110 protein-coding genes, 2 riboswitches and 1 other annotated feature (1 of these 113 only partly in view) are annotated in these 115343 nt (G+C 50.2%); of the genes, 74 read left to right on the top strand and 36 right to left on the bottom strand.

Annotated elements, in window-relative coordinates; genetic code table 11:
- Together ACFSB2_RS14085 and ACFSB2_RS14080 are read right to left on the bottom strand one after the other, a co-directional pair.
- Positions 1-560 carry the 5' portion of a C40 family peptidase gene (locus ACFSB2_RS14085; protein ID WP_377943706.1) on the bottom strand. It extends 340 nt beyond the left edge of the window, so only the first 560 of its 900 coding nucleotides appear in the window; its start codon is at positions 558-560; its stop codon lies off the left edge, out of view.
- Positions 561-662: 102 nt separating this feature from the next.
- Entirely contained in the window at positions 663-2225 is a 1563-nt protein-coding gene (locus ACFSB2_RS14080; RefSeq protein ID WP_377943705.1) for an SGNH/GDSL hydrolase family protein, read from the bottom strand.
- A gap of 195 nt (positions 2226-2420) precedes the next feature.
- Here ACFSB2_RS14080 and ACFSB2_RS14075 point away from each other — a divergent pair, with 195 nt between their 5' ends.
- The 5 genes from ACFSB2_RS14075 (at position 2421) to ACFSB2_RS14055 (ending at position 6765) form a co-directional block, all read left to right on the top strand.
- Complete coding sequence (locus ACFSB2_RS14075) at positions 2421-2975, top strand: manganese efflux pump MntP (protein ID WP_377943704.1); 555 nt, start codon at positions 2421-2423, stop codon at positions 2973-2975.
- Between the two features lie 134 nt (positions 2976-3109).
- Positions 3110-3598, top strand: a complete 489-nt coding sequence (locus ACFSB2_RS14070) for a low molecular weight protein arginine phosphatase (RefSeq protein WP_377943703.1) — start codon at positions 3110-3112, stop codon at positions 3596-3598.
- Positions 3599-3668: 70 nt separating this feature from the next.
- Positions 3669-4298, top strand: coding sequence for a TIGR01440 family protein (locus ACFSB2_RS14065; protein ID WP_377943702.1), 630 nt, complete (start codon positions 3669-3671; stop codon positions 4296-4298).
- 24 nt (positions 4299-4322) lie between these two features.
- Positions 4323-5570, top strand: a complete 1248-nt coding sequence (locus ACFSB2_RS14060; protein WP_377943701.1) for a serine hydroxymethyltransferase — start codon at positions 4323-4325, stop codon at positions 5568-5570.
- A 112-nt stretch (positions 5571-5682) separates the two neighbouring features.
- Positions 5683-6765 carry a nitric oxide synthase oxygenase gene (locus tag ACFSB2_RS14055; protein ID WP_377943699.1) on the top strand — a complete coding sequence of 361 codons (1083 nt, stop codon included), beginning with the start codon at positions 5683-5685 and terminating at the stop codon, positions 6763-6765.
- A gap of 51 nt (positions 6766-6816) precedes the next feature.
- Here the strand turns inward: ACFSB2_RS14055 and ACFSB2_RS14050 are convergent, their stop codons facing one another.
- On the bottom strand, positions 6817-8115 hold the full coding sequence (locus ACFSB2_RS14050; protein WP_377943698.1) for an MFS transporter: 1299 nt from the start codon (positions 8113-8115) through the stop codon (positions 6817-6819).
- Between the two features lie 216 nt (positions 8116-8331).
- Between ACFSB2_RS14050 and upp the strand changes: the two genes are divergently transcribed.
- The 18 genes from upp (at position 8332) to ACFSB2_RS13960 (ending at position 23911) form a co-directional block, all read left to right on the top strand.
- Positions 8332-8961 (top strand): uracil phosphoribosyltransferase, encoded by a 630-nt coding sequence (upp, locus tag ACFSB2_RS14045; RefSeq protein ID WP_377943697.1) that lies wholly within the window; start codon positions 8332-8334, stop codon positions 8959-8961.
- 58 nt (positions 8962-9019) lie between these two features.
- Complete coding sequence (gene wecB, locus ACFSB2_RS14040) at positions 9020-10213, top strand: non-hydrolyzing UDP-N-acetylglucosamine 2-epimerase (RefSeq protein ID WP_377943696.1); 1194 nt, start codon at positions 9020-9022, stop codon at positions 10211-10213.
- Between the two features lie 492 nt (positions 10214-10705).
- Complete coding sequence (locus ACFSB2_RS14035; protein ID WP_377943695.1) at positions 10706-10906, top strand: hypothetical protein; 201 nt, start codon at positions 10706-10708, stop codon at positions 10904-10906.
- The gene (locus tag ACFSB2_RS14030; RefSeq protein ID WP_377943694.1) at positions 10903-11298 is read left to right on the top strand and encodes a hypothetical protein; all 396 of its coding nucleotides are present in this window, start codon (positions 10903-10905) and stop codon (positions 11296-11298) included. The genes ACFSB2_RS14035 and ACFSB2_RS14030 overlap by 4 nt, the downstream gene beginning before the upstream one ends.
- Positions 11299-11306: 8 nt before the next feature.
- Positions 11307-12074, top strand: coding sequence for a F0F1 ATP synthase subunit A (gene atpB / locus ACFSB2_RS14025; protein WP_377943693.1), 768 nt, complete (start codon positions 11307-11309; stop codon positions 12072-12074).
- A 51-nt stretch (positions 12075-12125) separates the two neighbouring features.
- Positions 12126-12362, top strand: a complete 237-nt coding sequence (gene atpE, locus ACFSB2_RS14020) for an ATP synthase F0 subunit C (protein ID WP_377943841.1) — start codon at positions 12126-12128, stop codon at positions 12360-12362.
- A 61-nt stretch (positions 12363-12423) separates the two neighbouring features.
- Positions 12424-12915 carry a F0F1 ATP synthase subunit B gene (gene atpF, locus ACFSB2_RS14015; RefSeq protein ID WP_377943692.1) on the top strand — a complete coding sequence of 164 codons (492 nt, stop codon included), beginning with the start codon at positions 12424-12426 and terminating at the stop codon, positions 12913-12915.
- A complete protein-coding gene (gene atpH, locus ACFSB2_RS14010) occupies positions 12909-13472 on the top strand; it encodes an ATP synthase F1 subunit delta (protein ID WP_377943691.1) in 564 nt (187 codons plus the stop codon). The genes atpF and atpH overlap by 7 nt, the downstream gene beginning before the upstream one ends.
- Positions 13469-14977 (top strand): F0F1 ATP synthase subunit alpha, encoded by a 1509-nt coding sequence (gene atpA / locus ACFSB2_RS14005; protein WP_377943690.1) that lies wholly within the window; start codon positions 13469-13471, stop codon positions 14975-14977. The genes atpH and atpA overlap by 4 nt, the downstream gene beginning before the upstream one ends.
- 132 nt (positions 14978-15109) lie before the next feature.
- Positions 15110-15973, top strand: a complete 864-nt coding sequence (gene atpG, locus ACFSB2_RS14000) for an ATP synthase F1 subunit gamma (RefSeq protein WP_377943689.1) — start codon at positions 15110-15112, stop codon at positions 15971-15973.
- A gap of 51 nt (positions 15974-16024) precedes the next feature.
- Positions 16025-17431, top strand: coding sequence for a F0F1 ATP synthase subunit beta (atpD, locus tag ACFSB2_RS13995; RefSeq protein ID WP_377943688.1), 1407 nt, complete (start codon positions 16025-16027; stop codon positions 17429-17431).
- Between the two features lie 36 nt (positions 17432-17467).
- Positions 17468-17905 (top strand): ATP synthase F1 subunit epsilon, encoded by a 438-nt coding sequence (gene atpC / locus ACFSB2_RS13990; RefSeq protein WP_377943840.1) that lies wholly within the window; start codon positions 17468-17470, stop codon positions 17903-17905.
- 277 nt (positions 17906-18182) lie between these two features.
- A complete protein-coding gene (locus ACFSB2_RS13985) occupies positions 18183-19127 on the top strand; it encodes a hypothetical protein (RefSeq protein ID WP_377943687.1) in 945 nt (314 codons plus the stop codon).
- A complete protein-coding gene (locus ACFSB2_RS13980) occupies positions 19124-19378 on the top strand; it encodes a DUF1146 family protein (protein ID WP_377943686.1) in 255 nt (84 codons plus the stop codon). Before ACFSB2_RS13985 ends, ACFSB2_RS13980 begins: the two co-directional genes overlap by 4 nt.
- Positions 19379-19542: 164 nt before the next feature.
- The gene (locus ACFSB2_RS13975) at positions 19543-20403 is read left to right on the top strand and encodes a YwmB family TATA-box binding protein (RefSeq protein ID WP_377943685.1); all 861 of its coding nucleotides are present in this window, start codon (positions 19543-19545) and stop codon (positions 20401-20403) included.
- A 62-nt stretch (positions 20404-20465) separates the two neighbouring features.
- Positions 20466-21755 carry a UDP-N-acetylglucosamine 1-carboxyvinyltransferase gene (gene murA / locus ACFSB2_RS13970; RefSeq protein WP_377943684.1) on the top strand — a complete coding sequence of 430 codons (1290 nt, stop codon included), beginning with the start codon at positions 20466-20468 and terminating at the stop codon, positions 21753-21755.
- A 245-nt stretch (positions 21756-22000) separates the two neighbouring features.
- On the top strand, positions 22001-23095 hold the full coding sequence (locus ACFSB2_RS13965) for a SpoIID/LytB domain-containing protein (RefSeq protein WP_377943683.1): 1095 nt from the start codon (positions 22001-22003) through the stop codon (positions 23093-23095).
- A gap of 114 nt (positions 23096-23209) precedes the next feature.
- Entirely contained in the window at positions 23210-23911 is a 702-nt protein-coding gene (locus ACFSB2_RS13960) for a peptidoglycan DD-metalloendopeptidase family protein (protein ID WP_377943682.1), read from the top strand.
- 73 nt (positions 23912-23984) lie between these two features.
- On the opposite strand, the gene ACFSB2_RS13955 is transcribed toward ACFSB2_RS13960, so the two are convergent.
- Complete coding sequence (locus tag ACFSB2_RS13955) at positions 23985-24215, bottom strand: hypothetical protein (protein ID WP_377943681.1); 231 nt, start codon at positions 24213-24215, stop codon at positions 23985-23987.
- Positions 24216-24474: 259 nt separating this feature from the next.
- Here ACFSB2_RS13955 and spoIIID point away from each other — a divergent pair, with 259 nt between their 5' ends.
- From spoIIID to fabZ, 6 genes are all read left to right on the top strand, one after another.
- The gene (gene spoIIID, locus ACFSB2_RS13950) at positions 24475-24783 is read left to right on the top strand and encodes a sporulation transcriptional regulator SpoIIID (RefSeq protein WP_377943680.1); all 309 of its coding nucleotides are present in this window, start codon (positions 24475-24477) and stop codon (positions 24781-24783) included.
- 102 nt (positions 24784-24885) lie between these two features.
- Positions 24886-25917, top strand: coding sequence for a rod shape-determining protein (mreB, locus tag ACFSB2_RS13945; protein ID WP_377943679.1), 1032 nt, complete (start codon positions 24886-24888; stop codon positions 25915-25917).
- A 52-nt stretch (positions 25918-25969) separates the two neighbouring features.
- Positions 25970-27175, top strand: coding sequence for a flagellar basal body rod C-terminal domain-containing protein (locus ACFSB2_RS13940; RefSeq protein ID WP_377943678.1), 1206 nt, complete (start codon positions 25970-25972; stop codon positions 27173-27175).
- A 39-nt stretch (positions 27176-27214) separates the two neighbouring features.
- On the top strand, positions 27215-28000 hold the full coding sequence (locus tag ACFSB2_RS13935) for a flagellar hook-basal body protein (protein ID WP_377943677.1): 786 nt from the start codon (positions 27215-27217) through the stop codon (positions 27998-28000).
- 189 nt (positions 28001-28189) lie between these two features.
- Positions 28190-28729 carry a CDP-diacylglycerol--glycerol-3-phosphate 3-phosphatidyltransferase gene (gene pgsA, locus ACFSB2_RS13930; protein WP_377943676.1) on the top strand — a complete coding sequence of 180 codons (540 nt, stop codon included), beginning with the start codon at positions 28190-28192 and terminating at the stop codon, positions 28727-28729.
- An 89-nt stretch (positions 28730-28818) separates the two neighbouring features.
- Positions 28819-29265, top strand: a complete 447-nt coding sequence (gene fabZ, locus ACFSB2_RS13925) for a 3-hydroxyacyl-ACP dehydratase FabZ (RefSeq protein ID WP_377943839.1) — start codon at positions 28819-28821, stop codon at positions 29263-29265.
- A gap of 141 nt (positions 29266-29406) precedes the next feature.
- On the opposite strand, the gene ACFSB2_RS13920 is transcribed toward fabZ, so the two are convergent.
- Positions 29407-30024 carry a sigma-70 family RNA polymerase sigma factor gene (locus ACFSB2_RS13920; protein ID WP_377943675.1) on the bottom strand — a complete coding sequence of 206 codons (618 nt, stop codon included), beginning with the start codon at positions 30022-30024 and terminating at the stop codon, positions 29407-29409.
- 317 nt (positions 30025-30341) lie between these two features.
- Here ACFSB2_RS13920 and ACFSB2_RS13915 point away from each other — a divergent pair, with 317 nt between their 5' ends.
- Positions 30342-30887: a hypothetical protein gene (locus tag ACFSB2_RS13915; RefSeq protein ID WP_377943674.1), complete on the top strand. Its 546-nt coding sequence runs from the start codon at positions 30342-30344 to the stop codon at positions 30885-30887.
- A 37-nt stretch (positions 30888-30924) separates the two neighbouring features.
- On the opposite strand, the gene ACFSB2_RS13910 is transcribed toward ACFSB2_RS13915, so the two are convergent.
- Positions 30925-31593 (bottom strand): YigZ family protein, encoded by a 669-nt coding sequence (locus ACFSB2_RS13910; protein WP_377943673.1) that lies wholly within the window; start codon positions 31591-31593, stop codon positions 30925-30927.
- A gap of 733 nt (positions 31594-32326) precedes the next feature.
- Between ACFSB2_RS13910 and ACFSB2_RS13905 the strand changes: the two genes are divergently transcribed.
- From ACFSB2_RS13905 to ACFSB2_RS13870, 8 genes are all read left to right on the top strand, one after another.
- Positions 32327-35194, top strand: a complete 2868-nt coding sequence (locus ACFSB2_RS13905) for a beta strand repeat-containing protein (protein WP_377943672.1) — start codon at positions 32327-32329, stop codon at positions 35192-35194.
- 356 nt (positions 35195-35550) lie between these two features.
- The gene (locus ACFSB2_RS13900; protein ID WP_377943671.1) at positions 35551-37161 is read left to right on the top strand and encodes a DUF4855 domain-containing protein; all 1611 of its coding nucleotides are present in this window, start codon (positions 35551-35553) and stop codon (positions 37159-37161) included.
- 340 nt (positions 37162-37501) lie between these two features.
- The gene (locus ACFSB2_RS13895) at positions 37502-39766 is read left to right on the top strand and encodes an HlyD family efflux transporter periplasmic adaptor subunit (RefSeq protein WP_377943670.1); all 2265 of its coding nucleotides are present in this window, start codon (positions 37502-37504) and stop codon (positions 39764-39766) included.
- Complete coding sequence (locus tag ACFSB2_RS13890) at positions 39766-40482, top strand: ABC transporter ATP-binding protein (protein ID WP_377943669.1); 717 nt, start codon at positions 39766-39768, stop codon at positions 40480-40482. The genes ACFSB2_RS13895 and ACFSB2_RS13890 overlap by 1 nt, the downstream gene beginning before the upstream one ends.
- The gene (locus ACFSB2_RS13885; protein ID WP_377943668.1) at positions 40472-41686 is read left to right on the top strand and encodes an ABC transporter permease; all 1215 of its coding nucleotides are present in this window, start codon (positions 40472-40474) and stop codon (positions 41684-41686) included. The genes ACFSB2_RS13890 and ACFSB2_RS13885 overlap by 11 nt, the downstream gene beginning before the upstream one ends.
- A gap of 400 nt (positions 41687-42086) precedes the next feature.
- Complete coding sequence (locus ACFSB2_RS13880) at positions 42087-42701, top strand: tetratricopeptide repeat protein (protein WP_377943667.1); 615 nt, start codon at positions 42087-42089, stop codon at positions 42699-42701.
- A gap of 106 nt (positions 42702-42807) precedes the next feature.
- Positions 42808-44091, top strand: coding sequence for a glycosyltransferase family 39 protein (locus ACFSB2_RS13875; protein ID WP_377943838.1), 1284 nt, complete (start codon positions 42808-42810; stop codon positions 44089-44091).
- Between the two features lie 317 nt (positions 44092-44408).
- The gene (locus ACFSB2_RS13870) at positions 44409-45932 is read left to right on the top strand and encodes a peptidoglycan-binding protein (protein ID WP_377943666.1); all 1524 of its coding nucleotides are present in this window, start codon (positions 44409-44411) and stop codon (positions 45930-45932) included.
- Between the two features lie 226 nt (positions 45933-46158).
- Here the strand turns inward: ACFSB2_RS13870 and ACFSB2_RS13865 are convergent, their stop codons facing one another.
- Positions 46159-47139 carry an aldo/keto reductase gene (locus ACFSB2_RS13865; protein WP_377943665.1) on the bottom strand — a complete coding sequence of 327 codons (981 nt, stop codon included), beginning with the start codon at positions 47137-47139 and terminating at the stop codon, positions 46159-46161.
- Positions 47140-47709: 570 nt separating this feature from the next.
- Here ACFSB2_RS13865 and ACFSB2_RS13860 point away from each other — a divergent pair.
- The 3 genes from ACFSB2_RS13860 to ACFSB2_RS13850 all read left to right on the top strand — a co-directional run bounded on the left by ACFSB2_RS13860 (position 47710) and on the right by ACFSB2_RS13850 (position 49265).
- Positions 47710-47955: a hypothetical protein gene (locus tag ACFSB2_RS13860; RefSeq protein ID WP_377943664.1), complete on the top strand. Its 246-nt coding sequence runs from the start codon at positions 47710-47712 to the stop codon at positions 47953-47955.
- Positions 47956-48103: 148 nt separating this feature from the next.
- Positions 48104-48655, top strand: coding sequence for a GrpB family protein (locus ACFSB2_RS13855; RefSeq protein WP_377943663.1), 552 nt, complete (start codon positions 48104-48106; stop codon positions 48653-48655).
- 58 nt (positions 48656-48713) lie between these two features.
- Entirely contained in the window at positions 48714-49265 is a 552-nt protein-coding gene (locus tag ACFSB2_RS13850) for a GrpB family protein (RefSeq protein ID WP_377943662.1), read from the top strand.
- 446 nt (positions 49266-49711) lie between these two features.
- On the opposite strand, the gene ACFSB2_RS13845 is transcribed toward ACFSB2_RS13850, so the two are convergent.
- The gene (locus ACFSB2_RS13845) at positions 49712-50071 is read right to left on the bottom strand and encodes a type II toxin-antitoxin system HicB family antitoxin (RefSeq protein ID WP_377943661.1); all 360 of its coding nucleotides are present in this window, start codon (positions 50069-50071) and stop codon (positions 49712-49714) included.
- Positions 50058-50324: a type II toxin-antitoxin system HicA family toxin gene (locus tag ACFSB2_RS13840; RefSeq protein ID WP_377943660.1), complete on the bottom strand. Its 267-nt coding sequence runs from the start codon at positions 50322-50324 to the stop codon at positions 50058-50060. Before ACFSB2_RS13840 ends, ACFSB2_RS13845 begins: the two co-directional genes overlap by 14 nt.
- A 300-nt stretch (positions 50325-50624) precedes the next feature.
- On the opposite strand from ACFSB2_RS13840, the gene ACFSB2_RS13835 reads away from it, so the two are divergent.
- The 3 genes from ACFSB2_RS13835 to ACFSB2_RS13825 all read left to right on the top strand — a co-directional run bounded on the left by ACFSB2_RS13835 (position 50625) and on the right by ACFSB2_RS13825 (position 54060).
- Positions 50625-51110 carry a nitroreductase family protein gene (locus tag ACFSB2_RS13835; RefSeq protein WP_377943659.1) on the top strand — a complete coding sequence of 162 codons (486 nt, stop codon included), beginning with the start codon at positions 50625-50627 and terminating at the stop codon, positions 51108-51110.
- Positions 51111-51169: 59 nt separating this feature from the next.
- On the top strand, positions 51170-52078 hold the full coding sequence (locus ACFSB2_RS13830) for a phosphotransferase family protein (protein ID WP_377943657.1): 909 nt from the start codon (positions 51170-51172) through the stop codon (positions 52076-52078).
- Positions 52079-52176: 98 nt separating this feature from the next.
- Positions 52177-54060 (top strand): ABC transporter ATP-binding protein, encoded by a 1884-nt coding sequence (locus tag ACFSB2_RS13825; protein WP_377943656.1) that lies wholly within the window; start codon positions 52177-52179, stop codon positions 54058-54060.
- 165 nt (positions 54061-54225) lie between these two features.
- On the opposite strand, the gene ACFSB2_RS13820 is transcribed toward ACFSB2_RS13825, so the two are convergent.
- The 3 genes from ACFSB2_RS13820 to ACFSB2_RS13810 form a co-directional block, all read right to left on the bottom strand.
- Positions 54226-55161 (bottom strand): 5,10-methylenetetrahydrofolate reductase, encoded by a 936-nt coding sequence (locus ACFSB2_RS13820; protein ID WP_377943655.1) that lies wholly within the window; start codon positions 55159-55161, stop codon positions 54226-54228.
- 50 nt (positions 55162-55211) lie between these two features.
- Complete coding sequence (gene metE / locus ACFSB2_RS13815; RefSeq protein ID WP_377943654.1) at positions 55212-57506, bottom strand: 5-methyltetrahydropteroyltriglutamate--homocysteine S-methyltransferase; 2295 nt, start codon at positions 57504-57506, stop codon at positions 55212-55214.
- A gap of 146 nt (positions 57507-57652) precedes the next feature.
- A complete protein-coding gene (locus ACFSB2_RS13810; protein WP_377943653.1) occupies positions 57653-58555 on the bottom strand; it encodes a LysR family transcriptional regulator in 903 nt (300 codons plus the stop codon).
- Between the two features lie 465 nt (positions 58556-59020).
- Between ACFSB2_RS13810 and ACFSB2_RS13805 the strand changes: the two genes are divergently transcribed.
- Positions 59021-59209 (top strand): hypothetical protein, encoded by a 189-nt coding sequence (locus ACFSB2_RS13805; protein ID WP_377943652.1) that lies wholly within the window; start codon positions 59021-59023, stop codon positions 59207-59209.
- 69 nt (positions 59210-59278) lie between these two features.
- Here the strand turns inward: ACFSB2_RS13805 and ACFSB2_RS13800 are convergent, their stop codons facing one another.
- Positions 59279-60307, bottom strand: a complete 1029-nt coding sequence (locus ACFSB2_RS13800) for an NAD-dependent formate dehydrogenase (RefSeq protein ID WP_377943651.1) — start codon at positions 60305-60307, stop codon at positions 59279-59281.
- Positions 60308-60496: 189 nt separating this feature from the next.
- Between ACFSB2_RS13800 and ACFSB2_RS13795 the strand changes: the two genes are divergently transcribed.
- Together ACFSB2_RS13795 and ACFSB2_RS13790 are read left to right on the top strand one after the other, a co-directional pair.
- A complete protein-coding gene (locus tag ACFSB2_RS13795) occupies positions 60497-60733 on the top strand; it encodes a P-loop nucleotide/nucleoside kinase family protein (protein ID WP_377943650.1) in 237 nt (78 codons plus the stop codon).
- Positions 60724-61683, top strand: a complete 960-nt coding sequence (locus tag ACFSB2_RS13790) for an alpha/beta fold hydrolase (RefSeq protein ID WP_377943649.1) — start codon at positions 60724-60726, stop codon at positions 61681-61683. The genes ACFSB2_RS13795 and ACFSB2_RS13790 overlap by 10 nt, the downstream gene beginning before the upstream one ends.
- Before the next feature lie 684 nt (positions 61684-62367).
- Here the strand turns inward: ACFSB2_RS13790 and ACFSB2_RS13785 are convergent.
- Positions 62368-63318, bottom strand: coding sequence for a hypothetical protein (locus ACFSB2_RS13785; RefSeq protein ID WP_377943648.1), 951 nt, complete (start codon positions 63316-63318; stop codon positions 62368-62370).
- Between the two features lie 327 nt (positions 63319-63645).
- On the opposite strand from ACFSB2_RS13785, the gene nagA reads away from it, so the two are divergent.
- The 3 genes from nagA to ACFSB2_RS13770 all read left to right on the top strand — a co-directional run bounded on the left by nagA (position 63646) and on the right by ACFSB2_RS13770 (position 67118).
- On the top strand, positions 63646-64824 hold the full coding sequence (gene nagA, locus ACFSB2_RS13780; protein ID WP_377943647.1) for an N-acetylglucosamine-6-phosphate deacetylase: 1179 nt from the start codon (positions 63646-63648) through the stop codon (positions 64822-64824).
- A gap of 85 nt (positions 64825-64909) precedes the next feature.
- Positions 64910-65154: a binding site (T-box leader), on the top strand.
- Positions 65155-65202: 48 nt separating this feature from the next.
- Complete coding sequence (gene proS / locus ACFSB2_RS13775) at positions 65203-66549, top strand: proline--tRNA ligase (protein ID WP_377943646.1); 1347 nt, start codon at positions 65203-65205, stop codon at positions 66547-66549.
- Positions 66546-67118: a nucleotidyltransferase family protein gene (locus tag ACFSB2_RS13770; protein WP_377943645.1), complete on the top strand. Its 573-nt coding sequence runs from the start codon at positions 66546-66548 to the stop codon at positions 67116-67118. Before proS ends, ACFSB2_RS13770 begins: the two co-directional genes overlap by 4 nt.
- 196 nt (positions 67119-67314) lie before the next feature.
- Here the strand turns inward: ACFSB2_RS13770 and ACFSB2_RS13765 are convergent, their stop codons facing one another.
- On the bottom strand, positions 67315-67911 hold the full coding sequence (locus ACFSB2_RS13765) for a YdcF family protein (protein ID WP_377943644.1): 597 nt from the start codon (positions 67909-67911) through the stop codon (positions 67315-67317).
- Between the two features lie 186 nt (positions 67912-68097).
- Positions 68098-68886: a class I SAM-dependent methyltransferase gene (locus tag ACFSB2_RS13760; RefSeq protein ID WP_377943643.1), complete on the bottom strand. Its 789-nt coding sequence runs from the start codon at positions 68884-68886 to the stop codon at positions 68098-68100.
- Positions 68887-69472: 586 nt separating this feature from the next.
- Between ACFSB2_RS13760 and ACFSB2_RS13755 the strand changes: the two genes are divergently transcribed.
- Positions 69473-69769 (top strand): hypothetical protein, encoded by a 297-nt coding sequence (locus ACFSB2_RS13755; protein ID WP_377943642.1) that lies wholly within the window; start codon positions 69473-69475, stop codon positions 69767-69769.
- Positions 69770-69858: 89 nt separating this feature from the next.
- On the opposite strand, the gene ACFSB2_RS13750 is transcribed toward ACFSB2_RS13755, so the two are convergent.
- On the bottom strand, positions 69859-70314 hold the full coding sequence (locus tag ACFSB2_RS13750; protein ID WP_377943641.1) for a hypothetical protein: 456 nt from the start codon (positions 70312-70314) through the stop codon (positions 69859-69861).
- A gap of 88 nt (positions 70315-70402) precedes the next feature.
- On the opposite strand from ACFSB2_RS13750, the gene ACFSB2_RS13745 reads away from it, so the two are divergent.
- Positions 70403-70936 carry a hypothetical protein gene (locus tag ACFSB2_RS13745; RefSeq protein ID WP_377943640.1) on the top strand — a complete coding sequence of 178 codons (534 nt, stop codon included), beginning with the start codon at positions 70403-70405 and terminating at the stop codon, positions 70934-70936.
- 334 nt (positions 70937-71270) lie between these two features.
- Here ACFSB2_RS13745 and ACFSB2_RS13740 read toward each other — a convergent pair whose 3' ends face one another.
- The 4 genes from ACFSB2_RS13740 to ACFSB2_RS13725 all read right to left on the bottom strand — a co-directional run bounded on the left by ACFSB2_RS13740 (position 71271) and on the right by ACFSB2_RS13725 (position 75442).
- A complete protein-coding gene (locus tag ACFSB2_RS13740) occupies positions 71271-71720 on the bottom strand; it encodes a hypothetical protein (protein ID WP_377943639.1) in 450 nt (149 codons plus the stop codon).
- 895 nt (positions 71721-72615) lie between these two features.
- Positions 72616-72900 (bottom strand): hypothetical protein, encoded by a 285-nt coding sequence (locus ACFSB2_RS13735; protein WP_377943638.1) that lies wholly within the window; start codon positions 72898-72900, stop codon positions 72616-72618.
- A 312-nt stretch (positions 72901-73212) separates the two neighbouring features.
- Positions 73213-73968, bottom strand: a complete 756-nt coding sequence (locus tag ACFSB2_RS13730) for a nucleotidyltransferase domain-containing protein (RefSeq protein ID WP_377943637.1) — start codon at positions 73966-73968, stop codon at positions 73213-73215.
- Positions 73969-74782: 814 nt separating this feature from the next.
- Entirely contained in the window at positions 74783-75442 is a 660-nt protein-coding gene (locus ACFSB2_RS13725; protein WP_377943636.1) for an alpha/beta hydrolase, read from the bottom strand.
- Positions 75443-75600: 158 nt separating this feature from the next.
- On the opposite strand from ACFSB2_RS13725, the gene ACFSB2_RS13720 reads away from it, so the two are divergent.
- The 3 genes from ACFSB2_RS13720 (at position 75601) to ACFSB2_RS13710 (ending at position 78962) form a co-directional block, all read left to right on the top strand.
- The gene (locus ACFSB2_RS13720) at positions 75601-77874 is read left to right on the top strand and encodes a putative Ig domain-containing protein (RefSeq protein WP_377943635.1); all 2274 of its coding nucleotides are present in this window, start codon (positions 75601-75603) and stop codon (positions 77872-77874) included.
- A 311-nt stretch (positions 77875-78185) separates the two neighbouring features.
- Positions 78186-78560, top strand: coding sequence for a YciI family protein (locus ACFSB2_RS13715; protein ID WP_377943634.1), 375 nt, complete (start codon positions 78186-78188; stop codon positions 78558-78560).
- Between the two features lie 9 nt (positions 78561-78569).
- A complete protein-coding gene (locus ACFSB2_RS13710; protein WP_377943633.1) occupies positions 78570-78962 on the top strand; it encodes a sigma factor in 393 nt (130 codons plus the stop codon).
- Here ACFSB2_RS13710 and ACFSB2_RS13705 read toward each other — a convergent pair.
- Complete coding sequence (locus tag ACFSB2_RS13705) at positions 78854-79165, bottom strand: dihydrodipicolinate synthase family protein (protein WP_377943632.1); 312 nt, start codon at positions 79163-79165, stop codon at positions 78854-78856. The genes ACFSB2_RS13710 and ACFSB2_RS13705 overlap by 109 nt on opposite strands.
- A 351-nt stretch (positions 79166-79516) precedes the next feature.
- On the opposite strand from ACFSB2_RS13705, the gene ACFSB2_RS13700 reads away from it, so the two are divergent.
- Entirely contained in the window at positions 79517-80797 is a 1281-nt protein-coding gene (locus tag ACFSB2_RS13700) for a Gfo/Idh/MocA family oxidoreductase (protein ID WP_377943837.1), read from the top strand.
- Between the two features lie 357 nt (positions 80798-81154).
- Complete coding sequence (locus tag ACFSB2_RS13695) at positions 81155-82390, top strand: nucleotidyltransferase domain-containing protein (RefSeq protein ID WP_377943631.1); 1236 nt, start codon at positions 81155-81157, stop codon at positions 82388-82390.
- Between the two features lie 145 nt (positions 82391-82535).
- Here the strand turns inward: ACFSB2_RS13695 and ACFSB2_RS13690 are convergent, their stop codons facing one another.
- Together ACFSB2_RS13690 and ACFSB2_RS13685 are read right to left on the bottom strand one after the other, a co-directional pair.
- Positions 82536-83228 carry a response regulator transcription factor gene (locus ACFSB2_RS13690; RefSeq protein WP_377943630.1) on the bottom strand — a complete coding sequence of 231 codons (693 nt, stop codon included), beginning with the start codon at positions 83226-83228 and terminating at the stop codon, positions 82536-82538.
- A gap of 8 nt (positions 83229-83236) precedes the next feature.
- A complete protein-coding gene (locus tag ACFSB2_RS13685) occupies positions 83237-84448 on the bottom strand; it encodes a sensor histidine kinase (RefSeq protein WP_377943629.1) in 1212 nt (403 codons plus the stop codon).
- A gap of 171 nt (positions 84449-84619) precedes the next feature.
- Between ACFSB2_RS13685 and ACFSB2_RS13680 the strand changes: the two genes are divergently transcribed.
- The 3 genes from ACFSB2_RS13680 to ACFSB2_RS13670 all read left to right on the top strand — a co-directional run bounded on the left by ACFSB2_RS13680 (position 84620) and on the right by ACFSB2_RS13670 (position 86087).
- Positions 84620-85192, top strand: a complete 573-nt coding sequence (locus ACFSB2_RS13680) for a hypothetical protein (protein WP_377943628.1) — start codon at positions 84620-84622, stop codon at positions 85190-85192.
- Positions 85193-85311: 119 nt separating this feature from the next.
- Positions 85312-85464, top strand: coding sequence for a hypothetical protein (locus ACFSB2_RS13675; protein ID WP_377943627.1), 153 nt, complete (start codon positions 85312-85314; stop codon positions 85462-85464).
- Positions 85465-85775: 311 nt separating this feature from the next.
- Complete coding sequence (locus tag ACFSB2_RS13670) at positions 85776-86087, top strand: hypothetical protein (protein WP_377943626.1); 312 nt, start codon at positions 85776-85778, stop codon at positions 86085-86087.
- A gap of 88 nt (positions 86088-86175) precedes the next feature.
- Here the strand turns inward: ACFSB2_RS13670 and ACFSB2_RS13665 are convergent, their stop codons facing one another.
- A complete protein-coding gene (locus ACFSB2_RS13665; protein WP_377943625.1) occupies positions 86176-86499 on the bottom strand; it encodes a winged helix-turn-helix domain-containing protein in 324 nt (107 codons plus the stop codon).
- The gene (locus tag ACFSB2_RS13660; RefSeq protein WP_377943624.1) at positions 86496-86921 is read right to left on the bottom strand and encodes a hypothetical protein; all 426 of its coding nucleotides are present in this window, start codon (positions 86919-86921) and stop codon (positions 86496-86498) included. The genes ACFSB2_RS13665 and ACFSB2_RS13660 overlap by 4 nt, the downstream gene beginning before the upstream one ends.
- Before the next feature lie 324 nt (positions 86922-87245).
- On the opposite strand from ACFSB2_RS13660, the gene ACFSB2_RS13655 reads away from it, so the two are divergent.
- Both ACFSB2_RS13655 and ACFSB2_RS13650 read left to right on the top strand, forming a co-directional pair.
- Positions 87246-88205 (top strand): hypothetical protein, encoded by a 960-nt coding sequence (locus ACFSB2_RS13655; RefSeq protein WP_377943623.1) that lies wholly within the window; start codon positions 87246-87248, stop codon positions 88203-88205.
- A 113-nt stretch (positions 88206-88318) separates the two neighbouring features.
- Complete coding sequence (locus ACFSB2_RS13650) at positions 88319-88990, top strand: hypothetical protein (RefSeq protein WP_377943622.1); 672 nt, start codon at positions 88319-88321, stop codon at positions 88988-88990.
- Between the two features lie 118 nt (positions 88991-89108).
- On the opposite strand, the gene ACFSB2_RS13645 is transcribed toward ACFSB2_RS13650, so the two are convergent.
- The 3 genes from ACFSB2_RS13645 to ACFSB2_RS13635 form a co-directional block, all read right to left on the bottom strand.
- On the bottom strand, positions 89109-89327 hold the full coding sequence (locus ACFSB2_RS13645) for a hypothetical protein (RefSeq protein ID WP_377943621.1): 219 nt from the start codon (positions 89325-89327) through the stop codon (positions 89109-89111).
- Between the two features lie 22 nt (positions 89328-89349).
- On the bottom strand, positions 89350-89784 hold the full coding sequence (locus tag ACFSB2_RS13640) for a universal stress protein (RefSeq protein WP_377943620.1): 435 nt from the start codon (positions 89782-89784) through the stop codon (positions 89350-89352).
- A 100-nt stretch (positions 89785-89884) separates the two neighbouring features.
- Positions 89885-90014, bottom strand: a riboswitch (cyclic di-AMP (ydaO/yuaA leader).
- Positions 90015-90177: 163 nt separating this feature from the next.
- Positions 90178-90360: a hypothetical protein gene (locus ACFSB2_RS13635; RefSeq protein WP_377943619.1), complete on the bottom strand. Its 183-nt coding sequence runs from the start codon at positions 90358-90360 to the stop codon at positions 90178-90180.
- 6 nt (positions 90361-90366) lie between these two features.
- Positions 90367-90497: riboswitch (cyclic di-AMP (ydaO/yuaA leader) on the bottom strand.
- Positions 90498-91542: 1045 nt separating this feature from the next.
- Between ACFSB2_RS13635 and ACFSB2_RS13630 the strand changes: the two genes are divergently transcribed.
- The 9 genes from ACFSB2_RS13630 to ACFSB2_RS13590 all read left to right on the top strand — a co-directional run bounded on the left by ACFSB2_RS13630 (position 91543) and on the right by ACFSB2_RS13590 (position 105802).
- Positions 91543-92892, top strand: coding sequence for an ABC transporter substrate-binding protein (locus ACFSB2_RS13630; RefSeq protein ID WP_377943618.1), 1350 nt, complete (start codon positions 91543-91545; stop codon positions 92890-92892).
- A gap of 58 nt (positions 92893-92950) precedes the next feature.
- Positions 92951-93802 carry a carbohydrate ABC transporter permease gene (locus tag ACFSB2_RS13625; protein WP_377943617.1) on the top strand — a complete coding sequence of 284 codons (852 nt, stop codon included), beginning with the start codon at positions 92951-92953 and terminating at the stop codon, positions 93800-93802.
- Entirely contained in the window at positions 93799-94638 is an 840-nt protein-coding gene (locus tag ACFSB2_RS13620) for a carbohydrate ABC transporter permease (protein WP_377943616.1), read from the top strand. Before ACFSB2_RS13625 ends, ACFSB2_RS13620 begins: the two co-directional genes overlap by 4 nt.
- Positions 94639-94694: 56 nt before the next feature.
- On the top strand, positions 94695-96248 hold the full coding sequence (locus ACFSB2_RS13615; RefSeq protein ID WP_377943615.1) for an MGH1-like glycoside hydrolase domain-containing protein: 1554 nt from the start codon (positions 94695-94697) through the stop codon (positions 96246-96248).
- A gap of 16 nt (positions 96249-96264) precedes the next feature.
- Entirely contained in the window at positions 96265-97221 is a 957-nt protein-coding gene (locus ACFSB2_RS13610; RefSeq protein WP_377943614.1) for a family 43 glycosylhydrolase, read from the top strand.
- A 106-nt stretch (positions 97222-97327) separates the two neighbouring features.
- Complete coding sequence (locus ACFSB2_RS13605; RefSeq protein ID WP_377943613.1) at positions 97328-98263, top strand: helix-turn-helix transcriptional regulator; 936 nt, start codon at positions 97328-97330, stop codon at positions 98261-98263.
- A 65-nt stretch (positions 98264-98328) separates the two neighbouring features.
- Positions 98329-100290 carry a beta-N-acetylglucosaminidase domain-containing protein gene (locus ACFSB2_RS13600; RefSeq protein ID WP_377943612.1) on the top strand — a complete coding sequence of 654 codons (1962 nt, stop codon included), beginning with the start codon at positions 98329-98331 and terminating at the stop codon, positions 100288-100290.
- A gap of 327 nt (positions 100291-100617) precedes the next feature.
- Positions 100618-102417, top strand: a complete 1800-nt coding sequence (locus ACFSB2_RS13595) for an efflux RND transporter periplasmic adaptor subunit (RefSeq protein WP_377943611.1) — start codon at positions 100618-100620, stop codon at positions 102415-102417.
- 232 nt (positions 102418-102649) lie between these two features.
- Entirely contained in the window at positions 102650-105802 is a 3153-nt protein-coding gene (locus tag ACFSB2_RS13590) for an efflux RND transporter permease subunit (RefSeq protein ID WP_377943610.1), read from the top strand.
- 142 nt (positions 105803-105944) lie between these two features.
- On the opposite strand, the gene ACFSB2_RS13585 is transcribed toward ACFSB2_RS13590, so the two are convergent.
- The 5 genes from ACFSB2_RS13585 to ACFSB2_RS13565 form a co-directional block, all read right to left on the bottom strand.
- On the bottom strand, positions 105945-106916 hold the full coding sequence (locus tag ACFSB2_RS13585) for an ABC transporter ATP-binding protein (protein ID WP_377943609.1): 972 nt from the start codon (positions 106914-106916) through the stop codon (positions 105945-105947).
- Entirely contained in the window at positions 106894-107877 is a 984-nt protein-coding gene (locus tag ACFSB2_RS13580) for an ABC transporter ATP-binding protein (protein WP_377943608.1), read from the bottom strand. Before ACFSB2_RS13580 ends, ACFSB2_RS13585 begins: the two co-directional genes overlap by 23 nt.
- Positions 107877-108770, bottom strand: coding sequence for an ABC transporter permease (locus tag ACFSB2_RS13575; protein ID WP_377943607.1), 894 nt, complete (start codon positions 108768-108770; stop codon positions 107877-107879). The genes ACFSB2_RS13580 and ACFSB2_RS13575 overlap by 1 nt, the downstream gene beginning before the upstream one ends.
- A complete protein-coding gene (locus tag ACFSB2_RS13570) occupies positions 108767-109759 on the bottom strand; it encodes an ABC transporter permease (RefSeq protein ID WP_377943606.1) in 993 nt (330 codons plus the stop codon). The genes ACFSB2_RS13575 and ACFSB2_RS13570 overlap by 4 nt, the downstream gene beginning before the upstream one ends.
- A gap of 94 nt (positions 109760-109853) precedes the next feature.
- On the bottom strand, positions 109854-111539 hold the full coding sequence (locus ACFSB2_RS13565; RefSeq protein ID WP_377943605.1) for an ABC transporter substrate-binding protein: 1686 nt from the start codon (positions 111537-111539) through the stop codon (positions 109854-109856).
- A gap of 357 nt (positions 111540-111896) precedes the next feature.
- On the opposite strand from ACFSB2_RS13565, the gene ACFSB2_RS13560 reads away from it, so the two are divergent.
- The 3 genes from ACFSB2_RS13560 to ACFSB2_RS13550 are packed head-to-tail and all read left to right on the top strand — an operon-like array spanning position 111897 to position 113544.
- Positions 111897-112217 (top strand): PadR family transcriptional regulator, encoded by a 321-nt coding sequence (locus ACFSB2_RS13560; protein WP_377943604.1) that lies wholly within the window; start codon positions 111897-111899, stop codon positions 112215-112217.
- Positions 112214-112768, top strand: a complete 555-nt coding sequence (locus tag ACFSB2_RS13555) for an HAAS signaling domain-containing protein (RefSeq protein WP_377943603.1) — start codon at positions 112214-112216, stop codon at positions 112766-112768. The genes ACFSB2_RS13560 and ACFSB2_RS13555 overlap by 4 nt, the downstream gene beginning before the upstream one ends.
- Complete coding sequence (locus ACFSB2_RS13550) at positions 112765-113544, top strand: DUF4097 family beta strand repeat-containing protein (protein WP_377943602.1); 780 nt, start codon at positions 112765-112767, stop codon at positions 113542-113544. Before ACFSB2_RS13555 ends, ACFSB2_RS13550 begins: the two co-directional genes overlap by 4 nt.
- A 247-nt stretch (positions 113545-113791) precedes the next feature.
- Here the strand turns inward: ACFSB2_RS13550 and ACFSB2_RS13545 are convergent, their stop codons facing one another.
- Together ACFSB2_RS13545 and ACFSB2_RS13540 are read right to left on the bottom strand one after the other, a co-directional pair.
- Complete coding sequence (locus ACFSB2_RS13545) at positions 113792-114277, bottom strand: MFS transporter (RefSeq protein ID WP_377943836.1); 486 nt, start codon at positions 114275-114277, stop codon at positions 113792-113794.
- Positions 114159-114920: an MFS transporter gene (locus ACFSB2_RS13540; protein WP_377943835.1), complete on the bottom strand. Its 762-nt coding sequence runs from the start codon at positions 114918-114920 to the stop codon at positions 114159-114161. The genes ACFSB2_RS13545 and ACFSB2_RS13540 overlap by 119 nt, the downstream gene beginning before the upstream one ends.
- Positions 114921-115343 lie beyond the last annotated feature (423 nt).

The following is a 115343-nucleotide window of genomic DNA, read 5'->3' as shown; positions in this document are numbered from 1 at the left end:
GCCTCGGCGACAGAAACGACGGCGGCTGTTTTCTCATCTCGCGATGTCTCAGCGTTTGCCTCCGGCTTGACGGACGGGTCGATAGTGACGCCCGGGGGCGGCACGTCAATATGTTGGCCCCGCGCGAACGTGGCCGCCGATGCATTGACAGATGGCGAGACGCGCTCAACGGCTGCGAGGCGCAGCCGCTTGAATACGCGGCCGTCATCGTTTTTCAGCAGCACGCGTTCGATAGGCTGGCGCGGGAATGCAGAAGCGATGTAGTTGGAGACGCCGTCGGGACTGGCGAGATCGAGAATGTCCTCGCCGGATTGGTATGCCGCGACTGGCCGAGTGGTGATGACGACCGTGTTTCGTTGCACTTGATTGGCGCCTAAGATGCGGACATACGTCTGGTAGGAAGCTGCGGCTGCGCTTGGCACACCGGCGGCAAAGCTGGTGATACTGTCATCCGCTGCGGCGCCACCGTTCAAATGGGGTGTCGTCGCACAGCCAGGCAACACCAGAACGCCGCCCAGAACGCTTGCCCAAGCAGTAAATACAGAGAGGGAACGACGCATGATGAGGCCTCCTTAAAACACTGTTTAAAGAAAGCGTTCATCAATGGGTGCCAGCTTATACATGACAAATTGGACAAATATGTTAAAAAGATGGCGCTGTTATCAGCGAAACTCGCCGTCTAAGCTGTCGATCTCGCCGCCTAGCTGAGGCCATAGCGTATCGACGGGCGCATATATGTTGCCTTGGTATGAAAAAGGTTCAGCATCCAAGTGAACGAGTTCACCGCCGATGCGCACCGCGGCCCCGAGATAGCTTATCTGTATGGATTTCTGCACCCCTGTCTGACCAAATTGACGCAGTTGCGGCTCTGTGCCAAGTTGCAGCGAACTTCCGGCAGCGATGTTCACCGTCCGTGTGCGATTGTCCCATGTGGCCGTACGGCCAGCGATTTTGGCCAGCGCGGAAACGGGCGCGTACAGGCGGTTGCCGAGCATCAACCCCGCAATGTTCACCTTGTTCGGCGTCTGCCATGTCATCGACTGGACTTTGACCGTCCGCTTGCCAAAGACCGCACGCCGATACAGCCGCAAGATCTCATGGACGCTGCTGCGTGTCACATAGCCAATTTGCTTGCCATACGCAATCTTGTCCCATGTGGGCCATTGCTGCAGGACGCGATATCCTTGAACGTCCTTTATTCGTCCTATCCTTGGGCCGTTTTTGTTCTTGCTTGCATATACAAAAGCGCCATTCTGCGTGACGGCGTACACGGTCGGCTCGTTCCACAGCTTGTTTTCGAGCACGCCATTAAAGCCTGCAGCCAACGCCTTTTGGCCCATGATGTTTGGATGGACGTCGATTTGCGCCAAGCGAATGAGCGACCACTGATGGTGGTTGATGACGTCATACGCATCGAATAAATAGGTGTGTTGCTGCGCCGCCACGCGCATGATCACGTTGTTCGCCTGGACGATATAAGGGTTGGCGAAGGATTGAAAAACGGTGCTGTCTGGCGCTGGATCGTAAATGGTGGCCAAGATGATGGGCGCTGTGGTGTGCTGGCGAATTTTCTGCACAATGGTTGTCATTTGCCTCGGCAGCTTGCGCACGCTGGTTTTTAATTGCGCGATGGTCGGTTTGAGTGATTTGGGCTCTTTGCCTTCCATGTAGCTGGCTAAGATGCTGTTGAAGTCGTGCAGCAAGTCGTTGCTGCCAATGTCCACGGTGACCAAGGTTGCCTGATGGAGCGCCTCCTGATAAGTTTTCGTGTCCAGCGCAACAAGTAAATCGGCGGTCGTCCAACCGGGGACGCCGAGATCCATGACATGGGCGTGGACGATGTTGCCGAGCAGAAACGGATAGGCGTCAGGCGAGGGCGTTGTCCCTTTTGCGCCAGGCAATTCGTATCCGTATGTGATGGAGTCTCCGAGTGACACGATGGTGCCATGTAACTTGATTTTAGGCGCCTTGAGTGCGTGCAACGGATGTTTGATAAGATTTTTTGCCTTCTTGATCTGTTTATTTACTGGACCTGCATCCTTGGTAGGCTTGGATGGCGCTTGCGCCGTTGAATGTGTGAGCGCGGAAGACGCCTGTAGTTGTTTTCGTGGCGGTTTCACGTGTGCAGGCGTCTTCTCTGAGGTTGCGCCCACGAGCGCGCCGAGAGTCACCAACAGCGTTCCAATTGAAGAACTGACGATAATCCACCGCTTCTTTCGATTCATGGGCCATTCACCTCCTGCGCATCGTTTGGCATCCTCCTTGACACGAGTCGTCTTGGCGCCGCGCCAACTGCGAGCGTGATCGACTGACAACGCATGTTTTATGTCAGCGACCCGCGTTTTCGTCTGGGAAACTCAGCACTCATGCCTAAAAGGACGAGCGCATAAGATGGACTAGTTGGGAAGAGGAGGATCACAGTGCTTAGTCATCTTCATGTCATTACAGAAATTCTCATGATGTCATTTGCGCTGGGGATGGATTCCTTATCGCTTTCCATCGGCGTTGGGCTAAGTGACATCCGTCGCCGGACAGCGGTACAATTATGTCTCACAATCGGCGTTTTTCATGTCGTCTTTACGTTCATGGGTCTGATGTTCGGCAACATGATTGGCCAATATTTAGGCGCGGTCGCACATTGGTTTGGCGTATTGCTGCTGTTTGGCCTTGGTGTGCACATGCTGTACACATCCCTTCGCAAAGATGAAGAAAAACCCGCGTCTGTCGCGACAGCCATCGCGATGCTGCTGTTTTCGGCCACTGTATCCTTGGATGCGCTGTCGGTGGGATTCAGCCTTGGGCTGCGCAGCGCCACTTACGGTGTCGTATCAGCCATATCATTTGGTTTTGTTAGTATGTTCATGTGCGGCATTGGGCTTTTGGTCGGCAAAAAATTTGGTCAATCCATTGGCAAGTACGGTGAAATTCTCGGCGCTTTTGTGTTGATCAGCTGCGGTTTCATGTTTCTCTTTTAAATTGACCGATAGGCTGCCATGTGTGATGCGCCCGTTGCATGAACAAATCAGCCAAGGATATACTACGTGTGAGTCTAGCGGGTTTATGGTTCATTTTCAAATGACGCAGGATACCTCTTTTGGGAAAGGGGAACATGATGCAGCTTTTATTTATCTGTACAGGCAATACATGCCGCAGCCCCATGGCTGCCGCCCTAGCCAGGCATCACGTCGCACAGGCGGGACGCCCGTGGCAGGTCGAGTCGGCTGGATTGTACGCAATACCCGGATTGCCGATGGCCGCTTACGCCACGGACGCTTTGATCCGCCGCCATGTGGTGGTGCAAAATCATCAATCACAAGCGGTGACACCGAAGTTAATTGAGTCAGCCGACTACATTTTCACCATGACGCAATCGCATAAATCAGAATTGCTTCAGGCGTACAAAAACGCGGCGGGGAAGACGTACACGTTGCGTGAATTTGTGGATGAAGATGAAACTGGCGATTTTGATATAAGAGACCCATTTGGCGGCACGGCGGAAGTCTATGAGGCCTGCGCAGCCGACTTGGATGCGCTGATGCAACGATTGATCGCGAAATTGCAGGACAGAGAAGACGACGAACCCGCAAAGCTGGAATAACCGCGCGTGCCGCCGATTGCACGCGCGCTTGTTTGATGTGCATACAAAAAGAGAAGAGGGTGGATTCACAATGGACAAGCCAGAGGTGTGTGATACACCAGCGACGGGTGGCAACAGCGCGGAGATAGATCCGGAAATATCGACATCGCTTCACACGGCGCTTGAGGATTTGCAGGCAACTGCACAACTTCAGGCTGGAGATATATTGGTCGTTGGCGCATCGTCGAGCGAAATTGTGGGGGCGCGAATTGGGACGGCGACGTCGCTGCAAATCGGCGAGGCAGTGGTCAGCGCCATTTTGGCATTCACAGACCCGCTGGGCATCGATGTCGCGTTTCAGTGTTGCGAACATCTCAATCGGTCGTTGGTGGTCGAACAAAGTGTGGCGCAGGCGCACCGACTTGAAGTCGTGCAAGCTGTGCCGATTCCAGGCGCGGGTGGCGCAGTGGCGGCCGCGGCATACTTTCGGTATCAGCAACCGTGTCTCGTGGCGGAGATCTGTGGCGATGCAGGCATCGACATCGGCGATACGTTCATTGGCATGCATTTGCGTCGTGTGGTTGTGCCGTTGCGCGGACGCGTGAAAGAGATTGGCCAGGCGCATCTGACCATGGCGATGACAAGATCCCCCCTTGTCGGCGGTTCGCGGGCCGTGTACGATGTGACCGAGGCCCAAAGGCGCATAGGCAGCAAAGCCTAATTTTGGAGGACGGGAGATACAAGCATGAATTTACGGAACTTTGATAAAGATGTCGCAATTGCGATGGAACATGAATTGCAACGCCAGCAGGACAAAATTGAACTGATTGCATCGGAGAACTTCGTCAGTGAGCCAGTTCTGGAAGCGTTGGGTTCGGTCTTGACCAACAAGTATGCCGAAGGATATCCAGGCCGACGCTATTATGGCGGGTGTGAGTATGTGGATGTCGTGGAAAACATCGCGCGGGACAGGGTAAAAGAACTGTTTGGCGCGGAACACGCCAACGTGCAGCCACACTCGGGCGCGCAAGCAAATATGGCTGTCTACTTTAGCACCTTAAAACCAGGCGACAAGGTGCTCGGCATGAATTTGGCGCACGGTGGACACTTGACCCACGGCAGTGGTGTGAACTTTTCCGGTCAATTGTACGAATTTGTGTCGTATGGTGTGGACGAGCAGTCACACCGCATTGATTATGACGAAGTGCTCGCGGTGGCTAAAGAACACCAACCCAAAATGATTGTTGCCGGGGCCAGCGCTTATCCCCGCATCATCGATTTTGCCAAGATGCGCGAAATCGCCGATGAAGTCGGCGCTTATCTGATGGTGGATATGGCGCATATCGCTGGACTTGTCGCGACAGGACATCACCCGTCGCCAGTGCCGCACGCGCATTTTGTCACTTCTACGACACACAAGACGTTGCGCGGTCCCCGCGGCGGGCTGATTCTCACCAAAAAAGAGTTTGCCAAGCAGATTGACAAAAGCATTTTCCCAGGCGTGCAGGGCGGCCCATTGATGCACGTGATTGCAGCGAAAGCTGTGGCGTTCGGCGAAGCGCTCAAGCCGGATTTCAAGGTGTACAGCCAGCAAGTCATCGACAACGCCAAAGTCCTGGCAGAGTCCCTCAACGCCAAAGGTTTCCAACTCATTTCCGGCGGCACGGACAATCACCTGATTCTGCTTGACGTGCGCAATTTCAACATCACAGGCAAAGAAGCAGAGCATCGGCTCGACGAAGTGGGCGTCACTGTCAACAAAAACGCCATCCCGTTCGATCCCGCCAGCCCCATGATCACCAGCGGCGTTCGCATTGGCACACCGGCTGTGACCACGCGGGGGATGGACACCGATGCAATGCGCGAGATCGCAGACATTTTCCATCTGGTTCTGTCCGGTGACTTCACGGACGCAGTCCGCGAAGCGGCGCACGCGAAGGTGGAGGCGTTGACTGAGCAGTTCCCGCTGTACGAAGGGCTCACATACGCATAAACACATCAGCATATCCGTGTTGACGACGGGCGGAGAAACCAATTTTGTGCCAATGGCAGGGCGCGAATTGGTTTCTGCTCGTTTTTGGGCTTAAGGGAGAAGGACGCATAGAATGACACAGGATGAACTGTACAACGAAGCAAAAGCGTTCATCGTGACTTGCTATCAAGAACTGCAGCATGACGCAGATACAACAGCGCGTCGTCTTGTCGAGATCCGGCAGTGTATTGAGCTGGATGGCACATACGAACATACATACGAGGAATTGGAATATGGCGCAAAAATGGCGTGGCGGAACAGCAATCGTTGCATTGGCCGTCTGTTCTGGCAGACTTTGAAGGTGCTTGACAAAAGGGACTGTCGGTCAGAGCGTGAAGTGGCCGAGGCCGTATATCAGCACATTCAATATGCCACAAATCACGGGAAAATCAGACCGACCATCACCATATTTCCAGCAAAGACAAAGAACAACAAGGTGCGCATTTGGAACCATCAGTTGCTTCGCTACGCCGGATATGAGACGGCGGAAGGGTGTGTGGGCGACCCGCACTCCATCCCTTTTACAGCCGTTTGTCGCCAATTGGGGTGGCATGGACAGGGAACCCACTTCGACATTCTGCCCTTGGTCATTCAAGTGGCCGACCGCCCGCCAATGTGGTTTGAGATTCCCCCGGAACTGGTGCTGGAAGTGCCGATTTCTCATCCTGAATACGCCTGGTTTGCCGATCTCCATTTGAAGTGGTACGCCACACCGCTGATTTCCGACATGGCGTTGGAAATCGGCGGTATTCGCTACACGGCCGCCCCGTTTAATGGCTGGTACATGGAAACCGAAATCGGCGCTCGCAACTTTGCAGATGAGAAACGCTATCACATGTTGCCGAAGATTGCGGATCTGATGGGCCTAAACACACAGACAGAGACCTCGCTGTGGCGGGATAAGGCATTGGTCGAATTGAATCTGGCCGTCCTTCACTCGTTTCAACAACAAGGTGTCAGTATGGTCGATCACCATACCGCTGCGAAACAATTTATGCGTTTTGAACAACAGGAGGCGGCCAATGGTCGGGATGTCACGGGGAATTGGGCTTGGCTGATCCCGCCAGTATCGCCTGCGACAACACATATCTTCCATCAAAGGTACGACAACACCGTCGTGAAGCCGAATTATTTCTACCAGCGCCTGCCGTACTGACGGTTGGGCGCTTGTTCTAGCAGGGCACGAAGGCCGCGAGGGGTGGTTTGCCTAAGTGATCCTGCGGCGTTCCAGCGGGATCAAACCGTACAGCACGCCCATGCCGAGGATGATGATGCCAGCGAGGAAGAACGGCGCTTCCGGGCTGATGGCGTCCCAGACGAAACCGCCTGAAAACGCCCCTGCGGCGGAGCCCAAACCGTCCACGGTCATAAAGACGCCCCAGAGGGTCGCTTTTTTGTCTGCATCGATGCTTCTATCCAAAATGGAATTCCAGGCTGGCAAAATAAACGCATATGTGATGCCGAAAAGCCCGACGACAATATAGGTGGTCAAGAGAGACTTGAAAAATGGATAAAGGCCAAGCGCCGCGCCGCCGAATAAGAAGCCGATGATGAGAAATCTGCGAGAGCCATAGCGAACGACCAATTTCCCTGCGGGAATGAGGCCGATGATGGTCAATGCGCCAAAGCAGGTGAGGAGCAGACTGTACATTGGGCCGGTTAAGTGTAAAATAACCTTCGCATACAGCGAAAGGATGGGCACGAGACAGCTGACGGCAAACGTTTGGACGAACATGCCGGGCAGCAAGAAGACGACGCCGCGCAGATTTTGCAGCAGCGATTGCAAGTCTCCCTTGTTCATTCGCAGTTTGTGTACGCTCGGGTGCTGATCTCCCTTGCGAAAATCTGCGGTTTGCCGCATCATGTTTGCCGGGATGCGTACAAACAGAAAGACCAGGATGAGGCCTAACGACAAGAGGCAGAGCAGGACGACAAAGGCCAAGTGGTATGTGGCGCTCCACAGAAAGTTGATGATGACAGGCCCAAGTCCCGTGCCGGTCAGCCAGAATATGTACAAATAGCCCATAAAAGCAGCGCGCTTCTCCTCTGGCGTCGACTTGCTGATGGCGGAAATGGCAGAGGGCCACATTGGGGTTGCAGCCACGCCAAATAAGGCCATACTGGCAATCAGCGACCAGATGTGATGGACGTTCATCATCCAGAACATCGAGATGATGCCGATGCAGAAACCGCCAATCAGCACATAGCGACTGCCCATTTTATCTATCACCCAGCCGACTGGAATGCGCAGGAGGTTGTCGACGAGATAGTGGATAGACAAGGCGATGCCCGTCCACTCGACGGCAAAGCCAAGGACAGTTCTGCCGTAGGTGGGCAGGATGGATAACGTGAGTGAACCACGGACAAACTCCGAACAGGTGATGGCAAACAGGCTAAAGAACAAGTAGGGGCGAAATAATTCAGGTTCGACCCACCGGGTGAAAAAGCGCAGGGATGGCCATGCCAGAGATACAGTTTTGCGTTTTCTTGCATTGCTGCGCATCATCAACGGCTCACTCCCGAAAGCTTTTATGTCCGCAATTGTCAATTGCGTATCCCTAGTGTGACCTCGAGTCGCCATCTGCAAACAAAAGGAGCAAGGTATTTTTCAAGCGTCCATCGCATATCTAGAGTGGCCGTGGTTCCAAACGCCGCGGCTGTAGCCATGTTTGTTATAATGGCGATAACATGCGGTAGATTGCATAAAAAGGAGTGTGACTCGGTGGGACAAGTCCATGTGCTTGACCATCCGTTAATACAGCACAAATTGACGTACATACGCAACAAGGAGACGGGAACCAAGGAGTTTCGCGCATTGGTTCAAGAGGTATCCATGCTCATGGCCTACGAAATCACGCGCGATTTGCCCCTGGCCGAGACCGAGGTCGAAACGCCAGTCGCACGCGCAAAAACGAGGCTGATTGCCGGCAAGACGCTGACGATTGTCCCAGTGTTGCGGGCAGGGCTGGGCATGCTCGATGGCATTTTGAATCTGATCCCGGCAGCAAAGGTCGGCCATGTCGGCTTGTATCGGGATCCAGAAACGCTTCAACCCGTAGAGTACTATTGCAAATTGCCGCCAAATGTGGAGGATCGCGACGTCATTGTGGTGGATCCGATGCTGGCGACCGGCGGTTCGGCTGCAGCTGCGCTGTCGGCTGTGAAGGCGCGGGGGGCAGTGCGGCCGCGTTTGATGTGTTTGGTCGCCGTGCCAGAGGGCATCGACGTCGTGCAAAAAACGCACCCGGATGTCGATATCTATACGGCGGCGATAGATGAATATCTGAATGATCACGGCTATATCGTCCCAGGGCTTGGCGACGCGGGGGATAGGCTGTATGGTACCAAGTGAGGTCGGCAAACAAGCGACCTGCCCTTTCGGACACGCACTTGATGAGCGGTACAGGTGAATGCCCGTGCCCAAGGAGGAACGTTTTGTGAGTTCTACTCGCCTACGTGTGATGACGGTTTTCGGCACACGCCCTGAAGCGGTGAAGATGGCCCCGCTCGTTCAGGTCTTAAATGCACACCCGCAAGTGGAGTCCATGGTCTGCGTCACGGCGCAGCACAGAGAAATGCTCGACCAAGTGCTCGATGTATTTGATGTGCAGCCAGATGATGATCTCGACATCATGGAGCCGAGTCAAACGCTTGGGAAAATCACCACCAAAGCGCTGAGTGGATTGGAAGTTGTTTTACAGAGACGCAGGCCAGATATCGTGCTGGTTCACGGGGATACGACGACGACATTCGCCGCCGCGTTGGCTGCGTTTTATCAGCAGATCGCCATCGGGCATGTCGAGGCAGGCCTGCGCACCTACCAAAAGTACAATCCATTTCCTGAAGAGATGAATCGTCAATTGGCAGACGTGTTGTGTGATCTGTTCTTTGCCCCGACCGATTTGTCAGCAGCCAATCTGCTGCGCGAAGGACGGGACGAAAAGGCCATCTTCATCACGGGGAATACAGCCATTGACGCGATGCGCACGACCGTGCGCGAGGAATATCACCATCCGATACTCGATGCGCTGCCAACGGGGACAAGGCTCATTTACATGACCAGCCACCGTCGGGAAAATTGGGGCGTCAACCTGGAGAATATCTGTCGCGCGGCCCTTCGTGTGGTCGAAGGACATGAGGAGATTCATCTCGTTTATCCAGTCCATCTCAATCCAGCGGTTCGCGATACGGTGTTCACGGTCCTTGGCAACCATCCGCGCATTCATTTGATAGATCCGCTTGGTGTGGTAGACAATCACAATTTCATGGCGAGATCGACCCTGATTTTGACGGATTCCGGCGGGATTCAAGAGGAAGCGCCGTCCCTGGGGGTGCCTGTTTTGGTCCTGCGCGAAACGACCGAGCGGCCAGAAGGAATTGACGCGGGGACATTGAAATTAGTAGGTACGGACGAGGAGCGAATCGTTCGCGAAGCAGAACATCTCCTGACGGACGCTGCTGCGTATGAAGATATGGCAGGGCGCAAAAATCCCTATGGCGATGGGCGCGCTTGCCAGCGGATTGTGGAGGCGATTCTCCATTATTTCGACCGTGGGGAACGTCCGGAATCATTTCGCTATTTGGAGAGCGGCAGTCTATTTTGATAAAGCGGAAAGACGGCGGTTGCCGTTTTTCTTTCCGTTTTTATGAAAGCGATTGCAATTGAGCGTTCTTCAGGCATTTCTTGATGTGGGGGTGAGTGAATTAGGGTTTGGGAAAATCATATCGCGTCAATTTTATGAACAAATGAACGGTTTACGAAGAATTCTGTCACAGCCTATCCTCAATTCATTGACAGCAGTTTTTCGCCTAGTGTACTATAGGCGAGAGTTCTGGCATTTCACTGTGAGAACCAGGTGTTTCACACTACGGAACGGGTGAGCTAGCACATCAGTTTCTGGAAACCCTGCCTCTCGATGATTACCGTTTAATGGAAATGGACATCATGGAGACGAACAAGTGAAAATGTGTCTGGACTTATCACCGCGATGAATGAACCGTTATCATGTGTCCCTCTCTTCATCCTGTACTAGGTGGTGTACAAGTTCGAAAACGAACAGCGACCAAAGTCGGAGAAGTCCAGTGCAGACCAAAAAATGTGGAAAACGTTTGCGGTCTATGCAGGTGTCACCCTGCAGTTAGCTGGGAGCGTCGTCGTATTTGGCTTCCTGGGGTATCACTTCGGAGAACAGACACACCATGTCTGGCTCACCGTACTCGGGGTCATCGTAGGTGTCGTCGTCGGGGGAAGTGGGTTCGCATTCCTCGCCAAACAGATATTAGGAGACAAACCATGAGTGTAGACCGATTGAACAAACGCCTTCGCACAATTATTATACTTTGGCTGGTGTTCATGGGCCTGACCGCGTTGAGTTGGCTTGTCCTTAGCGCTTGGCGTACGGCGATGGGTGGCCTGCTGCTTGGGGAACTTGGCGGCTTGTATGTTGTTTTCAGCATGTTTCGCCAAGGACACCACAATGACGATGCGCAAGGGGCGATACTGATGGCGTCAGGTATGGCGGGGATGTTTACACGCCTCATCATGATTGTAGCCATTATGGTCATCTCCCTGAAGTTCCGTACGATTTTTAATCCGTACACAGCACTCATCGGTTATTTACTCGGTTTTGTCTTCGTTTTTGCCGGGCTGTACAGCTTTGCCAGAGGCCCAATCTCAAAAGAAAAGTAGGTGAGAAAGTGCCGGTATTTCCCGAGATATTTGCGGGAACCATTTTCGCGACGAACTTGACGGTCATTGGGACCATCCTCTTTACGGGATTAGTCGTTTTCGTCGTACTGCGAATTGCTCTCGCGCGAATGGATATGCGCAGTCCCCGCGGTTTGCAAAATTTTGTGGAGTGGGTAGCGGAATTTACGACCAATATGGCTCGTGAAACGATGCCTACAGAGCAGGCTGTCGGGTTCATGTTGCCGCTTGCGTTTACGATGCTGTTGTTCCTCTTCGTCGCCAACTGGTTGGGGCTCATCATGACGATTGCGGTTCACTTCGGTGCGCACGCGCCAGCAGGTTGGGGCATTGCACCGGGGGATTTGGCAAACGCGAAGGGCGAAGTCGAGCTGTTTGACTCGCCAACTTCCAACATGAGCATGGCGCTCGCAATTGCCGTGATGGTCTGGCTGATCAGCCATGCGCGCGGTTTGCGGCATCCGAAAATCTGGCTCAAGCATTTTTATTCACCATCTCCACTTGCCGTCATCGAAGAAATTACCAATCCATTGACGCACGGCATGCGGCTTTATGGCAACATATTTGCGGGTGAAGCACTGCTTGGCATCATGCTAAAAGCGCCCTTTTTGTTTGGCTGGATACCATGGCAGTTGCCGCTGATTGTCTTGTGGCTGCTCTACAGTCTTTTTGTCGCCACAATTCAGGCCTACGTATTCTCCATTCTCATGTGCCTGTATGTGGGCAATAAGTCATTTGAAGGGCACTCGCATCACTAAGTTCAAATCACGAGAGAGTCATTTGAGGAGGATTTCAGTCTTATGACACAGATGGTACAAGCGATTTACGACGTTGCGGTTGCGTTGTTGCTAGGTTTGGCAGCCGTTGGTTCAGGTGTTGGTGACGGTTTGGTTATGAGCAAGTACGTGGAAGGTGTTGCACGTCAACCAGAGGCGCGCGGTTCCATTTTTGCAAGCGCACTGCTCGGTGTGGCGTTGGTTGAGGCGTTCCCGGTTATCGCGTTGGCGTTCGGTATCATCATCCTGTTTACCGCTGGTAAAATCTGATTAAACTTTTACCTGGTTCGTCCGAAACGCGATTCCATAGTAGAAGGGAGTGGCGCGAAGCGTGGGCGTCTTTGAACTTGGAACGTTTATATTTTCCATTGTCGCGTTCCTGATTGTCTTTTTCATTATCCAAAGATTTGCGTTCCGTCCGCTGGCCAAAATGTTGGAGCAACGGCGCAAACATGTCGAATCACAAATCAATGATGCTGAAAAGAGTCGCGAAGAAGCAGCCAAGCTGTTTTCTGAACAAAAGCGTTTGTTAGATGACGCGCGCAAGGAAGCGAAGAACTTGCTGGATGCAGCACGGGTTCGCTCAGATGAACAAGCACGTGAGATCATTCAAAAAGCAGAAGAAGAAGCTTCACGGATCCTGGAAGAGAACCGCGCAGCCATTACACGTGAACGAGATGAGGCGCTGGCGGCAGTGACACAGCGTGTCGCCGAGTTGACGGTGGAGCTGACATCGAAGCTGTTGCACAACCATGTGACTGCAGAAGTGCATAACGAGATGGTGGCCGAAGCAGAGAAGCGTCTAGGTGAGCTCGTATGCTGAGCGGCACAGTCATCAATCGCTATGCGCGTGGCTTGTTGGCATATGCCCAGGCGCATGATGTGGTAGACGCATTGGATGCAGAATTTGCGGACATTGCAAAAGCCATTGAGGCGTCTGGCGAATTTCAAAACTTCTTGGCAAATCCGGTTCTACCACAGGAAATGAAGCTTTCCATCATAAATAAGCTGTTGCCGGCTGGTGTGCGAAAAGATTTGAGCAACTTCATCGCGTTGTTGCTGGAGCGCGGCCGGGGCGGGTACATCGCAGCAGTGGCAGAGCGGTTCCACGAGCTTGTCGATGACCTGCACGGACGTATTGCGGTCGAGATCGAATCCGCACAGCCGTTGACACAAGCGCAGACAGAGAACATCGTCGCAGAGCTGAAGCGTGCAATTGGCAAGGAGATTCAGCCAAATATCCGCCAAAATCCGCAATTGATTGCGGGCTATCGGGTGAAATTGGGGAATCGCGTCCTGGATGCAACCACGCAATCGGCATTGCGTCAGTTCAGAGATAGTCTGCTCACGAGATCGGTTCGCAAGGAGGGGACACGTTGAGTATTCGCCCGGATGAAATTAGTGCGTTAATCAAACAGCAAATCGAGCAGTTTGATACGCAGATTCAAGTGAATGATACAGGCATCGTGCTGTCCGTGGGTGACGGAATTGCTCGTTTGCACGGTTTGGACAACGTCATGGCCGGTGAGCTCGTAGAGTTTGAAAATGGCGCTTCCGGCATGACCTTGAACCTTGAGGAAGACAACGTGGGTGTCGTCGTCCTTGGCTCCGTCACAGGAATCAGGGAAGGGGAGCAAGTGAAGCGCACAGGCCGGTTGGTTGAAGTGCCGGTTGGCGACGGTTTGCTTGGCCGCGTTGTCAATCCGCTCGGACAACCCTTGGATAACAATGGCCCGATTGAAGCAGAAGGCTATCGCCCAGTTGAGTCGAACGCGCCTGGCGTCATCGTGCGGAAATCCGTCAATGAACCGCTTGAAACGGGCATCAAGGCGATTGATGCCATGGTGCCGATTGGCCGCGGCCAACGGGAACTCATCATCGGCGACCGCCAAACCGGTAAAACTGCGGTAGCGTTGGACGCCATCATCAACCAAAAAGGCAAAAACGTGAAATGTGTGTATGTGGCCATTGGGCAAAAGCAATCCACCATCGCTCAGGTTGTGGAGACGCTGCGTCGCCATGGCGCGCTTGAATACACCATCATCGTGGCTGCGAGCGCATCTGAGCCTGCGCCGCTGTTGTTCCTTGCGCCATACGCAGGCTGCGCGATGGCTGAACACTATCTCTACAATGGCGGCCACGCGCTGGTCATTTATGACGACTTGACCAAACAAGCGGCTGCTTACCGCGAAATGTCCCTGTTGCTGCGCCGACCGCCAGGTCGTGAGGCGTATCCCGGTGACGTGTTCTACTTGCACTCTCGCTTGTTGGAACGCGCGGCGAAATTGAATGATGACAATGGCGGCGGTTCGTTGACCGCGTTGCCGTTTATTGAAACACAAGCGGGTGACATCTCCGCATATATCCCGACCAACGTGATTTCCATTACCGACGGTCAAATTTTCTTGGAATCCGATTTGTTCTACGCGGGCGTTCGTCCGGCTGTCAACGTCGGTAGCTCCGTGTCTCGTGTCGGTAGTTCTGCACAGACGAAAGCCATGAAAAAAGTCGCGGGCACATTGAAACTCGACTTGGCCGAATATCGCGAGTTGCAGGCATTCACACAATTCGGGTCCGATCTCGACAAAGCCACGCAGGACACGTTGAAGCGCGGTGCACGAATGACCGAATTGCTGAAACAACCGCAATATCAACCGCTGACGTTTGACAAGCAGGTCGTTTCACTGTGGTCCGGCGTCGATGGCCATCTCGACGATGTTCCGATTGAAGCGGTGCTGAAGTTCGAGCGGGATTGGCTCGCGTTTGTCGATAGGGAGTATCCGCAGATATTCGAGCAATTGCAACAAACGGCAGCGCTCGGAGACGATACGGTGGCATTGTTAAAAGAAGCGATCGTCAAGTTCAAAGCGACTTTTGTGGCGTAAGACGATTTGGCGGCACATCGCCAAACGCGCCTTACACGACGGCAGGTAGGTGAAAATCCGATGCAATCAAAGCGCCGCACAGGGCGGGGAGAGCGCATCGGTTATTTTCAAAAAGACGGGTGGTGAAAAGGAATGCCACAAAACACGCGTGAAATTAAACGCCGCATCAAGAGCGTTCAAAATACATCGCAGATCACCAAAGCCATGGAGATGGTGGCGGCTGCGAAGTTGCGCCGCGTTCAGGACGCAGTGCAGCAATCGAAGCCTTATCTGGCAAAGATGCAAGAGATGCTCGCCAACTTGTCTGCTTCGGCTCGCTTTGTCAAGCATCCACTGCTGGCGTCGCGGCCGGTGAAACGGACGGGTTACCTGGTGATTACGGCGGACAGAGGTTTGGCAGGCCCATATAATGCGCAAGTCATTCGGGCTGCTGTGCAGGAGTTTAAAGACAAAGATAAAGCGGCGTTTACCATTTTCGCTGTCGGCAAGCGGGGCCGAGATTTCTTCAAGCGGCGGGATTTCCCCATATCGTCGGAAGTGGTCGACTTGTCGGATTCGCCAAGCTACCACTCTGTGCGTGATTTAGCTGAAGAAATGGTACAGTCATACGAACGTGCAGAGTTTGATGAGCTGTACTTCATTTATAACGAATTTATCAACGCTGTTTCCCAGCGTCCGGTCGTCAAAAAGGTGCTGCCGTTGGACAGCTTGACCGAAGGGCAATCTGTCTCCAATCGCCACTACGAATTTGAGCCAGATGAAGAAGCGGTGATGGCGGCGTTGCTGCCGCGCTATGCGGAAACGTTGGTTTACCAGGCGGTGCTCGACGCGAAAGCATCAGAGCACGCGGCGCGAATGACGGCGATGGGCAGTGCAACGGACAATGCGAAAGACTTGATTGGCGATTTGACACTGTCGTTGAACCGAGCGCGTCAAGCTGCCATTACAACACAGATTGCGGAAATTGTCGGTGGTTCCGAAGCGGCGCTCAGTTAAGGCGGCGTAGCCTTTAGGGCATCGATTATTTTGAGAGTAGGAGGGAACTTCGTGAGTAAAGGACATGTCGTGCAGGTCACGGGTCCGGTTGTCGACGTTCGCTTTGCGGACGGCGAATTGCCGGCCATTAACAATGCCCTGCGCATTGACCATCAGAGTGAGGTCGACATCCACCTGACATTGGAAGTTGCGCTTCACCTAGGTGATAATGTCGTGCGTGCGGTCGCCATGTCGTCCACAGACGGCTTGGTGCGCGGCGTCGAAGTAACAGACACGGGGCGTGCAATCAGCATGCCGGTTGGCCAGGGTACGTTGGGACGGATTTTTAACGTGCTCGGGGAGACCATTGATGAACAAGGCCCGGCAGATGCCAACGAAAGTTGGCCGATTCACCGAAACGCGCCAAAGTTTAGCGATCTCACCACGAAGACGGAGATCTTTGAGACAGGCATCAAGGTCGTAGACTTGCTGGCTCCTTACATTAAGGGCGGTAAAGTCGGACTATTCGGCGGCGCCGGTGTCGGCAAGACCGTCTTAATTCAAGAGTTGATTCACAACATCGCCAAAGAGCACGGCGGATATTCCGTCTTTGCTGGTGTCGGCGAACGTACTCGTGAGGGGAACGACCTCTATCACGAGATGAAAGACTCCGGCGTGCTTGACAAGACCAGCATGGTCTTCGGTCAGATGAACGAACCGCCGGGCGCTCGTCTGCGCGTGGCGCTGTCGGGGCTGACAGTTGCCGAGTACTTCCGCGATGTCGAAGAACGCGACGTGCTGTTCTTCATCGACAACATCTTCCGTTTCACGCAAGCTGGTTCCGAGGTGTCGGCATTGCTCGGACGTATGCCGTCCGCCGTCGGTTACCAACCAACGCTTGCAACGGAAATGGGTCAATTGCAAGAACGTATCGCTTCGACGGTGAAAGGCTCCATCACATCGATTCAGGCGGTTTACGTTCCAGCCGATGACTATACCGACCCAGCGCCGGCAAATACGTTTGCCCACTTGGACGCAACGACCAACCTCGACCGTCGCATTTCCGACATGGGGTTGTATCCCGCTGTGGATCCGCTGGCGTCGACGTCTCGCGCATTGCAGCCTGACATCGTCGGCCAAGAGCACTACGAAGTGGCGCGCGGTGTGCAGGCAGTGTTGCAACGCTATCGCGAACTGCAGGATATCATCGCCATCTTGGGTATGGATGAATTGACGGACGAAGACCGTTTGACGGTCAGTCGTGCGCGTAAAATTCAAAACTTCTTGTCCCAGCCGTTCTTTGTCGGCGAGGTCTTCACAGGCTTGGCGGGCAAATATGTCACTGTGCAGGATACCGTGCGCAGCTTTAAAGAAATTCTCGACGGCAGACACGATGACATTCCGGAGACCTACTTCCGTTATTGTGGCGCGATTGAGGATGTGCTTGAGAAGGCGAAGAAAGACGGCTATGCATCGTGATGATGGTGTGCTCGACGCGGAAGGTAGGTGAGCGCGATGTTGACCGTTCCGTTTGAAATCGTGACACCAGAGCGCATTGTGCTTGAGCAGGATGTGCGCATGGTGATCGTGCAAGGCGGCTATGGTGAGCTGGGGATTTTGCCGCGCCACATGGCGTTGGCAACTGCAGTGAAGCCATGTCTAGTGCGCATTCGATTGGAAGATGGCGCAGAAGATGTGGTTCCCGTGAGCGGCGGCTTTCTTGAGGTATTGCCGGACAGGGTGACCCTTTTGGCGGATACTGCTGAATTGCCAGGGCAAATCGATGTCGGGCGTGCTCAGGTAGCGAAAGAGAAAGCAGAGCGTCGTTTGTCACAACCAACGGACGATGTGGATGTCGACAGGGCGAAAGCTGCCCTATCGCGTGCCCAGCTTCGGTTGGATGCCGTTGAAACACACGAAAAAAATGGTGGATTTTTGCAATCGGAAGCGTAAATGCGACTTTTCGTATACTTTCAATAAATTCCACAAATGCACCCGGCGCCATCGCGTCGGGTCTTTTATGGTATTTTAGAGAGTGGTGTCATGTGTGATGCATACAGCGCGGACAGCATCATGAAAATGCGAGCCGGTGAGGGCAACATGGATGGCACGTATCAAATCGAATGATTTCTAAAAACAGAGGTCATCCGAAAAGGGGTAATCTGCTCATGCGCAGGAGGGACTTATCCCTTTTCGGATCATCTCATTGTTCACGGGGAGGAGGGGCTGTATGGCCTCGTGGATATGGCTCACTTGCTTACTGTCACTCGCCGCCTTTTTGTTCCTGGCCATATCAGGCAGCCGAACCCCGAAAAGCATCACGTCGAGGGTTGCAGCCCTGTTTTTTGCCGTTGCGGCACTCATTTCCATGGCCGTGTTTGTCTCGACCATTCCTTCGCCAGGCACGGCAGAGACGTATTTGTTTTCGTTTGTTGGCATGAACGCCCATCTTGGGTTTCGCGTTTCATTTGCAACTGTCATCTCCATCATTAGCGTGTATTTTACGGCGACCGTGTTGACGAATCGGGTGATGCGCCGGCGACATCTGTTTACGGACAAGCAGATTCACACGTTTTGCACGCAGTTGGCTTGGTGGACGTTTGGCTTGAGTTTCTTGGTGATGTCGCCGACGTTGTCGCAAGCGTGGCTAGGGAGCCTGATTTGCACACTCGGCGTGATCTGGTTCTTGTTGTTCGACGCGCGAAATATACTTTCAAGTGGGCAAACAAGGACGTTGTCTCTGCTGGTGATTGTCGCGTTTTTGGCACAAACCCTGCCAACTTGGCTCGCGTGGCACGTGTATCACACGGTACAATTGACGTTGATCCGCCATGAACATAAGATAGGCCGTGTGGCGCATGGCGCGGCATGGGTCTTGTGGTTATGGCTTGCGGGTCTGTTGATCCAATGGGGAACGCTCTATACCATTCGCGGTATGACGCGAGACAAGATGAGTCGCACCGCTTGTTTGTGGCTGTCGTTTGCGTTGTACACGGCAAGTGGATTTTACTTGTGGGCAGCTTGGCCGGTGGTCGTGACGGCGCATTGGATGACTGTGGTGGTCATCGCGCTGGCCATTGGCATATCTTTGTCCCTGTTGCCGCTATTGTTTGGCATGATCAGAGAGCGCAGGGTGGAAAAATCCGAAAAACGTCCGGAGTCGATGCACCGATGAATGAATCGAGTGGAGCTACGAGTGTGATACTGGGCACTGACGGCATCGTCATTCTGATGTTCTTTTTCGCAGGTCTGATGGCGTGCTGGTGGGCGCTCGCGGCATTGAAGTGGGACAAGTTTCTCAACCATCCGCTAAGCCCCCAGGCGCAGATGCTGCGGTTTTTCCTCGCGTTGTTTGGCGGACTCATCAGCGTGGGGGTAGCAGTGCTGCTGCTTGCCGCCATGCAGGTGGCGAGATCGTTGTCGTGAAAGAAGGGAAACGACCCCCGTTTCGCCAAGGCAGACAACGTATTCTATGAAAGTCCCTACGAGAAGAGGTTTAAATTGCAGCAACTCTGTCCAACCTGTAGATGAACTGGTGCAATCAACAAGATTGCCGCGTTCGCACACGGTTTTGGATGGAGGGTGCAAGAATGGCACAAACTAAGGGACAGCGTAGGGCGCAACTTCGGAAAAAGCGTTTGAAGAAACGAGTAAAACAAGTTTTGTGGGCTTGTCTGTTCGTCGCTGTGGGTGCCGCACTGGTTCACCAACCGATGACTGCGGATGCGCAAACGAAATCAGCGAGCACATCACAAAACTTGGACGGCACGAAGGCGGAAGCTTTTTTGCTTCAAGCGATGTCTGCTGCAAACGTCACACCGACGAACTATGCAATTCATGACTGGACGAATTTGAATCAACAATTTATGTCGGAAGATCATTTGGCATCCATTGGTACACAACTTGAGCAGGAATTTGATTTAAACAAGGCGAAAATAACAAGTCGATCCGAATCCAATGAGACGTTTTGGCAAGTGGACGGGACATGGCCCAATTCGACCAACGTTCAAATTGTCCTGACGAGTTTTCCTGCGACCACGGATGGTTCTGGTACGACAGCAGCCCAGACGGTGTTGACGGTCACTGCGCTGAACGGCTCGGCGTCGACAAAAGATTTTGCTGCGTCGTATGATCGCATTGAGCAATTGGTCGCGTCTGTGCAGGGAACACCGCAGATGAGCGCCTATTTCGCAGGTGCGATGAAATCGCAGCTGTCAGAACAAGATGCCAATCAGCTGGTCAATCGCGTTTTTTCAGCAGTGAATGCGAGCCCTGTGGAGTCTCTGAAGGGGCAATGGGACACAAGCGTTTCGGGGTACACGCCGAACGCCTTGACGTACATTTACACGAATGGGAAGCGCATGAATCTGCAAGTTGCAGTTCATGATGATACATACCATCATGATACGAACGTTTTGGTCGGAACACCAATCATCACCACCACGTACTAGACGACGCGTCCACGTAACGCTTCGTGACGAGGAGTCTCAGAGACTTGGGCGGAGGTTACGGAATGGCAAGAATAATCATTAATGGCGGACACCGCTTAGAGGGAACAGTTCGCGTGAGCGGTGCAAAGAATGCCGTGTTGCCCATCTTGGCAGCCAGCTTGTTGGCGGCCAAAGGGGTCAGCCTCATCGACGAAGTTCCACATCTGTTGGATGTCGAAAATATGGCCAATACCGTTCAAGCACTTGGGGCAGATGTCGCTTGGCAGAACGGCAGCATCTCGATTGACGCGCAAAACATCAAAAGTGTAACGCCTCCATACGATTTGGTTCGCCGTATGCGGGCTTCTTTTGTCGTGGCTGGGCCTCTGTTGACTCGTTTTGGGGAAGCGACCATCGCTTTGCCTGGCGGTTGCAACATCGGACCACGCCCGGTAGATCTCCACATCAAGGGACTGGAGGCAATGGGTGCGACATCCATTGTCGAAAATGGGTTTGTCCATTTGAAGGCCCCAACAGGTGGCTTGAAGGGCGCACGCATCTATTTGGACATTCCAAGTGTGGGTGCGACACAAAACATCATGATGGCTGCTGCGTTGGCAAATGGCCAAACGGTCATTGAAAATGCTGCAAAAGAGCCGGAGAATGTGGATTTGGCCAATTACCTAAACGCCATGGGCGCTCGGGTGCGTGGCGCAGGCACGGACATCATTCGCATTGACGGCGTGGATATGATGCACGGCGCGGCGCACAGCGTCATTCCAGACCGGATTGAGGCTGGCACGTTCTTGGTTGCTGGCGCGCTGATAGGCAATGGCGTTTATGTGGAGAATGTCGTTTCACAGCACATCATGTCACTGATTGCTAAACTAGAAGAAGCTGGCGCAAGAATTGAGGACACGGTCGATGGCATCAAAATTTGGCCCTGTGAGGGCGGTCGACTGCGTCCGTTGGATGTCAAGACCAATTACTATCCCTCTTATCCGACCGATATGCAGGCGCAGATGGTCGCGGCGCTGACTGTGGCTTCTGGCACGAGCACAGTGACGGAAACGGTGTTTGAGAACCGCTTCATGCATGTGGCTGAGCTGCAGCGCATGGGCGCCAACATCCACATTGAGGGACGCACTGCAGTTGTGGAAGGCACCGAACACCTGTCTGGCGCGCGCGTGACGGCGACAGATTTGCGGGCGGGCGCGGCGCTTGTCATAGCGGGTCTCATCGCCGAAGGGAAGACAGAAGTACACGGCTTGCACCACCTCGACAGAGGATATGACAACCTGGTTGCGAAGTTCCAGGCGTTGGGCGCTCGGATTGAACGCTATGAGGACGCAATGGAAGAGGCTGGCGCATAGGTTGAGTGCAGTTCCATTTTGAACTTATCCATGCGAGGATGCGGACAGACCGCATCCTCGTTTTATTTTGACGGTTGCGGTACCTTTTTAGCTGCAATTTCTCCCCGAAAATTGCTAGACCACCATGTCTCATTCACCATCTAGCGCCGTCGGTGCGACACATAACCCTATCAACGAGCGCATATCAGTTTCATAGAGGACCTTGGCGCAATTGCGCGCCAACCTTTATGAAAGGAGATTCACTCATGTCGCACAAGCGGTTCACGCCAGTCAAAACATCTGCTCGCGCTCAATTTCACAGGCGCGTTCGCAACATCAACCAGCAAACTTCGGAGCCGACGACTGTACAAGAGATCGTCCGCTTCTGTATTTGCATTCTGCTCATCTTCGCGGGCATCGTCGGCCTGCCGACAGCCATTGCGCACATCTTTCACCGCGGGCCGATGCCGGATATCACGGCATGGTTGCACACCTCGGACGCGAAGATCAACGTGCGCGTCTATGACACTGTCACATCGTCTTCGTCGAACATGGCGCTCAACACGTACATTCTCGACGTGCTCGCAGCCGAGTGTACACCGAGTACACCGTTGCAAAGCCTGGAAGCCGCGGCGGTGGCGACGCGAACATATGCGGTCCGCGCATTGGACAAGGAGTCCACGGGATCCTCGTACGCCGCGAGTCACGGAGCGGATGTCACGGATGATGGTCAATTGGACTTGCCGCTTGCCAGCGCTTCCGATATTGAAGATGAATATCCGGATACAGCCTTTCAATTTTTATCGCAAATCAAAGCAGCCATTGAAACGACCGACGGATTGGTCTTAACCTATAAGCAACAGCCGATTCTAGCGTTTATGTTCGATCTCTCCCCAGGCATGACACGTTCCGGTCAAACGGCGCTCCATCAAAATCTGCCGTACTTGAAGGCCATCTCGTGTCCTGACGACAAGGCAGACCCTGACCGAGTCGCGACGAACCGTTTCGAGTCGCGCGAAGTGGCACAGGTGTTCTCGGCGGCGGACATCCAGCTTGCGAAATTGCAGATGGATCGACTGAAAGACGGGTTTGTCAGTACGGTCACTTATCAGAATCACACTTTGAGCGGCACGGATTTTGCCAATCAATTGCATCTGCCCTCGGCGGATTTCACCTGGAAGGTGGACGGCGACACCCTCGTCATTACTTCCTACGGGCGAGGCACTGACATCGGGATGAGCTTGCACGAAGCGGATGTGATGGCGACAAAAGGAGATAGTTGGAAAATGATAGTATCCCATTTCTATCCCAGCGCAAAGGTGCAAGTAGATGGGGCTGTGATGCCCGCAAAAACCTCCTGAATCCAAGAAGGACGCGGATTTTTGCAAATTGAATCTTTTATCTAACCCTTTTTGCAAAGACTAGGTTTAGATTCTAGTTTTGCTGGCGAGACTCACTACTGAGGTGAGCGCCACATGGATGAAAAACAACATCCGAACAACACGGAAAAACACACAGACGCCCAAAATAAATTGACAGGGCGTCCCACGAACGCCAAGCGCGTGATGTCGAAACGCTGGCTCTATCCAGCAATCTATCTCGGTGCGGCAGCAGTCATCATTGGTCTGATGTACGCTCGCAGCCAAATGGCGACGAGCACCGCATCCGTCCAACCGGTGGATTCGCACTCTACGACGCCGACCACCACAACCACGACAACAACCGCTGAAAAAGAGCCATTTAGTTGGCCAGCGGCAGATGGGACAAATACTGAGGTCTCAGTCGGGTTCTTCCCAGTGAAGGGTGATTTGAAGTCGCAGGAGAATGCGCTTGTAGAGTATGACAATACCTACTCTGCGCACAGAGGCATCGACATCAAGTCGAAGAGCGGTTCCAGCTTCCAGGTGACAGCTGCACTCAGCGGAAAAATCACGCAGGTGGATGATCAACCGCTGTACGGTCAGGAAGTCGTCGTGACCAGTAATGATGGGTATACAGAAACGTACCAATCTTTGGGGTCCACAGATGTGAAGCAAGGCGAAACCATTCATCAGGGTCAGGTCATCGGCACCTCGGGCACGAATCAGTTCGAGCAAACCCAGGGAAACCATCTGTATTTCGAAGTCGATTACAATGGCACCCCGATTGACCCGCAGTCTGTTTTGCCGAAGCAGTAATGAACTGCACCGTCCGATAGGGATGAGTTCATCACAACTTGAAAATGCGTCTTCATCTGATTCGGACACGAACTCAATAAACTGCCATACCGCAAAGCGCGTCCACATTCATTTTGCAAAATGAGGCAACCAGACAAGACGTGCTTTGCGCAATGACAAACACCGTGACAGATACCGCAACATATATCGCGTCACAGGTGATGATATCCGTCTCCATGTGAGGCGGATTTTTTTTCTGTCTATCCTGAAAATAAAGTCGATATCCTGGTGACGCGTCATCCGCGATGCCTTGATTGACTGACATTTTCATGGTTCTGCTGGTGCGGGATGCATCACGCATGGCGGTCTATGCACGCATTTCGGGAACAGTCGGGAAATTTGTCGATCACGCTCGAATTTTCCGGGCAATATCTTGTTTAAATTCTTATTTCCCAGGAAGTAATGTTGCTGTGGCGCGGTTTGTTCAAATTCGGCCAAGCCCAGACGCATGTTGCCAAGGAATACCGTGTACACCCCCTCATATACTGTATCAGACCAACTGACCTGCATGGGGGGCGAGAGGAGTGCATGATTACATCAAGGAACGTACTCTGAAAATTGGGGAATATATCGTGGAGACGCGCAATACGGTCCGAACGATTGCCCGGGAGTTTGGCGTTTCAAAAAGTACCGTGCACAAGGATTTGACAGAGCGCCTACCGGAAATCAATCCGGATTTGGCGAATCGTGTCAAGGAGATCCTGGAGTATCACAAGTCGATCCGGCACTTGCGAGGTGGCGAAGCCACCAAATTGAAGTACCATAAAGACGACGAACCGCAAAATGAGTCGAAAAAGTTCGGCGCTCGTACAGGAGTTTCAAGTGGTCTGTAGAACTACACTCTAGTTATACTATCCTATCTTCTATCTCATGCACTAATATATGAACACCACTATGCTTCCATGCATGCTCTAGTTTAGGAGGATTCGTCGGAGATGTTATCTAGGGATATTGGGGTCGACTTAGGCACCGCCAACGTGCTTGTGCACGTCAAAGGACAAGGGATTGTACTCGATGAACCTTCCGTTGTTGCGATAGATCAGGTGACAAAGCAGGTGGTTGCCGTCGGAGAAGAGGCTCGCCGCATGCTTGGGCGCACGCCGGGAAATATCGTTGCTATTCGACCATTGCGTGAAGGCGTGATCGCCGACTTTGATGTGACGGAAATCATGTTGCGTCATTTCTTGAACAAAACCATCGGCAAGCGGACGTTTTCCCGTCCGCGCCTGATGATTTGTGTTCCTGCGGGGATCACGTCGGTTGAACAAAAAGCAGTGCGAGAAGCGGCGGAGGCTTGTGGCGTCAAACAGGTGGATTTGATTGAAGAGCCGAAAGCGGCTGCCATTGGCGCAGGCTTGAACATCTTTGAGCCGAGCGGCAGTATGGTCGTTGACATTGGTGGAGGAACGACGGACGTAGCAGTTTTGTCCTTGGGCGACGTCGTTACCTCCGCGTCCCTTCGCATTGCAGGGGACAAGCTCGATGAAGCCATTGTGAAATATATCCGCCGCGCATATAACCTGATGGTGGGTGAACGCACGGCAGAGGAATTGAAGAAGGAATTGGCGACCGTGTTCCCAGGTGGGCGGACAAACTCGATGGATGTGCGCGGGCGCGACATGGTTTCTGGCCTGCCGAAAACCGTCACCGTGCAGGCGGAGGAAATGCGTTCGGCGCTGCAAGAGCCGATTCGGTCTATCATTCAGGCGACGAAGTCGGTGTTGGAACAGACTTCGCCGGAACTGGCGGCTGATATTTTTGATAAAGGGGTCATGCTCACTGGCGGCGGCGCGTTGGTAGACGGGCTCGACAAGTTGATGCAGGAAGAGTTGCAGATTCCAGTGCACATAGCCGAAAATCCGATGCAATGTGTCGTGATTGGCACCGGTAAAGTGTTGGAAAGCGCAGAGTGGCGCCGTTATCGTGAACAACAGGGCCGTGGCAAATCGTGGCGCCGCGCGCGCTAGCGTTTGCGGTTTTTTTGGACGAGCCTCTGGCTAGAGAAAGGAATGAGCGCTTGTGATTTCAGGCTTGACCACAGCGTCTGCCGGTATGACGGTGAACGAGCGCGCACAGCAGTTGTTGGCCAACAATCTCGCCAACATGGATACGCCTGGGTTCACAGTCTCGCAGCCGGAATTGATAGAAGCGCCGACTCAGTCGTTGTATCGGGGTGGATACGACGGCGATGGGGCAACATACATTGGCAAGGTGGGCGCGGGTGTCACTTTTCAGGAAGGCGTCCCCTCGTTTGCAGCGGGCACGTACAGCAATACAGGGCGGTCATTGGATGTATCCATCGCCGACACGACACCTGCTGGTAATTACGCCAGCGTGCAAGCGGCAAATGGTTCTGCCAGCGCACAGGGACAAGTGAGTGTTGGCAATGCGGGCCGGCTTGGCGTCAATGGCCAGCCGCTCACCGTGTTTGATACGAACGGCCAACCCGTCACTGGCGTCTATGCGGTGCGCAATCCGCAGTACCAGGGCTCAGTTTGGATCAGCGCTGCGAGCGCGCCTGATTACGACGCGGCGGGCAATCCATCATTTGTGTTTGAGAACGCCGCTGGACAAGTGGTGGCGACGCCAGGTACAGATGCGGCGCAAGGACTTTCTGTCCGCGTCGGCACTGATGATGATATGGGGTTGCACAGCTTTTACGCCGTGGATTATCAAGGGGCATCGGGAGCGACGGGCATCGCCTTGACGAAGGATGGGGCTTTGCAACTGAATGCGAACAATCAGTTGGTGGACGCGGCGGGCAATGCCATTTTGCCAGTCGGGCCAAACGGACAGTTGATTCCCGGCGGCCGCATTACCGTCAATCCAAACTACACAGGAACGAGCTTGTTTGGGTCAAACGGCCAGGCGCTGCAAGATGCAAATGGCCAGATGTCCTTCACGGTGACCGATGGCAACGGCAATGTGGTTGCAGGTGGTCGTTTAGGCACGGTGGATGCGGATGTCACGAACTTGAGTCCACTGGGCCAGACCGAGTGGATGGTCGGGAACAGTTTGAATCAAGGGACAGTGCTGCCGCAGTTGCAAGCGGGCACGGGACAATTGCTGCCCGGTGAATTGGAAGGCAGCAATGTCGATCCGACGACGACGATGACGCAGATGATCAACGTGATGAATTTATACGAGGCGAACCAACGTGTGGTGCAGACTGAAGACAGTTTACTGAACACGGCTGCGAATGACATTGGCAAAGTGAACGCATAACCTGCGGCATCCGCCGAGCAAGAAAGGAACGGTACCGCCATGCAAGCGATGTGGACGGGCCTCTCGGCCCTCAAGTCGTCATCCGACTGGTTGGACAGGGTGGGTGACAATCTGGCGAACATGAACACGCCGGGTTTTGCGCAGGATCAAGGGAGCTTTGCCGACGCCTTGACGATGCAATTGTACGGCGCGGCGACAGATCCGGAAAATGCGCGCCGCACCACGCCGCAGGGTTGGCGCGGTGGCACAGGCGTCGTTTCCGTGCCGGAAGGGCAGGACTTTTCGAACATGAGCCTGCAGCCCACAAACAATGAGATGGATCTCGCCATCCAAGGCTCCGCCTTTTTTGCCGTTCAGGGACCGAATGGCACGTTGTACACGAAAGCGGGCGACTTTGAGTGGTCGAAAAGCGCCAATGGTCAATTTCTACTATCGACGCCAAATGGCGACCCTGTGTTAAGCACAACGGGACAACCGATTGTGAAGCCTGCCAATGCAGGCACGATGTCGGTGGGATCGAATGGGCAAATCAGCTTTGGTTCCGTGGCGGGTCCTCGCATCGCCATGGTGGACATTGCGGAGCCTTCTTCCCATTGTGTTTCCGTAGGGAACAATCTCTATGCGCTCGGCCCAGGCGGCACGGCGAAAGCCGCCACAGATTCGTCCATTCAACAAGGGTATCTGGCGATGAGCAATGTGGACGAGACGACGCAATTAAGCGATATGATTGAAGCGCAGCAGATGTTTCAGCTCAACTCGGAGAGCATACAATTGACGAATCAAATGATGGGCATTGCAGATAGCATCAGATCTTCAGGGTCTTAACACGGTTCGCTCACTGTGGGACATGTGAAAATCCCCCGAATCAAATGGATGAGCGGACTTTTTCACAGTCTCCTAGAGGCGATGGTCTGACACCTTTTCGCTTTTCAGCCACACTGTTATAATGTCTTTTGGTTGCGACGAGCTGATTTATAGACTCAGGTTGCCCGTCCGAACAAGGGGGCGAAGCGTATGAATTTACCGAATCTGTTGACCCTGCTCCGGCTATTATTGATTCCTTGTTATTTGTGGTCATTTTATGGGACACAAAGTCCGCACAAAGTGCTTGCGCTCTGTATTCTTTTATTTGCAGGCCTGACAGATGTGTTGGACGGATACATCGCACGTACATACAAACTCGAAACATATGCAGGGCAACTGCTAGATCCGCTCGCGGACAAACTGATGATGGTCGCCGTCTTATTCACGCTGATTGAATCGGACCGTGTGCCTTGGCTAGAAGCGAGCCTGCTGGTCTTGCGCGACGTATTGATGATCATCGGCGCGGCGTTTTTTTATTTTCAAGGCAAGCGGGCGGTGCCAAAGGCGAACAACTGGGGCAAAGTGACGACATTTTGCTACTACATCGCCATCTGTTCCATCATTTTGGCTTGGCCGTCGGCTTTGAGTGGCGAGATTTTTCTCTGGTTTACCGTCGGCCTTTCGTATTTGACCACCGTTTTGTATGTCGCCAGCATGGATGTCATCACCATTCGACGGCAGGTCTACTGATGACGCGTCGGATGGGATGATGCCGGTTGGCCCAACAAGCACATGTCTTTGGCAGTCTGCCACCCATCTTTCCCGAAGGAGCTTTGCGTATGGAACTCAATCTACCTTTGTATGCGGAAGACATTCGTCAGATCTTGCCGCATAGATATCCGTTTTTGCTTGTAGACCGAGTGACCGAAATTGAACCGGGTGTCCGCGTCAAGGGATATAAGCTGGTGACGGCGAACGAACCACACTTCACGGGCCATTATCCCGACTACAACGTGATGCCCGGCGTCCTCATCACGGAAGCGATGGCGCAACTCGGCGGGGTCGTCATCCTCTCCTTGCCGGATTTCGAGGGCAAGCGTCCGCTTCTGTCTGGCATCGACGGCGCGCGCTACCGCGGCCAAGTTCGGCCAGGGGACAAGCTGGATTTGGAAATTGAAATTGAACGGCTGAAGGGGCGCATGGGCAAAGGCAAAGGCACGGCCTATGTCGACGGCAAACTGGTTGCCGAAGCGACGATTCTGTTTGCCATCGTCGACGCCGAGTAAACGGTATTGGCCCTGTGCAACAGGCGACGACTTCGCTGTCGACATGCCTGTTGCGCAGTTGCCAGTGCTTTTGCAGATGTCGTATTCTTGAGACACGAAAATCCATCAGATTGAATGCGCAGAGGACTTTTTCACATGTCCCTAGGCAAAATCGCGCCAAGTGTAACCTAAAGCTGCTGCAGTTTGGCGCATTTTGGCCAGCGCCCGCTTTCGCCACGTTTTGACCGTTTCCAAGCTCACCCCCACGCGCGCTGCCAGCGCCTCCATTGTGACTTCGCGGAGGTAGGCCTGGAGCCAGAGGCGCTCGCGCGCACTCAAATGCGCCTTTTGCACAATCCGCTGCAGTTCCTGTCGATGTACCCATGCCATTTCCCACGCAGTGTCAGGGCAGTTTGTCTGGCTGGCCCACAGATCTTCCAAGCGCTCACTGGGCGACTTGTCGTCCTCTGTCGATGCGCCGATGAACGTCTGTCTTGCTGTGTACCTCCACACGCGACGCATGGCCGTGCGCACGTCGCCGCGCACTTTGGCCGCCGCATAGGCTGGAAACGGACCTCGCGCCGGATTATAAAGCTGGATGGCGGTGAGTAAGGCGCTGCAGGCCTCTTGATAGGCTTCCTCGTAGCCGCAGGCGGCTTTGTAGCGTGCAGCCACACTCCGCAGCAGTCCTTCGTATTGGGCCAGCACACTCGCTGTGTCCACTTTGTCCGCACAAACGGCCGTCATCCATTGGCTCGTATCTTTTTTCACCATACGCATTTGGCATGCACTCACTTTGGTTCGAGCCGGCTCAAACGTAAATTACGCGCAGCCAGAATGTACCGTCAGAAGAGGAGATATGGCGAACTTGGAGAAAGGGTCAAGTCGGAAGATGAACAGATAGCATCCAATAAAAAACATTTGATAAAAGTTGAAAAGGATATGTATAAACCACCAGACTTGAGTATTAATAATAATAATTTTCGAAATAATAGATTGATCAATTTATACAATGTTCGATAAGATGTGTGTAAATACAGGAAATTATACGTGCTCTATCAAGATCATCCGAAACGTGGGGAGGGCTTCATGACAGTATGGATATCGATTTGATTTGCGCAGATATGGCGCATCCTATTGCGGGCGCGCGCGTATACGAGAGAAAACCGGATATGCCGAATATCGAGCGCTTTGCGAGTGGGATAAGCGCGTGGATACCGACTTATCACGCCGGACACGCCAGTCTAATTGCGCTGGCGAACGGAGAGCGATGGTATGTGCCGAAGTCGGCCAAATCCATCTACATGGCGCTAGCGAGGCTGCACTGTGTCAACCTCCGCCATCTGCGTCACGTCTATGAGGCGCATCTGCGGCGCTCCATCTATTTGCCGCTGGTTGTCGGCGCGCAAATGCGGGCCTACGCGCCCTTGAAGGTGCGGACGCCGCTCACGCGCAACGACGGCGCGATGGGTTATTTTCGGGTCGATCACGTTGCCGCCGTCCGCGTCAAGAACCGCGATGTGTGTTTCATCGAGATACATAGTGGGGATGTGTTTGAGATTCAAATGCCAAAGTTGCATGTCGAACAGCGCTTGCGCGATGCAGACAGCCTTTGCGTCCTGATGCGGCACCGCGGCGAATGATACCCACGCAATAAGCATCCAGCCAGGGGAGTTTGGCCTAAGACATTCCTTCCGGCCAGACACCACGCACCAAACTCCCATCTGGCGCAACTCCAATATACTCAGGCGAGGAGACGGCAACAGTGACTTGGCCGTTCGTCCACTCCGTCAGTTGTTCCATCGTCTTTTCCACTTCTTTTTCCGGGACGACCAATTCAAACGAGACTGCTTCGTTAAATGTTTTTTCATAAAGCGGGATGTTGATTTGCTGCAGGCTGTATTCCAGTTTGCCGTAGATGGCGTAGTCACATGTCACCTGCAGCGTCTGCATGGGCGCGCACAGGAGTTTGGGCGTCGAGGTGAGCACCTCGCTGGCGGCTTGCGTGTAGGCGCGTATGAGGCCATTTGCGCCGAGCAGAACGCCGCCGAAGTAGCGCGTGACCACGACAAGTACATTGTCCATCCCTTGGCGGCGAATGACTTCGAGAATGGGACGGCCTGCAGTGCCGCTCGGTTCGCCGTCGTCGGAGAAGCGTTCGACGGGCACGCCAAGCCCGCAGCGGTAGGCAAAACAGTGATGATTCGCCCCTTTGTGGCGCTCCCGAATATCAGCGAGGGCAGCCTCTGCATCTGCCGCTTTGAGAATCGGAACCAAATCGGCGATAAACCTGGATTTTTTCTCAATTGTTTCCGCTATATTTATCTGTGCGGATGTTATAAACTCCATAACTGTAAGCACTTCCTCAACCGCAAAATCGCTTTTAGCATCGACGATACAGCGATAAAAGATGTTCGTCAAAAAAATTTGCGCTAAGGTGTAACATTCTGCGTTTGGACGTCGTCTATTAAGATGGCGGGCTGGTCAAGGAGGAGAAAATGCTTGACTTGCAAGGCGCAAAAGATGCTTGTCGGCTAGTGAGACGACACCAAAGAAACTGCGGTTACTGCGGAAAAAACCACTAGAAGTCATATTATCTTTAAAGTCCTTCGCATATCAACGATGTTGTTTGGCAAAGATTTTGAGAACTTTTTGCCAAATAAACTAGTATTCCTCTTTACGCTCACAAAAATGAAGCGTATACTAATGCATTGAGACGCATGTCTTAGATACATAATTTTCTAAGGTTGTGCAAGTGTGAAACAATAGTCCGCCAGATTCGCGCGTAAAAGCAGGAGAATTGTGTCCTGTTGGCGTAAGTAATGTGGTAGAAATATGACCCGGTGCATTCGCACTGAAGGGAGGGATGTCTTCCTACGTGTCGGGATTGCCGACAGGGCTTGGTCTTTTCCCGTCTGTCGCATGGGACGAAATCTTGCGGTAGAGAGAAACGCCCTCGTTCATCGTCATGGATACGTGGGGACTGTGACGACGGCCAGTAGCATGGGTGACCTCGTCACCGACTTTCAGTACTCTATAGTACTCATCTCACTATGTTTAAAGGTTTGGGAGGAGAAACATTTTGAAACGTGCGCTTACAGGTATCGCAGCTGCTGCAGTTGTACTCGGCACCGCTGCACCGATGGCATTTGCTGCAACATCATCGGGTTTGACCAAAGCAGGCCAACTGCCAATCGTAGTTAATGGCTCTGTTCTTTCGAACCCTTACGAAATGACCGGTAAAGACTCTGGCAACACCACAGCTTACTTCCCGGTTTATTACTTTGACCAAGCATTGACCAAGATTGGCTACACTGCTTCTTGGGACGGTGTAACACATACTTGGGCTATCACGGCTCCTGGTGTTGATGCTTCCACGGTTGCGTCTTCCATCTCTGGTGGCGTTGGCACAGGTAACACAACCATCACCGTAAACGGCACGGTTGTGAAGAAAATCAACACGAAAGCTGCGAAAGATCCAGCTGCTAGCAAGTCTGCTGCTGCTACAACCTATTTCCCGGCTTACTACATCGACGAAATCTTCAACAGCCTTGGTGCGAACGTTTCGTTCAGCGGCCAAACCGGGTTGAAGATTACGGGTAATGCGACAAACGTTAACACGCCATCTTTGGGCGATATCACACTTTCGGGTCAGTCACTCGGCTCTGGTACGTCTTCTGCTCCAGCAGTTGGCACCAATGGCGCAAGTGTCACGGCTTCCACAACTTTGACTGACGCAAATGGTAACCCAGTTGCCGGCATCAATGTGACTTTCAATGTTTGGGGTTCCACTGATCTTCCGAATGTAACGTCAAACGGATTGTCTGTATCTAATACAGGCGGCGCTGGTGATACAGAATCTGATCAAGCACAGTATGTTGCTACGACAAATGCTTCTGGTGTTGCATCCATCTCCTTGAGTAATGGTGGAAATGAGGCTTACACCATTCAAGCTCAAGCACCATACAACAGCAATGGTGTTACGGTAACGTCCAGCAAGGCTTATGTTGATTTCGGTCAACCAGGTAGCTTGGTACTTTCACCTGTGTCTACCTCGTTTGGTTATTCTAGCGCATCGAGCGAAACTGGTGTTGTCCCAGTTACTGCTACAGTGATTCCGACCACTGCTGGTACATCTGCTTCGAACGTTCCTGTAACGTTCTCATTCAGCAGTGTTTCTGGTACGCCGTTTATCTCAAATTCCGCTGGTAGTTACTTGCAACCAGTTGATGGTACTGCACCGGATAACACAGTGACGGTTAACACTGATGCAAACGGTCAAGCTACCATCTATGTCAATGCTACAAACAGTGCAGCTTTGACTGTGCAGGCTTCGGCAAATAATCTTACAAATTCTTCGTCGAACACTTTGACGTGGAAACAGTCGGGAGTTGCCGATAAAATCGTTAACACACCTACGAGTGCCGTTAGTGATAATGTTGGTACACCAGTTACTATCAGTGGTACCGTAGAAGATCAAATGGGTAATCCTGTTGCTAACAGCCAAGTCCTCGTTAGCGGGTATGACTACGAAGGTACTAATGCTGCGCAAACATCGCCTAACAGTGGTGACTTCTCATATGTGAATGGCTCTACTTCAACAGCCTTCCCGTATGTGGGCCGCAGTATCGCTGGTGCTAATGCATCATCTTCTTTCGGTGATGTCGTGACAACCGGGGCTAATGGTCAATTTAGTGTTGAAGTTAACGAGACCGACCAGTCTTACACAGGTGCTGTGTTGGATGTTTGGGCAGTACAAAATGGTCAGATTGTTGGGGCAGGGGATTCGGGTAGTTCACCGTTGCAATCCTACACTCTGAATTTTGAAAACAATACAGGCACGTTGAACCAATTGTATGTGGATACAACGGCTGCTGGTCTTGTATCCAGTGGTACAGCTAATGACAAAGACACATCCTTGACAGGTCTGAGTTACCAAGAAGGCGGTTCGACAACACAAGCACCGGTGTTTGTAGGTGGCTTTGCTGGTTCGACACCTTATCCAGGTTCGTCCCAGAGTGGAAGTGTCCAGTACACCGTTACATCCAACAACAAAGGTTATGTTGCTGCAATTGATGGTGTGGCGCTTAACGGTACACAAGCACTGCCGAACAACCCAGCTAGTGCGATTGTAGATGTGAGCTACTCATCAGGTGCTGTATCTGAAGTAACGGTTGATGGTACGCCGATTTACGATGCAGCTACGTCTACATCTTTGTCTGGATATAGCACTGGACATCCAACCGTGGGTGCTTTCACATTTGTGCCAGGTGATAATAATGTGGAGAATGACACATTTACTGTTTCAACTGGTAGCACTCTGAGTGACACTGTTGGTGCTAACTTTATTGCGGGAGTGCCTGCTGAGCTCGCATCTGGCGTATCTGGTACTATAGGCTCTGGTCAACAGACCACCCTTACCTTCACAGTTGAGGATAGCAATGGTAATCCTATACCGTATGGCACAGTGAAGTTGTTGCCTCCGGCTGGTGGTGCATCCGACCTCTGGATTACAGCGGTGAACGAACAGACTTTGGTTCAAAACGAGTACGGTACTAGCATTTCGTATGGTGCAGAACCGACTCCGGTTCCGCTTTATTCAGGTACCGACACTGCTAATATTGCTTCGAGCATCTACCTGAATGGAGCAATTGGTGCGAGCGGACTTGGTGGCACGATTGACGAAACACCAGCTACTTCAAGCGCGCCAGCATCTGGTACACCTTCAATTACGCTGACTGCGGATGAGAATGGTAAGATAGCTCTGACCTTCACAGCTGGTGGTAATGGTGTTTGGAACACAGGTGGTGCCAATGCCGACACAGTCCAAACTGCTGCTACTCCTAGCGCAAGCAATACAGTTTACTTCTCCTACGATGCTGACGGTAACATCGTCATGACGACTGGAGATGCTCCAACGAGCAACTATGTTGGTAGCTTGGTCTACTAAGATTGAAGTTAACTCTTTAATCTAGTTCTGAAATTAGTAATTAACAAGGGTGTCTCCTAGAGGGGGCACCCTTGTGTTGTTGCGTTTCTAAGTCAAAGATTATAGTTTGTCGGTAGGGAGTCAAGGGAAGGGCTCCTCTAGCCCTTGTCTCATGGTAACAATTAAGCGGTGGTTATGACCGTAATTCATTGAAGATGGTGCTGGGGTGTAATGTTGGATACGGTAAGTTTAGGTCGGAGGAAAGTAAGTTTATTTGGTCCTCACTGAGCCTGTGATGTATTAAGTTTCAATGAAATCTAAATTCTTTATTGATAGACTTAATAATAAAATGTATTGCTAAACATGGGCGGAGAGGCATGAAGCAAGTGAAATTTAAATCTCTTACTTTTGTGATGATTTTTGGATTCGTGTCGGCTATTGTATCATCTCCCCACGTACATGCTGGCACGATTCCTTTTGAAACAACTCAGGATTTAACCAGCCTTGGTACAGTTTCAACCACGGTAACAGGTCTACCTGATGCAACCTTCGCCATGGATGAACAAAAGTATCAACAACAACCATTGACAAGCCAGACAACTTGGACAGGTTTCTGCCACCAGGGAGGCAGGGATGTCACAATTCAATTCCCAAACCAAGTCGATGTACAGCATGTAGAAATTACGATGGAGCAAAATGCTGCAGAGGGCATATATTATCCAAATGATGTGGAATTTGAAGCCTACTCGAACGGACAATGGTATTCACTTGAAACTCAGGATACCAGTATCCCGCAAAACGATAAGACAAAAACAACACAGGTATTTCAGTTTAATGACAGTGTGGGAATAGAAACAAACGAGATTAGAGTATATTTTCCTGTGAATATATTTGTTTTTGCGCGAGGATTGGACATCACAGGAAGTACGACAGAAACTGGTGATACACCGACTTCACCAACATTCCAAATCGTCGGTGGGAATACACCGTCCACGACTGGCGCGCTGTCTCCAAGCTCCCCAAATGCATATGGTATTGCAAATATGTTGCTTGTTCCAACAGGAAGTTACGGTGAACTTGGTACATGGTCGGAATCTGATTTTGAACCGATGCTGGAGTACATAAATTCTGCTGGCCAGGTAGTTGCTCCTTTATTTGACACGATGTTATTTTCACCATATGCAAACGTGCCTGACACAGTAGTTGGGTGGACAGCTTACTTAAACGATTTGTTCCAGTCAGGTCAGGAACTCAGTGCGTTAGATGCAGCAGTTGGAGCGACCAATGAGTCACTCAATCGCCCTGGATACAAAGAGAAAGTAGTTTTATCCATACCGTATTTTGCATACGGAGATTCCAACTTTGGAACAGTCAATGGACAAGCACTCACTTTTACTGGGACTGTAACTGATCCAGATGCTTTGAACGCTCGGAATGCCGCATTGAACTGGTATATAAGCACACTACTCAGCCGCTGGAAGACTGCAGATTACCAGAATCTAAAGCTCGTCGGATTATACTGGGATCATGAACAATTTGATTCGAGTCATCCAGGTGAAGCGCAGATTTTTCAATCTGCCTGGGACGTTGCAAGTAACAATAACTTGCCTCTTTTCTGGATACCATTCTATGGTGCGGAAGAAAGTACCATGTGGAAATCGTTGGGCATAAGTGCAGCGTGGCTACAACCAAATTATATAGAACAAGGTGCAAATGCCAATACCACCCGTATTAGTAACGCCGTGAACACGGCTACTCAGAACGGAATGGGAATAGAGGTTGAGTTAACAGCTTTAGACAGCGACACTGAATCTCTGTACCAAACATTTTTAAATAGCCTTGATTATGATGGGTTTGGTTCAAAGAACGTATCACATGCTTTTTACGATGGATCAAAATTACTCCTCACTGCAGAGCAATCCGGTGATCCGTTAGAACGGCAGGCTTATGATGAAACGGCTGCATTTATTCTGCAGAATACTCAATGAAATACACGTAAAAGCCAGAATCTCTGTTTTACAGGGGATTTTGGCTTTTAAAATTTAGACGCTGACTGTCTTACGTGATTGTATTTAAGCTGTAAATATTCAAGCAGGTTTCTCCTCATAAATCAGTCTTTTTGATTATTTCTACAAAATTGCTACTACGTACGCTGCTTCTCCATCTTTAAAAATATTTCAAGCAAAATTCAAGTTAGAACAGATAATCTAAACTTAGGGTGTGCTATGTGTTCAGTGGAACATGACTTAAATATTCCCTTCTTCAACCCTTAATCAAGGAAACGATTCTGTACGAAAACAGCATAGTAACATGAGGTGAGGAATGAACATGGGGATCAACCCAGAAAAAAAGACGGAGCTTGTAAAGCCTTTATTTAAGAAGTCAAAAAGAAAATGGATTTATGGTGGCGCAGCGATTGTCATCGTATTAGGCGCGGGAATTCCTCTTGCAACGGCAAAATTACATAGCGGCAGCCCTATTGCGACCTCCCAATTATATACTGTGGGATATGGGGATGTTTCACAGAGTGTAAGCACGTCCGGAACAATTGAAACGCCAACCGAATTAGATCTAAATTTTCAAAGCTCAAGTAGCGGAGATATTACCTATCTCTCCGCAAAAATTGGGCAGGTAGTCAAAAAAGGGCAAGTTTTAGCCAAGATTGATGATTCCACGGAAAAAATTCAAGTCCAGGAGGCACAGGCAAGCGTAAAGCAAGCCAACGCAAGTTTGAGTGCGGCAGAAGCAAAATTAACGGAGGATCAACAAGGGACAGATAGTGCACAAATCTCAGTTGATAAAGAGAGTATTACAAAAGCGCAAACTGCTTTAGCACAGGCGAAACAGGCATACCAAGATCAAAAGAGTGCCTACAATGACCGCACAAGTGAAGAAGCGCAGGTTCAAAGTGCCCAAAACGCTTTGACAGAAGCAGAGCAAGCGCTCAATACGACCAGTGATTCTGTAACGGCGGATCAACAGAAACTTTCGAATGATGAAGCGACACTCCAAACTGATGAACAGGCGTTGCAGACGGCTCAGAGCCAGTACGGCAATGTAACAGAGTCTCAAGTATTGCAAGCTTATCAAAAATATCAAGATGCGCTGTCCGAATCCAACAGTTGGGCGGACGGCGGTTACTCTGGTTCTAACCCATATTCAACCCAAGTGAGCACTGCTAATAGCGAATATTCCCAACTAAATACAGCTTACCAAGCTGTTCAAACAGCGCAACAAGCCGTTACGAAAGATCAGCAGACGATAACATCAGATCAAACCACATTGGCGAATGATCAAGCTGCACAAACACAAACGCAACAAAAGAATGAAGAGGCTGTCAAAGAAGCACAACAAAATCTGCAAACAGCTGAGGCTGAGTACAATGACCGGACTAGCGCTAAACAGTCTTTGGACAATGCTCAAAATAGCGTGACAAATGCAGAGCAAAATGTGCAGAGTGCGGAGCTAACGTTGCAGAACGACGAACAACCGGCGGATGCCTCTACCATCAAATCAGATGAATCTAGTGTGGCCAACGCGCAGGCATCCGTAGAAAATGCTGAGGCGAACCTGAATTCTGCCGAACTAGCGGAGAGTGAAACTGTACTAAAAGCCCCCATCAGCGGTGTCATCACACAGGTGAATGGTCAGGTAGGCGAAGCGCCGTCTAGTGGCAGTTCGAGCAGCTCTAGCTCCAGCTCCAGTTCTGGTTCAAGCGGCTTCATCGTGATTGATGATTCGAATGCAAAAGATTTGCAGGTTAACCTGGAAGTAAGTGAATCGCAAATCGGTTCAATTAAAGCAGGCCAACCAATTTCACTCACGGTCACGGCTTATCCAGATGATAAGTACACAGGCACCATCACACAGGTCTACCCAACGCCAGAGGTGGTCTCCAATGTCACTGAGTACACGGTGATTGGCACAGTAGCAAACACAACAGGACATTTGAAACCTGGAATGTCTGCCAGTGTCACCATCCAGACTGCGCAAAAAACGCATGTTTTGACCGTACCTTCGATTGCATTACATCAGATGGGCTCCATTGAAGGTGTCTATGTTGAAGGAAGTTCAAGTGGTGCAAGTGGTTCTGGCCAAAGCAAGACTACGACAACCATGGGCAAAGGCGCATGGACTGGAAATGCAGCAGGAGGCAAAAGCGGGACAGCCACGGGGAAAGGTTCTTGGACCGGGAATGCCAATGGAGGCGGGAGCGGAACAAAGGCTTCTGGAGCTTCCCAAGATAAAGGTGGCAGCGCTAGCTCTACAGGTGGTCAAACACAGGGGTCAACTGGTGCTGCTGGATTTGGCGCGATTAAGGCAAAGGGGAACTCTAGTTTACCTGCCGGGACATACTTCCAGCCTGTTCAGACTGGCTTGATGGGGTCGAGTGATGTCGAAATCACGCAGGGGCTACAGGCAGGTGAAAAAATTCTCCTAGTGCTTCCAGGAGAGACCGCATCCGCAATTGTGAGTGCAAGCAGTAGCTCTGGCGCCGGTGGTCGTGGTTTTGGTGGCGGCGGTTTCGGCGGCGGTGGCGGTGGCGGTAGCTTCGCTGGTACTGTTCGTATGGGAGGGGGCGCGCGCGGCTGATGAGCGCCCTTATCGAAATTCGAGATTTAGTCAGAGAATACATGATTGGCGGCGAGGTGATTCGCGCGCTCAGTGGCGTTACGCTCACCATTGACCATGGAGAATTCGTTGCCATCATGGGGCCGTCTGGCTCCGGTAAATCCACTGCGATGAACATGATTGGTTGTCTAGATACACCCACGTCCGGTGAGTACGTGATTGATGGTTACAATATATCTTCGCTTTCAGAAGACCAATTGGCGGAGTTGCGGAATCACAAGATTGGTTTTGTGTTTCAAAACTTTAATTTACTGCCTAAAACCACCGCTTTGGAAAACGTCGAATTGCCGATGATGTACGCTGGTGTGCCTGCCCGTGAGCGGCGTAAACGCGCGATGGAAGCATTGGACCGTGTCGGACTAGCCGAGCGTATGTACAACCGTCCAAACGAACTGTCAGGTGGTCAGCAACAACGCGTTTCCATTGCGCGCGCGCTGGTGAACAACCCTGTGTTGATTCTGGCCGACGAACCAACAGGGGCATTGGATAGTCGAACAACGGAAGATATCCTCGGCCTATTCGAAGAGTTGCATGCACAGGGAAACACAATTGTGATTGTCACCCACGAGGACGAGGTTGGACGCCGGGCAAAGCGGATTGTTCGCTTTCGGGATGGCACAGTGGAATCAGATATGTCCTCGGCTGAAAGAGAGGTGACCGGGCATCATGTGGATTGAAATTTTGCGCGTCTCATGGCGCAGTATCCGAGCAAACAAGATGCGCTCATTTTTGACGATGCTCGGCATCATCATCGGCGTTTTGTCCGTCATCTTAAGCTCGGCCATCGGCATGGGCGCAAAGGACAATATCACCAAACAAGTGGAAGGCTTAGGTTCAAATGTCTTGACGATTATGCCGGGTTCAACCAGTTCAGGCGGCATCAGTTTTGGTTTTGGCAGCGCCTCGACACTCACCGAATCCGATGCTACAGCCATTGAACAGCAGGACCCAGACGTTCAATATGTGGCCCCATTGGTTTCTACATCGGAGCAGGTCGTGTTTGGGGTCAACAATACGAATACTTCGATTGAAGGAACAAACGAACAGTATCCGGAAATCAAAAATATCTCCATGGCCGAAGGGCGTTTCTTCTTGCAAGAAGAAGTGAGTTCGGCTGCCAACGTCGCTGTGCTGGGGAGTGACGTCGCGCAGACCTTGTTTGCTGGAGCGGGTAGTCCTGTTGGACAAACCATCGAGATTGGTGGCATTCCGTTCACAGTCGTTGGCGTGGCGGCCAGCCAGGGAACCAGTGGATTTAGCAATGCGGATGACGCCATTGCCATCCCCATCACAACAGAAATCAACCTGATGACCGGAAGCAACAGTGTCACGCAAATACTGGCTTCGGCGAAATCTTCTAATGTGATGGATCAAGCTCAATTGGAAATCGAGTCGACATTGCGCGTGCAGCATAAGTTATCCGCCTCGACGGCAGATGACTTTTCTATCACGAACCAGGCGACTCTTTTGAGCACATTGGGTGGTGTTACCAAGACCCTCACAATGCTGTTGGATGGGATTTCCGCGATATCCTTGCTTGTAGGCGGCATTGGGATCATGAATATCATGCTTGTCTCTGTGACAGAGCGCACGCGTGAGATTGGTATTCGCAAAGCAATTGGCGCCAAGCGTGGGATTATTTCAACGCAGTTCCTGCTCGAATCTTTGACACTCAGTCTTGCAGGCGCAGTCACTGGACTTGTTGTAGGCGGTATAGGTGCGACTGTGGCAGCGAAGGTCATGGATACGGGCAACTTGCTTTCGCTGTGGGCGGTGTTGTTGGCTATTATTTTCTCTGTTGCCATTGGTCTCATTTTTGGCGTCTACCCAGCCAGGAAGGCTGCGAATTTGAAGCCGATTGATGCGCTACGCTTTGAGTAGCCGATTGTGATAGAAATGCGGGTTTCTTTTTGTATCGATATTTGGCATCAGGCTGTCGAATCATTTCGACAGCCTTTGCTGTGGGGGCGTTGATTCTCTGAAACTAACGCGCTCCGAAGACATAGGATTGCGTCCTAGTTTCCATTTTCTGAACTGTTTTTGACAGAAAAGTGAATTCGGTATAGAAACGGACAGAGCGTATTCACGGATTTCGAATCATTATCGTAAGCGCCACAATGACCGACAAATGCGTTCGTCAGAGGATATGGAAGACATAGGTATAATGAAATTGTGAATTTGGTACGCTATGTTCGTTCCTTTATGTTATCTTAATGTGGTGTTGACCAAAGACATATCGCCATTGACGGCTATTCCTAAATCGATAGAGGAGAGATGCTTTATGAAAAAGTTTCGTTCCGCAACAATTGGCGTGTCGATACTGATAGTTGCAATTCTAGTGGGATGTGGGAACCAGCAGAATTCCACAAACAATACAGGCGCGGCGAATACAGCAAATACGAGTACCACAACATCCAAAAATGAAACGTCGTTGAATGGTGGCAAAACTGTTGTGGTTGGGGGGCAGAATTATTCGGGGAAAGAAAATCTGAAGAAATATAAGGATATTGCAGACAAAAACCCAAAAAACGCACAAGATCTAATCAATGCCGCTATTAGTTCACGCATGAATGGCGATGAGGCTGGCGCAATCAGTTATTATAAAAAAGCGATTCAGGCTGATCCAAAGTCTGGGTTAGCATACAATAACCTCGGGAACATTTATTACAGGGATAAGAATGATGCGAAAACAGCGCTTCCCTACTACAAAAAGGCCACAGAAGTGCAACCGAGCTATTCATATGGCTGGTTGAACCTGGCTGAAGCGCAGGCGTCTGCAGGAGACACAGCTACTGCCAAAAGCACGGTTGCACAAGGTTTGAAAATCGTCAAGAAAAGCGATCCTGTTTACAAAATGCTTCAATCAGAGCAAGCTACTCTGAATAAATCAAAATAACCATTAGTGCAGCGTATCGACGCTACCCTCTACGCAAAGAATGTCGAATCGTGTAAACTGAAGTAAAATGCTGTGAGCAGTTATGGAGACACCGATATTGAAACGGATGATGCGAAAGTGGACAAGCCTTGCGCTTGTCCCTCTGATTGTTGCTTTGGCTGTGCGCCTTTTCGTCATCTTCTACTATGGCCCATACGTCAGTATTCACAGCGACGACATGGGCTACTATCACAGTGCAGAGTGGCTTTTACAGTACGGGATTTTCGCCTATTACACGCCGCTGAAGCCGACGGTGCATATGTTGCCGGGCATCACATTCATTCTCGTGGCAGTCATCGCCATCTTCGGCAAAGGCGCGCTCGGCTTGTATGTGGGCAAGGTGGTTTTCACGCTCATCGGGGTTACGGGGATACTCGGCGTCTATAAAGTCATCGAGTACATGTGGAACCGCTGGATCGCGCTGTGTGTGGGTTTGTTCCTCGCCATCTACATACCGAGCATCATCACAGATACACTGTTTCTGACAGAGCCTCCTTTTATGGCGGCGTTTGCCTGGACGGTGTATTTCATCTTGCGCGCTGCGGATGAACAACGACTCAAGTACATCGTCGGTGCGGCCATTCTGTTTGTGGTGACCATCTATTTTCGCCCCAATGTCATCTTGTGGGCGGTCATCGCGCTGCTCTATTTGCTTTTCAAACGGTACCCGCTTCGCCTGTTAGTGGGACATGGCGCTGTGGTCATCGGCATTGTCCTCGTCTGTCTCGCGCCTTGGTGGATTCGCAACGCGTTGGTGTTCCATCAATTCATTCCACTGACAGATGATTCGTCCAATCCACTCTTGCTCGGCACATTCCAGGGGATCAATTTCCCGGCGCCAACCAATGAAGTGACGGTCGAACATCATATTCTTGATGTCCACCCGCAACTGCGACCGCAGAGCGAGCATGAAATCCCTTGGTTTAAGGCGGAGCAACACGCTGCCATGTATCGGATCCGCGAGTGGTATCATGCGCATCCCGGTGATTTCATTCAGAGCTATTTTTGGATAAAGCCAGGCGTCTTGTGGAATCGCGCCTATTATCCCATTCGCGTCCTCGGCATTTTGCCGCAAACCATGAAAACCATCCAGCACTGGCTGCTGTGGGCCTCTGTCATTGGTCATGCCATCACGCTGTTATTGGCGCGAGGCAGACGTCGTCAGGCGATTTTTGTCGTTTTGACGCTGCTGTACTATACGTTGCTCTACTGCGTATTTTTCGCTTATCAACGCTATAATGAGCCCATTATGTGGCTGATGTTTATGGGTGTGCCTACAGGCGTTTATTCACTGATGACTTTTGGCGCGCGCCTTTTCCGCGGACGTAGACGCAGTGGCGTGGCGGCATGAAAAAGATGATGTGCTGTGAAGTTTGGCTAAATTCAAAACGATTTTGAAGAATGGCGAAACTTGTCTGTTCATACCCCCACTTGTCGAAGCGGGGGTATGAATATATGTAGTGAAGCGGTTTACAACTTGTGTCCCTTATTTTTGTTTCTAGCTGCTTTGTATCCAATAGATGGTGGAATGTCGCAACTTGCCTGGTTTGGACTGCTTGTTCCAATCTTTAAATGGGATTTCAATTTCCCTACTCTATGATATTGTGTGGTCTCCTGCCGTTTTCCCCTTTTATTTTACATAGAAACCCTAGAAATTGGAGGTAAATCATGCATATGCGTCGTCTATTCGTCGGCGTGACGGTGCCGACGCTTCTGGCCATTTCAGTGCCAGTAGCCGCACACGCGCAGACAACGGAACCCACGCTGAAATCAGGATCGACCGGTTCAGCTGTTGTGTTGTTGCAAAAGGATTTAAATTCACTTGGTTATGCAGTCGGAGCGGATGATGGCGACTTTGGTCCAAAGACATTGGCCGAAGTAAAGGCGTTCCAAAGGGCCTCTGGCTTGCAAGTCGATGGGGTGGTCGGCCCCGCAACCTGGGGGGCCATCAATGACACGCTCTTTACGAAAGTCGATTTGCGGGATCCAGCCCCAAGTGACATCACCGCCCAAAACATTGACAAGTTCTTAAATGCGAACAAATCCCCGATGGCCGGACTTGGACAGTCGTTCATAGAAGCGCAAAATACATACGGCGTGGATGCAAACTATCTTGTCTCCCATGCAATCTTAGAGAGTTATTGGGGAGAGAGCCAAATCGCGTTGGCGAAGAACAACCTGTTTGGCTATGGCGCGTATGACTCAAATCCCGGCGATGACGCGGGCATGTTCCCAAGCGATGATTACGCCATCCGCTTTCAAGCCTGGGAAGTTCGCAACAATTACTTGAATAGCTCCGGTAGCGAATATGTTTCACCGACACTCAAAGGCATGAATGTGAACTATGCGACAGACAAGAGCTGGGCGACAAGCATCGGCAGTTTGATGAACGAGCTTGCGTCCTCTGTCGGATCGAGCGTCAGTGCGTATTCGCAATATTCTCCGACGAAATCAGCTGCGAGTCCAGAAAGTACGACAGAGCCTGTGTTCTATATCAACGGCGCTACGGGCGCGACGCAGAAGAATTCGTATTACGGCGGCGTACCGTATTTTTCGAGCATGGGGGCAGGCATGGATGATATGTTCCTTTCTCCTTTGCAGTCGGGCAGCTCGGGTGAACAGGTGGAGCAGGTGCAAACGTATTTGAACAAGCAAATGAAGGCTGGCCTGACTGTGGATGGCCAGTTTGGTCCCGCGACAGAAGCGGCGGTCAAGAAGTTTGAAGCCAAGCAGGGCCTCAAGCAGAATGGCGAGTGGACATTTGCGATGTGGCAATCGTATATCTACACAACTACCCCGCCAACCGTTCCAGCAGGGCAAAGCGTCGAGATCGACCAGATTGAGCAGGGCATGGCTGGGCCATATGTCGTTCCTTGGTATCACATCGCGAATGAAGGTTGGGTGGATTCGCAGTACGTCAAGCTGACGAATGTCTATCGATTGACGGTGAGCAGCCCGACGAATACGAACACGAGTATTCCCGTGTATGGTTCAAGCGATGGGACAGACCAGATTGCCACGTTGCACAACGGGGACTTTGTTGTGGCGCAATCCGCCAGCGCGGACGATGGCATGTATGAGATTCAATTCAGCGTCGAGAGCGCGGCTGACGCCGATAGTGGACAAGCAGTTGGCACGCCGCTGACTGGATATGTGTCTGCCAGCGACGCAACGCTGACACAGCAGCAGTAAACCTGTCTTTGCAGGGTTGTAGGCGATTCTCTGTGTCTTGTTGGGCGCAGATAAGGTGAAAAGACTTGTGGTGGGTGCGCAGTGTCGGCGGGCGGATAGGCGAAATTGCATCGAAGTGTTTTCACAATTGAAAGATAGAGAAGAACGCGGCGTTTCACATTCCGCGTTCTTCAGCGACCATTTCTACTTGCAAGTTGGTGGTCTCAACGGTGCTAGTTCCGCTGGCTTAATGCGCTTTTCTGCGCCGTTGACTGCCAAACGGGGGCGCGTAAATAAATTGCCAGCTGGCTTCGTCCAAAACGTCAAGCACATCTTGCGATAGTTCGAGATTGACGGCTTCCAGATTGCCATCGATTTGGGCCTCACGGGTTGCCCCGGAGATGACCGTCGAAACTGCCGGTTGATGCATCAGCCAAGCGAGAGACAACGCTGTCGCCGTTGTGCCAATTTCTTTTGCGACACGCACGACAGTTTCGCCCATCTCCATACGAGCGGGATCCATCCGCTGTTCAAAGTTCGGATTTTTGTCCCAGAGCGATCCCGCTGGCTTCGCGCCGCCTGCATACTTCCCAGTCAGGATGCCGCCAGCGAGTGGAAAGTACGGGACGATGCCGATGTTCTGGTCGACACAGAAGGGGACGAGTTCCCGTTCGATGCCGCGATCGACCAGTGAATACCCTGGTTGGACGGAAACATACTTTTCCAGGCCCAACCGCTCGCTGATGGTCAACGACTTCAACATTTGCCAGGACGCGTAGTTGGATGCGCCAATGTAACGCACCTTGCCTTGCGTCACAAGGTCATCGAGGGCGCGCAGGGTCTCTTCGAGAGGGGTAGACGGGTCGAAGGCGTGGATTTGGTAGAGATCGATATAATCGGTCCGCAGGCGGCGTAGACTTTGCTCGACCTGATGGAAAATATGGTTGCGTGACGACCCACGGTCATTGGGGCCATCTCCCATTTTCATGCCGACCTTTGTCGCGAGAATGACATCGTGACGGCGTCCTTCGAAAGCTTTCCCGATGATCTCCTCCGACCTCGTACCTGTATAGATGTTCGCGGTGTCGATGAATGTGATGCCCTGTTCGACGGCGTGGTGCAGGACGCGAATGGATGTCTCCTCGTCGGCCCGTCCGCCAAACGCGTTGGTGCCAAGGCCAAGCACAGATACCTTCAGTCCACTGTTGCCGAGTTGACGATACTTCACAATGATCCCTCCCGGAAGTTTGTGGCATGTACGGTGCGATTCGCCCAGTCCATTGGATAAACAATGGTTGAGAGAAAACTCACTTAATTCTGAGTGTACCACTTAAATGTTGTTTCTTCTAAAATGGCGTAGTTTTCGTAGATGGTCACTTTAGGAGTGGCGGGGGATGCTACATCTGGGGTCAAACCTTTGTGATTTGGTGCGGAGAGTGCAGCTTTGAAGAAATTGATGAGACGTTCCTATTGAGCAGGTGAGCACGATTGAACATGATGTAGCTCTAGCGGTTGTCGACCGAACAGTAGTAATCTAGCAATAGAGAGGTGGTTGAAATGGCCAAAGACATTTTTGCGCGCCTACACATTGAGGTTGCTGTTACAAATGAATCAGATGACCAGTTAACGCTCAGCCGTGCTCATGCAGTACGTGAAATGTTACGAGCAATGTCACAGCGTAAGTACTCACCAGACAATGACCCTGCTATCAAGCGATTTGAAGATAGACTCAGGAGTATCAAAAGGTAATCTAAGCTAGAATAGAAAAGCATTTAACGGACGAAAGTGAGGGGGAGTAATGCAATGGTCGGAAGTGCGGAGGATATTCCCGGACAAATTCGTATTGCTGAAAGATCTAAAATCCCACGTAGAAAATGGGCATGTCGTGGTTGAAGAAGTAGCCGTGATTCGTCCATTGGCGGACGGCAAGGAAGTCACAAAAGAACTCCGTAACTGCAAAGGTGCTAAATTCATTTACCACACGTCGAAGGCGAACATCGTTGTACCCATCCATACAAAGCTGAACATCTGGAGTCAAGCATGAAAATCACATCGTGAAGGTCTACGGTTCGTAGACATCTCCATTACACACCACGGAATCACACACAACAATGCAAAAGATACCTGAAAAATTAAATATAATATCCATATCTTTGCGGTTTATATGCTATGTTTGAAAGGAGCCCATCAACTTGTCTGAATCCAGCCGTCAGGAGGTTAACGTCGTACCCTACAATCCAAATTGGACTGTTGAGTATGGAAAAGAAAGAACTGCGCTGCTTAAAATCCTTTCCCCTCATATTGTGGCTATCGAGCACGTCGGCAGTACTTCAATCGAGCATCAAGACGCGAAACCCATCATAGATATCTTTGCGGCGGTGAAACCATTTCACAATCATGCAGTATATGAAAGTCTATTAAGCCCGCATCGCTATCATTACGCTGAGACGGGCATGACAGGGCGTCACCTGTTTGCAAAGGCATACAATGGAGTTCGTACACACCATTTGCACATTCTTCCGATTGAAGGGTTTTACCAACGGAATCAGATTCTTTTTCGTGACTATCTTCGAGCACATCCAGCGTTCGTCCAAGGATATGGCGCCATCAAACGCAACCTGGCAAAAGAATATCATTCAGATTCAGATGGTTACACACGGGCGAAGACGGCCTTTATTCAACGCGTGGTTGACCTGGCTAGAGCCGAACGCGGACTTCCCCTCGAAAACGTGTGGGAGGAATGAGTGTATTTACGCGCATGCCATTATGCATGATGATGCTACGTGAAAGGAGACATTTGACTTGTCTGAATCCAGCCGCCAGGAGGTTAAAGTCGTACCTTACAATCCAAATTGGGCTGTTGAATACGAAAAGGAAAAAACCGAGTTGCTCAAAACCCTTTCCCCTCATATTGTGGCCATCGAGCATGTCGGCAGTACTTCAATCCCGCATCAAGATGCAAAGCCGATTATCGATATCTTTGCGGCGGTGGAACCATTGTTCGACGCTGCTGTATACGCAAATCTGTTAAACCCCCATGGCTATGATTACGCTGAGACAGGAATGGTCGGGCGTCACTTATTTGCAAAGGCCCAAGCGGGGATTCGAACGCATCATTTGCACATTCTTCCGATTGAAGGTTTTTACCAACGGAAAGAGTTTCTTTTCCGCGACTATCTTCGAGCACACCCAGAGTTCGTCCAAGAATATGGCGCCGTCAAAAGCAAACTGGCAGAAGAATATGATTCAGATCCAGATGGTTACACCCGGGCCAAGACAGATTTTATCCAACGTGTACACGATCTCGCTCGAACAGAGCGCGGACTTCCGCTCGAAAACGTGTGGGAGGAGTAACTGCTGTGTAATACAGCGGGGATGAGTACGGTTCAAACTGGGTTACTTTTACAATGTCGTCGACAATGTGGCTGGTCGCCAGTTCTTTTTGGGTGCCGGCCCCGTTCATTATGACTAAGGATGTTCCTAGGTTTGATGTCTCCGGATGGCGGGATCGTCACTCACGCTTTGCATCCTCCCCCAACACATATCCAGACTCACTGTTTAATTGCCGGAGTTCTTCCTCACTTAATGGTTCATCGTCTGGTTCCTGACGGTCTATCTCATCCCAACTGAGGGAGCTTTTGTCTGGACGGTCGATTAAAAATTGGAGAAAATCAAAGGCTGTTTTTTGATCAGGCTCTTGAAGACGTTCAATAAGGTTATGCAAATCGTCTTTACGTCAAGGCGATTAGAACGGTTAAGACCACACCTGCTTCAGGCTAATCACAGGTGTGGTTTTATGTTCAATGGGCTGCAGAGGTGTCGTCGAATCCCAGTTCTTGTTGCGCTTCTCGGCTAATTCGTTCTGCGACCCAGGAGTTTAGGCTTTTTCCAGCCCTTTTTGCGGCCAACACTGCCAGTCGATGCTGGTCCGGAGTGAGTCTAACCATGAACTTTCCTGAATAGGGCTGTTCCGGTTCTTCACCTCGTTCAGCACAAAACGCAAGGTAATCCTCTACAGATTCTTCAAAAGCATTACGAAGTTCCTCAACCGATACACCCTGAAATGTAATCACATCTCGTGTATTTATGACTTCGCCATGAAAAACCCCTGCTTCATCGTCGAATTCGACACGCGCCAGATAACCCTTATAATTCATCATTGGGTATCACCCCCGCTTCTGTTAAAAATCGGCGCATGGATTTGACGGCCCCTTTGTCAATTTCCTTTTTTGGATGGGGCCGATGAAATACGGCTCTGACACCGTTTAAGACAATGCGAACACGAGATCCTCTGCCTTCGGAAAGATCCGCACCACAAGCCCGCAATAACGATTCAATCTCTGTCCAAAGGATATTTGAACGCACTGGATCCTCAAAAATGTCCTGTAAGGTCTGCTTCTGTCGCGTGTTCATACACATATAGTATCACCGATTGATATCATTTTATAGCCATGATTCAAAATTGAGTGGACTCACTCCGAAAAGAAACACAACACACTTGTACACTTTTGTTACTTTGGAATATCTGCTCTTAACGTCCCCGGATATTATGTCGCATTCAACGCTGATTTGCCATCGAAAACACCCAAGCGAGGCTATCTCCCCATTTGCAAACCACAAACCCAATGATAACTGAATATTGACATGTTGTATTCATTCGTATACATTCGAATTCATGGTGTTGAATACGTTTGTATACAAGGAGTGGTTGCTATGGATTTGATGGAACTGATAAAAGAACGGCGAAACATTAAGCAATTTACCAATCAGCCAGTGGACTTGCAGCAGATTATGACATGGCTAGATGCGGGGAGCTTTGCGCCGAATCACAGGATGGTTCAACCGTGGGAGGTGCTTGTGGTCGGGCCGGAAACGAGGGCGAAGTTGAACCATAAGGCGAACTTTGGCGATGCCCCTCTGGTGTTAGCGGTGTTGTCGAAAGGGGCAGACTCGGCTGTCGACCAAGAGGAAAATTTGATCGCTACATCGTGTTTCGTCCAGAACTTTCTTTTGCTAGCTTGGCAAAACGGAGTAGGGACACGGTGGACGTCCATCGGATCGAGACCAGTTGCTCGGGAAATACTTGCAGTTCCTGAAGGATATTCAGTCGTTGGTGTCTTTGGGGTTGGTTACCCATTGAATGTGCCATTTAGCAAATCACGTACGCCCATAGCGGGCAAGATGAAACATTTGCAGTAGGTGAGAATGTCAGGATGACCTGGTTGACCTCGGTTACATGTCTCATTAGAGGGAAGGAGATGCAGAAAGATATGGGCAGGACAGAAGACCCTGTTCTCAGCGAAGAAGTTGTCTTGCGTTTAGTACACAAGCACGTGCCAGGCGCGCGGGAAGTGAAGCAGGTGGACGAAACAGGGAATAAAGCTCGTACATATCTCGTTGACGAGGACCTTGTTTTGAAAACCCAGCGTCTGACACGGATAAATCCCCAAACAAGCTTGGAAAAAGAAGTCTATTTTCTCAACCAAATACGGGCGGATGATAGAATCCGAGTTCCACGTGTCCTGGGATATGGAACCGATAAAGGCGTCGAATACACCGTCATGACGCGTATGCCGGGGAGGGCTTGGCGCTGGTTGCATCTCGAAGGAGCGGATAGGCGCAGGGTTCTCCACGATTTGGGACAGATGTTGCGATACATTCATCAATTGGATCAAAAACCGTTTCAGGAAAGTCAGTTTTTCGCAGGTGACCTCAACCAGTCCGATGTAAGGGGTTCCATAGAGCAATCGTTTGCGGCGTTGGTTGAACGTTTGGGAAGTAGGCCGCCTGGCTGGACATTGACCATCACGCCGGAACAGGTGGCTCTGAAGGTACTGGATTCCTGTCCGCCAACTGTTGAGGCGGTTGCGCTTCACGCCAATCCAGGTTCACCACACACGTTTGTCGATGAGGAGCGCATGGCGCTTGCGGGGCTGATCGACTTTGGCGATGCCTACATTGGCCACCCTGCATTTGACTTAGCGCCCTGGGCTGATCCGCAGGATCAACAGATGGTCTTTCAAGGCTACACCTCTGTGGCACCCGTTAACGAAGCGTTTATCGCGGTATTGCGTTCTGTCACGATTCTTCACATCTTGCGCAGGCGCATTCGAAATGGGGACGTGTCGTTCAATGAAGACTTACGGAATTTGCTCAGTCAAATATAAGGGCGCTGGGCGTTATCTATCAAGCGCGTGAAAGCGGGGGCGCAATCCGGGTCCGAGCAATCTGCGCAATCACTGATTTCTAACAGGAGGCGGTCATGATGGGGATGGGCATGGGAATGGGTGGTGGATTCGGTGGGCGCGGAGGTGGAGGCGGTGGCGGTCGCCGCTGGGAGATGCGTGAATTGGCCAAGCAGGAACATCTCGATTGGGGCATCATGCGTCGTGCATCCAAATCCTTTATGCCATATTGGCGAAAGGCATTGATTGTTTCCGTGCTTTTGCTCATCACGTCCGCTGGCGGCGCGCTTCCGGCCTGGCTCACCCAACGCATTATCGACGACGGCATTATGAAAGACCAGTTCAGTGTAGTGATTTGGCTGACGTCTGCCCTGATTGTCATCGCGCTGGTCACCGGTCTCTTCGGTGTCCTGCAGACATGGCTGAGCAATGCGGTTGCCCAGGATGTGATGGCTGATTACCGCTTGTCCTTATTTACGCATATCCAGCGTCAAACCGTGAATTTCTTCGCGTCGCGCCAATCGGGAGATCTCGTCTCGCGCGTAATGAACGACGTCACCGCAATTCAAAGCGTGATCACGACCACCCTGATGGGCCTGGCAAGTAACGTCTTAGTCATTCTCACCACCCTTGCCCTGATGTTTGAAATGAATTGGAAGATGACGGTTCTCTCGCTGGTCGTGGTGCCTGCATTCGTTTTGCCAACTCAACGCGTCGGCGGCGTACGGCAAAAGCTCCAGGGCCAAATTCAACAGCGACTGTCCACCTTAACTGTTCAACTGAGCGAGCAATTTGGCGTCAGTGGAGCACTGCTCACACGCATTTTTAGCCGGGAACAAACAGAGATTCAAAAGTTTTCGCAGGTCAATCGAGAATTGCGCAACCTGCAGGTTCGACAAACGCTGGTCGGGCGCTGGTTATTTATGTGGATTGGCATGTTTTCCTCCATCGGCCCGGCTCTACTATGGGGATACGGTGGTTGGCTGGTGATTCATCATCAGATGCAACTCGGCACGATTGTCGCTTTCACGGGCTTGCTCAGCCGACTATACAGTCCGCTAGGTCAACTGGCTCAAATGCACGTCAATTTGCTCTCTTCCATCGCCTTGTTCCGGCGCATTTTTGCGGTGCTCGACGTTGAACCAGATGTACAGGACGGGCCCATCACGATTGCAGAGGGCAGCGTCAAGGGGCGGATCTGTCTGGAGGATGTCTCCTTCGCTTATGGCGCATCCGCATCGAATGAACCGGCCGTGGTTCTGCGTGATGTAAACTTGACCATTGAGCCCGGCCAAGTGATTGCGCTGGTTGGCCCAAGTGGAGCTGGGAAAACGACGTTGCTCAATCTGATACCACGCTTTTCCGATCCACTGACGGGTCGCATTCTCATTGACGATCACGCCAGCAAATCACTCACGCTTTCTTCATTGCGGGGGCAGATGGGCCTTGTGCCACAGGATCCGTTTTTCTTCCACGATACAATCTACAACAATTTGCTGTTTGCGAGAGATGATGCCACCCAAGAAGAAATTGAAGCAGCTTGCAAGGCAGCCCAAATCCACGAGATGATTCGTGGCTTACCGGAAGGTTATGACACCGTGGTAGGCGAACGCGGCTATCGGCTTTCTGGCGGAGAGCGTCAGCGCTTGGCCATCGCCCGCGTTTTACTGCGCGCCCCGCGCATTGTCCTCCTCGACGAAGCGACCAGCGCGCTCGACACGCTGGTGGAGCGGCAAATTCAAGAAGCCCTTACGGTACTGATGAAGGGCCGGACCGCCATCGTCATTGCCCACCGGCTCTCGACCATTCTCACCGCCGATAATATCGTTGTCCTCGAAGGAGGGCGCATTGCGGCGCAGGGCCGTCATGCTGAGTTGCTGGAAACCAGTTCACTGTACCGCCAACTTTACGAAGCACAGTTTGCTGTGCAAAGCGAAATGGCAGAGCAAGTTGTGGCGGAGTAGCGCTTTTGCGTTATCCAAGCCGTCATCCATGATGATAACAAGCGCCCGGACCGAGTGGCGAACCGCTCGGTCTCTTGCTTCCAAAGAAACACAGTGCACCCTACCCAACACCGGTTCCCAGTCGCGGATGAAAGCCACATCATATGCCGCCACGCGTCTCATAGCTCACAGACTTGGCACAAGTTTACGCTCCATGAGCGACTTTAAATCTCTCACTAGTTGAATGGACGCCTCGATCTCGATCCGCTTGGTAGACACACTCTCGACGCTACAACCGACAGGTATGCCCTTTTCCAGCGCAAAATCGAATATCTCATCGAAGAGTTTCATAATCAATCGGACGGATCGATCAAGGGAGTCACTCGAATGCCACAGCTCATTCTCTAGCCACTTTGGTATGCTGATGCCGAGCCACTTCATGAAATCTAGTGTCTTGCGCGAACCACAAGGGGATAGGTTGATGAGAATTGGCACCATTTGAATGCCATGTTCCGTACAATAGTAAAAATAGTCCGATAGCAAATTCCTTGTCGCCTCGATATTGTATGTTGCTTGTGAGACAAAGAATTTACATCCACGCTTCATCTTGCTGATCATACGGAGGTGTTCGTTATTCATTTTGATGTGCCGTTCGGGAATCATCACGCCACCCACACATACGTTGGATTGGCAAGCGTTCGCGAGATCGTACGCCTCTGACAGCGTCAACTTGACTGCTTGTTTACTCGAAGATGCGCCAACAAAGACGGAATGTTCATGTTTCGTCGTACCGCTTTCAAGCCATGTCGCGAACTCGTCAGATGTGTATTTTCCTACGCAACGGTAAATAATCTTCGAAACTTCTACTTGGGACAAATACTCGTTCGCATATACAGCCGGATCGATCGTGCGAATATATGGGAATGGTCTCTCCTGCGCTGTTCGATCCGCCTCATCTTGGATATCGTACAGAATGAGCCCATCGAGATCCAAATCCACTAAGCGCTCAACCTGTTTGCGCGAAATGTCCTGAATCTGTGCTCGTGAAAGGATGGCCTTTGGCGGCGTCATACCATATGTTAATATGCCGGCACGGCGACTTAAAATCTTATCTCTTAACATGCTTCTTCCTCACCTCAGGCCATCATTGAATGCGTCTCCAAAATCTCGGGCTACTTGACTGTAACTTGGTACTTTTCTCGTGTAAGCAGCGCAGCTTTCACCATGTTTTGCAGCGCAGCGATTGTTTCCTCGTCTCCTCGCGTTTTTAAGCCGCAGTCAGGATTGATCCAGAATAAGTTCGGATCCAATACCTGAAGGGCACGGTCAATGAGGTTCGTCATCTCTTCTACCGTTGGCACCCGCGGGCTATGGATGTCATACACACCAAGACCGATTCCCTTGCTGTACGTGTTCGATTCGAAACTGCCGATCAGTTCGCCATGGCTCCGGGATGTTTCGATGGAGATCACATCGGCGTCCATTGCGTCGATAGCATCAATCATGTCATGAAATTCACTGTAGCACATATGCGTATGAATCTGCGTCTCATCCTTCACGGCGCAAACGGACATGCGGAAGGCCCGGACTGCCCAGTTTAGATACGCGTCCTGTTTAGCTTCCTTGAGGGGTAACCCTTCACGAATGGCTGGCTCGTCGACTTGAATCATGCCGATGCCGGCCTCCTCGAGCGCCTGAACTTCCTGTCTGAGGGCATATGCCAACTGATAAGCAATTTGTTCCCGTGGGATATCCTCGCGGACGAACGACCAATTCATGATGGTGATTGGACCTGTTAGCATCCCTTTGACAGGCCGACTCGTGAGGGATTGGGCGTACTTCGTCTCCTCAACTGTCATCGCGCCTTGGAAGACCACATCGCCATAAATGATGGGTGGCTTCACACAGCGAGACCCGTAGGACTGCACCCAGCCATGCTGCGTAAAGGCGAATCCCCCTAGTTTTTCTCCGAAAAACTCAACCATGTCTGTCCGCTCGAATTCGCCGTGGACCAGCACGTCAAGTCCAATCTCCTCCTGTAGCCTGATCCATCGTTCAATCTGCTGCCGAATGAATTCAACGTACTGCGCTCCATTCCACTCGCCTCTGCGCCACAGCTGACGAGCTTTTCGCACCTCGGCGGACTGCGGAAAACTACCGATTGTCGTGGTGGGGAAGACCGGCAGTTTCCACTTCTCCCGCTGGGATACCGTTCGTTCCGCAAAGGGCTTGCCACGCTTCGGTTCATGAATAGCCAGTGTGGCCGCCGCCTGCTGAATATCTTGCTTGTTGCGCACTTCGGATTGGCGAAGCGCCTGGGCGGCCAAGTCGTATCTTTGCAGCTTTGTTGCCAGCTCATCTCCACCAGCAGAGACGGCCCGTGTAAGCAGCACCAACTCGTCGAGTTTTTCGTCAGCAAAGGCGAGCGCATCCCTAAGTTCGGGTGCGAGCCTCGTCTCTCCTTGAACTGAAACCGGTACATGTAGCAGGCTGCACGACGTTTGCACAATCAGCTGTTCGGCTGGCACATACCTGGCCAGCTCATCAAGCAACGTTTGATTGTCAGAAAGTGACGCCTTCCAAATGCCCCTTCCATTAATGACGCCTGCGCCCAACATCTTGTCAGATGGAAAGCCCAACGCCTTGATGGCCGACAAGTTGCCTTCAAGCCCATGCACAAAGTCCAGTCCGATTCCGTGCACCGGGAGTTCGATGATATCGCGGTATGCCTCTACCGATTCGAAGTAAGTTTGGAGCATGAACTTTAAACCCGGCGCCGATGCAGTAAACGCTTCATAGATTGTCTGCAAGCATCGTACATCTGCATCTTTACATTCAGTGACCAGGATCGGTTCGTCGATTTGTACCCATGCAACACCCTCGCGTTCCAATGCTTGAAGAACCTGCACATAAAGGGGGATCAACCGATCAAGCCAGGTTTCAATACCCAGTTCAGAGGAACCTTTGGACAGCTTCAGCAGCGTGAGCGGACCCAACAGCACCGGCCGTCCTTCAATGCCGAGCAGTTGTTTCGCCTCCCGATAAGCCAGAAGGGGTTTATTCTCGGTCAACGCTGGTGTCACGCCGTCCAGCTCGGGCACGATAAAGTGGTAGTTTGTGTTGAACCACTTTGTCATTTCACTTGCGGCCGCGTTCTTCATCCCGCGGGCAATTCCGTAGTAAATGGACTTTGGAACGATACCGCCGTTGTACGATGAGAATCGTTTTGGCACGATGCCAAACATGGTTGCCGTATCGAGGACGTGATCGTAATCGCTGAAGTCACCTACTGGAATGAAGTCAATGCCTTTCTCCTTCATCTTCAGCAGATGTTGCAGACGAATATCCTGCAGTTGCCTGTCCAGTTCCGCTTCATCCAGCTTTCCCGCCCAAAAGGCTTCCAGCGCCTTCTTCCATTCCCGTTTCGCCCCGATCCGTGGATAACCGAGTACCCCGCTTTTTGCCATGAGCCAGCATCTCCTTTGCACTATCGTCGTGCTGCAAAGATATCATGGCCATTTGGCTAACAGGTAACTGCTAAATACTATATCTCGCTATAGCCTGAAGCTATAACAAAGGCATGGAACGCGCGTATGGCGCGACAACAGGTGAGTTAGTGTCCGATTGCGCGCTTAAGGGACTCGACATAGGCCGCCCCAAGCACAGACAGAGAAACGTTGCGGTGGGCAATCCAACCGACATGGATATCTTCTTGGCAGTCCAAAGGAACTGGAATGATCTCGTTGCCGTTTAGATCCGCGCTAAGAACGCCAGTTGAAATGGTGTAACCGTTTAGTCCAATGAGCAGATTGAAGAGCGTCGCCCGATCACTGACACGGATGCTTTTTTTGTGTGTCAAAGTGCTCAGAATTTCTTCCGAGAAGTGAAAAGAATTGTATTCGCCCTGCTCAAAGCTCAGGTATGGATACTGTTGAAGCTGTTCTATCGTCACGATGGACTGTTTCGCCAGCGGATTTCGACTACTGATGAAGATGTGAGGCTTCGCGATGAACAGGCTTTGAAACTGTAGATTCGCGTCCTTCAGCATTTTGTTCATGACCTTTTCGTTAAACTCATTCAGATAAAGGATGCCAATTTCACTGCGAAAACTCCGGACGTCCTCGATGATCTCATAGGTCTTGGTCTCGCGCAGCGTCAGTTCATACGCGTCGTGTCCAAATTCTTGCACGAGGCTCACGAACGCATTCACAGCGAAGGCGTAGTGCTGGGTAGAGACGGAAAAATGCTGGTAAGACGGCTTGGCGTTCATGTACCGGCTCTCCAGCAGTTCCGCCTGTTCGACGACTTGACTCGCATATCTCAGAAACTCGATACCGTCCTTGGAAAGCGAGATGCCCTTGTTCGACCTATCAAAAATGACAATACCGATTTCAGCTTCTAGGTCTCGAACAGCGTTTGACAGGCTGGGTTGGGAGATGAACAAGCGCCGAGCAGCTTCGTTAATGGAGCCTTGCTTCACGACTTCGATTACGTATTTCAGTTGCTGCAGCGTCAAAAACTCACTTCCTTACGAGAAACGACCTCCATAACGATTTCTGGTTTGCTCGTATGGTAGACATCGTTCGAATCCTTGGATTTCAGCAGTTCTCTGGTTGCTTCTTGTGGGTCTTGTATGGGGCGAATAACAGCCATTTCACCAGTTATCGCTATTGTACCATCTCTCTTAAATTGAGGGTCTGCCTTATGAAACATCCAAGTGGGACAGCGAATACCTTCATACAATTCGCGCCAATCATTTACCTTTCCAAAGTTGCATTCACATATCATTGCGGGTAAGATTCGTGGTGTATTCGATGGTCCACTGTAGCTCATGCTAAGGATGGATGGGTACCGGAGGTGTTTGGAGTTGCGGTTGGCGCTTAGACTTTCCTTGGTTCTCTTATTATGTTGTTTCCTCATCACAGGTTATTATGGCGTCCAATCCTTCAGATACAAGCATTCAGCGAAGGCCAACTTTGAAATGGCCCCTATGATGCAGACTGGCGCGTCGCCCTGGACGAATGGCCATCACGCTCCAGATATACCAGCTCCTCTAAAAGACCTGCACAGAGTGAATACGGCGCTTAGCAATTGGCTGATTGTCACGGGCGTGATGCTGAATGTGGCGGCTATCTTGTTTGTCGTTTCTCGGAGAACGACAAAATTGTGAGGTGGCGCCTTTTATCTTTATTCAGAAACCTGCGGGGATGCAGGCTCCTGAATAAAGGGAAGCATATCCTTATTTCACACGGTAGCTCGGGCTTTTAATTTCTCCATCTTCCACAATGACATCTTTCGTTTGGAACGGACGATGCTCAAAGAATCTTGTCAGGATATCTTTGACCCCTTCTCCAATGCGCATCTGCGCCTCAAGCGTCATGCCAGAATAATGAACGGTCATCGCTTGTTTCGGCATCGTACGCCATGGGTGATCTTTTGGCGCTGGCTGTGGATACCAGACATCACCAGCATAACCAGCCAAATGATCAGACTCCAGCAGTTCTTTTAACGCATCCCGATCAACGATTTTGCCACGCGCTGTATTGACTAAATAACTTCCTCGTTTCATTTTCAGCATCAGATCGCGATCAAATAAATTATCCGTTTGCTTCGTCAGTGGTGCGTGAATGGTAATGATATCACTCGTCTCCACAAGTTGCTCAAAAGGGACAAATTGTGATCCGAGTATATTTTCCTGATGAAGCGGATCGAAGTGTTGAAGCCTGACATCAAACGGTTTAAGCCGTTGGGCAACCAATTGGCCAATGCGGCCGAATCCAAATATCCCAACCGTTTTTCCTTCTATATCGTGCGCGTGATTGCCGACTTTAGGCAGATCCCATTCCCCTTCCACTGCTTGACGATGTCCTTCGAGGAAGTTACGCAGCAAGATTAAAATATTCATCACAGCATGTTCAGCTACGCTAACAACATTGCTTCCTGTCACTTCAACTACGGAAATATGATTTTCAAGGGCTGCATCTAAGTCAACGTGGTCAGACCCGACACCGGCAGTGATGGCTAATTTCAGATTTGGCGCTTTCGCTGCGATTTCTTTTGTAATATAAGCTGGATAAAACGGCGAACTGATCACAACGGACATGTCTTTCAAATGCGGTTCTAATTGTGTTGCTGTGTCGCTAATAATCACGAGTTCGTGGTGTCTTTCTTCTAAAAAAGATTGTAATCCTAGCGCTTTTTCCGTGCTTAAAAGTTGATTTTCGTTTTTGTTTGCTTCGCTTTCAGGGAATACTGCAACAATTTTCATTTAGAGTCCTCCCCAGACTATATTTTTGATCACTTTTGACTTGCACCCATCTATATTATTATACTATTTTGAAATTATCCGCATAGACTTTCGCCAATTCCTTTTGCATGGGGTAAGATCATACCAGACACTGCACAAAGGAAGCGATTTCTCAGCGTGTAAGAAATATGACAAAGCGGTAGACGGGGGATGGTAAACAACTTGACAACACTTCATTTAATGGTCGGTCTACCTTGTAGCGGGAAAACGACCCTCGCGCGAGAACTTGAAATGAGATATGCTGCGCTTCGCCTTACGACGGATGAGTGGCACATTCGTTTGTTCGGACGTGACTTCGGTGAGGACATGGATGAATCCGGCGAAACCAAGCATATTGAAGCATTGTTCCGTAATACAAAATATTGGAGGCGAAACGCATGCCATTGATTGATATGCCTTTGGAGAAATTACATACGTACCAGGGAAGGAACCCGCGCCCTGAAGACTTTGACACCTATTGGGCGCGTGCCTTGACAGAAATGAGGTCAGTCGATCCCGCCGTAGAACTGGTTCCCTCCAGCTTCACGGTGCCCGTTGCGGACTGTTTTGATCTGTATTTTACCGGTGTTCGAGGCGCGCGGGTCCACGCTAAATATGTTCGGCCCAAAAATGTTACCGAACCTCATCCGGCGATATTACAATTTCACGGGTATACCGGGAATGCAGGTGATTGGACGGACAAGTTGGCCTACGCATCTCTCGGATATTCGGTGGTTGCAATGGACTGTCGAGGACAAGGCGGTGATTCGGAGGATGTCGGCGGCGTAAAGGGGACCACACACAAGGGGCACATCATTCGCGGCTTAGATGATCATCCGGACAATCTATTGTTTCGTCACATTTTTCTGGACACCGCGCAGCTCGCATCCATCGTGATGAATTTCCCGGAGGTTGATGAAAATCGAGTTGGTGTCATGGGCGGATCTCAGGGAGGGGCGCTGACAATCGCCTGTGCTGCACTTGAACCAAGTATCAAACGTCTAGCACCGTTGTACCCCTTCCTTTCCGACTATAAGCGGGTTTGGGAAATGGATCTTGCCGCAGGGGCTTATGAGGAGTTGAAGACGTATTTTCGTAGCTTCGATCCACAACATCTGCGGGAAGACGAAATTTTCACGAACCTCGGCTACATTGACATACAGTTTTTAGCGAACCGGATTCGTGGCGAAGTGTTGATGGCCGTTGGATTGATGGATCAAATTTGCCCGCCTTCCACACAGTTTGCTGCATACAACAAAATCACAGCGCCAAAGCGACTCGAAATATATCCAGACTTCGGCCACGAACATCTGCCTGGGTTTGCCGACAAAATCACTTCATTTATGCTGGGGTTGTGAATGTAAATCATCTAATCTGATAAGTGCGGGGGCGTCCTCAAAGTACCTTGGTACAAAGGACGCCCCTGTGTTTATTCAGTTCAACATATCCCCTCCTGTTGTTTAGGTGTTCACTACGATTTGTGAATGTGTGCACGTAGCGCGTTTGTACCTTACATATTACGGTGAAGCGAATCCGTATATGGGAGGTTGTGGAGATCTTTCTCGCAGCACAAGTTGAACAGATTTTAAAATTCGTGTGGACATTGAAAGGGAGGACCCGTTTTCTGGGGGAGCAACAGGAAGGAGAAAATGATGTCTCAAATGGAAGCCATCGATCATCTTGCGTTGCTGGCGCGAGGCGGTTTGCCTGTCATTGTACTTCTTTGACTTAGACGGGAATCAGATTGAGGTGTCGACTTTTGAGTTGCAGTAACATGCGTTTCGTTTGAGATGCGTCCCCTTCCGCGATGAGCTTGTCAAATCTCGCTGATTGCGCGAATCCTTTGCATCGTGCGCGATATGTTTTACTTCATGCACATCGTAGACCCAATCGCGCACCACTTTCTTTAGGTGGATATATAAATTGATGGATACAAAAATATATATGTATATAATTATAAAAAACCGCCCTCATCCTCAAAGAATCGGGCGGTGTATTCTCCTCTATGTCAACTGTACAAACCGCATAAGCCAGAATCCCATTTAACCTGGATATGGCTTCATGGAAATGGCCATTCCCAGCGCGGTATCTACGGGGGAGGCGGTGCTTTGTGTCGTGTTGACCTGATATAGATTGCTGTTTTCTTGCCAAAGTACATTGACGGCCATGTTTTGACTTTTGTTCGTATCGATGTCAATATAGATGGCCGCGTGCGTTTCCGGGACAGGCATGAAATGGGCGTCCAGGTATTTGGCCACCTTGTCCGCTACTGGCGTCGGCACGACCTCTGTATTGTACGCTGTGACGCTGATCTGCCATCTGCCTTCCGACCAGTGAATCCCGGCGCTGCCGTTGTCGTTTGTCACATAGGCAGGGTGGTTGCCTGTCAGCAAAACACCAGGGTCTTGGCTGGAATCCGTCGTTTCCTTGCCCATGATGTCCTGATATCCCTGATCTGCCAAATCGGTTGATTGATAATGGGTGACGTTCCACATGGCCAACGTGTTATCCGTGGATTTGAGCGTCACGTGTAGACTGGAGACAAACGGCGTTACACCCATCACAGCCTGCGTTGAACTGGACGTGCTGTAAAACATCTGATTGTCGCCATTGCTTGCCTGCGGCAACATGGTTGGCGCTTCTGCGCCTGTCAGCACAGCACTCGAAAAGCGCGACATGGCCATTTGGACAATACTCGGAAATGGCGATGTGTTCGTCGGCGCTGGTGGGCTGGTGACGGTCACTGGGTTGTCAGTCGCGTTGTTGCCGGTTGCACTGCTGCCCGTTTGGTTGGTGGTGCCAGTTGCGTCAGTGTCTGATTTTGCTGTGGATTTCAGTTGGTTCTCTGTATTCCCCTTTGCTACCTGATTCGCGGTATGAGTCACCTGGTTCTTAGGCGCTGGTGCGGTCGTCTTTGCTGCACAGCCTGTCAGCAAGGTCATTCCCGCCAAAACCATCAGGGTGGCTGTCCACGTTTTATGTTTAAGGTTCATTTCCGGTGTTCCCCTTTCAATCATGAACCACGTATGTTGCTTCTTGCTCTATATGGATGTGACGTAACAACCCGGAGATATGTTACAAGCGCATCAGCGGAATATAATGATACGAATATATAGGTTTATATTTATGTATTTATATATTTATTAAAAATGGCGTTTGGCTTGCGCGCCAGAAAATACGGGCTTATTGTACCGTCCTGCTCAGAAACAGATACCTCGAATATGCTCCGAGGTGTACAATTATGGATATGGTCGACATAGAGAACGGTTTTGTCAAATGACTGGGTCATTTAGTCCGCAGAGTGAGGAGATGGAATGCGTATGAGCGCGATGAGCACAGGGTCAATGGTCATTCGAGGAGCGCGTGTTGTGACGCCGTACGGCGTGATCGAAGATGGATGGGTGAAGGTCGAAAATGGGGTTGTCAGCGCAGTTGCGCAATCGGCAGAGGCGTTGGCTGTGGCGGATGAAGTGATTGACGCAAATGGGGCATGGTTGGTGCCTGGCTTTATCGATATCCACGTTCATGGTGGCAACGGCGCGGACGTTATGGATGGACAAGCATCGTCCATCCGCACCATTGGCCAGTTTCACGCCAAGCACGGCACCACATCTTGGCTGCCGACCACGCTGACCGCGCCTGTGGACCATCTGGCCAAGTCCATTGCCAGCGTTGATACGGTTCGGAACGAGGGATACCTCGGCGCGACCATCCTCGGCTTGCACTTGGAAGGGCCGTTTATCGACATGGAGCGGCGTGGCGCGCAAAACCCGGATTATGTATTGGAACCGAACCTCGATGTGATGAAGCGTCTCGCCAATGTTGCGCCTGGTCTGATTCGCAAAGTGACCATCGCGCCGGAACGGCCGGATGCGCTCCGCGTCATTCGCTGGTTGTCGGAAAACGGCATCATCTCGTCCATGGGCCACACAAACGCGACGATGGCGGAGATTCAAGCTGGGGTTGAAGCTGGCGCGACACATGCAACGCACCTGTTCAACGGCATGCGCGGCCTGCACCATCGCGAAGGCGGGGCGGTCGGTGGCTGCCTATTGTCTGATGCGGTGGTTTGTGAACTGATTGCCGATGGCCACCATGTGCAACCGGAAGTGATGAAGCTGGTGGTCAAAACGAAAGGGCCTGGCAAAGTGGTGTTGATCACCGATGCAATGACGGCAGCTGGTCAGCCGGATGGCCATTATCGACTGGGCGGCTTGGATGTCACTGTGACGGATGGCGTGGCGCTTTTGACCGAGGGGCATAATTTGGCAGGCAGCACGTTGACGATGAATAATGCGGTGAAAACGATGGTCAGCCGTGTGGGTGTGGATATGCTGGCCGCCGTGCAAATGGCTTCGGATACACCAGCCCGTGAACTGGGTGTAAGTGACCGCAAGGGCGGCATCGAAGTGGGGAAAGACGCGGATTTGGTGTTATTGGACGAATCGCTGCAGGTCATGCGCACCATCATCGGCGGCAATACGGTTTACGCGCGCTGATGGCAAAATGAAAATGGCGTTTGCCAGTTGACAGAATACGCCAAGGTGCGTATATTGCCTATAATCACAAAATTGCGGACCATCGAAATAGGTTGTGAAGGGGCTAGTAACACGCGAAGAGATGTGCAGAGAGCTGACAGCATGGTGAAATGTCGGTCGTCCAGCGCGTGTGAACCCACCCTGGAACTGGCGATGATGAATCGCCCGGACGCCTCCCGTTATCTGAAGGCAAGCCGTCGCTGCTCAAAGGTGTGAGCACGCGAAGGCGCTGAGATGTCGTCCTGGTGACGACGAACAAAGGTGGTACCACGGGTTGACCCCGTCCTTTCATAGGGCGGGGTCTTGTTTATGTTCAGGCGAAAATGAGAGGTGTTCAACATGCGAATGTCAACGCTGCTTGTGAAAACGGAGAAACATGCGCCTGCGGACGCGCAGCTTACAAGCCATCAGCTTCTGGTTCGATCCGGCCTTGTCCACCAACTTTCCGCTGGCATCTACAGTTTGACGCCTTTAGCGACGCAGGTGCTGCACCGGATTGCGGACATCGCGCGCGAAACGATGAGTGAAATAGGTGGCCAAGAAGTCCTGTTGCCAGTTGTGCAGCCGGCAGCCCTGTGGCGGGCATCCGGTCGGTATGAGGCGGTGGATGCGTCATTGGTGCGCTTTGCGGACAGAAACCAACAAGAGATGGTGTTGGCGCTCACCCACGAGGAGGCTGCGACGGAATTGGTGCGAAATATCGTCCATTCATACCGTCAACTGCCGTTGATAATTTATCAACTCCAAACCAAGTTCCGCGACGAGGCGCGGCCGCGGGGCGGACTGGTGCGCCTGCGGGAGTTCTTGATGAAAGATGCCTACAGCTTTCACGAGACGACGGAAGACTTGAACAGCCATTATGCCCAGGTGCTTGCAGCGTATGAGCGGTTTTACCAGCGCTGCGGACTTGATGTCCTCGCGGTGGAGTCGGACACCGGGATGATGGGTGGCGGCGAGGCGCATGAATTTATGTTTCTTGACGCGGATGGCGAAGACACACTCCTACTTTGCCCGACCTGTGACTATGCCGCCAATCGCGAAGTGGCAGTGGGCAGGCGGGCATTGGGTAGTGGCGAGATGGCGCAAAATCCGTCCCGCGTCGATGAAGGAGAAGTGGACGACGCATATCACTGTGTCCGTTGTGGGGCGCTGTTGCAGCGTGTGCGGGGGATTGAAGTGGGCAACATCTTTAAGTTGGGGATAAAGTACAGCAGTGCGTTGCAAGCGAACTTTACCGCGGCGGATGGCCGCGTTGCGCCGCTTGTGATGGGGTGCTATGGCATTGGCATCACAAGGGTGCTCGCCTGTTTGATTCAGCAGCATCACGACGAAAACGGCATTGTCTGGCCAGAAAGTGTCGCGCCTTATCCGTATCACTTGGCGGTCATTGGCGCGGATGCGCGCATCAAGGAAACCGCCGAACGCATCTACCAGACACTGGGGGCGCGTCACGTGTTATTTGATGACCGGGCGGTCGCTGCGGGCAGTAAGTTGAAAGATGCGGATTTGCTGGGGATGCCAGTGCGCATCACGGTGAGTCAACGAACGCTGGAGGAGGGGCGGGTGGAATTGCGCCAGCGCGCCAATGGGCGGCAGGTGTATGTGCCTTTGGCGACGATAGGGGACAGTGCAGAATGGGCGCGCTTGTTCGCCGCGATGATGAGTGATAAGGAGATAGCGCATTGACTGCCAATCAGCATTCAAAATTAATTTGTATTCTCAGCCAAAATGACTGGTTCATGAAAGTCCTAAGCGCCGTTCGAACCTGTGATCCACCCGATTGGTTGGTTGGAGGCGGTATCATTCGGAACATTGTCTGGGACCATCTGCATGATTACCTTATACCAACGCCAATAAAAGACGTGGATGTCGCGTTTTTCGATGAAGCGGATTTAACGCCGCGCCGCGACTTGGCGGTCCAGTCCCAATTGCAAAGGATTATGCCCGATGTTCCATGGGAAGCAAAGAACCAGGCCGCCGTGCATTTGTGGTACGAGCGGGTATTTGGATATCCCGTCGAACCGCTGGTTTCATCGGCAGATGCGATTGCAACATGGCCGGAACCAGCCACCTGTGTCGCAGTGAGGCATTTAGAAAACGATGAATTTGCAGTAGTGGCCCCTTACGGTTTGGATGATTTGTTCCATATGATATTGCGACGAAACCCCCGAAGAATAACTAACGAGATATTCCAGGAGCGAATACGCGCGAAGGAGCCGCTCAAGAAGTGGCCCAAAGTGAAAATGATTCTATAAAGGGCGATGTGCATATATATATGTGATTTTTGTGAGGGGATCCTTTTGCGTATTTGAGCAGCATCATTTTGAATACAGCGTTTCAGGAAGGGAGCGCGATCACGATGAAGATTGTTGCGGGCAGCATCGCCAGCTAATTCGATCACGCCGAACATTCATGAAAAATTGCTACTAAACCGCTTAGCGATACGCCTATCTAAAACTCATCATCGATCAAGGCGCCGATTTGAACGTATTCAATCACTTTCCGTGCCTCGTTCCGTGCCCTATCCAACCCCTTGGGATTCAGCCACCAGTTATCTGACCTGGTGGTTCGATCATCCACAGAACAGAGACTATACTGAATCCAATGCGGCATAAAGGTATTCAATGCAAGATAGCATCTTCGCATGTGAAAAGTTGTGGTAACAACAAGCAGTCTCCTAACTGACTGCAACTGAAATTCCCTGTCCAACGTTAGCAATGAGGCTAGTACATTCTCTTTTGTGTGTTTGGACTCTGTTTCAGTGAGGATATCCTCTGCGTCTACTCCAAGAGCAACCGCGGCACGCTTCATTGCGATAGCTTCTGGCTCGGACTGATCTCCCCACGTCGCACCGCCAGAAAACAGGATTTTTTTAGCCCGACCTGCATTGTACAGTTCGACCGCTTTAGGAACACGGTATTCATACCCGTTTTTACTGCCGAATACGAAAATGCAGTCGCCTTGCTCACCATCATCTGATAAGCCGAAAAGTAACCGGGATATTTGGTCGACTGACAGATTCTCCACGTCCAACTCTGAAATCTTCATACTGCGAGCCTCCAATACAAACTCAGAGTAACAACAATTTGTGAAGATTTTACCAACAAAATTTGTATAGTGAATATTGGAGATTACTGCTCCGTTAACTTAATCTACGACGGAGCGACACAACACGTTTGAATGATGAGTGTGATCGCTAGAAATATAATTTTCCGGAAAGATGCTATTTACCTGTCAGAGGTGTAATGGAGGCAAATGCGCATCAGTTTTGTCAGCAACAATCGTATAAAACTCAGGAAATGTGGGGTCTTGGGCGTTTCGTATTTCCTCAAATGTCCGTATGAACATTCCTTGAGATGCAATTGAAGTAATAATATCCCCTACAGTCCAACTTCGTGTCACAGTCGGATTTAAGCCAGACCGTTCTTCAATGGGGAGTAACTGAGCAAACGCAACTTGTTCTTCATGAATGGTATCATCAAAGTAATTACCAGTCGGGTGTTTGAGAAGGTTCGTGCTTCTCCATGCTTTGGCAAAAGGATGGAAATCGGTGAGGAGATAACGACCATTTGTACTCAATCTCCGATTAACCACTGAAAAAATAGCATTGAGGTCTGTGAAGTAGTGAAGGATACCAAATTCCATTAACACGATATCGAAATGCCCCAACATGTCCTCGTTGGGTATATTCAAGGCATCAGAACAAATGTAATTCAACTGTACACCTGCGGCTTCAGCCACCTGTGTAGCGTATGTTCGATTTTCCTCGGATATATCGACTACAGTTACATCAGCTCCCATCAGAGCTAAAGAAATAGCTTTACGACCATGGGAGCCAAGGAGATTCAGCACTCGTTTGCCTGCTGGATCACCAATGTACTTCAGCCAATAACGTAGAGTATGTGTTAGGTTTTGCTTAAGTTCCTTGGCAAGCTGATTTGGCGCTCCAAATTCATGAACCCAAGCTTGATAGGCCTTCGTTTCCCACGCGGTTTTGTTTGCACGGGACAAATGCTCTTGCATACACATTACCTCCTAAAAATGGTGATGCAAACTGGACTAACTCACATTCCGATGAATTGTCAAACACTTTTTCCATGAGAGCAGAAACGCTAGATCACTCTTCCTCTTTCGTGGTAATCACTAGCCTCTTAATGGGAAAATAGGGTCAGGGAGTGAGTTGTGTTAGGTTAACGGCAACCTTATCAGCCACTAAGTTGAACAACGATGGGATTTGCTCTTCTTGCGACATTTCATGACCTCCCACTTTGACGGTATGAGATACACGGGCGAAGCGCTCAATCGTTTATTGATCCCGCGCCTCTGTGGGACAATTTTTCCATGTAAATTGAAAAAAGTGTAGACTTATATTTTATAAAGAGTTATCCTACTATTGTAGGTGAGTAAGAAGTGCACCTTTGGTTAAATTGGCTACATATTCCGTAAAGAATAACCACTCCATTCGACGAGTGGTTTTTATTATGTGTTCATCCAGCCTCTGTTTAAAGAGAAGAGCTCCCGGATCGTCCAACATTACTGCTTTTATGGCGCTCCCCTGTAACGAATCGGAATTATCGTCCGTCAGTTAAAGTACAGGGAGGGTGACATTGTGAAACGAATTTTGATGGTTGGATTTATCTTGATTACATTTGCATCAGTTACAGGATGTGGTCAAACCACACATACGAGTCTGGGATACGGTGTACCATCACAAGTACAGTGGAACGGTCGCACTTATGGCACGGAGGGGTGGATAAAAACTGTAGGGACGCAGTTGGGTTTTACACAAAAGCCTGGCAAAGTAAAGGTGTTTCGTGTTCCTGGGCATAAACCCAATGATGAAATTGCGCTCGAATACGATTATCCAAATGGAAAGTATATAAAGGCAAAGATACAGAATAAATAGGCATCCTTCGGCGGTTGATTGGATCTATTTTACTTATGGGCTGCGTTTTGTCGAAATAATGATGGACTTTAATGGAACTGAATGATTTTCTACTTTAATTTTTTCACTGGGTCAGGAAATTGATACTTCTCTGTGATTTGCGTGTTTATGCCGAACAAAATCGGTACTTTAACAGTGGATGAGGTATACGCAATTACTGAATGAGTACTAGGATTTGCCTGAGAATATATGTTAGCCGTTATTAGTTGATATGGTACATTCAATGTTCTGTGGAGTTTATCGTCTAAATAATAGCGCAACATACCTGTTCCAGGATTAGTAGGCACACCGTAGATGTCTGGTTCTAAATAAGTGCCACCAAGATTGGCTTCGGTATTCACAACTTTCTTGACGTTCTTCACTGTCATCCGAGATGAAATTTCAAGATCATATTTAATTTGAGCAGAAAGTTCTGTAGTTTTATGTTTCCAAATAGATGAAACTGATATTAAAATTCCTATAGTGACTAAGATTGAAATTACAGAGATTAAAGGTTTACGTCTCACGTAATCACCTCAAATAGGCGCCTATGTACTTTTACTATACCAAAGTTATGGATGAGATTAGTTGATCTGAGCAAAGGAGAGAGGTTTGTTGAAGTCACTTCACGCTTTGACTCTTATTGCAAGGGTTTTAATGATAACTAGCGTCCTTAGTGGATGTTCCTCCCATGCAAAGAATGTTCAACATGCAGCCATCAATATAAACGATAACTTTTCCCCAAGTACCGTGAATAAAATGGTGAACTTTGTATTAGCACATCAAGTATTGTTTCCAGCTTATATTCCAGTCGGAGGCTTAGGTGCGAAGGACTATTCGATTAAATCGATGACATCGCAACCCTCTTTTACTCTGTTTTCAAATATCAAATCCGCTTGGATGATCATTAGTGAATATTCAAGTACCACCGATGAACCAATCAAATCATTGTCTTGGACGCCAGACAAAATAAAGACAACTGGTATGAAATATTGGATACACCATGTTGCGAAAAACATTACTGATTATTATTTCATAAAGGGCTCAACAGTAATAATGGTTCAGAATAATGCAAAAGGTTCACCTGCATTCCCAACTCATTTGGTAAATTTCTTGAAGCCCTTATACACATTCACCAGTTCCAATTAATCGGAAGAAACAATTGTAAGATTTGCTGGGGCTAATCAGCCGATTGTCCTTCCCAACGATGACCCGACACTTGCCAGGTGATGTCTCCAATGGTATTCAGATAAGTGCCCTGCTGAACTGGAAAGTAGGCCAAACTCCGCGTCCATAAATTGCTGAACATGATTACGGATTTCCGCTACTGTGCCGTAGGATGTCGTTATTCAAGTACGGCTGTATCATTCGAAAACACAAAAGTTATGTCAGATCGTATTGAGGGATATATCCTGATAATGGTAAGCGGGCGAGTGACCGTTAAGGCATTTTACGTCGTACGAACCCTTTGATCCCACAATGATTAAGTGCGGATGCCCTTGTACTCTGAAGCCATTGCATTAAACAGAGGCTGAATCTGTGAGGGTTTTATAAACGTGTTTGGAAGATACGATTTGAGGCTTAGCAGTTCATGATAAGCTTGTGCATCTGATGCGTTCCGAAGTTGATCAAGGAAGGTCAAAGCCGCATTTGTATTGTACCCATATTCACGATAAAGCGACTCAGATGCCTGGTACGAGGAGAATGCCATCTGCACAGAAAGGTTGCCAGGTTGATAATGTTCGTTCGGATCTCCCTTTTTGGTAAATTCGATGATGTAGGAATCAAGAGCCATAGAAAGGTAGTATGGAACCATTGCCATGTCGTTATAATTCGATGAACGCTGTGCAAAATGACGAATAACAACATAGGCATTAGTACACAAGGACAATACGCACACCACAATGAGTCCTCGCAAACCGTTGCGATTCAAACAAACGCCCCCTTTCCATATCCATATTCGTCAATATTTTTAGAATGCTGCTCAAGGGTACAGTAACAGTACCAAATCATTACTGTATATTTATGTATCGGAGGGTGCGAGTCCTTCTCAGACATTCGCGCCCTTTAGCTGAAGAAGACGGTTCTCATCATCACTTCGTTCGCAACGCAAACAATGGCAAGACAACAATCGCAAAAGCCGTTACTAAAAACGCCATCTCTACCCAAAGATCGCGGGCAAGAAGGAACAAAATAACTACCAGGATAGTCCAGACTAAGCCAAGCCGGAGATCCCATCTGCCTGCAAGCTTCTCGGTTCTTAGCCTCCATGCAGGGTCGCTCAAACCTCTTTGTGTACGGATGCCAACCGATGGATGTAGAGCGTCGTTTTTGATCAGCACGTACCCGACTAGGAGACAGATAAGGGATCGGAACAGGCTAAATCAAAAATCAGCAATCCATAAATCATATTCAGAGGCATCTCGACACGTCGCATACCACATTTAAGAAAATGATAAATCCCACCCAGACGTCTAATGTGGCCTGATTACCTAGCTTAAGTCCCATAACAATTGCAAAAATACACCAGGTTGTAATTCCCCACCCTAGTACACCTCGAACTAAAATAAATCGTGACATCCCGCTCGCACGAAGCTTTTTCCATTGTTCCTTCGGATTTCACGCTGGATAAAGTCTTCTCAAAGCAATCCTTCTTTCATATGTGCCTATAATTACAACGAGATGTCTTTGCCAGTATGATTCGATTGTAGCACTACTCCAAATTTTGATAACCAAGTTAATCAGGAATGCTGCTCCGTTAGCCCAACACCTCTGGCGCTAGGGCCATGTCTAATAACAAATGTTACGTCTCTTTCTTCTAACGCCCATTACCAACGCACTATATCCCAAAGGATTCCCCCAGCTAAAAACACGAGGGTCATGATTGCAGAAACCCGCACCCATGGTCGGATGCGTCGTGGAAAATCCGAAAGTGTACGATTTTGCTGATGTCCCACTATGATATCACTATGCTTAATAACATCATTGAACGGTTCTCGCTGATCAACGAAAGGCGCATCAGGCTGCATTTCTGTCAGCGTTTTATCTTCGTAAGGATTGAAAGCGTTGTCTAGACTGACGGTGATTTGCGTATCGCTCTTTTCGTGCTTCAAAGACGTCACCCCATTCACAACATTGTATTCAACATCTGTTGGTACAATCCTCCAATTAATATGCCGTTAGCTTATCATTAGCGACAATATAACTTTGCGGAAAGATGCGATGTGCCTTCTCTACAAGGGATCTCTAAATAAAACATAGGCGTATTGTGCTTCCTAAGATAGAGCAAAAGACCAAGGAGAAATTTCCTCGGTCTTTGTTTGCCGTGCGCTCCTTTGTATTAGGGCAAATAATCGGTGTTTCGTCACCTTTCTGAAGTAGTGGCACGTCTACTATCGGAATTATCTACGAACATGTATTTTATTTTAGGTACGCTTGTTTAACCCGTTTTTTCTTACTGAAGAACTTTCCTCAAGCCATCTTTGAGCAAATAGGCTAAATCGGCTTGATATTTCCAACTGACTTTCCGCAGTTGTGTAATCGGAATCTGTCACATTCTCAGCCCAATGCAGTAGGCAACCTTCTTCCGTTCCTAGAAGCTGCCGTTTCAAATCCGCGTATGTGACTGGAATAGTGCCTGTTCGAATAGCAACAAGATTTCTCAAAGCCCATTTAAGCATGTATTTGGTATTTAACTCCTTCAGAAGCCTTAGCTTTCGCTCATTGGTTTCCCAATGATAATACTCCCGCGATCTCGCATATAACCCCATTGTACTGGCAACATCAGCAAGGTTCTGCGCATATCTCTCCTTGGTGGGAGAAGGAAACGGGTTTGTGCCTAAGAGAACGACGTGACAGTCAGACATCATTGCCATCAATTCTGTCGGTGCGGCTGCGATTTCGGGTAAATCAACAACATTAGCACACCCCATGTTTACCTCTTGCCAAACTTTTTGTAATGCACCAGAAATTTGTTCATCAATTTTGTCGATGACAACCATTAAGTCTACATCACTCACAGGTGGGTTAGCTTCTCCGCGTGCCCAACTGCCACACAAATGAACACTAATCAAACGATCCCTTAGATACTTTTGTAAGGTTTGAATGAAACGGTTGCAGTATTTATCCAGTTCTGCTTGAGTTGTCGGATATGGTGGTTCCCCCTCGACCCGAATACCCATATATAATCCCTCCCTAACTATAAGGCGCACTAAAGGTACAAAAGGTTCGCACCACTTTTGTACACCAGAAGATATTTACCTTTTTTGGACTTTCAATGTGAAAGTGTTTTTACTGTCTGTTCGTTTTGGAGATCAACAGCGGGTTGCGCGTGAGTGATCTTTTGCGGGTGCACATCAAGGATGTTCTCAAGTAAGAGAGGGAAAGTGCCGGATCGAATCACGATTCGAGAGAAAAAACGGGAAAAGCGAAGATTTTTCCGATCAGCAACTATTCCAGGAAAGCCATTGAGGAGTACCTAGAAAAGCGAGCTGCATATTTACGTTTTGATCCGCTTTTAGCCTCTTGGAAAAATACAGAAGGTACAAGCTTGGAAAGCCCTAGATAGGGCCGCTAAAGCGGTGGGGATAAAGGACCGCATTGGGAACACATACACTGCGCAAAACATTTGCGTATCAGGCCATCAAACAGGGTAAGGACGTTACGCGACATTGGAATCACTCAGGATCAGATAGACGAAGTGTATTTGACTTTAAACCGATGATGTATATTTATCAGAAGCGCCGTAAAACCCCTTGCTTTATGGATTATCGGACAGAAGTCTGCAATAGCGACTCTGCAAGGAAATCTGAGAGACGCGATTGCATCTATTCATTGTTGCGAACGGCACAAGTCTGGGAGGAGCAAGTAAACTGGTTTGCGATCTATATGCTTTTTGCGTCACTTTTTACCAAATACTCTTCGATTACGCATAATACTTCCTGTTTTTGGTTATATCTCCGAAATGCGTGATCTCCATGAGGAATTACACAATTCTTATATTTTTTTGTACACGTCGTCGCAAAACTGCTTAATTATGCTTGGTGGTACTAGTCGGTCTGCAGCTCCGTTTATAACAAGAGGGTAGATGTCGGGCCGACCATAGAGTGACTCGGGGCGAGGCTGGCGCCAATCCAGAATTGATTCTACAGATAGACGATTTCCCAAGTAATCGACATATCGAGTTTCACGCGTAGCCTTTGACAATAACCCGTTCACAACGTCTGCACTATTAAGGACTGGACTCAAGAGAACTAGTCGTTTTACAGAGTAAGGGATTTGACTCGCCGCGATACTTGCTACATAACCCCCGGTGCTGAATCCAATGACATACAATTGTTCTCTGTCAAACCGTACGTCGTGTACAACATTTTCAATGATGGCAATGGTTTGACAGATCTGTCCAGTCAGGGTCACGTCCTCAGTTGGACCGTCGCTATCTCCGCCACCTAAGAAATCATACCTAATGCTTGCAATGCCTAAGCCCGCTAAACGACGAGAGAGTTCTGTAAATAGACGGTGTGGACCAACTTTGGTGCCGTCCATTCCTGGTAAAATAACTGCAATAGGCAAGGGGAGTTGCTTGTTGTTTTCTGGCATATGTTCGATTCCGCGCAAAATTTTTCCCGATAAATCCAACTCTACGTACCGTTGCATGAGTACCTCCCAATCCGGGCTTATGTTCTGTTGCACTAGCATACAGCAATGCCGCCAATCTTAACAATTTGTACGTGCATCAATGGATCTTTTTTTATCTAAATATGTTATCTTTCTGTATTGCAGTATATTGACACTAGCTTAAAGGGGAATGTAGGGTGATCCAATCATCGAAAACTCGCAAAAGAAAAAGAATTGTAACGAGTTCTACTGCCGTAATGTTGGTGCTTGGCGTTTTGGCTGTATCTGAAGTGACAGGAATTCCAAAAGCTCAGGCAAGTACTTTTTCCCCCAACACAATCGAGAGCGCGACGGTTTCCGGCAACCAAATGACCTTGGGAATTGGTGGAGAAGCGATTGGCGGTCAACCCAGCGATTTTACGGTCACTGTTAATGGAGAATCAGACCCAGTCACCAGTGAAGACACGAGTTCGAGTGATTCCATTACACTTGGAATTCTGAATCCGGTCTCCTATGGAGACACAGTTTACGTCTCTTATTCGGGCAACGATCTGGAAGATTTCCAAGATGGTGAATATTACGCACCATTTCCTAATTTTGAGGTTACTAACGACACTCCAGCTCCAGCGAGTGCACCGACAGTTACTGGAGTGAGCCCATCAAGTGGTCCCACGACAGGTGGAACTTCAGTGACGATCACGGGGACAGGCTTTACGGGAGCAACCGTGGTTGATTTTGGAAGCACACCTGCGTCGAGTTACAAAGTGAACTCGGATACGTCGATTACGGCAACAGCACCTGCCGGAACAACAGGCTCAACAGACGTGACGGTGACAACACCGGGCGGAACGAGCGCAACGAGTGCAAACGATCAGTTTACCTACGTTTCTCCACCAGTAGTTATGACAAACGGTAGTACTGTAACGTACGACGGGACTAGTGTATTCATTGCTCCTACTTTGACTACTTCCGACCCCGACAGTTCTACTTTGGCCGGAGCTACCATTTCAATCACTTCAGGTTTTCAAAGTTACGATATGCTGAATTTTGTGAATACAGGTAAAATTACAGGCAGTTATAACCTGTCAACAGGAGTTCTAACACTTAGTGGTACAGATTCACTGGCAAATTATCAGACTGCACTTAGAAGTATATCGTTTTCAACCGGGTCAACCAATACATCGACGAGAACCATTTCTTTTAAGGTTAGTGATGGGAGCAATTCCAGTAATAGCACCTCGACAAATGTGGTTATACAAGGGGCACCGACGGTTACTGGAGTGAGTCCATCAAGTGGTCCCACGACAGGTGGAACTTCAGTGACGATCACGGGGACAGGCTTTACGGGAGCAACCGTTGTTGATTTTGGAAGCACACCTGCATCGAGTTGCAAAGTGAACTCGGATACGTCGATTACGGCAACAGCACCTGCTGGAACAACAGGTGCAACAGACGTGACGGTGACAACACCGAGCGGAACGAGCGCAACGAGTGTGAATGATCAGTTTAACTATGTTGCGGTAGGAGGAGGCCCCGTTCCACCGTTCATTAACACAGTGTCCTTTATGGAAGATGCCAAAGTTGGCACACCGTATTCGGCTCAATTGGTAACTTCGGGTGGCACACAACCGTTTCGATGGAGCATCGCAAGCGGTTCTCTTCCGAATGGCCTGACGCTGAACGCTCAAGGACAGATCACCGGAACACCTACCGGCCTGGGTGGTCAGTACACGTTCACCGTGAAAGTCACCGATTCAAACAATTTCAGCGAGACTCGGCAACTGACGCTGACGGTGGATGGGCCGACTTCATTACCGTCGATCACGACGACGAGTCTCACACCGGATACGGTTGGACAACCGTATAACCAAACGCTTGATGCAACAGGAGGAACATCCCCCTATACATGGAGTGTGACACAGGGAACTTTGCCATCGGGGCTGGCCCTTGATGCCCAAACGGGAGAGATCACAGGCACCCCGACAGCGAGTGGTGTGTCAACAATCACGGTACAATCAAAGGATGCTAACGGAATGACCGCCACACAGACATTCCAAATTGACGTGACGAAGCCGAACGAACGTGAGATCGTGTGGAACGGACAGATTCAGAATGTACCAGCTATTGTAGGTAATAATGGCGGAATGCAGACGACCTACATGCCCATCTGGTATGTGATGCAACTGCTGAAGTCGATGGGGATCGAAAACACATGGAACGGTCACCATTGGAACATGACCACATCGATGACGCCAGACCTGTCAAACATCCAAGCTGGCGCTGGAAACACGAGCATCTACTTGAATGGAACACTGGTACAACAAGTGGATACAGAGACACAGATTGACCCATCAACCAATAGGCCTACGACGTACATGCCGATATGGTATGTGGAGCGGGTACTCAATCGTGTCGGGCTACAAAGCACATGGAACGGCACGACGTGGGCAGTTACTCTGCAAAATAGCTAAACCGATACTACCACCAGGTCTCGTGAAAAATGCGAGACCTGCAATTTTTGTGGGAATATATGGATCGATCTTGGTGCGCATAAGGGCGCATATGTCTTAGAAGGAATTGGATACATCGATACATAAATATACAATATTGGTTTAGAACTGTTGCTGGACTATCGGACAGGCCTATAAGGATCCTCTCAAAATAGCTGGTATGATCCCTTAGTTAGATAAATTTACGGTGTCTGTCGAATTTGACGTCTTCTGTTCGTCTTCCTAGATAGAGGCGCGAATCCAACTGGCCTCGATGGAAAGGAGAGTTGATAATGAAATACCTCTGTTTGGGTTATTACAATCAGGAGAAAATGGACGCCCACCCCAAAGCTGAAGTAGATGAGATCATGAGCGGGTGTCAACCCCACATGGACAAATTGTACAACACCGGACAGGTAAAGATGGATGCTGGCGTCATCGGCGAGGTCACGTGTCTACAACGTTCGAACGGGAAGGTAGTCGTTACCGATGGTCCCTTCATGGAGACAAAGGAGATGATCGGCAGCGCGCTGATTGTCGAAGCGGAGAACCTGGAGGAAGCCATAGAGGTGGCCAAGTTGCACCCGAGCCTGCATCTGGCTGAAGCCGATCAGTTTGGGTGGCGCATGGAGATTCGTCCTATTCACTACTATCAGAAAAGCGAATGATGAGAAGCAATGACACCCTTTGCTCCTTATCGAATGGTGGATGCCGTTTGGAGAATTGAGTCAGCAAAGCTGATGGCGGTCCTCACCAGGTTCGTGCGTGATATTGGTCTGGCGGAAGATTTGGCACAAAATGTGCTTGTTATCGCCTTGAAGAAGTGGCCAGAGACGGGTGTATCCGACGATCCGGATGCATGGCTGTTGACGACGGCGAAGCGTCGGGCCATTGACTTGATCCGTCGGAATCAACTGCTTGATCGTAAGTACGAAGAGATCGGTCGGAACCTGAAGGGTTATCACGAAGTCTCTAGTAAGGAAGCCATACTCAGGAAATCCATGAGTTTCTCTGCTCGCTTTGGCTGGTCTCGCCAGTTGGAGATTAACCAGACATACAATTCTGGATGAATGTTTGCCATTACACCACTAAACCCCGCAGCGCCGAGCTTGAGAGAATCCAACAGCGTAGCGGAATTGACATTGAATAGCTTGAGATTGGTTGCATGGACGGCGCTGATTTTTGCTTTAATACTGTCAATATTGCAACTGGTGTCCTTTAGAAACACAAAGTCTTTATACGCTGCGCACCATTTCAATCGTTCCGCACTCATCTGCTTTGGTCTATAATTTAAGTGATTTCTCGTTCGAAATGTTTGCTCAATTCCCTATGTTCATTAACTGTAACAAATTTATCTTATGTCACGGTACTATATAAGTTGAACGAATCAACTTCAGGGCTAAAGCCGAACACTGAGACGATCGCGACATATGGGATCATTTTAGGGTCGTCGAGTTTCAATCCCAACAAGTTTATCTTTCCTATTTGTGTGAGCCCGTTTCAGGGGCGAATTAAAAGCTGGAGATGCACGGTTTTACGCGGCTTCATTGCTTACGATAAGACCATGTAACCTACTGAGCGAAAAATAAACACAGTTGATTAGGAGGAGTTCTCATTGAGTCAAATGAAACGATACGCACAGATTGGCACAGGGGGACGGGCAGAGTTCTACTACGGAGCACTAGCTCGTGATTTTCGGGATACTTCGGAATTGGTAGCATTCTGTGACTTGAATCAAACCCGCATGGATTACTCCAATGCGTTGTTGGTGAATAAATACAATTATCATGCTATCCCTACGTATAAAGCTGATAAATTCGATGAAATGATTCAAAATGAAAAGCCCGACATTGTTATTGTTACGAGCATGGACCGGACGCATCATAAGTATATCATTCGTGCGATGGAACTAGGCTGCGACGTCATCAGTGAGAAGCCGATGACGATTGACGAAAACAAATGCCAGGAGATACTGGACGCCATTAAGCGCACGGGTCGAAATCTGCGCGTGACCTTCAACTATCGCTACGCCCCACACAACACCAAAATCAGGGAACTCATCATGAATGACATCATCGGCCAAGTAAATTCTGTTCACTTCGAGTGGTTGCTCAATACTCAACATGGTGCTGACTACTTCAGACGGTGGCATCGAGATAAGCGCAATAGTGGGGGACTTCTCGTTCATAAATCCACGCACCATTTTGACTTGATGAACTTTTGGCTTGGCAGCCATCCGAAGACCGTATTCGCCATGGGGGATTTGATGTTCTATGGACGTGAGAATGCGGAAAAACGGGGGATAACCGAGTTTTATCAGAGGGCACATGGCAGCGAGATCGCCAAAAATGATCCATTTGCCATCCACTTGGAAGATAATCCACACTTGAAGAAACTCTATCTCGATGCAGAACACGAGGATGGGTACCAGAGAGACCAAAGCGTATTCGGTGATGGAATCAGCGCCGAGGATACCATGGCTGTCATGGTCCGTTACCTGAACCGCACGATGATGACCTATTCCCTAAATGCCTATTTGCCTTGGGAAGGCTACAATGTGGTGTTCAATGGCACCAAGGGACGTTTGGAAGTGAAAGTTGTGGAACAGTCCTACGTCAATTCTGGGGGCGACAAGGCGAATGAAGGCGCTGTAAAAGGCATTTATATCTGGGTTTATCCGCAGTTTGGCACGCCTTACCGCGTTGAACTTGAACAGGCAAAAGGCGGGCACGGTGGTGGCGATCCGGTTCTTCTAAACGATTTGTTCGGAACCCCAGTACCCGATCCGTTTCATCGTGCCGCATCACATGTCGATGGAGCGATGTCAATCCTCACGGGTATCGCAGCAAACATTGCAATACGCACAGGTCAACCTGTGGATGTAGCAAAATTGGTCCAGTTTTAATGCATGGTTTGATGAGAAGGGGAACCGCGGTGACAACGGTTTGTCGCTCGGAAACAGCGAGTGGTTTTCAGTCGATCATCAATTATACGTCAATCCAGAGTGGAATGGACAAGGGATTGGGTCGTCTATGATTCAATTGGCAAAAGAAAGATATTCGAACGGGCTTCAGCTTTGGACGAATGGCGAAAGCCCCACAAGTCTGTGCCGTGATTCCTGAATAATCACACAGTTGCAGGTCACTCAATGTTCTTGTACAAGTGGCAATTTAGTTCCATAAGACGCGTTCTCGCCGTGTTCCTAAGGCGTTGAGGAAGACCGTACAACGTACGAATAATCCGAATTTAAAAGGAGATCATGATGAGTCCTTTGGCATCAAACACACGTGGTGATTGGATTCGAATCGCGTCATCCATGGTTGAAGATATTGCCCAAACAGAGCCGGTCTTGGCAGCATTTTTATTTGGCTCCGTGGCATGGAACGATGCAGACGCGGCCAGCGATCTTGACCTGATGATTCTGGTAGACCGCGAACCCCCTTTTCGGGAGGTCACGCGGATAGCCATCGACAAAAACTTGGATAGTAGAGTCAGGGTGCGTCCCGAGTTTGCGGATGTTGACAAGGTGTCGAAGATCTGGTTTTTCGAACAAGTGCGCGCTGGGGCTTGGGTGGAACGTCTGGTGCACTGTGTCATCTTGCGCGACCGTGACGGTACTTTGGCGGCCTTGCGTGATGATGCGGCGGCCAATTTCGGCGAATCGAACTATCGTTTCCAGCGATTCTCCAAGCTTGAGTCGTTGACAGCGGAGTATTTGGCCGAAAGTGCAGCCGCCTACCGTGATGGCGACGAGCCTCGGGCCGCGCTCGCCAACAGAATGGCGCTGGAAACCGCAGCCCTGGCGCTGATTGGAGCTGCAGGCGAGCGATTTTCTAGTACGCACTTTATTGAGACGGTAGGTAAGGTGTTACGGGGACTCGGAGAAACGGAAACCGACAGCACCTTTGTGGCAGCTCTAACGACGGCGTCGGTCGACATGGTGACCGTACCAGCCCCCTTCGATGAATGGATGTCAAGAAAGGTCTTGCCTCGACCAATCTTTGACGGGATCACTGGCTACTATACGCTGGCCGAAGCACTAAAAACCGAAATGATGCGCCCCACTCGTTCCCAGCGTCTCTCGGCTACCGACCAAGCATGGGCGGCCTTCACTTATGCTACTAGCACCTACCATGAGATGGCTGACAAAGTCGACAAGATGCTCGCGGCGGAGCGCGTGGAAGCGTTGCAATTCTATTTACAATCTCAAATTTTGGGTCCGGCTCGCATCAATTTCGGCAAGCTGTATGCGCTCGATATGTTTGGCAGCGTGCGGAGGTTGACACCGCTCGAGTTCTTTGCGGGGATTCGTTCCGACACTGCCCTCTCCGAGGCTTGGGTCAAGGGGATTGGCTTGAACACACTACACGGTAAAGAAATTCCGGCATTGGCCCGCCATTTCTTGCAATTGGGTCAGGTCGTTCTCGGGGAGCCGATCAATCTGGAGCGCGACCGTTCGGAGCGTAATGGGGCTTCCTATTTTGGAGACGACACCTAATCCGTCGAGTCCCGATAGCCAGGGCGACGATTTAACGTTCGATCACGCTTTCGGGCCAGCCCATATGGGATTTGGCCCAGAGTATGAGTGAACACTTACTGAAGCGTTTTACAGTATTGATTGTCCTTTTGGGGAGTGGGCTTCGTTACAGCAGACCGAGTTCTTTTGCTTTCAAGGCTGCCTGTGTCCGATCACGTACACCTAGCTTGCCGAGGATGTTACTGACGTGGTTCTTGACGGTACCTCCTGCAATGTAGAGCGCCTCACTGATCTCGCGATTGGATGCCCCGCTCGCCAGCATGGCCAGGATCTCCCGTTCCCGTTCAGTTAACGCACCCTTGCTCTCGTCAATGAGTGTAGGGGCGGCAGGTGCCTTCAATGTAGACTCGGTGGTTGAAGAAGAAAAAGAGGCAATGACCTTGCTTGCGACGTTTGGATGTAGGAGGACCTGACCTTGTGCAACCACCCGAATGGTCGTGGAGAGCTGCTCAGCCGTGATATCTTTAAGTACATAACCCAGTGCCCCAGCTTGCAGACCAGCCTGGATCAGTTCTCGATCGTCAAAGGTCGTCAGGATAACAATGCGAATTTCGGGCCAGCGCTCTTTAAAGGCAAGCGTCGCCGCAATGCCATCCATACGCGGCATGCGTACATCCATCAGCACAACATCGGGGGCTGTCTGCTGATTTTGGAGTAGTTCGACGGTGGCCAGCGCTTCCTCTCCGTCCCCTGCCATACCAACCACCTCTAAATGCGGCTCCAGCTCGATCAGTTTGCGAAAGCCCTCCCGTAGCAGCTCCTGGTCATCTACAATGACAACGCGGATACGCTCTCCCATGGTTAGACCTACCTCCTCGTTTTACGTGCCCTCATGGCAATGACATCAGTTTGTGACCGAGTCTTTCGTGGGAGGACCACTTCTATACGCCAGCCGTTCTTGGGTTCAGGACCAGCCCGCAGTGTCCCATCAAGGAGTGCGACCCGTTCACCCATGCCCAGCAATCCGAAGCCAGACGGTCCGTGCTCATTTACGGATGGGCAACCTCGTCCGTTATCTAGCACGGTCAGTTCCACCTGGTCCTTCTGTCCACCGCTCGTCGTGAGACGTAGCAGTACCTTCGTTGCTTTCGCATGTTTTCGAATATTTGTCAGCGCCTCCTGCGCGCAGCGGTACAGCGTCAAGCTCACTTCTGGATGCAAAGGGTGTGTTGCCTCGTCCATATCTAGCGTGATTGTCGTTTGAGGACAGGTCGTTTCAAATTCCATCACCAGCCCACGCAATTGCTCTTGCAACGGACTCGCGGAGGCCTCTTCGGGGCGGAGCGCCTCGACGGAATGACGGACTTCTGTCAGACAGTCTTTTGCCACACGTCGTGCCGCCAGCAATTCTTCGTGCAGACGGGGATCACCGCGCATTTCGAGCTGCATTGCTGTTTCGAGCTGGACTGCTAGCAAAGTCAGTGCGTGGCCAAGCGTATCGTGAATATCACGGGCAATCCGATTGCGCTCACGGATGATCGAGAGTTCTTCAATTTGAGCGCTATATTCCTGCAGTTGTGTATGGGCCACCATGAGTCTGTTGACGGTCGCCGTCAATCCACAGTTGCAGCTAAAGGAGACCAGGATGATTACCTGGGCGCCGGGATCCAACTGCCTGGTTATAAGGATAAACGCGATGCTTGTACTCAGCCAAAGAATACCTGACGTGAGTAGACCAAGTAGTCGTGGTTTAGCTGACGTGGTCACACAAGCGGTCATGGTCGGCAGGATGGGTAGCCAGTACACATTGTTGCTCGTAGTGGGGATGAATAGCGCTGCGCAAGCCAGACAGGATAAGGCAAGTACCCATGAGGGATGGGCGCGGTTTTTACCAGTGTGATAAATCAAGAGCCAGGCACCATAGAGCCCCGTAAGCAGAAGAAAGTTAACCAGCGTGTGTCGTTCCAAAAAGAGACCGAACAGGTATCCAACTCCGCCAACACAATAGGGGGCCACACGAATTAACCATACTAATGACAGTGGCCGCGTATCGATAATCTGTTCTTGCTTTCCTGTCATTGTATACCCACCGACCTTGAGAAATGCACTTGTTTTTCCGTAGTATAGCTCACTTGTCTTCCCATGCAACAGTGTTGGGAGTCATGGGTGTGGCCTACAAGACCTATGACCTGAGCCATAGGTCTTGTAGGCCAGAAATAGGCCAGCGATCCGTGACAGGTGGCACAAGCTTTGGGCGGAGCGTGCCAGCTATACTTCAATACGTCGCAGACAGCAAACTGCCGCAGGGGAGAGGACATCGGTCATATCTCCATCGTGTCCAGTTCGCTGAATCAACACCGAGCGATGTCGAGATTGAAAAGAAAGGACGATATCATGAACACTCAAATTTTAGACGAAAGACAGCTGAATCATCCTCGTAGTCGGATGGCGTTCCACAGAGTAAAGGTGTTCGCCCTATGCTATCTTGGCACCAGTGTGCTTACCTTCGTGGCCATTATTTTGTTGCGTAATAACACTGCAATCGTGACCCCTGCGGTCTGGATCCGCGGAACGATTGTTGTCGCCAGTGCGTGTCTAACGACCTTCTTTGCCTACCAGATGGCTCGTGGCCGCAGTCGTGCGTATCTACGGCTGCGTCTCGTTTCCGCGATCATGTTGGTGGCCGTTGTGGTGATCGTCGCGCTTCCAGGCACCTTTCCGCTGTGGATGAAGATCGAACAGGGTATCTGCGGGTTGTTCCTGCTCGGCATCGTCGTGGTCGTCAACAAAAAGTGCCTGAGATCAGCCTTCGCCAACAGGTAACGCACTCATTTTCAAAGGAGGGCTCCTCTGTTGAAGAGATTGAATTATCTGGATAATCTGCGTGTCGACGCCAAGTGGATGCGAGCAATCGGGCATTTCCAAATGGGAAAATACTATTTGTGACGGCCATCATCTTTGGCCTCATCGCATTTGCAGTGCGTCTAAAGTACCCGACCGGCACGGGGCCACTGGAACTTCAGCTTGGCTACTTTCCACTCTATATTCTCATGATGATCATGGGGGGTTGTGGCGTTTCGAAATCACTGGCTTGAACAGATCCCTTTTCAACTCACAAGGATTTGGAAGTGGATTGCGATACTCTCCATTCCGGTGTTTGTCGTACTGCTCGGTCTATCTGAAACCTGTCCCGGAGTTTGTGAAGTTCCTGATTGTTGCACCGTTGAGTGTCGCCACAAGCTTCATGGTGGCATACTTGATTTGCAAGATTCCATATGCCCAAAAAGTACTGTGAAACTTGGGCATTCGCCATTTTCTCTTTGCCCTCCCGGGATAAACGTCCAGGAACAAACGCCGTGCTGTGCGTATCGTATAGGCAGATACTGATACGCGGGAGGCAAAATGGATGGCGACATACACATTTTCAAAGGAGACGCTGCGGGTACATGTGGGCAGATGGGTAGAGTGCCACTCCGTCTATGGACTGCACCACGGGATTTTGCACAGGGCGCTTCATGACGGCGTGATCATCACAAATGCGACAAGTCTCGCCAGCGGGCAAAAAACGAGGGGAGATGAATTTACGGACGGAAGCTATCGGCCGCAAACGGATGATGCGGACATTCAATCCGCTCAGTTCTTCCCCTACCCTGGCATGTTCATTCCCTACGGCGGCATCTACGGATTTCGACCCTTGCCGTTCGGCTTTGTGATTTGAAAAATAGCAATGAATGACGAGAGAAGAGGCGCCTTGTTTCTCTCGTCATCTGCGCGATTGTTTGTGGACAGGCGTTTCACCGCGACGCTCACTCTGACGTTCTCGGTGTCGTGTTCACAATCTGCTGCAAGACGTCTACGTAATTCCTGAACGCTTTTCGCCCGACTTCTGTAATGGAAAGCCACGTCCTTGGTCGTTTGCCCACGTATCCTTTAATCACTTCTACGTATCCTGCTGTTTCAAGTACACTTAGGTGTTTTGACAAAAGTGAGTCACTGACCTCCAGTTCCTCGCGTAAAAACCGAAAATCAACCCGTTCTGCGGGGGCCAGTGCCGCCATGATGGACAGCCGGACTGGTACATGAATCACTTCGTCCAATTGGTGGCGAAGATGTGTTCTTGGAACGTTCATGCGCGCCACACCCGCCAAGTGCCGTAGCAGCACGGCAATACTGGCAATGTCCCCAAGATGATGACCAAAGCGGACAGATGCGTCGGATCCGCTATCATGCGAAACATGACATTCACCAGCACCAATCCACAAAACACCCAGGTGACAGGATATTCGAGATGCTGCTGTGCCCGACTAATCACTTGTTGCTGTAAAGCGTAGACCAACGCGACAAACCCTAGGATAGGAAAGCCGATGGTCACGACATACTCCTGCCAACCGTGTGTGATGGGTGGGGCAAATACGCCAAATACGGCGGTTGAAAATCCGACAATCAACCACAGCCATCCAGCCCATCGACTTTCGGTTCGCACCTTGTGTTCAAGTCGCCGAATCTCATTGAGCGCCTGCTTGGGGTCTATGTTCTCTTCTGTTCGATCCAATATTGCACCCTCCCTCAACAACATGAATGATGTCATGTATTTTACTCTCGTTCAAGTGAAATGCAATCGTGCATACGCCTTTTCCCATAATGATGAATATAAAGCAAAGAGGTCATTCACATATCGTGTTGAATGATGTTAACATAGGCAAAACCTCGGCAGTGAGCAAATATCGAATGAGGTTGGCAGTGACATTGTGGCGTGATCGCCATGATGTGTATGGTCATGGCAGAATGATTTTGAGCGGGACGCTGTTTTATACATTCACATCTTTGTAAATCTATCATCAAGGGCATATTCGCCTGGAGAGTGAGGTGCAGCGCAATGAACCGTCTTATTTTCGCGCTTTTTTCGTCGCTTGTCACCGTGTGCGCGTTGGCTGGCTGTGCGCCTTCCTCGCCTTCCGTGCCATCTAACCACTCGTCTGGCAAGCAGACCAATCATGCGACTGGACAGACACAGGAAAATACATCGGGCGGATCGAACAAAAGCGATGTGACCAATTCGTCTGCGCCTGCTGGCGGGGGCAATTCAACAACGGCCAATCAAACGACAAATCATTCAGGGGGTACAGGGACTCCGCAGACAAATGGGCTTCAGTTTGCAGATTACATCGTGACGGCGATGAATGCGGTCAAGCAGGGGACGAAGATGCCTGCGCTGTTCGCGCCTACCGAGCCTACATTTCAGCCAAACGCCCAATTCGTGGGAGTCAAAGCGTACGCATCTGATTGGGATTACAGCATCAGCCTGTTTTCCACATCGACCGCCGTGCCTTTGAATGATGCGAGCCTTGACCAATTGCCCGCATCTGCAGCTATCGGCACGTTTGGCGCCACTTATTATTCCAGCAATGCAAAGGCGCAAAGTGATTTTAATACAGAGTTCTCGGTCAAAAAGATTCAAAGCGCGGGGACCGTGAATGGCTTCATGAAGCAATATAGAACCGGCAAAGAATACGATATGGGCAGTCCGTCGAACTACCAACTGCCGCAGGATGTCATTGAGTGGCAGGAGGGCGATTGGACGATTGATGTGTTTGGCGCGCCTTCGCTCGATCTCAACAATACAGCAAAGCAACTGGATGATTTCCTAAAGACCAACGCGCTACCGCCGACAGAAGGACACATTTTGGTGGATCCCAATCTGACGGGCAATCCTGTCACACAAATCGGCTGGGTGTTTGGCAATACATTTTACGTGTGTGACGCTTCCTCAATGATGAATGCGTTGCAGATGGCCGTCTCGATGCGGGAATATGATAGTTACAAAGTGACGCCGTAGTGCGAAAGGGGAAAGCTACACTCAGCTCAGGCTGAAGACTGATTTCAGATGAGTGCGAAAGGCGTATGATGAAATCAAAATTAAGTACCTCCCGAAAAGAGAGGGTCAAATCTATGCAAATACCCGGCTATTATATGACGAGGCCAGCCCAAAATGATGAAAACACTGCCGATTTTGAGCGGATCTACTATGACATGATGGCGCAAGACGGCGCGGCGGAAATCAATTACACACTGACGGCGCCGAAGTGGCAGTTTCTTTGTTATCTAGCAGAAAAGAAAAACCTCTTGCTACACGGATCCGCGAACGCGGCAATTGCGGAATTTGAACCACGCCAGTCGAATGATGTCGATGAATTTGGCAACCGTTGTGCGATTTATGCGGCATCTGACGGCTTATGGCCGATGTATTTTGCCATTGTCAACCGGGATGTTGTCACTTCACTGGTCAATGCTTGTTTTCATGTGCGTTCAGGGGACGGGCACGCTGCGGAAACATATTACTATTTCTCGGTGAACCAAGCGGCATTCGCACAAGGTCCTTGGCAGAATGGGATGATTTATCTTCTTCCACGCGATACGTTTGAACAACAAATTATGGAGCCATACAATGGTCTAGCGATTGAAAGCACACAGTGGGCCAGCGCAGTTGCAGTCAAACCACTCGCTAAACTGGCTGTTACACCGGATGATTTCCCCTTTTTGGACCAAGTGAACGGTCATGATCCGCAACTGGTCTCGGAGCGCGCTGCGCGCAATCCAGACGGATTCCCTTGGCGGGAATAGCGCCGGATAGACAGGATTAGGTGTGTAAAACGAAAAACCGTCCTTTGGCAGGACGGCTTTAGAATGATACAAATTCTCGCTTCATCTATATCTACATCAGGCTCCTCATGGAGCGTTTCTACTCCATCACTTTATGACTAAAGTGCATTTTTACGCTCTCAATGGTATCGCCAGCAATAAAGATTTTTGCATCTGGCGTGGTGAATCGGATCACGCGGTTTTCACCGTCAAATTCGGTATCGCCGAGGTGAATCTCATATGTATCCCCGGCGTCCGTCGTAATGATGAGTTCGCCCCATTGCTTCAATTGTTCATGCACTTCCTCCATTTTCATCATACCAATCACCTCGTGTACTTTTTTATTTCACAACAAGAACGTGGGTTGATGCTTCTTGTACAACTTTTTGGCTTACACTACTACTGAGTAGTTTCTCTAGCAGGCCTTTGTCTTTGTTTCCGACGACAATTAAGTCGATTTTTTCATGCTCTGCATACTGACTGATTTCATGTGCGGGGTCTCCCCATTTTAAAACCAGCTTCGGTTCAACGCCTACTGTAAATAATCGTTTGCGGGCTTGCTCCAGAATCTGATACCCTTCTTGTTCTAGGTCCGCTTGAACGTCGCTTGAATTGACTACATACCCTGTTCCCACGCCGAGACTGTTGACAGGACGGAGAACGTGGAAAAGCGTAATGACACGGTTTTTATTTTCCTCACACATTTGGAAAACCTCGTGCATAATGACATCCATCGTCTCTGCATCGTCAACCGGTACAAGTATACGTCTATACATATTCTCTCCTCCCAACTATCTAGAATCGAGATGGTGTACGACAAAAACCCCGCAGGTGTTCCTGCGGGGGAGCGGAGTTGGCTGGGGTGAAGGGCAAATATACGCCTCTCTTAAAGCTGACGAAGTTAGCTGTCGGATTCGGGATAAGAGATTCCCTACCAGTCAAAGACTGGATTCACCCCAATGGAATGGTTCCTCCGCTTCCTTTCGGAACTAAGCTTATGCGTTATAAAGTTTTACGGCACTGCGGAAAAGTCTAGTGTATCAGCATCTCAATGTTGATCAACGATTCAATCTTTGTGTGTTTTCTTTTGCGGCATTGAGCGCCTGTATGACGAACAGGGTGTAAACGGTACCGATACAAGCCGTTGCGACGATGAATCCAACCATTCATCAGTCCACCTCCTGCGCCGTTTTGCGCGGAGGGGCGTAATATTTCGATAAACGCTTGCCATTTGACGGAAAATACCGCTCTGCACGATTGGCGCGACGTAACTTGGTGTCCGCGTCATAGAGAAGTTGCGCATCTACCGACTCGCTTCCATGATACAAATCGATCCATTCTTGCGTTTGCATATATCCGTCTCCTTTCAAATTCGCCTACGAGGTTAGCTGACGGGTTCGGGCTGAAAGGATGCCCTACATGGTTGCGCCATGATTCACCCCACAAGTGGTTCCCCCGTTTCCGATGTGGAATTTGGCGGTTATGCTATAAGATTCGATAGACGAAATAGATTGCTGGGGGTAATTATGAAATTTTTTAGTCAAATTTTGTTGGATCCCCTCAAACCACACAGGTGCCAATAACTTAAGGACTGGATTGCGTTGCATCACGATGTCCGAGAATACCGTTTGTTATTCGCCACGATTTCATTAGATGCTTGCTCACCAACTGGCACAAAATCTCCAACAGATAACCAATCGATCACAATTGTTAAACCTCACAGTACAAGCAAACCAGACTGGATGTCGAAAGTTACTTCTAGAGATATCGAGCGCATCATAATCGGAAGTTCGAATGGCAGCAAATCATTGATCAATCGATCCAATAGAAAGGAAGGAAAACTATATCAACAAGTTCCTCACAATCATTGTGAAATTAAAAGACGGGAAAAGTTTAAGTTTGATTCCGATATTGGTAGAAATACAGAGCGATGATGCGTTGGTACCAGGGCGAAGTTTTGAAGTGAAGCTTACAAATCTCCATACCATCTATTTAAGTGCCCCGGGATGGATGCAGATTATATTTTATCTATGTTTTTTCAGTATGAGGTGCACTGATTTTTAGTAAACACTAATTACCCCAAATCTGTGAGTACCGTTCTCGATAAAGAAAGGTTTCCCAGTTGTAGCACGTGGCAATACACCGCGAACATTTCCTCGGGTTACAGTACTCAAGGGCCATAAGAAATCCTAGCATGGAAATAAGATGAAGAGTGCTGATGTGTTGACCACAAAGATATGACATACGGTGGAGCGATTCTCGGAGGGGATAGAATTGGTAGAGATGTTATTGTTCTTTGTATCGTCCAACATAAAGGTCGCAATCAATTGCAAAAAACAGTCGGTAAGTGAAGCTTATAACTGATTAATCGTTTGTCTCATATATCGTAAAGAAAAGCACTAATACATGCTTTAATGAGTGTCCAAGTTAATATAAGATTCCATTTGTTGAGACACTTCGAGTGGAGAAGGTCCTCGATTTATTCTCTCTTTATTTATCTAATTATTCATAAAAACATGGACGGAGGAGTAATGTTGAAGAGCCCAAAAATGTCAGTGTATGCATGTAGCTTTGTGGCAATGGGAGCCATTGTTGGATTGAGCGCGTGTGGAACTAGTTCTTCTGGAAATTCGTCTAAACAGTCTTCGAATGTAACCTCTTCTAAAACGGTTACATCCAATTCAGGAGCTAAGACAACCCTCACAGTTTTGACATGGGGAAATGACGCTACTACCAACTATCTGTCCCAAACTCTAAAAACACTTAATCCCAAATTGGCTAAGCAGTATACTTTTAAGCCGATTCTTGCAGCTAATGACGACACAGTGTCTAAATACAAACTAGAACTATCTTCTGGGCAAACCGTGCCTGATATCATTCAGATCAATGCCACAGATTTACCTGCTATGTGGAACACGAAGACTATAACCAATTTAACATCCACCATTAAGCCTTATGAGAGTGACATGTTTACCGCTACAAAATTGCTCGTTTCATTCAAAGGTCAGGATTGGGGATTCCCTTATCAAATCAAGACAAAATTATGGTACTACCGCACTGATATGTTTAAGAATGCCGGGATAAACGTAAACAATGTACACACGCTCGGGCAGTTTATCCAGGCAGGAAAGAAGTTACAAAAAAAATATCCAAATAGCTATATTTGGAATCTTGGTGATCCTGTTGCTAGCTACGATCTCGGCATGATTCTTACAGGAAATGGCGGAGAATTCACGAATAGCACTGGAAAATTTGTAATCAACACCAATCCTGGCGTTAAAAATGCGTTCGTTGCACTCAAGCAGCTGTATGACTCGGGCGTTGTGGCCGACACTCCAGATTTCACTGCTGCATGGACCAAAGATTTAGCGAAAGGTACCATTGCTTCAACGTTGAGCGCAAGCTGGTTGGAAGATATGTTGCCATCATATGCACCTAAGTTAGCTGGCAATTGGGGAGTTGCCCAATGGCCAGTTATCGCTGGATCAGTTGGAGGTAGCGAAGCCGGCGGATCAGTTTTCGTAATCCCTCAAAATGCCCCTGATAAAGCTGCGGCTATTAAAGTTCTCAGCCAAATGCTTTTAACGAAGACGGGCAATATCGCGTTCTATAAGGCTATGGGTCAATCGACGTTTGTGAAATCTGCTCAGTCTGCTGTGGAGAAGACTCCGAATGCCTATTATGGTGCGAATTTTGCGAAACAATACAACATGTCTCTTAAAAGCTTTAAGGAGATGCAATATGATCCACGATATACCAATGAGTTAACGATTGTAAATCAATACCTTCAGCTTTACCTGAGTGGCAAGGATACCTTGCAACAAGCACTCAATGGAGCTCAGACAACTGCATCAGCTCAAATCCAAAATCCTTGGACTCAATGACTTTAACAAATTTTTAGGTGAGCGATTCATTTGTCACCATTTGAAAGGAGATTGCATCATGAGCACTAGGATTGGGGGGAAAGTGGTTCCTTATCTATTCATTGCTCCTTTTATCATATCTTTTATCGTCTTTTTCCTATACCCAGGAATCAATTCATTGGTACTGAGTCTGTATAATTATCCAGGTTACGGGCACGCAGTGTGGGTAGGGCTCCATAACTATTCTGCAGCACTAACTGATCCGTTTTTTTGGGTCGCGTTTAGAAATACGATTTTTTACTGGGTTGCACATGCGGTTCCTGTTATAGTCATCTCTTTTTTGCTGGCGCTTGGAATTCATTCGCAACTAGTCAAATGGAAATCTGTGATAAAACCTTTAGTCTTTTTTCCTCAAGTCGTTCCGACTATCGCTGCGGCTTTGGTTTTCCAGTTCATTTTCTCGTCTGGCATATTTGCGAGGAGTGGAGGCGGTAGCGTCCTATCAAATCCCGATTTTGCTCGATGGGCAGTTGTTATTTTTACGGGCTGGGGTAGCATCGGGTGGTTTACCATTGTTTTTCTTGCCGGTCTTACAACGGTGAGTGAGGAACTGTATGAGGCAGCAGCTATTGATGGCGCATCCAGCTGGAATCGTATGTTTCGGATTACTATACCACTAATGCGTCCGATATTTTCCTTTGCTTTTGTGATGGATGGTATCAGCTCTATTCAATCCTACACAGGGCCAAACGTGTTGCTTGCAGGGTCTGGGCAAGCCCCTGCCGATGCGATGCCACTTTTGAATTTGGTACAGTCAAACATCACTGGCGGGAGTTTTGGCTTAGCAAGTGCGTTTGGATGGCTCACCTTTCTTATCATTGCCATCATATCTGTTCTTCAACTTATATTGTTTAGGGGGAATGATCAATGACCCGAAGCATTCGCGCACAAAAATGGGGGATTTACGGATGTTTATGGGTCATGGTGGTAATTTCACTGTATCCGGTGGTCGTAATGTTAATGGGATCAGTAAAGACGTATGGGGAGCTAACCAGTAATCCACTTGGATGGCCACTCCACCCGACCCTTAAAAATTTCACTGCCTTATTCCACTACAACGGAGGTTTGATAGTTCGCACTTATATTAATGGAATAGTGATCGCTGTGGTATCAACCACGCTAACAGTATTTGTATCAGCTATGGCTGGATACGCTTTTGCGAAATATAAATTCAAGGGAAGTAAGATACTGTTTACGGCATTACTTGTCACTATGATGGTGCCACAACAGTTGGAATTGCCATCCTTATATTTATTGTTCGCAAAGTTGCATTGGTTGAACACGTTTCAAGTGCAGATTGTTCCCATAATCGCCAGTGTATTCACCATGTTTATGATTCGACAGTTCATGTTCAACATTCCGGATTCACTGATTGAAGCTAGCCGGTTGGACGGAGCCGGACACTGGTATACCTTTACGCGAATTATTCTACCAATTTCTAGACCCGTTCTTGGAGCGATGTTCATTCTTACTTTTCTTTCAGTATGGAATAGTTATCTGTGGCCGCTCACGATGGTGGATTCCCCAACAAAAATGCCTATTATGGTCATTTTACCGACGCTAAATTCAAGTGCGAATCAGTTTTTTATCGAGTGGCCAACGGTGATGGCGGGATGTGTTATTGTAACTGTTCCGCTGATGCTTGTATTCCTTATTTTCCAGAAGCAGTTCATGAACAGCGTAACCATTGGTGCTGTAAAGGAGTAATCATGAATAGCTAAACACCTGCAGTATGATTTTTCTCGAAAAACGGAGGACATCTTGTGATCTTGCCACTTGCTAAGTTTAGAAAATACATCGATAAATTCAATGAGGATGACGAGGAGACAGTCATCCAAGAAATTTCTAATAAAGATTCATGGTCTTGGCTTCAACAAAACATCCCTTTTTTCGAGTGTCCAGATCAAGAAATTGAAGAAGTTTATTACTTTCGCTGGTGGACATATCGAAAGCATATAAAGCGTACACCGGATGGTTTTATCATCACAGAGTTTCATCCAAATGTTCATTGGGCCGGGAAACATAATTCCATCAATTGCTCTGCTGGTCATCACTTTTATGAAGGGCGCTGGTTAAAAGAAAGCAAGGCGATCTTTTACGACTTTGCAACATTCTGGTTTCGTCGTGGAGGTTCCTCCCGCTCCTATAGCACGTGGCTGGTAGATGGAATATGGAATTACTGTACGGTGCTTGGAAAGTATGACTTATTGATTGACCTTTTGGCGGATTTTGTGGGGAATTTTCGTGCTTGGGAGTCGTCCAATCTCCATTCAAGTGGACTATTTTGGTCCAATGATGATCGAGACGCTATGGAGTACTCCATCAGCGGGTCCGGTTTACGCCCAACTTTGAACTCATACCTCTTTGCTGATGCGGTTGCCATTGCTAAAACTGCTGAACTCGCTGGTGATTCACGTCTTCAGGAGGAATTTAGTCACAAATCCAGTGAGATCAAGCAATTAATGCTAGAGAGGCTATGGGATCCAATGGAAGAGTTCTTTAAGGTATTGCCTTTGGGGTCGCACACTGCGGCCTTGACGAGTTGGGACTTTAGCAATGTCGATCCATCTCACAATGTTCGCGAAGAAATAGGCTTTATTCCTTGGTATTTCAATATACCTGACATAGGGTACGAGAATGCGTGGACGCAATTAATAGATCCGAATGGTTTTTTTGCTCCGTTCGGTCCAACCACGGCAGAACGGCGCCATTCACGATTTATGTCCGAGCATTCGAACCATGAATGCCTTTGGAACGGTCCCTCTTGGCCGTTTAGTACATCCCAGACGCTCACCGCGATGGCGAATCTATTGAATAACTATGATCAAAAGGTCGTCAGTCTACAGGACTATTTGAAAGAACTTCAGGTTTACGCTCGCTCGCATTACCGTCAGGTTTCCAGCAGTAAACGAATTTGCTGGATTGATGAAAACCTTCATCCATTTACAGGTGAGTGGTTAGCCCGCGGTATCCTTGAGCGATGGGGATGGAGGACTGAAAAAGGAGGATACGAACGCGGAAAAGACTATAATCATTCCACATACTGCGATCTCATTATTTCTGGATTAATTGGACTTCGGGCAACCGATAATGACGAGCTATTGGTCATCAATCCCCTAATCCCACAAGGTACATGGCATTACTTTTGCTTAGATAGAGTATCCTATCGCGGATTGGACTTGACGATAATGTACGATGAGACAGGACAAAGGTATGGCCACGGGGCCGGATTATTCGTTTTTGTGAACGGAAAACAACGAGCATATTCACCTTCTATAGGTAAGATTGAAATCAACCTTACGAAATCTGCTTATTAAATTAGGAGGAGTTACTATGACAGCCAACACTATCGGACAGAAACGCGGAACTTCATGCGGGTGGAATAAGTACGAGAATAATCCTGTTCTTGGAGGTGAGCATGGTACTTGCTTTGATCTTAGCGTACTCAAGGACAATGGGGTATATAAGATGTACTTCTCCTGGCGCCCCAAGCAATCCATTGCCTTAAGTGAGAGTTTAGATGGAATCAATTGGAGTGAACCTATTATCGTCTTGGGGCCTAGGGAGACCAAGAAAGGATGGGAAGACGAGTTGAATCGCCCGGTCGTTGTCAGGAGAAATGATGAGTATCATATGTGGTACACAGGCCAATATAAAGCGGGACAACCGGATGGACATTCGTGGATATTTTACGCCACTAGCCCGGACGGTATCGAATGGACCCGGAGAAGTCTGGAACCTGTTTTAACTTTCGAAGAACCGTGGGAAAAAGTAGCTGTTATGTGCCCACATGTAATATGGGATGAATCATCAGCGCTCTGGAAGATGTGGTATTCTGGGGGCGAACAATATGAGCCGAACGCAATTGGATATGCCACCAGCAAAGACGGTCTACAATGGAATAAACTTTCTACAAACCCCATTTTTGAGTGCGATCCGAATGTTGCCTGGGAGCAACACAAAGTGGCTGGATGTCAAGTTGTGAAAATAGATGGCTGGTATTTTATGTTTTACATCGGATACTACAATGAACATTATGCACAAGTAGGGCTGGCTCGTTCAAAGAATGGGGTCGATGATTGGGAGAGGCACATTCATAACCCAATCATTGCACCCGATGAAGGTGCATGGGATGGGGATGCATGCTATAAACCCTATGCCATCTTTGATGGCCAGCGGTGGGTACTGTGGTATAACGGTCGCAGAGGTGCTCCAGAACAAATCGGGGTTGCATTTCACGAAGGCAAGGATCTTGGATTTTCAGAAAGATTAAGTGCGAACAACAGATAGTGAGGGAAAGAAGGGCAACGCGCGTTGAGAGTCGATGCGTGTTGTCCTTCTTCATTACATGAAATTAGCAATATCACAATTATTATAAGTCGAAAGGAGAAGAACAGTGATAAGGTTCGTCGCGCCACCACTTCCGATTTATTTAGCTAGTGGATTTGTATCCTATGCGCCTGGAGACCAACACGTTGCGCGAGAGCGTTTAGGTCTATTTGATGTGCTGTTTGTATCTAAAGGCACGTTATTTATGGGGGATGACTTGCCCAAAATTTCACGTCGGTGGACGATTGCTGCCAATGAGTTCTTAATTCTAAAACCAGATAGGCCACACTTCCCATGGAAACCGTGTGACGAACTTACGCAATTTTATTGGTTACACTTCTACGTTCCACACACTTGGTATGAACAACGTCAAAACAAGATGATAGAACACAAGAGCTCCATTCGGCTCACTCGTGATATTTTAATTAATGCACAGTCGGAAGATGAAAGACGCCATATAAAGCCGTTCAATATAGATATTCCAGAGTTCGGTACCTTAACCAAACCAACGATGGTGTACGAACGGCTTATAGAATTAATTTCATTGGAAAAAAACTCGACTAACTTTGGGCGTTTTCGGCAACAGTCTCTCTTTCAATTAATTATGATTGATCTGAATAATACACAGGCCCTAACTGAGACCTCAAATGTGTCTAAAGTTGCATACGATGCGGCTAACTTCATAAGGGGGAACTTTAATCGGAATATTTCGTACCAATTGTTGGCAATAGAATTGAACTTTCATTCTACGTATATAACTAGATGTATGAAACGAATTTTTGGATGTACTCCAAGCGAATATCTTCGCAGGTATCGTGTAGATCAAAGCAAGCTACTCCTACTCAGTACAGATTTACCAATAGCGGTTATTGCAAATCAAGTAGGATATAGTCAACAAAGTTTCTACACGTACAATTTCAAGAAAGAAGTAGGCGAAACTCCGTTAGAATTCCGTCGCCGTTTAAAAACAAGTGAGGAAACGTTATCAAACGATCGTTTTTGAGCGCAATATGCTCCGTATGTCACATTCTTTCGCCGAGCGGCGTCTATATCATCGAGGTGAACATCATGAAGAGAGCTGTTATGCTCAACGGGATTATGGCGCCTTTGTTTTTACTCGGCGGTTGCGCGAATCCATTTGGCGCACGCGGCGGGAATGCGGACAACCATACGTCTGGCGTCACGGCGAATCAGGCCACGGGCATCAGTCAGCAGATCACGCCAAAAGCCGTCGTCTTGCAACTTAAATCGCTCGCGCAGTCAGGCAAGGTGGATAACAGCTCGTTTGTGAGCGGAAAATCCACTATTGGCGAGGTAGAGCAAGCTTGGGGTCAGCCGAATACAAACAATGCGGCGGGCGAAGGCACGTATGCCACGTACAGCGCCAAACAGGCCGCATTTGGATACAACCAGAGCGGTATCATTTTTGATGTCCGCTCCTACAGCAAACGCGTCCAGCAACTGACGGCGGCGAATGTCAAAAATGCGTTGGGCGCGCCGAACACCATCAATCATCTCACAAACCAGATAAATGAGATCTACCAAGTCAACGACACGTATCAGATCCAATTTATCATCGACACCAAAACCAATCGAGTGGACCATATCTCCGTTTATGATCCACAAGCGGTAGCGGCGCAGACCACGCCATTGACTTCAACTACATCGTCAACGACGCCGATTCGCGGCGTGATCGAAGGATTTTATGGCGCGCCTTGGACAGAGCAGGAACGAATCAACATGTTTCATTTCATGAAGACTCAGCAAATGAACACGTACGTCTACGCGCCGAAGGATGATCCCTATCAACGCGCAAAGTGGGGTGTGCGCTATCCCGCAGCGCAGTTCAAGCAAATGAAGACGTTGGTGGAGAACGCAAACGCAAATGGCGTGCGGTTTGTCTATTCCATTTCGCCGGGCATCCCTGCGCCCTTGCCGGGACAGTCGTTGACCCAGCAGATGATTGACCAGTCCATCACGTACAGTTCGGCGGCAGATAAACAAAAATTAGAGCAGAAAATCAACCAAATGGAGTCTATTGGTGTGCACACGTTCATGTTGTCCTTTGATGACATCGAAACGATGCTTAAACCTGCAGACCAAAAGGTGTATGGGAATCAATACGCGAAGGCGCAAATGCAATTGGCCAATCAAATCTTGCGCGACGAACGAAAACGAGATCCGCAGTTCAAGCTGTGGTTTGCGCCGACTTCCTACTATGGCCTAATTGATGGCCCGTACTGGCAGACGATGCGCTCGACGTTGGATCCGAGCATACAAGCCATCTGGACAGGGAAATGGGTTATTAACAAAACCATCACCACGGCGCAAGCGGAGGAGATCACCCAGCTTTATGGCCGCAAACCAATTTTGTGGGACAACTATCCGGTCAATGATTACACCTACGATGTGAATCAATCCCACCAACTGATGATGGGGCCTGTTCAGGGAAGGGACGCGACCTTGCTTCAGCATGTGGCTGGTTATATCAGCAACCCAATGTTGCAACCGGATGCCTCCCAGTTGGCTTTGCAAACCATCGCCGATTATCTGCAACACCCAAGCACATATCAACCGCTTGCGGCTTGGGATGAAGCCGTTAAGCAGATGCCGGGCATCACCAATCCGGGATTGTTCAAAACGTTTGCCGAGTACACATCGACAAGTGAGTTGAATCCGAGTGGCTACGCGCCAATCGGTTCCATGATTTCTGCCTATTGGAATGCTTCTTCTGCGTCACAAAAACAGCAAGCCGAAAATACGTTGCGCGCGCAGTTGCAGTTGTTGGCCAGCTTACCGCAGAAATTGCCGCCGACGATTACGGATAAGGAATTGTTGAGCGAGATCCAGCCATGGTTGACGAAGCTGGGCGAAGAAGGCCAAGGCGGGATTGATGCGCTTGCACAAATCAATCAGCCGAGTACAGCGCATGAACAGGCTTTGGAAGCACAGTTGAACAAAGTGAAGCATTCTCCTTATCAAATTGGCAGTGACATCATTTCGTTTATGCAGAAGGCTGCAGACCGCTGATTTTCATGCGGTTTGCAGCGAGATGCTGTCGTCGTGACAAAGACGAGACAAAATCGTTTCATTTTCTTCATAACCCCCCATACAATCCCTATTGCGAAAAATGTCGTTTCCTCTGATGATAGATCATATAGTCTCTAAAATAATTTAATATCTAAGCATTTTCGCAGGGCGGACATAGAGCCAACTTCATTACCAAAGTAGACCGCCATGCGGATGCGTGATGCGTCCCGCACCAACAGCAGCATGAGAATGCCATTCAATCGAGGCATTGCGGATGGCGCACGCAGAAGTAGCGACTCTATTTACAGAACAGAGAGGATTACAGACATGTGGAAAATTGCGGTTAAACAAGCACCCCTGGTCATCGGCGTGGCGCTGATTGTCAGTGGTGGGGCAGTTGGATGTGGTTTGGGGGGAACAGCGGCAAAGGCCACGCCCATTCCGCCAGAAGCTGTGAGCGTCGAGACCATCCAAATGAGCAAGCAGTCGATTGGCGACACTTACCTGGGCACGGTTACACCTTACATTCAGACGACTTTGGCTCCTAGCGCTTCGGGAGAACTGTCGCAGTTGAACGTTCGGGCCGGACAAACGATTAAAGCGGGGGAGACATTGGCCTCGCTCGATCCGTCGACCGTCGTTCCACAGGAAAACGCGGCGAATCAGGCGAATGCCGCTGTGATCAGCGCGCAACAGCAGTATGCGGATGCACAGGCGATGTACAACGACAACATCAATGCGCAGCAACAGATTTCCTCGGCGCAGAGCGCGGTGACAGAACAGGCGGCTGCCCTGAAAACCGCCAAAGTGAACTTGCAGAAGGCACAATTGCAAGAGCAACAAACGCTGAGTGGATCAGCGACGACGCCAGCGGATGAATCTGCGCTGCAGGCGGTGGTGGATGCGGACAACCAAGCGCTCACTGCTGCGCAGAAACAGTTGGACGTCGCACAAAGCAACTTGACGATATTGCAGCAGTCCTTGGCGACCGCGCAGGCGCAGTATGGGGACATTACGGAAGATCAGGTCCAGCAAGCCGCGCAAGCGTACCAGGATGCTTTGTCACACTACCAATCCTGGCAACAGGGTGGATACACGGGCACAAATCCGTATCAGGCGAATATGACGGCGGATCAAACCGTCTATCAGGATTTGAGCAACGGGTACAGCACGCTCCAACAGGCGCAACAGCAGTACAATTCCGGCACACAGAGCGTCGCTTCAGCGCAGAGTGCTGTGTCACAGGCGCAGGCGAATTTGGCCAATGCCAAGAAGTCAGTCGCGGACGCGGCGCCGCCGGCAAGCGACAGCAATACAGCACAGCAAGCGAAAGTTGCGGTGACCGCGGCGCAGGATTCGTTGACACAGGCACAGGCGCAATATGACGCTGCAGTGACCTCATTGAACATGGCGAAAAAAATCGCTGGAGATAAGACGCAAGCGAAGCAGACGCTGGACAATGCGTCCTCGGCGCTGCGCCAAGATCAGGTGCAGGCGAATGCGGATGAGAAGACGCTGCAAGTGCAAATTCAGGATGGCAAAGTGGTGTCGCCGATTTCTGGGGTGGTCCAATCCGTCGGGGCGCAAGTCGGTCAGCAGGTGGGGCCGCAAACGACGCTGTTGACGATTGCTTCCACGAGTCCGATCATGGCGACTGTGAATGTGCCGGAATCGGATATCGGCAAGTTTCACACTGGCAGTGCTATCAACGTCCAGGTGCCAAGTTTGAATCAAACTTTTGTGGGCAAAGTGCTGACCATTCATCCACAGCTCAATCAGACGACGAACCAGTATCCCGTGGATGTCACGATTTCAGGCAAGCATTCGCAACTTTTGCCTGGGTTGCAAGTACAGACCCAATTGACCGATTCCGGCAGCAAAAAGGTCATTTTGGTGCCTGCCGATGCGGTGCTCAGTATGCAAAGCGGCGCAGAGGAAGTCTTTGTCGAGCAGAACGGCGTGGTCCACAGCCGCATCGTGGAGGTGGGGGCAATGTCGAGCACACAGTACCAAATCACAAGTGGGCTGAAAGTCGGAGACAAGATTGTCGTACAAGGGCAAAACCTCCTCTCGGACGGTGACAAGGTCAAGGTCGTTTCGGAGGACGGATCGAAAGCGGGATCGTAAGCATGGAGGTTGGCGTAGAGACGCGACAGTCGGGGATATGTGAGAATCCATCAGATTGAATGACTAGAAGCTTTTTCACATGGCCCAGGGCATCGATTTTATTTGTATAGATAGACGGCCATGCGTGATGCGTCCCGCACCAGCAGAATCATGAAAATACCAGTCAATCGAGGCATCGCGGATAGCGCACGCACAGGTATCGTATTATTTTCAGGTTAGGAGATTAGAACGGGTGAAAATAGCCAATCTCTCAATTCGCCGCCCGGTGACCATCACCATGATTATGATTGCCGTCGTCATTGTCGGCATCTTCGCGGTGTTTCAGTTACCGGAGGAATTGTATCCCAAATTGAACTTGCCTGTAGCTGCTGTGGCGACGTCCTGGTCAGGGGCATCGCCGGAGGCGGTCGAACAGCAAGTGACAGATCCACTCGAACAGGGGCTGCAGGGACTGTCTGGCGTATCCCAGATTACGTCGACGTCAACCCAGGGCAGCAGCTTGGTCATCGTGGAGTTCAATTATGGCACGAACATCGATGAGGCGCTCAACCAGATGCGCAGCATTGTTTCCGCGACGCAGGGACAATTGCCGAGTGACGCGGGGACCCCTGGAGTGGAACAGTTCGATCCCAGCAGTCTCCCCATCATGACGTTGTCTCTGTACGGTGGGCAGTCGCAGCAATCCATCAGCGATGTGGCGACGAACATCGTCAAACCGGCGCTGCAGCATTTAAATGGGGTTGCGGGCGTGACGCCGTCTGGCACGTTGACGCGGCAGATCACGGTCAACGTCAAACCGGACAAGCTGCAGTTCTATCACTTGTCCATCCAACAGGTCGTTCAAGCGCTGCAAGGGAGCAACTTGTCTGCAGACGCCGGGCAGGTGCAAAAAGGTTCCTTGCTCATCCCTCTGCGCGTAAATGGGCAGTTCACGTCGGCGGATCAACTGAACAATGTGCCGATCCCGCTGAGTGGCGGCGGCACCATCGACCTGAAAGATGTGGCGGATGTCGTAGATGGCGACAAGACGGTCACTATGATTTCCACGGTCAACGGCCAGCCTGCCGTGACGCTGGATATTTCACAAGCGAGCGATGCGAATACTGTGACGGTTTCCAACGAAGTTCGCAAAGAAATCACCGAGTTGCAATCACAGTTGCCGCAGGGAGTCCATTTAGGCATCTTCTCTGACAGTGCCCAGTCGATTCGGGACACCATCAACACGGTGGTCAATCACACGGTTTTGGGTTTCATCTTTGGGATTTTGGTCATCTTGTTGATTCTTCGAAGCATCAAGACGACCGTTGTCGTCGCGGTTGCGATTCCGATTGCCGCATTGGCGACGTTTGCCTTGATGTACTTCAGCAAACTGTCATTGAACTCCATCACCTTAGGGAGTCTCGCTGTCGGACTTGGGTCGCTTGTCGACTTTTCGATTGTCGTCTTGGAGAGCATATTCCGAGCCCGACAGGCGGGGATGGATCCGGTCGAGGCCGCGAAGCGGGGGACCAAAGAAGTCGGGCTGGCTGTGGTCGTCGCCGCACTGGCGCAGATTTGTGTCTTTGCGCCCTCCATTTTCGTGCCGGGGATTGCCGGACAATTCTTCCGCCCACTCTCGCTGACGGTGAGTTTTTCGCACATTGCGGCCTTGTTCGTCGCCTTGACGTTCACGCCGATGCTCGCTTCGCGCCTCTTGCGGGGACGCCGTTTTGAGACCGCGGAAACCATTCCAGGCAAGACTGCCCCTTTCCGGTTTTGGGCGCCGTTTGATTGGGTCGGCCGCGGCATGCATGAATTGACACAGGTCTACCGCAGGGTGCTGAATTGGAGCTTAAACCATCGCAAGAGCATCCTCTTTGGGACGATTGGGATGTTTATCTTGAGTATTGCACTGGTGCCGTCGATTGGCTTTGAATTGGTGCCAAATGTAGGGGACAACCAAATCTCCATTTCCGTGCAAACCGCCGATGGAACCGATTTGAATTCGACGAATCAAGTCGTGCAACAAGTCGAGAAGCTGGCGAAGAAAGATATGAAGGGCATTCAGCAGGTGGATGCACAAATTGGCGGATCCTCCTATGGTTCGGGCGCGTCGACCAACACGGCGACCCTCACGTTGACGTTTGCCAACAGTGTGTCGACGGACGCCGTCAATCAGATGGCGCACGATTTTGGCAACGAGGTCAGCAATATTCCGGGGGCGCAGATTCTGGTGACGCCTGGCTCGGCGAATGGCGATAGTGGACCGGCGTCCAACAGCATTGCCGTCCAGATTCAGGGGCCGGACAATCAGACGTTGCAGATTTTGAGCAACGAAGTGGAAAAAATCATGAAATCGACACCGGGCCTGGAATATGTGGACAACCAAACGTCAACGGGAACGCCGGATTATCAGTTGAACATCAATCAGGCGGCCTTGGCGCAATTTGGCCTTAGCGCGCAACAAGTGGAATCCACGTTGAGCACGGCGCTGCAGGGCACAAAAGCATCGACGTTTTTCCAGGGCAACCAGCAGTATGATATCGTGGTTCAATTGCCCGCAAGCTTTTCGCAAAACCTGAACAACTTGTCGCAAATTCAAGTGGAGAACAACAGCGGTCAATTTGTGCCAGTCACCCAGTTGGGCAGCTTGACAACATCGCAGGAGCCGCCGCAGATCTCCCATGTGGATGGCGTCCGATCCGTCTCTGTCAGCGCCACACCATACGGCGCGACGTCAGGGCGGGTTCAAGCGCAACTCGGCAAGGAACTGAAGAGCATCCATGTGCCACAGGGGTACTATGTCGGGTTTGGTCAAAACGGCGCCTTTTTGACAAGCGCATTTGTCGGATTGGCTGCGGCGTTCGGGTTCTCCATCTTGCTGCTGTACATGCTGATGGCCAGCTTGTTTGAAGCGCTGCTCACGCCGTTGGTCATCATGTTCTGTCTGCCGCCGACGTTTATCGGCGCAGCGTTGGGCTTATTCTTGACCCACCGTTCGTTGAACATCGATTCGGCGATTGGCGTCATCATGGTGATGGGGTTGATTGCCAATAACGCCATCGTTTTGATTGACTACACCAACCAATTGCGCAAACAGGGCAAGCCGTTGCGCGAGGCGCTGGTGGAGGCGGGGCCCATTCGTCTGCGGCCAATTGTCATGTCAACTCTGACCACCATTCTTGCGATGATGCCGCTGGTCATCGGCTACGGCAAGGGGGCGGCGACCTTGGCGTCCATGGCGACGGTCATTGCATTTGGACTCGCGTTCTCCACGCTGGTGACGCTGGTCTTGGTGCCAGTGGTCTATGTCATGCTCGACAATCGGATTTCGCGGCGCAAACACCGTGGCCGCAAAAAACGCCAACCATCCATTGTCGATGGTGGACCGGGGTTGGGTATGTGATTGTTGTGGATGGAGATATCACTTGTAATTGAATCATGACGGGTTGGGCCGTCCCCAAGCAGGAAACTGCGCAGGGGCGGCCCTTTTCTGTCATTTGTGCGAGCTTGTTGTTTAGCAGGTAAAGCCAGGCACATCTGACCCCCTATCTGTCAACACTGTGTCGCCCAGTCACTACGTGACAGGCGATATCGTGCTGGGGACTAAGCGCGGACAAATCCGGCACCTCGGACCGGCAGCGGTCCTGAACGAGCGGACAGCGCGGTGCAAATGGGCAGCCATGGCGGGGGACTTCATTCGTCCCCGATGTCGGCGTGATCATCTGTTCTCCTCGCGCCGCGCGCCGCGGATTCGGAATCGCTGACCATAAGAGTTGCGTATAAGGGTGCTGCGGGTTGGCCAATATGGTTTCCGTATCACCCATTTCAACCACAAGACCTCGATACAGCACCATCATGCGCTGGGCCAATAGCCGCGCACTCAGTAGATCGTGCGTAATATACAACATGGCTGTGACCTGTTTTTGCGCGAGCAAATCGCGTAACAGACTCAACACATCCGCGCGAATCGAGACGTCCAGCATCGAGACAGGCTCATCTGCAATGACAATCTCAGGTGATGCAGCTAACGCCCTTGCGATCACGACACGTTGCCGCTGCCCGCCCGACAGTTGGTGTGGCCGCTTCCCCAAGTATTCGTCCGGCGGCGTCAATTGCACCGTACTGAGAATCGCTCGCGCACGCTCTAGCGCCGCCGCGCTATTCATCTTCTGGAAATTGATCAGTGGACGACTCACTGCATAGCTGATCCGGTTAAAGGGATTGAGCGCCGAATAGGGATCCTGAAAAACCATCTGGACGCGCTGCCGCAAACTCTGCGCCTTTTTCGCTTGGGATTCCAGAAAGCGAATGCGACCCGCGGTCGGCGTTTCGATGCCTGCCAACATCCGGCCAATCGTGGTTTTGCCGCTGCCGCTCTCGCCAACTAAAGCGACGACTTCGCCGTTTCCGATGGTAAACGAAACATTGCGCACCGCCGTAAAAGGCTCCGCACGCCGTCCGGGCACGCGAAACGTTTTCGTGAGTCCTTCGACCTCAAGTACTGGTTTTAACGACATGAGGCACCTCCTCTTGCATGACCAAACATCTCAAATCGACATCGGCGAGTGATTCCAGTGGCGGGAGGCTGCTTTTGCAGGCCTCCTGAACCAGCGGACATCTCGGCGCATACATGCACGCATTTGGAATCGTGTGCAAATCCGGCGGCGAGCCTGGAATCCCAGCGTAGGATCCCTTCGGATTTTCGGGATCCGGCAGGGATCGAATGAGGGCTTGGGTGTACGGGTGCCAGGCTTGGTCAAGCATGGTCCGCGAGCGCTGCCGCTCTACGATCTCGCCTGCGTACATGACGACGACTTCATCCGCCAACTCCAGGACGAGCCCCAAATCATGGCTGATGAAGAGCATCGCAAAAGGCTGTTGCCGACGCAGCGCCTTCAGGTTCTCCAAAATTTGCCGCTGGACCACCATGTCGAGCGCAGTGGTCGGTTCGTCCATAATGACCAGCTTCGGATTTAAGACCAAGGAAAGGGCGATGGCGATCCGCTGTTTCATGCCGCCCGACAATTCATGGGGATAGCGTCGCAGCACCTCAGGGCGGATTTGCACCATGTCCAGCACTTCAACCGCGCGCTGTTCGATGGCGGCCCGCCCCGTTTTTCCGTGCTGTTCCATCACATCGTGAAATTGGGCGCCAATCGTCATAATCGGATTGAGCGCGTTCATGCCGCTCTGGAGGACGACCGCAAGGGTGTCCCAGCGCGCTTGGCGCATTTTCTCGGGCGACAGTGTCATCCAGTCTTGTCCAGCAATCTGAATGCGGCCTGATACGATTTGCGCAGGAGGCCGTTCCAGGCGGGCAATGGCAAAGCCTAAGGTCGATTTGCCACAGCCCGATTCTCCGACCAGTCCGACGAACTCATCCTCTTGAATGGTCAACGACACGTTGCGCACAGCGTGAACAGGGTTTTGGCGTCCATAGTCAATCGACAAATTTTCCACGGTGACTAAGGGGTTCATCACGATTCCTCCTGCAGGCGGGGATTGGATACAGCGTCAAACCCGAAGTTGATGAGCACAAGGGACATCCCAAAGAGGGCAATTGCCAATCCTGGCGCAAGAATCCAGGCCCATTGCCCTTCCAGCAGCGCGCTGGAGTTTTGCGCCCAATAGAGCATGGACCCCCAGGAGATCTGATTCGGATTGCCAAATCCCAGGAATTCCAGTCCGACCGCCGCCAAGAGACCGGCTGTGGAAGCACCCAGGAAATTGGCCATCACCAAAGACAACATATTTGGCACGATTTCACGCGCAATCACCCGGCCAACGCTGTCTCCCGCAAGTCGCGCCGCCGTGACAAAGTCGCGCGAACGGAGCGTCACCACCTGCGAGCGGAGCACCCGCGCTCCCCAGGGCCAACCCGTAAAGCCGATAATGACCACAATCAGCGCCATACCTTTCCCTGGCGCGTACGAGGCCAGCACAATCAACAACGGCAAACCCGGTAAAACCAAAAACACGTTCGTCAAAAACGACAGGACTTCGTCAATCCAACCTGACACATAGCCAGCGGTGATCCCAATCAGCATCGCCAAAAAAGTCGCGATGGCTCCTACCGAAAAGGAAACAATCACGGAAATGCGCGTTCCGTAGATGAGTTGCGACATCACATCCTGCCCGTTTTGGGTCGTCCCCAGCCAGTGTTGGAGCGATGGGCCATGCATAATTGAGAAATTGGATTCCTTCGGGCTATACGGCGTCAACAACGGCCCAAATATCGACGCCACCACAAAGATGAGTAGAATCACGATGCCAATGCGCGCTTTGCGATTCTTCCACAACACAGCGGCAATCTCGTGAATTGCGCCCCGAGATTGCGCTTTCGGCCGCTTTGCCACAATTTCGCTGCTCATGACGCCCCTCCTCGCCGCACTCGGGGATCGATCAGCACGTAGGCGAGATCGGCAAAAAAGTTGGCCAAGACCACACAGACCACGATAATCAGGAAGATCCCCTGCATCAGCGGATAGTCTTCGTTAATGACCGCGTTATACAGCAAATAGCCAATGCCCGGATACGAGAACACAATTTCCGTGAGCAGCGATCCACCGACGACAAACCCCAACGCCATCGCAAAGCCCGTCAGATTGGGCAATAGCGCATTGCGGGCGACATACATCCAGGAGATCCAGCCGCGTCGCAATCCCTTGGCATTGGCCAACAACACGTAATCTTCGTTCAGTGTGTTGATCATGTTGTTGCGCATGCCCAAGAGCCACCCGCCGATGGAACTGACCACTATCGTCAAGGCCGGCAAGAATCCATGGTCCATCACGCTGGTCACAAAATTCCAACTCAAGCTCACCGGGAACGCTGTATTATAGGAACCACTTAGCGGAAACCATTTCAAAATAAACGACAGAAAATATACGGCGGCCAACCCGAGCCAAAAATAAGGGAACGTATTGGTGAAGCTTGAAATCATCGTCAAGACCCCATCTGTTGCTTTTCCCCGCCGCATTGCGGCTGTAATGCCGAGGCCCGTGCCCAACACGAAACTGATCAACGTGGAAATCCCCACTAGACCGAGGGTCCAAGGGAGGGCGTGCGCAATCATATAGGTCACGCTATATGGGAAATACGTGTAGGACACGCCAAAATTAAAGTGGATGCACTCTTTGAGATACTGCAAATACTGTTGAAAGATGTTGGCGTGCGAAACGCCCAGCATGAGTTCAATGGCCTTCATGGCGCTTGGGCTTATCGTGCCGCGTTCATGAAACCGCGCAATCATCGCCTCCACTGGATTCCCAGGCATCATCCGCGGAATCAGAAAGTTAATCGTAATGGCAACCCAGAGTGTGCAAAGTAAGATGATAAATCGCCGCACAAAGTAACGCATCGGGCACCTCCTCTGTGGGTTCGCGAGAAGAACGCGGCTGGCCGAAACGCGCCGGGCGGGAAGCTGCCCGGCGCATCTCATAGGCAGCCGTTGCTTATTGCACCGGGCGCAAGTGGGTCAGCACCACGAGCGATCCCGGCGCGGTATAAGGGTTGCTCGCCGTCGGCCAACCTACGTAATGGTTGGTCTGGTATTCGTTCCACCCGGCACCCGAAACCAAAGCGACAACCGGCACTTGCGTAAAGCTGATTTGCTCGAGTTGATCGATGATCTGATGTTGCTTGGTTGTGTTGGTCGTCTTGGCATATTCGCTGAGCAGCTTATCGGCCTCGGGATCGTTGAAGCGCTCTGTGTTGGCGTTGAAGGTTGCCGTTTGGCCCACTGGCGCCGACTCAGACGACGACATGATGTAGTCATAGATGTAGTAGGGATTGGACTCGCTCCAGCCATAGACCAAAGCCGCCTGAAAATGGCCCGTTTCGACATCATTTGTATCCGTGGTCACGGAGGGCGTCTCGGTGTTGACTTTAATGCCGAGTTGGCCTAGTTCTGTCTGAATAATTTGCATGTCTTGAATGTAGTCGGTCCAGCCCGTTGGACATTCCAGTGTAAAGCTCAACTGTTTGCCATCGGGGCCAATCAACTCGCCGTTTTGTTTGTGATAGCCAATTGAATTCAGCAGAGCCAGGGCTTTTTGCGGCGAATAGTTGTAAGCGTATTTTTTCGCTAAGCTTTGATCTAGCCAACTGCTATCGAGTGTCGGCGGCAACAACGACTGGTTTGCCGGTGGTTCATAGCCATATTCACCCTGTTTGTAGATCTTTTGTTTGTCGATGGCGTAAGCCATGGCCTGGCGGAACTTGACATTGTTGAACGGTGCTTCTGTCAAATTAAAATACAAGGCGGTTGGCGAATCTAGTGGGAACCAGTAGTGATAATCTTTAGGGTCCTTATCAATGTAGGCTTTTTGAATACCGGGTTCGAATAAAACGGATTGGTCAAATTTCCCCTCTGACATCTGCAAGTCGCTGGTCTGGTTGTTGCTCAGTGCGACTTCTGTGATTTCCGGCACCTTGATCAAACTTTTCTGCCAATACAGTGGATTGAGTTTTAGCGTATATTGGCTGGAGTTGAAGCTGCCGACGACATAAGGACCAGTCACAACCGGATTGTCATTGGTAAACGTGACAGGGTTGACCTTTTGAAACTGTGGCGGATAGACAATCACTTGCTGTGCAATATACTGCCAACCTGGCACATTGGGAGTTTTGAACGTAAACGTCACCACATTGCCAGAAGCGGAGACGCCATTGATATAGCTCCAGATGCCATTCACATCCAAGGCGGGGTACTTTTTCAGCAAGTCAAATGTAAATACGACGTCGGCTGCGGTAAAGGGCTTGCCATTCGACCACTTCACGCCTTGCCGAATCGTGAACTGTAGTTTCTTCGTGCCGATCCACTTGTAACTCGTAGCCAACCAGGGTGTCTGTTGACCAGTCAATGAATTGATTTCATACATGGGCTCATACATGTAGGTGACGCCGCCCAAGTCGTTGACCGAAAACGGATTGAAGTTTTCTGTATATCCGGGCGATCCATCTTGTTGGGCCAAAACCAAAGGATACTTGCCCATCGCTGAAGTCGTCCCAGAAGTGCCACTCGGCGTTTTTGTCGGCGTGCTGGTATTGGTCGTCGTCGTCCCGCACCCAGCCACGCATAAAGCCACCACGACGGTAGACGAAGCCAATACAGTTCGGATTTTTCTTCTCTTTGACACAGTAGCTCCCCCTTCGAAAAAGACCTTTTAAACTACGATGTGGGTGAAACCGCTTTCGTAAATAGCGAATCTTCACCGCATATTCGCGTGATTTCACCCCCAGTCCGCATGTGGATATTCCATCGTATTTATGAAAAGCAAATTTATGCCTGTCATTGGTTCGTTCCGCAAAAGCGTAGTTGCAGTAGAAACAGAAGGTTGTCACTGGGTTTGGCTGTGTCGAGCAAATGTACATTCGATCTCGCTCAATAATATGTGTTATCAATTTAATACCTTTCCTTGAATGGTACAAAGTGATACACTGTAGTTGGCCGAGCAATTCGTCTTGCCAATGTTCCAGTGACAGAGGTGTGCACATTGAATGTTCAATTTAAAAAAGGCGTGCTGGAACTGTGCGTATTGGTTCTAGCCGCTCATCGGGATCGTTACGGTTATGAGTTGGTCAGCGCCATTTCAGAAAAATTCGAGATTGCGGAGGGAACCATCTACCCGCTTTTGCGCAGGCTGACGAAAGAAGGGTATTTCTCCACTTATCTGATGGAGTCGAATGAAGGACCGCCGCGCAAATACTATCAAATCACAGCGGAAGGTCAGAAGTATCTCAAGGAGATCTTGCAGGAATGGAAGCAATTCGAGCAGAGTGTGAATCTGATTATTGCGGAGGGGGGTGCACCATGAACGCACAGTCGTTTCTAGATGAACTCAAACGCCATTTGCACAAATTATCGCCGTCAGAGCGGGACGATGTGCTCTATGATTTTCGCGAACATATTCAAATGGCGATGGAGAGCGGCAAAGATGAGTTGGAGGCCGTTCAGGGACTTGGAGATCCGAAAACGATAGCGAAAGAAATTCTCGCTGACAAGTTCATTGAGGCCGCCAGTGCAAAACCGAATGTTTCAAATATCATGCGCGCCATCTTCGCGGCAGTCAGCTTGGGCTTTTTTAATCTCGTCATTGTGATTGGACCAGTCTGCGGTTGCATCGGCGTGCTCGCTGGTATGTTTGCTGCATCAGTTTCGTTGGTGGTTTCGCCGCTCATCGGTCTGGCGATGATATGGGAGAATTACCCCAGTCCCACGACGATCATTTTTGCGATGTGTTTCACGGAAGGCATCGGCATGCTGCTATCTATTGCTTTTATCATGCTCGCAAAAGTGTTCGGACGCGCCATGATTCGCTATTTAAGACTGAACGTGCGCATTGTCAAAGGAGGACAGGCAACATGATAGACAAGCTGATTCTCATTTCGTGCGGTTTGGTTGCCATTGGCGTCGGCGGATTGGGTTATGAATATAGCCAGGGAAGGTCATTGTCTGATCTCACCAACCAGGCAGCCGTCTCTGAGACGAAATCAGTCAACATGTCCAATGTTCAGAATCTATCGTTCGATATGTCAGTTGGGGATCTCCATATTACGCCATCCAACGGCAATCAATTGGTTGTCTCTGCACACGGCGAGATGTCGAAGCAACTACTGGAGAAGATGAAGCTAACGGTTGTCAAAAAAGGAAATTCCGTATCTGTTTCCTTTCAGCGGCACGCGCGTTTTGGTATCGGGTTGTTTCTGCCAAGCATCACCAGCGTGGATGTCGATGTGGAGATGCCTGCTAAGAATTATCAGAGCATCGCCGTTGATGCAGGAACCGCAGATGTTTCACTTGGACGCACACATGCAACTTCAACCACCATCCATGATGGCACTGGCGACGTGCACCTGTCGGACGTTCATTCGGATCTTTCGGTCAGCACAGGAACGGGTGACATCACCATGCAAGCGAGTCAGCTAGGCCAGCATACGAATCTGAAGGCGGGTACTGGCGATATTGAAGTCACATTGCAACAGGTGCCCAAAAATGTGCACTATGCACTGCAAAGTGGCACAGGCTCCATCAGGTGGTTGGGACAGCGCATGAACAGCAAGACGAACGCCATCATCGGCAAGGGGACGAACACGTTTCAGGCGACTACGGGTACGGGTGATATCACGGTTCAGCAGGGGTGAAACACGGCCATCACAGCTGGTTGGAAACACGCGAGGGTCAAGAGACTGACATTGAGGGTGTTAGCGGAACGGTCACTCAATGATGAACGTTTTAGATTTAGGTTTTTTTGCAAGTTTTCTATCTACTCTATCGGGGTCATTTCAATATGAAAAGACCCCTTGGGAACTGTGCCTTCAAAACCCTCTCCAGCCATATTCTCTCTTTTCTTCATCATACACTGGCTATCCTAAAAAGCAAGCAAGCTCGCTAATCTTCTCCCACCTCTTTTATGGCGAATTGCACCCAGATCCAATTGAGCACTAATAAAGCTGCAGTGACAATAAACATGACGGAAATGCCAAAAGCGGCAGAAACGAGGCCACCTGTCATCGGGCCGAAGAAACTGCCCAAAAAAGTAGCACTGGCCGTGATGCCGTACACTCTTCCCCTTTGGTCGGCGGGCGCGAGTCTGCCAACCAACGCGTTCGCCGTCGGTAGGATACCGCCCATAAACATGCCCATCACAAAACGCGCCAAGAGAAAAGCCCAGATGTTGTGCACGAATGCCTGCGGGATATTCATCAGCGCAGCTCCGAGCAGCGAGATCGTCAAGACGCGTTTATAGCCAATGCGATCACTGCGCTTCCCCAAAAATGGAGATGCAATCAAATCGCCAATCCCGGTCACAGAAAAAGCAAATCCAGCTAAGGTTGCCAAATAGGCCGTGTTGCCGACCATGTCGCGCACAAACAACGTGACCACAGGTTGTACCGCCCGCGTTGCAAATTGCGCCAGCAGGAGCACGACAAACATGGCGCCGAGTCCTTGAATGGAGCGAAGTTGTCCTAGTTGTTTCCAAATCGGGCCTTTGCTTTGGCGGGAATTTTGCAAGGATTTGTTTGGGTTTTCTTTGACGATACACGCGATGATGAAAACGGCGATGGCAGAGATGACGGAGGTCCAGAAAAAACGAAGCGGTAGTTGCCAATCCAATCTGCAAAGCGCCGCCAAACAGTGGGCCGATGAGGGAACCGACCAGTTGGCCTGTGCTGAGCCAGCCCAATGCATAGCCAAGGCGTTTATCTTCCACTTGCGTCGCAACCAAAGCGATGGCGGACGCTGAAAATCCGCTGAACATCCCCATGGCTGTCCGCAAAATGAATAACTCCCAGACGTTTTGTGACAGCCCCATCAGAAGCGTGAAAATGGAAATCGCGATGCTCGAACGCAGCACCATGGCTTTTCGGCCAAATCGATCCGCCATACTTCCCCAAATCGGTGAAGTAAACGCTGCAATCAGCGGACTGCACGAACTCAAGAGCCCTGACCAGACGTCGACTCGCGCAATCGGATGCACGCCGAGTTGAATCAAATACAACGGCAAAAATGGACTCATCACGGTCAGCGCAGAGCTCATGATGAATTGCACACCGACCATGGGCCAGAGGATGCGGTGCATGGAAGCGTACTGGGTCGTTACAGGGCCCTTGTTGCGAAAACGAGATACATTCAATGTAGAATCATGCCTTTCATCCGTCACACTTGTTCATAATTAAAGATACCAAAAATTTCAGTAGGCAGTAAAAGCAACCGCAGTGTGACACGGCCTTAAATTTGAATGCCGGATTTTACTGCACTATTCTGTCAAATCAATTCTCCCTCTTTTATTTGATTGTTTCCATAGAGCCCTTTTGCGGGAATTTTAGTAAATCCGATGAAGCATAATACTTGCGGGGCGGGCGCTATCAAATCTTGTCGCGCATGCGTGCGTCAACCTTGAATTTCTCTGCATTGCGAAAGGTTGCTGACAATTTTACAG

This window comes from Alicyclobacillus fodiniaquatilis (assembly GCF_042678105.1).
GTDB classification, from domain to species: domain Bacteria; phylum Bacillota; class Bacilli; order Alicyclobacillales; family Alicyclobacillaceae; genus Alicyclobacillus; species Alicyclobacillus fodiniaquatilis.
Note: the sequence above shows the minus strand (reverse complement) of the source record. Positions and strands in the feature narration are given on the sequence as shown.

Coding starts and splice junctions, on each gene's coding strand:
- ACFSB2_RS13585 (WP_377943609.1), bottom strand. CDS start 106,916: ATGTCGTTAAAACCAGTACTTGAGGTCGAAGGACTCACGAAAACGTTT.
- ACFSB2_RS13790 (WP_377943649.1), top strand. CDS start 60,724: ATGCCATTGATTGATATGCCTTTGGAGAAATTACATACGTACCAGGGA.
- ACFSB2_RS13730 (WP_377943637.1), bottom strand. CDS start 73,968: ATGGGTATTCGGGTCGAGGGGGAACCACCATATCCGACAACTCAAGCA.
- proS (WP_377943646.1), top strand. CDS start 65,203: ATGCGAATGTCAACGCTGCTTGTGAAAACGGAGAAACATGCGCCTGCG.
- ACFSB2_RS13625 (WP_377943617.1), top strand. CDS start 92,951: ATGAGCACTAGGATTGGGGGGAAAGTGGTTCCTTATCTATTCATTGCT.
- ACFSB2_RS13975 (WP_377943685.1), top strand. CDS start 19,543: ATGGCACAAACTAAGGGACAGCGTAGGGCGCAACTTCGGAAAAAGCGT.
- ACFSB2_RS13965 (WP_377943683.1), top strand. CDS start 22,001: ATGTCGCACAAGCGGTTCACGCCAGTCAAAACATCTGCTCGCGCTCAA.
- ACFSB2_RS13980 (WP_377943686.1), top strand. CDS start 19,124: ATGAATGAATCGAGTGGAGCTACGAGTGTGATACTGGGCACTGACGGC.
- ACFSB2_RS13885 (WP_377943668.1), top strand. CDS start 40,472: ATGTGGATTGAAATTTTGCGCGTCTCATGGCGCAGTATCCGAGCAAAC.
- ACFSB2_RS13960 (WP_377943682.1), top strand. CDS start 23,210: ATGGATGAAAAACAACATCCGAACAACACGGAAAAACACACAGACGCC.
- ACFSB2_RS14070 (WP_377943703.1), top strand. CDS start 3,110: ATGATGCAGCTTTTATTTATCTGTACAGGCAATACATGCCGCAGCCCC.
- ACFSB2_RS13820 (WP_377943655.1), bottom strand. CDS start 55,161: ATGTTAAGAGATAAGATTTTAAGTCGCCGTGCCGGCATATTAACATAT.
- ACFSB2_RS13580 (WP_377943608.1), bottom strand. CDS start 107,877: ATGAACCCCTTAGTCACCGTGGAAAATTTGTCGATTGACTATGGACGC.
- ACFSB2_RS13555 (WP_377943603.1), top strand. CDS start 112,214: ATGAACGCACAGTCGTTTCTAGATGAACTCAAACGCCATTTGCACAAA.
- ACFSB2_RS13575 (WP_377943607.1), bottom strand. CDS start 108,770: ATGAGCAGCGAAATTGTGGCAAAGCGGCCGAAAGCGCAATCTCGGGGC.
- ACFSB2_RS13805 (WP_377943652.1), top strand. CDS start 59,021: ATGGCCCCTATGATGCAGACTGGCGCGTCGCCCTGGACGAATGGCCAT.
- atpC (WP_377943840.1), top strand. CDS start 17,468: ATGTTGACCGTTCCGTTTGAAATCGTGACACCAGAGCGCATTGTGCTT.
- ACFSB2_RS13825 (WP_377943656.1), top strand. CDS start 52,177: ATGGGGATGGGCATGGGAATGGGTGGTGGATTCGGTGGGCGCGGAGGT.
- wecB (WP_377943696.1), top strand. CDS start 9,020: ATGCCCGTGCCCAAGGAGGAACGTTTTGTGAGTTCTACTCGCCTACGT.
- ACFSB2_RS13795 (WP_377943650.1), top strand. CDS start 60,497: ATGGTAAACAACTTGACAACACTTCATTTAATGGTCGGTCTACCTTGT.
- ACFSB2_RS14065 (WP_377943702.1), top strand. CDS start 3,669: ATGGACAAGCCAGAGGTGTGTGATACACCAGCGACGGGTGGCAACAGC.
- ACFSB2_RS13725 (WP_377943636.1), bottom strand. CDS start 75,442: ATGCAACGGTACGTAGAGTTGGATTTATCGGGAAAAATTTTGCGCGGA.
- ACFSB2_RS13765 (WP_377943644.1), bottom strand. CDS start 67,911: ATGAAGATTTCAGAGTTGGACGTGGAGAATCTGTCAGTCGACCAAATA.
- ACFSB2_RS13685 (WP_377943629.1), bottom strand. CDS start 84,448: ATGACAGGAAAGCAAGAACAGATTATCGATACGCGGCCACTGTCATTA.
- ACFSB2_RS13890 (WP_377943669.1), top strand. CDS start 39,766: ATGAGCGCCCTTATCGAAATTCGAGATTTAGTCAGAGAATACATGATT.
- nagA (WP_377943647.1), top strand. CDS start 63,646: ATGAGCGCGATGAGCACAGGGTCAATGGTCATTCGAGGAGCGCGTGTT.
- ACFSB2_RS14035 (WP_377943695.1), top strand. CDS start 10,706: ATGTGGAAAACGTTTGCGGTCTATGCAGGTGTCACCCTGCAGTTAGCT.
- ACFSB2_RS13540 (WP_377943835.1), bottom strand. CDS start 114,920: ATGAGTCCATTTTTGCCGTTGTATTTGATTCAACTCGGCGTGCATCCG.
- ACFSB2_RS14030 (WP_377943694.1), top strand. CDS start 10,903: ATGAGTGTAGACCGATTGAACAAACGCCTTCGCACAATTATTATACTT.
- ACFSB2_RS13895 (WP_377943670.1), top strand. CDS start 37,502: ATGGGGATCAACCCAGAAAAAAAGACGGAGCTTGTAAAGCCTTTATTT.
- ACFSB2_RS13845 (WP_377943661.1), bottom strand. CDS start 50,071: ATGATGAATTATAAGGGTTATCTGGCGCGTGTCGAATTCGACGATGAA.
- ACFSB2_RS13955 (WP_377943681.1), bottom strand. CDS start 24,215: ATGTCAGTCAATCAAGGCATCGCGGATGACGCGTCACCAGGATATCGA.
- ACFSB2_RS13785 (WP_377943648.1), bottom strand. CDS start 63,318: ATGAACCTTAAACATAAAACGTGGACAGCCACCCTGATGGTTTTGGCG.
- ACFSB2_RS14055 (WP_377943699.1), top strand. CDS start 5,683: ATGACACAGGATGAACTGTACAACGAAGCAAAAGCGTTCATCGTGACT.
- ACFSB2_RS13595 (WP_377943611.1), top strand. CDS start 100,618: ATGTGGAAAATTGCGGTTAAACAAGCACCCCTGGTCATCGGCGTGGCG.
- ACFSB2_RS14050 (WP_377943698.1), bottom strand. CDS start 8,115: ATGATGCGCAGCAATGCAAGAAAACGCAAAACTGTATCTCTGGCATGG.
- murA (WP_377943684.1), top strand. CDS start 20,466: ATGGCAAGAATAATCATTAATGGCGGACACCGCTTAGAGGGAACAGTT.
- ACFSB2_RS13690 (WP_377943630.1), bottom strand. CDS start 83,228: ATGGGAGAGCGTATCCGCGTTGTCATTGTAGATGACCAGGAGCTGCTA.
- ACFSB2_RS13835 (WP_377943659.1), top strand. CDS start 50,625: ATGGATTTGATGGAACTGATAAAAGAACGGCGAAACATTAAGCAATTT.
- ACFSB2_RS13910 (WP_377943673.1), bottom strand. CDS start 31,593: ATGGAGTTTATAACATCCGCACAGATAAATATAGCGGAAACAATTGAG.
- atpH (WP_377943691.1), top strand. CDS start 12,909: ATGCTGAGCGGCACAGTCATCAATCGCTATGCGCGTGGCTTGTTGGCA.
- ACFSB2_RS13920 (WP_377943675.1), bottom strand. CDS start 30,024: ATGCGTATGGTGAAAAAAGATACGAGCCAATGGATGACGGCCGTTTGT.
- ACFSB2_RS13875 (WP_377943838.1), top strand. CDS start 42,808: ATGATGCGAAAGTGGACAAGCCTTGCGCTTGTCCCTCTGATTGTTGCT.
- ACFSB2_RS13985 (WP_377943687.1), top strand. CDS start 18,183: ATGGCCTCGTGGATATGGCTCACTTGCTTACTGTCACTCGCCGCCTTT.
- ACFSB2_RS13635 (WP_377943619.1), bottom strand. CDS start 90,360: ATGCAAACGCAAGAATGGATCGATTTGTATCATGGAAGCGAGTCGGTA.
- ACFSB2_RS13570 (WP_377943606.1), bottom strand. CDS start 109,759: ATGCGTTACTTTGTGCGGCGATTTATCATCTTACTTTGCACACTCTGG.
- ACFSB2_RS13870 (WP_377943666.1), top strand. CDS start 44,409: ATGCATATGCGTCGTCTATTCGTCGGCGTGACGGTGCCGACGCTTCTG.
- metE (WP_377943654.1), bottom strand. CDS start 57,506: ATGGCAAAAAGCGGGGTACTCGGTTATCCACGGATCGGGGCGAAACGG.
- ACFSB2_RS13840 (WP_377943660.1), bottom strand. CDS start 50,324: ATGAACACGCGACAGAAGCAGACCTTACAGGACATTTTTGAGGATCCA.
- ACFSB2_RS13715 (WP_377943634.1), top strand. CDS start 78,186: ATGAAATACCTCTGTTTGGGTTATTACAATCAGGAGAAAATGGACGCC.
- ACFSB2_RS13935 (WP_377943677.1), top strand. CDS start 27,215: ATGCAAGCGATGTGGACGGGCCTCTCGGCCCTCAAGTCGTCATCCGAC.
- ACFSB2_RS13600 (WP_377943612.1), top strand. CDS start 98,329: ATGAAGAGAGCTGTTATGCTCAACGGGATTATGGCGCCTTTGTTTTTA.
- ACFSB2_RS14060 (WP_377943701.1), top strand. CDS start 4,323: ATGAATTTACGGAACTTTGATAAAGATGTCGCAATTGCGATGGAACAT.
- ACFSB2_RS13700 (WP_377943837.1), top strand. CDS start 79,517: ATGAAACGATACGCACAGATTGGCACAGGGGGACGGGCAGAGTTCTAC.
- ACFSB2_RS13880 (WP_377943667.1), top strand. CDS start 42,087: ATGAAAAAGTTTCGTTCCGCAACAATTGGCGTGTCGATACTGATAGTT.
- ACFSB2_RS13665 (WP_377943625.1), bottom strand. CDS start 86,499: ATGAACGTTCCAAGAACACATCTTCGCCACCAATTGGACGAAGTGATT.
- atpE (WP_377943841.1), top strand. CDS start 12,126: ATGGTACAAGCGATTTACGACGTTGCGGTTGCGTTGTTGCTAGGTTTG.
- pgsA (WP_377943676.1), top strand. CDS start 28,190: ATGAATTTACCGAATCTGTTGACCCTGCTCCGGCTATTATTGATTCCT.
- ACFSB2_RS13695 (WP_377943631.1), top strand. CDS start 81,155: ATGAGTCCTTTGGCATCAAACACACGTGGTGATTGGATTCGAATCGCG.
- ACFSB2_RS13760 (WP_377943643.1), bottom strand. CDS start 68,886: ATGCAAGAGCATTTGTCCCGTGCAAACAAAACCGCGTGGGAAACGAAG.
- ACFSB2_RS13640 (WP_377943620.1), bottom strand. CDS start 89,784: ATGTATAGACGTATACTTGTACCGGTTGACGATGCAGAGACGATGGAT.
- ACFSB2_RS14080 (WP_377943705.1), bottom strand. CDS start 2,225: ATGAATCGAAAGAAGCGGTGGATTATCGTCAGTTCTTCAATTGGAACG.
- ACFSB2_RS13705 (WP_377943632.1), bottom strand. CDS start 79,165: ATGAGTGCGGAACGATTGAAATGGTGCGCAGCGTATAAAGACTTTGTG.
- ACFSB2_RS13915 (WP_377943674.1), top strand. CDS start 30,342: ATGGATATCGATTTGATTTGCGCAGATATGGCGCATCCTATTGCGGGC.
- ACFSB2_RS13645 (WP_377943621.1), bottom strand. CDS start 89,327: ATGATGAAAATGGAGGAAGTGCATGAACAATTGAAGCAATGGGGCGAA.
- ACFSB2_RS13620 (WP_377943616.1), top strand. CDS start 93,799: ATGACCCGAAGCATTCGCGCACAAAAATGGGGGATTTACGGATGTTTA.
- ACFSB2_RS13900 (WP_377943671.1), top strand. CDS start 35,551: ATGAAGCAAGTGAAATTTAAATCTCTTACTTTTGTGATGATTTTTGGA.
- ACFSB2_RS13710 (WP_377943633.1), top strand. CDS start 78,570: ATGACACCCTTTGCTCCTTATCGAATGGTGGATGCCGTTTGGAGAATT.
- atpG (WP_377943689.1), top strand. CDS start 15,110: ATGCCACAAAACACGCGTGAAATTAAACGCCGCATCAAGAGCGTTCAA.
- ACFSB2_RS13610 (WP_377943614.1), top strand. CDS start 96,265: ATGACAGCCAACACTATCGGACAGAAACGCGGAACTTCATGCGGGTGG.
- ACFSB2_RS13670 (WP_377943626.1), top strand. CDS start 85,776: ATGGCGACATACACATTTTCAAAGGAGACGCTGCGGGTACATGTGGGC.
- ACFSB2_RS13830 (WP_377943657.1), top strand. CDS start 51,170: ATGCAGAAAGATATGGGCAGGACAGAAGACCCTGTTCTCAGCGAAGAA.
- ACFSB2_RS13860 (WP_377943664.1), top strand. CDS start 47,710: ATGCAATGGTCGGAAGTGCGGAGGATATTCCCGGACAAATTCGTATTG.
- ACFSB2_RS13550 (WP_377943602.1), top strand. CDS start 112,765: ATGATAGACAAGCTGATTCTCATTTCGTGCGGTTTGGTTGCCATTGGC.
- ACFSB2_RS13800 (WP_377943651.1), bottom strand. CDS start 60,307: ATGAAAATTGTTGCAGTATTCCCTGAAAGCGAAGCAAACAAAAACGAA.
- ACFSB2_RS13655 (WP_377943623.1), top strand. CDS start 87,246: ATGAACCGTCTTATTTTCGCGCTTTTTTCGTCGCTTGTCACCGTGTGC.
- fabZ (WP_377943839.1), top strand. CDS start 28,819: ATGGAACTCAATCTACCTTTGTATGCGGAAGACATTCGTCAGATCTTG.
- mreB (WP_377943679.1), top strand. CDS start 24,886: ATGTTATCTAGGGATATTGGGGTCGACTTAGGCACCGCCAACGTGCTT.
- ACFSB2_RS13650 (WP_377943622.1), top strand. CDS start 88,319: ATGCAAATACCCGGCTATTATATGACGAGGCCAGCCCAAAATGATGAA.